At 64.5% G+C, this 115,343-nt stretch carries 92 protein-coding genes, 1 tRNA gene and 3 pseudogenes (2 of these 96 running past the window's edge); 61 read left to right on the top strand and 35 right to left on the bottom strand.

The features are described from left to right. From ACIBG0_RS16480 to ACIBG0_RS16455, 6 genes are all read left to right on the top strand, one after another. Positions 1–561 carry the 3' end of a hypothetical protein gene (locus ACIBG0_RS16480; protein ID WP_397033219.1) on the top strand. It extends 699 nt beyond the left edge of the window, so only the last 561 of its 1,260 coding nucleotides appear in the window; its start codon lies beyond the left edge, outside the window; it ends in the stop codon at positions 559–561. Further along, positions 558–2,120, top strand: a complete 1,563-nt coding sequence (locus ACIBG0_RS16475) for a serine/threonine-protein kinase (RefSeq protein ID WP_397033217.1) — start codon at positions 558–560, stop codon at positions 2,118–2,120. Before ACIBG0_RS16480 ends, ACIBG0_RS16475 begins: the two co-directional genes overlap by 4 nt. 23 nt (positions 2,121–2,143) lie before the next feature. Then, positions 2,144–3,643, top strand: a complete 1,500-nt coding sequence (locus ACIBG0_RS16470; RefSeq protein ID WP_397033215.1) for a serine/threonine-protein kinase — start codon at positions 2,144–2,146, stop codon at positions 3,641–3,643. A gap of 19 nt (positions 3,644–3,662) precedes the next feature. After that, complete coding sequence (locus tag ACIBG0_RS16465; RefSeq protein ID WP_397033214.1) at positions 3,663–4,892, top strand: hypothetical protein; 1,230 nt, start codon at positions 3,663–3,665, stop codon at positions 4,890–4,892. 4 nt (positions 4,893–4,896) lie between these two features. Continuing rightward, positions 4,897–6,438, top strand: coding sequence for a serine/threonine-protein kinase (locus tag ACIBG0_RS16460; RefSeq protein ID WP_397033212.1), 1,542 nt, complete (start codon positions 4,897–4,899; stop codon positions 6,436–6,438). A 197-nt stretch (positions 6,439–6,635) separates the two neighbouring features. Continuing rightward, positions 6,636–7,154, top strand: coding sequence for a hypothetical protein (locus ACIBG0_RS16455; protein WP_397033211.1), 519 nt, complete (start codon positions 6,636–6,638; stop codon positions 7,152–7,154). A 2-nt stretch (positions 7,155–7,156) separates the two neighbouring features. Here the strand turns inward: ACIBG0_RS16455 and ACIBG0_RS16450 are convergent, their stop codons facing one another. After that, entirely contained in the window at positions 7,157–8,587 is a 1,431-nt protein-coding gene (locus ACIBG0_RS16450; RefSeq protein WP_397033210.1) for an amidase, read from the bottom strand. Positions 8,588–8,749: 162 nt separating this feature from the next. Between ACIBG0_RS16450 and ACIBG0_RS16445 the strand changes: the two genes are divergently transcribed. Further along, positions 8,750–9,616: an alpha/beta fold hydrolase gene (locus ACIBG0_RS16445; protein ID WP_397033208.1), complete on the top strand. Its 867-nt coding sequence runs from the start codon at positions 8,750–8,752 to the stop codon at positions 9,614–9,616. Then, the gene (locus ACIBG0_RS16440) at positions 9,603–10,202 is read left to right on the top strand and encodes a TetR/AcrR family transcriptional regulator (protein WP_397033207.1); all 600 of its coding nucleotides are present in this window, start codon (positions 9,603–9,605) and stop codon (positions 10,200–10,202) included. Before ACIBG0_RS16445 ends, ACIBG0_RS16440 begins: the two co-directional genes overlap by 14 nt. A gap of 92 nt (positions 10,203–10,294) precedes the next feature. On the opposite strand, the gene ACIBG0_RS16435 is transcribed toward ACIBG0_RS16440, so the two are convergent. Genes ACIBG0_RS16435 through ACIBG0_RS16425 form a run of 3 tightly spaced genes read right to left on the bottom strand, consistent with a single transcriptional unit; the run spans position 10,295 to position 11,637 of the window. Continuing rightward, positions 10,295–11,044, bottom strand: coding sequence for a M15 family metallopeptidase (locus ACIBG0_RS16435; protein WP_397033206.1), 750 nt, complete (start codon positions 11,042–11,044; stop codon positions 10,295–10,297). A gap of 60 nt (positions 11,045–11,104) precedes the next feature. After that, complete coding sequence (locus tag ACIBG0_RS16430) at positions 11,105–11,434, bottom strand: type II toxin-antitoxin system PemK/MazF family toxin (RefSeq protein WP_397033204.1); 330 nt, start codon at positions 11,432–11,434, stop codon at positions 11,105–11,107. Then, entirely contained in the window at positions 11,431–11,637 is a 207-nt protein-coding gene (locus ACIBG0_RS16425; protein ID WP_397033202.1) for an antitoxin MazE family protein, read from the bottom strand. Before ACIBG0_RS16425 ends, ACIBG0_RS16430 begins: the two co-directional genes overlap by 4 nt. A gap of 107 nt (positions 11,638–11,744) precedes the next feature. Here ACIBG0_RS16425 and recO point away from each other — a divergent pair, with 107 nt between their 5' ends. The 7 genes from recO to ACIBG0_RS16390 all read left to right on the top strand — a co-directional run bounded on the left by recO (position 11,745) and on the right by ACIBG0_RS16390 (position 18,903). After that, entirely contained in the window at positions 11,745–12,530 is a 786-nt protein-coding gene (gene recO / locus ACIBG0_RS16420) for a DNA repair protein RecO (RefSeq protein WP_397033201.1), read from the top strand. Positions 12,531–12,611: 81 nt separating this feature from the next. Next, positions 12,612–13,433, top strand: coding sequence for an isoprenyl transferase (locus ACIBG0_RS16415; RefSeq protein ID WP_397033414.1), 822 nt, complete (start codon positions 12,612–12,614; stop codon positions 13,431–13,433). A gap of 13 nt (positions 13,434–13,446) precedes the next feature. After that, positions 13,447–13,875 (top strand): hypothetical protein, encoded by a 429-nt coding sequence (locus ACIBG0_RS16410; RefSeq protein ID WP_397033199.1) that lies wholly within the window; start codon positions 13,447–13,449, stop codon positions 13,873–13,875. An 84-nt stretch (positions 13,876–13,959) separates the two neighbouring features. Then, a complete protein-coding gene (locus ACIBG0_RS16405; protein ID WP_397033198.1) occupies positions 13,960–14,922 on the top strand; it encodes an ABC transporter ATP-binding protein in 963 nt (320 codons plus the stop codon). Between the two features lies 1 nt (position 14,923). Beyond that, positions 14,924–15,703: an ABC transporter permease gene (locus ACIBG0_RS16400; protein ID WP_397033196.1), complete on the top strand. Its 780-nt coding sequence runs from the start codon at positions 14,924–14,926 to the stop codon at positions 15,701–15,703. A 1,352-nt stretch (positions 15,704–17,055) separates the two neighbouring features. Then, on the top strand, positions 17,056–18,216 hold the full coding sequence (locus ACIBG0_RS16395) for a sensor histidine kinase (protein ID WP_397033194.1): 1,161 nt from the start codon (positions 17,056–17,058) through the stop codon (positions 18,214–18,216). A gap of 81 nt (positions 18,217–18,297) precedes the next feature. After that, a complete protein-coding gene (locus ACIBG0_RS16390; protein ID WP_397033192.1) occupies positions 18,298–18,903 on the top strand; it encodes a response regulator in 606 nt (201 codons plus the stop codon). A 76-nt stretch (positions 18,904–18,979) separates the two neighbouring features. Here the strand turns inward: ACIBG0_RS16390 and ACIBG0_RS16385 are convergent, their stop codons facing one another. Further along, positions 18,980–19,600, bottom strand: a complete 621-nt coding sequence (locus ACIBG0_RS16385) for a TetR/AcrR family transcriptional regulator (protein ID WP_397033190.1) — start codon at positions 19,598–19,600, stop codon at positions 18,980–18,982. A gap of 102 nt (positions 19,601–19,702) precedes the next feature. Here ACIBG0_RS16385 and ACIBG0_RS16380 point away from each other — a divergent pair, with 102 nt between their 5' ends. Then, a complete protein-coding gene (locus ACIBG0_RS16380; RefSeq protein WP_397033188.1) occupies positions 19,703–20,680 on the top strand; it encodes a hypothetical protein in 978 nt (325 codons plus the stop codon). Between the two features lie 60 nt (positions 20,681–20,740). Here ACIBG0_RS16380 and ACIBG0_RS16375 read toward each other — a convergent pair whose 3' ends face one another. From ACIBG0_RS16375 to ACIBG0_RS16365, 3 genes are all read right to left on the bottom strand, one after another. Next, the gene (locus ACIBG0_RS16375; protein ID WP_397033186.1) at positions 20,741–21,700 is read right to left on the bottom strand and encodes a hypothetical protein; all 960 of its coding nucleotides are present in this window, start codon (positions 21,698–21,700) and stop codon (positions 20,741–20,743) included. Positions 21,701–21,813: 113 nt separating this feature from the next. After that, positions 21,814–22,248, bottom strand: a complete 435-nt coding sequence (locus ACIBG0_RS16370; RefSeq protein WP_397033185.1) for a Fur family transcriptional regulator — start codon at positions 22,246–22,248, stop codon at positions 21,814–21,816. A 2-nt stretch (positions 22,249–22,250) separates the two neighbouring features. Next, positions 22,251–22,601, bottom strand: coding sequence for a helix-turn-helix transcriptional regulator (locus ACIBG0_RS16365; RefSeq protein ID WP_062991218.1), 351 nt, complete (start codon positions 22,599–22,601; stop codon positions 22,251–22,253). A gap of 260 nt (positions 22,602–22,861) precedes the next feature. Here ACIBG0_RS16365 and ACIBG0_RS16360 point away from each other — a divergent pair, with 260 nt between their 5' ends. Next, positions 22,862–24,253: a glycine--tRNA ligase gene (locus ACIBG0_RS16360; protein ID WP_397033183.1), complete on the top strand. Its 1,392-nt coding sequence runs from the start codon at positions 22,862–22,864 to the stop codon at positions 24,251–24,253. Positions 24,254–24,265: 12 nt separating this feature from the next. On the opposite strand, the gene ACIBG0_RS16355 is transcribed toward ACIBG0_RS16360, so the two are convergent. Beyond that, on the bottom strand, positions 24,266–24,547 hold the full coding sequence (locus ACIBG0_RS16355; RefSeq protein WP_397033181.1) for a DUF1707 domain-containing protein: 282 nt from the start codon (positions 24,545–24,547) through the stop codon (positions 24,266–24,268). A gap of 25 nt (positions 24,548–24,572) precedes the next feature. Between ACIBG0_RS16355 and ACIBG0_RS16350 the strand changes: the two genes are divergently transcribed. Further along, complete coding sequence (locus ACIBG0_RS16350; RefSeq protein WP_397033179.1) at positions 24,573–25,493, top strand: NADP-dependent oxidoreductase; 921 nt, start codon at positions 24,573–24,575, stop codon at positions 25,491–25,493. Here ACIBG0_RS16350 and ACIBG0_RS16345 read toward each other — a convergent pair. Next, entirely contained in the window at positions 25,490–26,116 is a 627-nt protein-coding gene (locus tag ACIBG0_RS16345; RefSeq protein WP_397033177.1) for a TenA family protein, read from the bottom strand. The genes ACIBG0_RS16350 and ACIBG0_RS16345 overlap by 4 nt on opposite strands. A 71-nt stretch (positions 26,117–26,187) precedes the next feature. On the opposite strand from ACIBG0_RS16345, the gene ACIBG0_RS16340 reads away from it, so the two are divergent. Beyond that, a complete protein-coding gene (locus tag ACIBG0_RS16340; protein WP_397033175.1) occupies positions 26,188–27,489 on the top strand; it encodes an acyltransferase in 1,302 nt (433 codons plus the stop codon). On the opposite strand, the gene ACIBG0_RS16335 is transcribed toward ACIBG0_RS16340, so the two are convergent. After that, the gene (locus ACIBG0_RS16335) at positions 27,458–27,853 is read right to left on the bottom strand and encodes a PPOX class F420-dependent oxidoreductase (protein WP_364339329.1); all 396 of its coding nucleotides are present in this window, start codon (positions 27,851–27,853) and stop codon (positions 27,458–27,460) included. The genes ACIBG0_RS16340 and ACIBG0_RS16335 overlap by 32 nt on opposite strands. Before the next feature lie 48 nt (positions 27,854–27,901). Here ACIBG0_RS16335 and ACIBG0_RS16330 point away from each other — a divergent pair, with 48 nt between their 5' ends. Both ACIBG0_RS16330 and ACIBG0_RS16325 read left to right on the top strand, forming a co-directional pair. Beyond that, positions 27,902–28,324, top strand: a complete 423-nt coding sequence (locus ACIBG0_RS16330) for a MarR family winged helix-turn-helix transcriptional regulator (protein ID WP_397033173.1) — start codon at positions 27,902–27,904, stop codon at positions 28,322–28,324. 101 nt (positions 28,325–28,425) lie between these two features. Then, on the top strand, positions 28,426–29,100 hold the full coding sequence (locus ACIBG0_RS16325) for an MBL fold metallo-hydrolase (RefSeq protein ID WP_397033171.1): 675 nt from the start codon (positions 28,426–28,428) through the stop codon (positions 29,098–29,100). Positions 29,101–29,103: 3 nt separating this feature from the next. Here ACIBG0_RS16325 and ACIBG0_RS16320 read toward each other — a convergent pair whose 3' ends face one another. Next, positions 29,104–29,973 (bottom strand): NAD(P)-dependent oxidoreductase, encoded by an 870-nt coding sequence (locus ACIBG0_RS16320; protein WP_397033169.1) that lies wholly within the window; start codon positions 29,971–29,973, stop codon positions 29,104–29,106. Positions 29,974–30,255: 282 nt separating this feature from the next. Between ACIBG0_RS16320 and ACIBG0_RS16315 the strand changes: the two genes are divergently transcribed. Genes ACIBG0_RS16315 through dnaG form a run of 3 tightly spaced genes read left to right on the top strand, consistent with a single transcriptional unit; the run spans position 30,256 to position 34,054 of the window. Next, positions 30,256–30,834 (top strand): YdcF family protein, encoded by a 579-nt coding sequence (locus ACIBG0_RS16315; protein WP_397033413.1) that lies wholly within the window; start codon positions 30,256–30,258, stop codon positions 30,832–30,834. A 6-nt stretch (positions 30,835–30,840) separates the two neighbouring features. Next, positions 30,841–32,082 (top strand): deoxyguanosinetriphosphate triphosphohydrolase, encoded by a 1,242-nt coding sequence (locus ACIBG0_RS16310; protein WP_397033167.1) that lies wholly within the window; start codon positions 30,841–30,843, stop codon positions 32,080–32,082. Positions 32,083–32,128: 46 nt separating this feature from the next. Beyond that, the gene (gene dnaG, locus ACIBG0_RS16305) at positions 32,129–34,054 is read left to right on the top strand and encodes a DNA primase (protein ID WP_397033165.1); all 1,926 of its coding nucleotides are present in this window, start codon (positions 32,129–32,131) and stop codon (positions 34,052–34,054) included. 151 nt (positions 34,055–34,205) lie between these two features. Here dnaG and ACIBG0_RS16300 read toward each other — a convergent pair whose 3' ends face one another. Next, complete coding sequence (locus tag ACIBG0_RS16300) at positions 34,206–34,451, bottom strand: hypothetical protein (RefSeq protein WP_063040910.1); 246 nt, start codon at positions 34,449–34,451, stop codon at positions 34,206–34,208. Between the two features lie 213 nt (positions 34,452–34,664). Here ACIBG0_RS16300 and ACIBG0_RS16295 point away from each other — a divergent pair. Further along, a tRNA-Asn gene (locus tag ACIBG0_RS16295) sits at positions 34,665–34,737 on the top strand. A 220-nt stretch (positions 34,738–34,957) separates the two neighbouring features. On the opposite strand, the gene ACIBG0_RS16290 is transcribed toward ACIBG0_RS16295, so the two are convergent. Beyond that, the gene (locus ACIBG0_RS16290) at positions 34,958–35,413 is read right to left on the bottom strand and encodes a helix-turn-helix domain-containing protein (RefSeq protein WP_397033411.1); all 456 of its coding nucleotides are present in this window, start codon (positions 35,411–35,413) and stop codon (positions 34,958–34,960) included. Between the two features lie 1,035 nt (positions 35,414–36,448). Between ACIBG0_RS16290 and ACIBG0_RS16285 the strand changes: the two genes are divergently transcribed. Next, positions 36,449–37,753 carry a cytochrome P450 gene (locus tag ACIBG0_RS16285; RefSeq protein ID WP_397033164.1) on the top strand — a complete coding sequence of 435 codons (1,305 nt, stop codon included), beginning with the start codon at positions 36,449–36,451 and terminating at the stop codon, positions 37,751–37,753. On the opposite strand, the gene ACIBG0_RS16280 is transcribed toward ACIBG0_RS16285, so the two are convergent. Then, on the bottom strand, positions 37,746–38,279 hold the full coding sequence (locus ACIBG0_RS16280) for an IPT/TIG domain-containing protein (RefSeq protein ID WP_397033162.1): 534 nt from the start codon (positions 38,277–38,279) through the stop codon (positions 37,746–37,748). The two genes, ACIBG0_RS16285 and ACIBG0_RS16280, sit on opposite strands and share 8 nt — an antisense overlap. Positions 38,280–40,250: 1,971 nt before the next feature. Here ACIBG0_RS16280 and ACIBG0_RS16275 point away from each other — a divergent pair. Next, positions 40,251–64,751, top strand: a complete 24,501-nt coding sequence (locus ACIBG0_RS16275) for a non-ribosomal peptide synthase/polyketide synthase (protein ID WP_397033160.1) — start codon at positions 40,251–40,253, stop codon at positions 64,749–64,751. A gap of 539 nt (positions 64,752–65,290) precedes the next feature. On the opposite strand, the gene ACIBG0_RS16270 is transcribed toward ACIBG0_RS16275, so the two are convergent. Together ACIBG0_RS16270 and ACIBG0_RS16265 are read right to left on the bottom strand one after the other, a co-directional pair. Further along, entirely contained in the window at positions 65,291–65,920 is a 630-nt protein-coding gene (locus tag ACIBG0_RS16270) for a TetR/AcrR family transcriptional regulator (RefSeq protein ID WP_397033158.1), read from the bottom strand. Positions 65,921–66,112: 192 nt separating this feature from the next. Continuing rightward, a complete protein-coding gene (locus ACIBG0_RS16265; protein WP_397033156.1) occupies positions 66,113–66,610 on the bottom strand; it encodes a nitroreductase family deazaflavin-dependent oxidoreductase in 498 nt (165 codons plus the stop codon). Positions 66,611–67,156: 546 nt separating this feature from the next. Between ACIBG0_RS16265 and ACIBG0_RS16260 the strand changes: the two genes are divergently transcribed. Beyond that, positions 67,157–67,807 carry an MspA family porin gene (locus ACIBG0_RS16260; protein ID WP_397033154.1) on the top strand — a complete coding sequence of 217 codons (651 nt, stop codon included), beginning with the start codon at positions 67,157–67,159 and terminating at the stop codon, positions 67,805–67,807. 239 nt (positions 67,808–68,046) lie between these two features. Here ACIBG0_RS16260 and ACIBG0_RS16255 read toward each other — a convergent pair whose 3' ends face one another. Next, the gene (locus ACIBG0_RS16255; protein ID WP_397033152.1) at positions 68,047–68,268 is read right to left on the bottom strand and encodes a hypothetical protein; all 222 of its coding nucleotides are present in this window, start codon (positions 68,266–68,268) and stop codon (positions 68,047–68,049) included. Positions 68,269–68,318: 50 nt separating this feature from the next. Here ACIBG0_RS16255 and ACIBG0_RS16250 point away from each other — a divergent pair, with 50 nt between their 5' ends. From ACIBG0_RS16250 to ACIBG0_RS16230, 5 genes are all read left to right on the top strand, one after another. Further along, entirely contained in the window at positions 68,319–68,942 is a 624-nt protein-coding gene (locus tag ACIBG0_RS16250) for a TetR/AcrR family transcriptional regulator (protein WP_397033150.1), read from the top strand. 784 nt (positions 68,943–69,726) lie between these two features. Beyond that, positions 69,727–70,017, top strand: a complete 291-nt coding sequence (locus ACIBG0_RS16245; RefSeq protein ID WP_397033148.1) for a hypothetical protein — start codon at positions 69,727–69,729, stop codon at positions 70,015–70,017. Between the two features lie 108 nt (positions 70,018–70,125). After that, positions 70,126–71,142 (top strand): dihydrodipicolinate reductase, encoded by a 1,017-nt coding sequence (locus tag ACIBG0_RS16240; RefSeq protein WP_397033146.1) that lies wholly within the window; start codon positions 70,126–70,128, stop codon positions 71,140–71,142. A 144-nt stretch (positions 71,143–71,286) separates the two neighbouring features. Beyond that, positions 71,287–74,595, top strand: a complete 3,309-nt coding sequence (locus ACIBG0_RS16235) for a protein kinase (protein WP_397033144.1) — start codon at positions 71,287–71,289, stop codon at positions 74,593–74,595. 665 nt (positions 74,596–75,260) lie between these two features. After that, positions 75,261–75,827, top strand: coding sequence for a nuclear transport factor 2 family protein (locus ACIBG0_RS16230; RefSeq protein WP_397033143.1), 567 nt, complete (start codon positions 75,261–75,263; stop codon positions 75,825–75,827). Positions 75,828–75,981: 154 nt separating this feature from the next. Here ACIBG0_RS16230 and ACIBG0_RS16225 read toward each other — a convergent pair whose 3' ends face one another. Further along, positions 75,982–76,755 (bottom strand): hypothetical protein, encoded by a 774-nt coding sequence (locus ACIBG0_RS16225; RefSeq protein ID WP_397033141.1) that lies wholly within the window; start codon positions 76,753–76,755, stop codon positions 75,982–75,984. Between the two features lie 357 nt (positions 76,756–77,112). Here ACIBG0_RS16225 and ACIBG0_RS16220 point away from each other — a divergent pair, with 357 nt between their 5' ends. From ACIBG0_RS16220 to ACIBG0_RS16195, 6 genes are all read left to right on the top strand, one after another. Continuing rightward, on the top strand, positions 77,113–77,352 hold the full coding sequence (locus ACIBG0_RS16220; protein WP_397033140.1) for a hypothetical protein: 240 nt from the start codon (positions 77,113–77,115) through the stop codon (positions 77,350–77,352). Between the two features lie 951 nt (positions 77,353–78,303). After that, positions 78,304–78,606 (top strand): hypothetical protein, encoded by a 303-nt coding sequence (locus ACIBG0_RS16215; RefSeq protein ID WP_397033139.1) that lies wholly within the window; start codon positions 78,304–78,306, stop codon positions 78,604–78,606. A gap of 691 nt (positions 78,607–79,297) precedes the next feature. Next, positions 79,298–79,669 (top strand): DoxX family protein, encoded by a 372-nt coding sequence (locus ACIBG0_RS16210; protein ID WP_397033137.1) that lies wholly within the window; start codon positions 79,298–79,300, stop codon positions 79,667–79,669. Beyond that, a complete protein-coding gene (locus ACIBG0_RS16205) occupies positions 79,669–80,856 on the top strand; it encodes a cytochrome P450 (protein ID WP_397033136.1) in 1,188 nt (395 codons plus the stop codon). The genes ACIBG0_RS16210 and ACIBG0_RS16205 overlap by 1 nt, the downstream gene beginning before the upstream one ends. A gap of 12 nt (positions 80,857–80,868) precedes the next feature. Continuing rightward, positions 80,869–81,066 carry a ferredoxin gene (locus ACIBG0_RS16200; protein ID WP_397033135.1) on the top strand — a complete coding sequence of 66 codons (198 nt, stop codon included), beginning with the start codon at positions 80,869–80,871 and terminating at the stop codon, positions 81,064–81,066. Between the two features lie 39 nt (positions 81,067–81,105). After that, the gene (locus tag ACIBG0_RS16195) at positions 81,106–81,261 is read left to right on the top strand and encodes a hypothetical protein (protein ID WP_397033133.1); all 156 of its coding nucleotides are present in this window, start codon (positions 81,106–81,108) and stop codon (positions 81,259–81,261) included. On the opposite strand, the gene ACIBG0_RS16190 is transcribed toward ACIBG0_RS16195, so the two are convergent. Together ACIBG0_RS16190 and ACIBG0_RS16185 are read right to left on the bottom strand one after the other, a co-directional pair. Continuing rightward, a complete protein-coding gene (locus tag ACIBG0_RS16190; protein ID WP_397033131.1) occupies positions 81,258–81,899 on the bottom strand; it encodes an MspA family porin in 642 nt (213 codons plus the stop codon). The genes ACIBG0_RS16195 and ACIBG0_RS16190 overlap by 4 nt on opposite strands. A 416-nt stretch (positions 81,900–82,315) precedes the next feature. Then, positions 82,316–82,771, bottom strand: a complete 456-nt coding sequence (locus ACIBG0_RS16185) for a hypothetical protein (protein ID WP_397033129.1) — start codon at positions 82,769–82,771, stop codon at positions 82,316–82,318. A gap of 386 nt (positions 82,772–83,157) precedes the next feature. On the opposite strand from ACIBG0_RS16185, the gene ACIBG0_RS16180 reads away from it, so the two are divergent. The 6 genes and pseudogenes from ACIBG0_RS16180 (at position 83,158) to ACIBG0_RS16155 (ending at position 87,596) form a co-directional block, all read left to right on the top strand. Next, the gene (locus ACIBG0_RS16180; protein WP_397033127.1) at positions 83,158–84,171 is read left to right on the top strand and encodes an alcohol dehydrogenase catalytic domain-containing protein; all 1,014 of its coding nucleotides are present in this window, start codon (positions 83,158–83,160) and stop codon (positions 84,169–84,171) included. A gap of 83 nt (positions 84,172–84,254) precedes the next feature. Then, a pseudogene (locus tag ACIBG0_RS16175) lies at positions 84,255–84,335 on the top strand (DUF664 domain-containing protein); the annotation flags it as partial. 219 nt (positions 84,336–84,554) lie between these two features. Continuing rightward, the gene (locus ACIBG0_RS16170) at positions 84,555–84,953 is read left to right on the top strand and encodes a molybdopterin-binding protein (RefSeq protein WP_397033125.1); all 399 of its coding nucleotides are present in this window, start codon (positions 84,555–84,557) and stop codon (positions 84,951–84,953) included. 5 nt (positions 84,954–84,958) lie between these two features. Further along, positions 84,959–85,738 carry a molybdate ABC transporter substrate-binding protein gene (modA, locus tag ACIBG0_RS16165; protein ID WP_397033124.1) on the top strand — a complete coding sequence of 260 codons (780 nt, stop codon included), beginning with the start codon at positions 84,959–84,961 and terminating at the stop codon, positions 85,736–85,738. Positions 85,739–85,743: 5 nt separating this feature from the next. Next, positions 85,744–86,550 (top strand): molybdate ABC transporter permease subunit, encoded by an 807-nt coding sequence (gene modB, locus ACIBG0_RS16160; protein WP_397033410.1) that lies wholly within the window; start codon positions 85,744–85,746, stop codon positions 86,548–86,550. After that, entirely contained in the window at positions 86,547–87,596 is a 1,050-nt protein-coding gene (locus tag ACIBG0_RS16155) for an ABC transporter ATP-binding protein (protein WP_397033123.1), read from the top strand. The genes modB and ACIBG0_RS16155 overlap by 4 nt, the downstream gene beginning before the upstream one ends. 89 nt (positions 87,597–87,685) lie before the next feature. On the opposite strand, the gene ACIBG0_RS16150 is transcribed toward ACIBG0_RS16155, so the two are convergent. Then, positions 87,686–87,973: a putative quinol monooxygenase gene (locus ACIBG0_RS16150; protein ID WP_397033121.1), complete on the bottom strand. Its 288-nt coding sequence runs from the start codon at positions 87,971–87,973 to the stop codon at positions 87,686–87,688. Between the two features lie 185 nt (positions 87,974–88,158). Beyond that, positions 88,159–89,355 (bottom strand): erythromycin esterase family protein, encoded by a 1,197-nt coding sequence (locus tag ACIBG0_RS16145; RefSeq protein WP_397033120.1) that lies wholly within the window; start codon positions 89,353–89,355, stop codon positions 88,159–88,161. Positions 89,356–89,467: 112 nt separating this feature from the next. Here ACIBG0_RS16145 and ACIBG0_RS16140 point away from each other — a divergent pair. From ACIBG0_RS16140 to ACIBG0_RS16130, 3 genes and pseudogenes are all read left to right on the top strand, one after another. Continuing rightward, a pseudogene (locus tag ACIBG0_RS16140) lies at positions 89,468–90,158 on the top strand (MerR family transcriptional regulator). Positions 90,159–90,414: 256 nt separating this feature from the next. After that, positions 90,415–90,828 (top strand): hypothetical protein, encoded by a 414-nt coding sequence (locus ACIBG0_RS16135; protein ID WP_397033118.1) that lies wholly within the window; start codon positions 90,415–90,417, stop codon positions 90,826–90,828. After that, positions 90,825–91,025, top strand: coding sequence for a DUF6186 family protein (locus ACIBG0_RS16130; protein WP_397033117.1), 201 nt, complete (start codon positions 90,825–90,827; stop codon positions 91,023–91,025). Before ACIBG0_RS16135 ends, ACIBG0_RS16130 begins: the two co-directional genes overlap by 4 nt. Positions 91,026–91,131: 106 nt before the next feature. Here the strand turns inward: ACIBG0_RS16130 and ACIBG0_RS16125 are convergent, their stop codons facing one another. The 3 genes and pseudogenes from ACIBG0_RS16125 to ACIBG0_RS16115 form a co-directional block, all read right to left on the bottom strand. Next, complete coding sequence (locus ACIBG0_RS16125) at positions 91,132–92,595, bottom strand: short-chain fatty acid transporter (RefSeq protein ID WP_397033115.1); 1,464 nt, start codon at positions 92,593–92,595, stop codon at positions 91,132–91,134. A 162-nt stretch (positions 92,596–92,757) separates the two neighbouring features. Continuing rightward, a pseudogene (locus ACIBG0_RS16120) lies at positions 92,758–93,590 on the bottom strand (RNA polymerase sigma factor); the annotation flags it as partial. Positions 93,591–93,661: 71 nt separating this feature from the next. After that, a complete protein-coding gene (locus ACIBG0_RS16115; protein WP_397033113.1) occupies positions 93,662–93,907 on the bottom strand; it encodes a hypothetical protein in 246 nt (81 codons plus the stop codon). Between the two features lie 18 nt (positions 93,908–93,925). Between ACIBG0_RS16115 and ACIBG0_RS16110 the strand changes: the two genes are divergently transcribed. Next, positions 93,926–94,573, top strand: a complete 648-nt coding sequence (locus tag ACIBG0_RS16110) for a hypothetical protein (protein ID WP_397033111.1) — start codon at positions 93,926–93,928, stop codon at positions 94,571–94,573. A 337-nt stretch (positions 94,574–94,910) separates the two neighbouring features. Here the strand turns inward: ACIBG0_RS16110 and ACIBG0_RS16105 are convergent, their stop codons facing one another. The 5 genes from ACIBG0_RS16105 to ACIBG0_RS16085 all read right to left on the bottom strand — a co-directional run bounded on the left by ACIBG0_RS16105 (position 94,911) and on the right by ACIBG0_RS16085 (position 99,266). Further along, entirely contained in the window at positions 94,911–96,254 is a 1,344-nt protein-coding gene (locus ACIBG0_RS16105; RefSeq protein WP_397033109.1) for a family 1 glycosylhydrolase, read from the bottom strand. A gap of 137 nt (positions 96,255–96,391) precedes the next feature. Continuing rightward, entirely contained in the window at positions 96,392–96,754 is a 363-nt protein-coding gene (locus tag ACIBG0_RS16100) for an NUDIX domain-containing protein (protein WP_397033107.1), read from the bottom strand. A 72-nt stretch (positions 96,755–96,826) separates the two neighbouring features. After that, a complete protein-coding gene (locus ACIBG0_RS16095) occupies positions 96,827–97,201 on the bottom strand; it encodes a hypothetical protein (RefSeq protein WP_397033106.1) in 375 nt (124 codons plus the stop codon). A 113-nt stretch (positions 97,202–97,314) separates the two neighbouring features. Then, complete coding sequence (locus tag ACIBG0_RS16090) at positions 97,315–97,887, bottom strand: 2'-5' RNA ligase family protein (RefSeq protein WP_397033104.1); 573 nt, start codon at positions 97,885–97,887, stop codon at positions 97,315–97,317. A gap of 83 nt (positions 97,888–97,970) precedes the next feature. Beyond that, positions 97,971–99,266, bottom strand: coding sequence for a helix-turn-helix domain-containing protein (locus tag ACIBG0_RS16085; RefSeq protein WP_397033102.1), 1,296 nt, complete (start codon positions 99,264–99,266; stop codon positions 97,971–97,973). A 674-nt stretch (positions 99,267–99,940) separates the two neighbouring features. On the opposite strand from ACIBG0_RS16085, the gene ACIBG0_RS16080 reads away from it, so the two are divergent. The 6 genes from ACIBG0_RS16080 to ACIBG0_RS16055 all read left to right on the top strand — a co-directional run bounded on the left by ACIBG0_RS16080 (position 99,941) and on the right by ACIBG0_RS16055 (position 102,903). Then, on the top strand, positions 99,941–100,252 hold the full coding sequence (locus ACIBG0_RS16080; protein ID WP_397033100.1) for a hypothetical protein: 312 nt from the start codon (positions 99,941–99,943) through the stop codon (positions 100,250–100,252). Positions 100,253–100,257: 5 nt separating this feature from the next. Then, entirely contained in the window at positions 100,258–100,515 is a 258-nt protein-coding gene (locus ACIBG0_RS16075) for a hypothetical protein (RefSeq protein ID WP_397033099.1), read from the top strand. 122 nt (positions 100,516–100,637) lie between these two features. Further along, the gene (locus tag ACIBG0_RS16070; protein ID WP_397033098.1) at positions 100,638–101,057 is read left to right on the top strand and encodes a hypothetical protein; all 420 of its coding nucleotides are present in this window, start codon (positions 100,638–100,640) and stop codon (positions 101,055–101,057) included. Between the two features lie 15 nt (positions 101,058–101,072). Then, positions 101,073–101,330, top strand: coding sequence for a hypothetical protein (locus tag ACIBG0_RS16065; RefSeq protein WP_397033096.1), 258 nt, complete (start codon positions 101,073–101,075; stop codon positions 101,328–101,330). Between the two features lie 276 nt (positions 101,331–101,606). Next, positions 101,607–102,044, top strand: coding sequence for a hypothetical protein (locus ACIBG0_RS16060; protein WP_397033094.1), 438 nt, complete (start codon positions 101,607–101,609; stop codon positions 102,042–102,044). Positions 102,045–102,264: 220 nt separating this feature from the next. Then, positions 102,265–102,903: a glyoxalase gene (locus ACIBG0_RS16055; protein WP_397033092.1), complete on the top strand. Its 639-nt coding sequence runs from the start codon at positions 102,265–102,267 to the stop codon at positions 102,901–102,903. Here ACIBG0_RS16055 and ACIBG0_RS16050 read toward each other — a convergent pair. Next, positions 102,885–104,522: a bifunctional 3'-5' exonuclease/DNA polymerase gene (locus ACIBG0_RS16050; protein ID WP_397033091.1), complete on the bottom strand. Its 1,638-nt coding sequence runs from the start codon at positions 104,520–104,522 to the stop codon at positions 102,885–102,887. The genes ACIBG0_RS16055 and ACIBG0_RS16050 overlap by 19 nt on opposite strands. Positions 104,523–104,657: 135 nt before the next feature. Continuing rightward, a complete protein-coding gene (locus tag ACIBG0_RS16045; RefSeq protein ID WP_397033090.1) occupies positions 104,658–105,524 on the bottom strand; it encodes a class II glutamine amidotransferase in 867 nt (288 codons plus the stop codon). A gap of 290 nt (positions 105,525–105,814) precedes the next feature. Here ACIBG0_RS16045 and ACIBG0_RS16040 point away from each other — a divergent pair, with 290 nt between their 5' ends. Further along, positions 105,815–105,997: a hypothetical protein gene (locus tag ACIBG0_RS16040; RefSeq protein ID WP_397033088.1), complete on the top strand. Its 183-nt coding sequence runs from the start codon at positions 105,815–105,817 to the stop codon at positions 105,995–105,997. 189 nt (positions 105,998–106,186) lie between these two features. Here the strand turns inward: ACIBG0_RS16040 and ACIBG0_RS16035 are convergent, their stop codons facing one another. Continuing rightward, positions 106,187–106,759, bottom strand: a complete 573-nt coding sequence (locus tag ACIBG0_RS16035; RefSeq protein ID WP_397033086.1) for an NADPH-dependent FMN reductase — start codon at positions 106,757–106,759, stop codon at positions 106,187–106,189. 290 nt (positions 106,760–107,049) lie between these two features. Further along, a complete protein-coding gene (locus ACIBG0_RS16030) occupies positions 107,050–107,475 on the bottom strand; it encodes an SRPBCC family protein (protein ID WP_397033084.1) in 426 nt (141 codons plus the stop codon). Between the two features lie 130 nt (positions 107,476–107,605). On the opposite strand from ACIBG0_RS16030, the gene ACIBG0_RS16025 reads away from it, so the two are divergent. The 5 genes from ACIBG0_RS16025 to ACIBG0_RS16005 all read left to right on the top strand — a co-directional run. After that, positions 107,606–110,632, top strand: a complete 3,027-nt coding sequence (locus ACIBG0_RS16025; RefSeq protein ID WP_397033082.1) for an alpha-mannosidase — start codon at positions 107,606–107,608, stop codon at positions 110,630–110,632. Positions 110,633–110,786: 154 nt separating this feature from the next. Beyond that, positions 110,787–110,939, top strand: coding sequence for a hypothetical protein (locus tag ACIBG0_RS16020; protein WP_364339458.1), 153 nt, complete (start codon positions 110,787–110,789; stop codon positions 110,937–110,939). Positions 110,940–110,975: 36 nt separating this feature from the next. After that, entirely contained in the window at positions 110,976–113,402 is a 2,427-nt protein-coding gene (locus tag ACIBG0_RS16015) for an FxsB family cyclophane-forming radical SAM/SPASM peptide maturase (RefSeq protein ID WP_397033080.1), read from the top strand. After that, on the top strand, positions 113,389–114,543 hold the full coding sequence (locus ACIBG0_RS16010; RefSeq protein WP_397033079.1) for an aKG-HExxH-type peptide beta-hydroxylase: 1,155 nt from the start codon (positions 113,389–113,391) through the stop codon (positions 114,541–114,543). Before ACIBG0_RS16015 ends, ACIBG0_RS16010 begins: the two co-directional genes overlap by 14 nt. Positions 114,544–114,682: 139 nt before the next feature. After that, positions 114,683–115,343: the 5' portion of a cytochrome P450 gene (locus ACIBG0_RS16005; RefSeq protein WP_397033077.1), read on the top strand. The gene runs 581 nt beyond the window's last position; the window shows 661 of its 1,242 coding nt (coding positions 1–661); its start codon is at positions 114,683–114,685; the stop codon falls past the right edge of the window.

Raw genomic sequence — 115,343 nt, 5'->3', positions numbered from 1 at the left:
GCCCAGCTGCCCCGACTGCGCGGGTTCGCGGTCACCCCGCGCGAACAGCTCGCGGCCCTGCCACTGGACCGCGACGGCATGATCGCGCGCATGGTGCCGAAAGCGCCGGGGCGTTGGCCGTTTCCTGCCGTGGCCTTCGGTACCGAAAAGGAGAACGCTGGTTGGGATAGCGCTCCCCAAGCAAGTGGCGTCGTATACGGCACACATGCCGCTTCGTTGTACCGGGGTGTCGAAAAGCCGAATCCGGTGGAGCTCATGGCCTTCAGCGGTTTAGAGGGCCTGATGCGCTTCCCTGATGTGGCCGCTGCGCGCAAGTCCTTCGCGAAGGCGCAGGACAAGGCCGATAAGGACGGTTTGCGATCGATGCCCGGCCCGACCGGAGTGCCGGATGTCAGCTGTTCGAAGGAGTCGGGCGACCTGATCGCGCAACTGTTCATCTATACCTGCACCGTGTTGTACGGGCGTTATGTCGCAGTACTCTTCGGTCGGACGCTGCACGACTTCCAACAGCGGGTCGCCGCTCAGTACGGGCTGCTGGTCAACAGTGAGCGGGGTATATGACCGAGACCCTCACCCCGGGAACGGTTTTTGCCGGGTATCTGATCGAGCGAGTGCTTGGCATCGGCGGGATGGGGACGGTCTACGTCGCGCGGCATCCGCGGCTCCCGCGCCTCGATGCGCTCAAGGTGCTCGCACAGATCCATGGCGGTGATGAGGAGTTCCGGGCCCGATTCATTCGGGAGGCCGAACTCGCCGCCCGGCTCGAGCATCCCAATATCGTCGCGGTACACGACCGAGGGGTGTCCGACGGTCGGCTGTGGATTTCGATGCAGTTCGTCGACGGTATCGATGCTGCCGAGCTCCTCCGCCACGATGCCGCCGAGCTGCCGCCGGAACGGGTGTCGCACATTGTCGGATCGGCCGCGCGCGGTCTGGATGCCGCGCATCGCGCAGGATTGCTGCACCGTGACGTCAAACCGGCCAATATCCTGCTCGAGTCGCATCCCGGCGAACCGGATCGAGTGTTCGTTTCCGATTTCGGAATAGCCAGGGCCGCAGGGCAATCGACCGCGTTGACCGCCGTTGGGTCGGTGCTGGCGACCCTGGCTTATGCCGCGCCGGAACAGCTAATGGGCGGCGTGGTCGACCAGCGGGCCGATGTGTACGCGCTCGGCTGCACGCTCTACGAATTGCTCACCCGCACCAAGCCGTTTCCGCGCACTACCGCCGTCGCGGTAATGCAGGCGCATATCCAGGACCCGCCACCGCGTGCCACCGTTGTGAATCCGCTACTGCCGCAGGCCATCGATCGGGTGATTGCTCGGGCGCTGGCGAAGAGTCCGGATGATCGTTATCCGTCGTGCGGTGCGCTGGCCGATGCGGCGGCGGCCGCCCTGGACGGCCGCGCGGATGCGGTCACAACTGATCTGCGCAATACCGAGCCGAGGCGTCCCGCGCGGCGGCGGAGCATCGGGCTCGCGATCGGTGTCGCCACGTCGGTTGTCGTCGTCGGTGTCGCGAGTGCGGTTGTGCTGACCAGGAATTCCACTGAACCCTCGGCGATACTCAGCACGATCGGATCGACGACGAGCACGGCGGCGACCAGCCCGCCCGTCGTCACCGGGACGACCACGAGCGGTCGGCTGTCCTGGGGCAGTCACACCTTTATCGCGCAAGCCTTTCCCGAACTACTTCCGGCCACGCCGGTCGAGAGCGGCTATCAGGGCCTCAGGTGCGTCGCGCGGGACTTGAACGATCGTCCCGTCGACGTGAACCAGCCCGCGCCCGCGGTCGCCGATCTGAATTGCAACGGAAACCGGGATCCGGTGGAGTCGGTTCTCGTAGGCTGCAATTCGAATCGCAGCCCGACCAACTACTTCGCGCACCCTGATTTCGTACCGATCGGTGATGAACGATGGGAGCGCCGATCCGGGCGCGGCCGGATTCTCTGGTTCGACACCACTTCTGCGAACAATGATCCCCTCGGGCCGAATCGGCCACAGGGCGTGCTCCGGATTCTGTTCGACGATCCGCAGCGGAACTTTTGCGGGCTGTACGTATACGGCGGGACCTCCGGACAAGACCTGTACGACCGCTGGTGGCGTAGCGCGCCGTTCTGAACCGAGTAAGTGAGGAAGACGTCGTGGATATTGCCGAGGGCACCACATTCGCTGGGTATCGCATCGAGCGCCGCCTCGGTGCCGACGACTTGGGCGTCACCTATCTGGCGCAGCATCCGCGGCTGCCGCGTCGGGACGCGCTGAAAGTTCTGTCCGATGAGTATGCGGACAAGCCCGACTTCCGCGCGCGTTTTCTGCGCGAGGCCGAAGTTGCCGCCCGGCTGCAGCATCCCAATGTGGTCGCGGTCCGGGACTGCGGTGCGCAGGACGGCCGACTGTGGGTCGCGATGCAGTATATGGGCGGCGTCGATGTCGATGAGTTGATCCGGCGCGGCCGGACCGAGCTGAATGTGGAGCGCGCGGTTCGCATCGTCGTCGAGGCCGCGCGCGGACTCGACGAGATCCATCGCGCGGGCCTGCTGCATCGGGATGTGCGGCCGGGCAGCATCCTCGTCGCCGAACAGGCCGATGGGCCGGAACGAGTGCTGATCGCCGATTTCGGTATTGCCCGTGACGTTGGCGATGTGACGACGGTGGCGGGCGGTGGCGGTATGCCGGGCACCGTGGCCTATACCGCGCCGGAGCAGATCAACGGCGCCGCCGTGGACGATCGCGCCGACGTGTATTCGCTCGGCTGCACGCTGTACCACATGCTCACCGGCTCGGTCCCGTTCCGGCGGGACAGTCCGGGGGCGGTGATGCACGCGCATCTGAATGAGCCGCCACCCCGGCCTTCGCGCGGAAACCCCAGTGTGCCAACGGCCTTCGACTCAGTAATCGCCAAGGCCATGGCAAAGCAGCCGCAGGATCGGTACCCGAGCTGCGGAGCACTCGCGACGGCGGCGACGGCGGCACTGCTGCCCGCATCGGAGACCATGGTCGTACCGGCTCCCGCGTCGTGTGGGCCGGATCGACGGCGGCTGCTGCTGCTCGGTGCAGTGGTGGTCGCCATTGCCGTTGTCGCGGTGACGGTGTCGGCGGTGCACCGGATCAGTCGGAACGAACCGGCCACCTCCGCGGCGTCCGGCCCGAGCACCAGTGTCGACCGCGCGGCTGCCGCATCGGCCGCGGCATGGAGTCCACATGCCGTTGTCTTCGAGGCATTTTCTGATCTGCTACCGGCCACACCACTGGGCATCGGCTATCGAGAACTGCACGATTGCAAGTTCCTCGATCAGCAGGGCAACCCCATTTCCTTCGATACACGGGCGCCGATCGATCGGCTGAACTGCACCGGTGATCAGGATCCGATGGAGCAGATCATTCTCACCTGCAACACGGATCGTTCGGCCATGAAGCCAGTGGGTCCGCAGGAACGGCCGGAGGGTGCCGAGCGTTGGACCCGGCCCTCCGGTGCGGGCGAATTGCATTGGGGCAACTACACGAGCCGATTGGGAGGAGCCCTGGGCGAGTTGGAGGTGTCGTTCGAGAGTCCGAATCGGAACTTCTGTCGGCTACGGGTGATCGGCGCTCAGTCCGGCGCGGATCTGCGCACGCGGTGGTGGCTCGATGCGCCGCTGTGAGAGGAAAGGTCGCTCGCGCATGAACCGTGTTGTGCCCGCCATGGCGGTCGCGCTGCTCATGCTGATTTCGACGGCGGACTGTGCGGTGTCCGGGCATCCGGTACCGGCGAATCCTCATCCGAAATCGCTCGATATCGGCGTGAACAGTATCGACCCGCTCAGTGTCCCGCCCAACAACAATGAAGGCTATGGGCGGACACTGGAATCGGTCCGGATGGCGGAGGCCATCATCGATCCGGTCGAGGCCGATGCGTCCCTGAAATTCTCCTTCGAGACCGGTGGCGCGTTACCGCTACCGACGCCCGTGAAGGCGACCCGGGTGCTCGCGAAAACGGTGCGTCCGGTGCTCGAGCGTTACGGGATGCTTGCCGGTTTCATGGTCGGCGGCGCGGACAAGGAACAGATAGGTCAGCCCGTTACCGGTCGGTCCCGGTTGCTGACCGTTGTGCTGCTCCGATTTCCGGATGCCAACGCGGCTCGGCAGGCCGCTCGGGAGATGGACGCGGTTGACGCCGCGGTGAGTCCCGAGAATGTGCCCGTCGTCATCGCGAACCAGCCGTCGGCATTCGCGCATTGGCGCCCGAACGTCCCGGCGCTGGCCGCGACGATGGCGCACGAATCCTTTGTGATCAGTGTGCTGATCGGGCATACGAGTCCAGATCTGGCCGCGCTCACCGGCGTGGCACGCCAGGCTTTCGAAGCACAATCGACACGGTTGCGCGGCTTTTCGGCCACGCCACCGGATAAGTTCGCCGAGCTACCTCTCGACAGCGATGACATGCTTGCGAAGCTGATCGCCGAAGTACCCGGGCGCTGGCCCTTTCCGACGGTTGTGATGACCGACTACGCGCAGAACGCGGGGTGGAGCGCCGCTGCCATGGTGACCGGGATCGTCTTCGGTCCACGTGGCACCTACCTCAACGGCTCACGCGAACGCCCGAGTTCGGTCGAGCTCGACGCCATCAACGGCTGGAATGAGCTCGAACGCTACCCGGATGCGATTGCCGCTCGCCGGGCATTCTCGGATGCCGATCTCGAAGACGATCCCGCAATCCGTTCCGCGCCCGCACCGGATGCGGTGCCGGACGTTCGTTGCGTCGAGCAACTCGATGTGCCCCCGCAGATTCCGCTGCGAGTCATCTGTCGACTCGTGCACGGTCGCTACAACGCGCTGATTCGCGGCCGCGATCTGAAGAGCACCCATCAGCAGGTTGCGGCCCAACTCGCTCTGCTGTTGAACAGCGAGTAGGGATATGGCTGGAAAGTTCGTTCCGGGTACGGTTTTCGCCGGGTATGTAATTGAGCGGGCACTCGGCAGTGGCGGAATGGGCGCGGTGTATGTGGCCAAGCATCCGCGGCTGCCGCGTCGTGACGCGCTGAAGGTGTTGTCCGAAGACCACAGTGCGGACACGGAATTTCGCGCTCGGTTCATTCGCGAAGCCGAACTGGCCGCCCGGCTGGATCATCCGAATATCGTCGCGGTCCATGATCGAGGCGTCGAGAACGGTCGGCTGTGGATCGCGATGCAGTTCGTCGACGGCTTCGACGCCGCGGCGCTCATCCGACGGGGACCTGCGGAGTTGACACCCGAACGGGCGCTGCACATTATCGAGGCGGCCGCACGCGGTCTCGACGAGGCCCATCGGGTCGGGATGCTGCACCGCGACGTCAAGCCGGCGAATATCTTGTTGCAGCTCCGGCCGGGTCAACCGGATCGCGTCTATGTCACCGACTTCGGAATAGCAAGGGCCGCAATCGAAACGACGGCGCTGACCGAGGTGGGAACGGTCTTGGCGACACTGGCCTATGCCGCGCCGGAGCAGCTGATGGCGGGCCCGATCGATTATCGCGCCGATATCTACGCACTGGGCTGCACCCTATTCGAACTGCTGACCGGGCAAAAGCCGTTTCCCCGCAGCACCCCGGTCGCGATGATGCAGGCGCATATCCAGGATCCGCCGCCACGTGCGAGCGCCACGAATCCACTACTGCCGCAGGCGATCGATGAGGTGATCGCGCGGGCGATGGCAAAGAACCCGGAGCATCGCTATTCCTCCTGCGGTGCGCTAGTGCATGCGGCGGCCGCCGCCATCGGTCGTCGAGGGGATGCGGCTACGCTCGATCCGCGGCCGCCCGCGAAGCAGCGGTCACCTCGCCGCATCGCGCTGGCCATCGGTATCGCGGCGTCGGTCACCGTGCTCGGCGTCGCGAGTGCGCTTGCGCTGACCGGGAATTCGCGTGATATGTCCTCGACCGATGCTTCGGCGCCGTCTAGTGCGGTGGTCGCGTCGAGCAGTGTCGCGATGACACCCACAACGACGGTTGCAGCTGGCGCCGCATCATGGGGCGGTCATAACTACATGGTTCGAGTGCTGCCCGAACTGCTTCCGAAGACCCCGGCGGACAGCGGCTATCAGGGCATGCGATGCGTCGCGGTCGACTCGGACAGGCGGCCGATCGATGTGAACCAGGCGGTGGATGCGACGACTTACCTATCGTGCAACGGCGACCGCAATCCGCTGGAATTGCTCGTCATGGGATGCAATGCCAATCGAGTCGCGATGACGATCGAGCCCTTTACCGATGCACCCGTCGCCGGTGATGAGCAGTGGGAACGCCCGTCCGGCCGCGGCCGGGTGATCTGGCAAGACATCACCGGTCCGGCCGGTCGACCCGCCGGAACGGTACAGGTCGAATTCACCGACAGCGGACGCAACTTCTGTCAATTGCGGGTATTCGGTGGCGATTCCGGCCGGGACCTCCTCGAACGCTGGTGGCGAAACGCGCCGATCTAGTAGCAGGCGGCCCAAGGTGCCGCGCCCGCTGATTTGCCTGGTTGGGCCCACGGCCAACGGTGACTTGCTCACGCAGATCTATCGCTGGCTCGGCGAGTCCGGTGGTCGGCGAGCGGTGCCGCGTGCGTGCGTCGAACTGGACAGTCTGGCACCGGATGCCATCCGGCCCGATCCGAGCTCGATCGGCTAGGAGGTGGATGCCCACTGCCTGCCGATTCTGCAGCGGCTGGTCGCGGGGTTCTCCACCGACGACACCGCCATGGGTGCTCGGTGTTGTCGGAATGGACCGCAGCACCGCGGAGACGGCGTGGGCGGTCGGCAAATTGGGCGATCTCGGGGTACCGGTCGTCGCGACGACACTGTCGGTCGACGGGTTGGAGGCCGCCTCGCCGATGTTCTTCCAGTCCGTGCCGAGCAATTGGGTCCAGGCCAGGCTGATCGCGGATTATGTCGAAGGGGCGCGTTATCCGAGCGGTGGGCTGGAAGCCGGACAGCGACGTTACGACCGCGTGCTGGTGTACTACCCGAAGGTCGCCGACGACCTCTATGTCAACACCTTGGTGTGTGATCTGAACGCTGAACTCGACCGACGCGGGGTGCCGCGCGACAGCCGCAGCTGGGACGTACACAGGTTGGTCCTCGACGGCCGGGGGCTGGACGGGTGTCCGGCGGGCACCAAGAACGATACCGAGGTCTGGACCCCGCCCGATCGCTGAACTCACCACCATGGTTCGGGCCGCTCGCGCTCCCAGTGGAGTTCCGATTCCAGTTGTGCCGCAACGGAAACCAGGAGCGGCTCGGTGTTCGCGGTGCCCATGAGTTGCGCGCCTACCGGCAGGCCATTATCTGTGAAACCGGCGGGAACATTCACTGCGGGCCAGCCGAGTACATTCCAGGGCCAGGTGTATGGGCATGCGGCTGTGATGAGGTCGTTGGTGGCATTGACGCCGATGCCGTCGATCTCTTCGGCGCGGGGTGGGGGAGTCGCGGTGGTGGGTGCGAGCACCAGATCGTAGTCGCGGAAGAAGCCGCCGATTCGCTTGTGCAGCAACGGTTCTGCCTTGCGCGCCGCGAATAGTGCGGGTCCGCTGAGCGCACGGCCGAACCAGGCATTCGCGGTGGTGCGTGGATCCACTTGTATACCAGGCATTTTGTCATAGACGTGGCTGACCCCTGCCAGCGAGCGCGGTAGGAAGGATGCGCCGATCATGATGCCGTAGTGCAGGTCCGCCACCGTTACCGAATGACCGAGGCGACGCAGTGTGGTTGCGATGCGCCGCACCGCGACTTCGACCTGCGGATGCAGCGCTGTTCTGGTGGCGGTGAACGGGATTCGCAGTGAGAGGGCGATCCGCAATCGTCCCGGATCGCGACCGACGGCATCGGACACGGTGAGGGGTTCGGGTGTGTGCAGATCGCCGGGATGCGGTCCGGCAGTGGTATCGAGCAGCAGTGCGGCATCGGCGACGGTGCGTGCCAGCGGTCCGTGCACGGTGAGGCCATGGAATGCCTCGGCGGCTGGCCAGGTGGAGATGCGGCCGCGCTGCGGTTTGATGCCGACGAGATTGGTCCAAGCGGTCGGGATGCGGACCGACCCCGCACCGTCGGAGCCCAGTGCGGCGGGTACCAGTCCGGCCGCGACGGCGGCCGCGGAACCGCCGGATGAGCCGCCCGGCGTGTATTCGGCACCCCATGGATTGCGGGTGTGACCGAAGGCGGCGCCGCTGGTGAACGGTAGTTGGCCGAGTTCGCAGGTATTGGTCTTGCCGACGATCACCGCACCGGCCGCACGCAGCCGTCGAACCGCTTGCGCATCTTCGGTTTTCGGCGCAAGTTCGCCGCCGCAGCCGAATGCCGTTGGCTCACCGTCGATATCGGTGTCGTCCTTGATCGCGATAGGCACCCCGAGCAGGGGGAGTTGTTCACCCGCGGCCAAGCGCTGGTCGGCCGCGGCGGCCTCGGCGAGTGCCTTTTCGCGCCGGACGATGCGGAAGGCGTTGAGGGTCGGCTGGCTCGCCTCGATCCGGTCCAGTGCGGCGCCGACCGCGGCCACGGAGCTGATCCTGCCCTGCGCGAGGGCGAGCGCGAACTCCGCGAGGCCGAGTTCGGCGGTCTCGAATGGGCGCATGGGGGCGTCGGGCACCGTCATGTGAGTTCTGTCTCCTTCGTTCTCTCGTTGCACCGTAGCGCGGAACTGGTCAAGCGTCCATATCGGCTCGCGAATCTCCACCCCTGGTAGGAGGCGTAACCGTAGACATACATACCGTATGTATGTAATGGTGGACAGGAACTGCCAACACATGGAGGAACCATGGGAATCAGTACGTCACTCGGCCGCACGCATGAGGTGGATCTCCCCGGCGGCCGCATTCGGTATCACGACACGGGCGAGGGCGCGCCGGTCGTTTTCGTGCACGGTCTGCTCGTCAACTCCGATCTCTGGCGCAATGTCGTCCCCAGCATCGCGGCGGCGGGTCATCGCTGTCTCAGTCCGGACCTGCCGCTCGGCTCACACGAACTCCCGGTCCCCGCAGCGGATCTCACGCCCACCGGTGTCGCCGATCTGATCGCCGACTTTGTGGAGCGACTCGACCTCACCGACGTCACCGTGGTCGCCAACGACACCGGCGGCGCGATCACCCAACTGTTGCTGACCCGCCGACCCGAGCGGATCGGCCGCGTGGTGCTGACTTCGTGCGACGCCTACGAGGCGTTCTTCCCGCCTGCCTTCGCGGCGCTGCCAGTGCTGGCGCGGGTGCCTGGCTCGCTACGGCCGCTGACCGAGTTGATGCGGATTCGTGCGCTGCATCGTCTGCCGATCGCCTTCGGCTGGGTGGCAAAGCGCCCGATTCCGCCGGAAATCGCCGACTCCTACCTGCGGCCGAGCCGAAATTCGGCGTCGATACGCAAGGATCTGCGCCGGTTTCTGAAGACCGTGCATCGGCGCTACACGCTCGACGCCGCCACCCGATTCCCGTCGGTGCGGGTTCCGGTGCTGATCGTCTGGGCTCGCGAGGACAAGATCTTTCCGGTGAAATTCGCCGAACGCTTGGCGGCGGACCTGCCGAACGCGACCTTGAAGTTCATCGACGACTCCTACACCTTCCTGCCCGAAGATCAGCCCGAGTTGCTCTCCGAAACGATTCTGGAGTTCACTCGGGCGCATGCAACGCCGTAGTCAGGAGGATCGCTCCCGTGCCACCCGAGCCGCGCTCGAACAAGCCGGTCGCCGGTTGTTCGCCGAGCGCGGTTTCGCGGCAACCTCGGCCGAGGAACTCGTGACCGAGGCGGGAGTCACCCGCGGTGCCCTGCACCACCATTACGGCGATAAGCGCGGTCTGTTCCTGGCCGTGCTCGAACAGATCGAGGTCGAGACCACGCAGGAAATCGAAAAGGCCATCGGCGCGGGGAATCCCGATGACATTCTCACCTCGATGGCCATCGGCTTGAATGTCTTTCTGGAAATCTGTCAGCGCCCGGAGATGATCCGCATCACCCTCTACGACGGTCCCGCCGTCCTCGGCTGGCAGGCGTTTCGCGAGTTCGAGGCGCGCCATGGACTGGGATTGGTCATCGCCGAATTGGAACGCGCCCGCGACGCGGGACTGATCGCCGATGCGCCGATTCCGGTCCTGGCTCAGCTGATCTTCAGTGCGGTCTCCGAAGCGGGGCTGATCGTTGCCCACGCCACGGATAAGGCGGCCGCGCAAGCGCAGGCGCAGCAGTCGCTGATGCTGCTCATCGGCGGGATTCTCCGCACCTGACATTGGCACGGTATCGCACAACTAGTGGTCTCCACACAGAGGTTGCGACTTATGTGAGGAGGGCACGGGTTATGTGAGGTTGGTCGAGTCGGTTATTGGATGGGGAAGTCGAAGTACGTGGTGGGGAACGGCTCGTTCTTCAAGGTGAAGTGCCACCATTCCTCGGCGAGGTTCTTGAAACCGTGCTCATCCATGAGGTTCACCAGCAACTCCCGGAGTGCGCGCTGGTTACTGCTCGGTGTCGGGTTGGCCGTATGCGCGAGTGGATCGAAGCAGTCGTAGCCGGTGCCGAAGTCGAGGCTGTTGTCCCGGAAGCGCTGGTCGGCGGGCAGTGTGCAGGCGCGCAGCGGATCACCGCCGTGATACTGCTCCTGGTCGGCGGGCGGTAAGGCGACGATCGTGAGATCCAAGGTGCTGCCTCGGCTGTGCCCGGACTTTTCCGCGATGTACCCGTCCCGGAACAAATTGGCCTTGTCCACCGTCGGGTAGAACTCCGCGCGCATCTTGGTATCTCCGAGATCCTTTGCCCAACTGACGAATTGGTCCACCGCCCGCTGCGGCCGATAGCAGTCGTAGGTCTTCAGACCGAGCCCCATCGGTTGCAACTCCCGCTGCACTTGCGCGAGCGCCCCGGCGGCCTCCTTTGTCAACAGGCACTTGGGCGCTTCGTACCCATTGATCCGCCCACCGATGAAGTTGTGCTCCCCGAAGTACCGCGCATCGACAACAATCGTCGGATCCAACTCCGTCACCGAAACGAATGCCGTCTCATCGGCCGCGGGCGAACTCGGGTTGTCCGCGCAACTCGCGACACCGACAGTCGCGATCGCAGTCAAAACCACTGAGCAGAGCCGAATTCCGCGCATCCGCAGATCGTAGTCGCGGATTCTGGCCCAAGTGGTTCAATCCGCGACGCCGAGGAATACGACGAGGTAGCGGTCTATTCGCAGCATGTCTTGTTTCGACGCCTGCCCGATTCGCTGCCCCAGTTTCTCGCGCGGCGCGGTCGTGACCTTGTCGACCATGACGTAGCTGGGCTGGCGCAAGCCATTGTCTTCGGTCGGTTCGAGCATCACGCGCGCCAGCGGTGCGTCGACGTCGTGGGAGGTGATCGGACAGATCGTCACCGAGGCGGTGCTGTCGAAAGCATCGCTTTGGACGATAATCACTGGTCGGGGTTTACCTGTATAGCCGCTGCCCGTGGCGATGGTCCAGAGCTCGCCTCGCTTCACTCGTCATCCAGTGGGTAGCTGATGGCGTCCACGAATGCCTGGTCCTCGTCCTCATGCGGGTTGTCGGCGAGCACTGCGGATTGCCGATGTGCTTCAGCCAGAAACTGTGGGCTGCGGGTATCGGGCACCCAAATTTGTATAGGCCGGAGCCCCTGCTCTCGCATCCGGTCACGGTGAGCCTGCACGCGATCCTTTGTCGCCATGCGTTACATGTTACGTGCGCTGAGCGGGACATGCCACAGTCGCGCAAGTCAACGCTGCTCGGCCGTGCCTGGGGATGGGAGTCGGGGGTTCGTGGGAGGATAAGGGCGTGCGGTTGTATCGGGACGAGGCGGTTGTGGTTCGCCAGCATAAGCTGGGGGAGGCGGATCGCATTGTCACGTTGTTGACGCGGCAGCACGGGTTGGTGCGGGCGGTGGCCAAGGGGGTGCGGCGGACCAAGTCGCGGTTCGGGGCGCGGTTGGAGCCGTTCGCGTATGTGGATGTGCAACTGTATCCGGGGCGCAATCTCGACACGGTCACCCAGGTGCACACCATGGAGGCATTCGCCGCCGATATCGTCGACGATTACGGGCGCTACACCACGGCGTGCGCGGTACTGGAGACCGCCGAGCGGCTGGCCGGTGAGGAGCGCGCGCCCGCGCCGAAGTTGCACGCATTGACCGCGAGCGCGCTACGGGCGATCGCCGCCAAACAGCGCCCGCATGAGCTGATCCTCGACGCGTATCTATTGCGCGCCATGGGCTTTGCCGGTTGGGCGCCCGCGCTGGACGAATGTGCGCGCTGCGCGACACCCGGCCCGCATCGTGCCTTCCATGTCGCCGCCGGTGGCGCGGTCTGTGTGCACTGTCGCCCACCCGGTTCGGCTACCCCTGCTCCGGGCGTACTCGACCTGTTGATCGCCCTGCTCAAGGGCGACTGGGGTTACGTCGAGCAGGTCCCCGAGCAGGTCCGCAAACAGGCCAGCGGCCTGGTCGCCGCCCATCTGCAGTGGCATCTGGAACGTCAGCTGCGCACCCTGCCGCTGATCGAGCGGTCGCGTTCGACCGAAGCAGCGACCACTGCGGAGTCGGTGGCCGCTGGGCGGGTGGGCTGACGATATCGGCCCCGAACACCACACAGTTGGGCTGACCTCGGCACAATCTCTGCACAATCATCAGGCAGGATAGTTGCCGTGATCCTCCGTCGAGATTCTGCCGCGCCGACCAGGTCGACCAGCGCTCGGTCGGGTGCCGAACGCACCGTCCGTCCGCCGTCGCCGCATCCATCGGGGGCGACGCCACCGGAATTGCCGCCGGAGTTGGTGCCCAAACATGTGGCGCTGGTGATGGACGGCAATGGTCGTTGGGCGCAGGAGCGCGGTCTGCCGCGCACCGCGGGGCACGAGCGCGGCGAGGCGGTCCTGATGGACACCGTCGAGGGCTGCATCGAGATCGGTGTGAAGTGGCTCTCGGCCTATGCATTCTCCACCGAGAACTGGCGGCGCAGCCCGGAGGAGGTGCGCTTCCTCATGGGGTTCAACCGTGATGTCATCCGCCGCCGCCGCGACGAGATGCACGAAATGGGTGTGCGGGTGCGCTGGGCGGGGCGGCGACCGCGCCTGTGGCGCAGCGTGATCAACGAACTCGAGACCGCGCAGGAGCTGACCAAGGACAACACGGTGATGACCCTCACCATGTGCGTCAACTACGGCGGCCGCGCCGAAATCGCCGACGCGGCAAGGGAAATCGCGCGTCGCGTGGCTGCGGGCGAGATCGATCCGGAACGGGTGACCGAGGCGACGGTCGCCAAATACCTGGACGAGCCGGATATGCCGGACGTCGATCTGTTCCTGCGCCCGTCCGGCGAATTCCGCAGTTCGAACTTCCTCATCTGGCAGTCCGCCTACGCCGAATTCGTCTACCAGGACACGCTTTTTCCGGATTTCGACCGGCGCAACTTATGGGAGGCGTGTCTCCAGTACGCTTCGCGTGACCGCCGCTTCGGGGGGACCAAGTGAACGGCGGCAGCAAATGAACGGCGGCACCGATATGGACGCAGCAGTCACCCCCGAACGAGAGCTACAGGCCCGCGCCGGCGCCTGCCTATCGCTCTATGACGTCGATGTGCGCGTCGACCCGGAGGGTTCGCTCGGCTTCGAATACGAGGGCGCACTGTGCTCGTTGCGCGCGGTGACGTTGGCACCCGGCCTGGATGTGCTGACGCTGACCTGCGTGCTGGCCTGGGATCGCCCGCTCAAGCCGCAGCTGCACAAGCGAGTCGCCGAGCGCAACAGCGCGATTCAGTTCGGTTCGATCACACTGATCACCCGCGGTAACCAGGCCGATGTCATGTTGCGCTACACCTTCCCGGCCGCCGGGCTCGACGATCAGGCGCTGGCCACCATGCTGCTGCTGGTGCTCTCCGGTGCGGGTAAGGCGCGGCAGGGTCTGCTGCCCTGAGCCGCTGACCGCATGACAGATGTCATGGCAGGTTCGTGACACTCGGGCGAAGTATCGGTCCCTGGTTCGGGCGACCGTTGAGTCATGACATCGGCACTGACATCCGCGGCCATCTTCGCCGCGGCGAGCGGCTCGGGCAGGCACCGGGCGTCCGCTGCGATCGAATTGCGCGACCTGCACAAGAGTTTCCGACTTCCCGGCGGCGGCGAGGTGCATGCCGTCGACGGGCTCGACCTGGTGGTCACGCCGGGGGAGATCGTCGCCTTCCTCGGTCCCAATGGCGCGGGCAAGACAACCACCATCGATATGTTGCTCGGTCTGGCGACACCGGACTCCGGCAGCGTCCGGGTTTTCGGCGGCGCACCGGCGGAAGCGCTTGCAAGGGGCCGCATTTCGGCAGTCATGCAATCCGGCGGACTGTTGCCCGATCTGACCGTCGCCGAGACCGTGCAACTGGTGGCCACATTGCACGCGCATCCGCGTTCAGTCGGTGAGGTGCTCGCGCGCGCCGGTATCGCCGATATCGGCGGGCGGTTGGTCGGCAAATGCTCGGGTGGGCAGAAGCAGCGCCTGCGCTTCGCGCTCGCGTTGCTGCCGAATCCGGACCTCATCGTGCTAGACGAGCCGACTACCGGCATGGATGTGGAAGGGCGCCGTGAGTTCTGGAATGCGATGCGCGAGGACTCCGATCGCGGCCGCACCGTCCTGTTCGCCACCCATTACCTCGATGAGGCCGACGCGTACGCCGACCGGATCGTGCTGGTGCGCGCGGGCCGAGTGATCGCGGACGGCAGTGCCGCCGAGATCAAGAACCTGGCCGCGGGACGCGCCGTGAGCGCGACAATGGCCGGTGCCGATCCGGCCAGGTTGCTCGCCGTCCCTGGCATCGACGATGTCGAGCTGCGCGGTGACCGAATCATCCTGCACACCAAGGATTCCGATGCGATAGCCCGCTACCTGCTCACGGAGACGGCAGCGGTCGACCTCGAAATCACCTCGCACAATCTCGAATCCGCATTCCTGGCGCTCACCACCGGAGACAACTGATATGACCACGATTGCCCCGCAACCTATTTCGACACGTGTACCGCTCGGCGGCTTCAGCCTCGGTTTCCTGCGCCTGGAACTGCGCCGCATGCTGCGCAATCGGCGCACCATGATCTTCACGCTGGCCGTGCCGCCGCTGTTCTTCGTCGTCTTCGGCCTGCAATCCGATTACAAGACAGAGTCTTTCGGCTCAGGGAACGTGACCGGGTATGTGATGGTATCGATGGCGGTGTACGGCGCGATGCTGGCCACTACCAGCGGCGGCGCGATGGTCGCGATCGAACGCGCACAGGGTTGGAGTCGCCAATTGCGGCTCACTCCATTGCGTCCCGTCGCCTACATCGCCACCAAGGTTGCCGTCGCGATGGTGCTGGGCTTGGTCTCGGTCACCGCGGTCTTCATCATCGGCGGAATTTTCGGCGCTCACCTCACGGTCATCGCTTGGGTGAGCTGCTTCCTGCTCGCGTGGATCTGCTCACTGGTCTTCGCCGCCTTCGGCCTGTTCGTCGGCTACCTGCTGCCCTCGGAGAACGTCATGCAGCTGCTCGGACCGGCTCTGGCCGGCCTGTCCTTCGCGGGCGGGCTGTTCATGCCGCTGCACGGCTGGTTCGAGACGGTCTCCAAGATCCTCCCGACCAACGGCGTCGCCACCTTGTCTCGCATGCCCTTCGGTGACACCAGTGCCGGATCGATCGCCCTGGCCATCCTCAACGTCGTCGTCTGGGCCACGATCTTCGTCGGCGGCGCCGCCATCCTGTTCCGTCGTGACACCGCTCGCTGAACCACCCTGCACCGGCCGCCCGCCCCTCATGGGTGGCGGCACGGCCGCGCGGAGCCTCAGCCCCGGTGCAAATCCCAGGTGGTGCGCTTGGCTAGCGACGATGCCGCACGGGGCGGTCGGCAGTCGACGGTCGGCCGTTCCCGAGTTGGCCGCGCGGAACCGGGGAGCCGCGTCGTTTGGCGAGCGCCGGTGGCACGGTCCGGCGCGAATTGACCGCGCGGCGCGCGGGGCGGGCGTCGGCGATGCCACCGGGGCCGTCATCGGGAGAGGTCGGCTGCATCGCGCAGGCTGGCCCGCGATGCCTGGGGCGACCCCGGGGTGCCGGGCGACCGCCGGTGGGAGAAGCCATGTGGCGGGGGCGATGGCGCTGGGGCCGTCATTGGGCAGAGGTCGGGTATGTCGTGCAGGTTTGGCCTGCGATGCCTGGGGCGACCCTGGGTGCCGGGTGACGTTGCGGACGCGGCCGTGGGAGTCCAGCGAGGACGTCGGCAATGCGGCAGCGTTCGCGCCGATGGACAGCGCCCAGACATAGGCCTCGCCCGCGGCGTTGGAGGCCATCACGATGCCCGCCGTGACCGGTGGGGAAGTCCGCTGCGAAGCGGCGCGGTGCGCGGGGCTGGGGCGATGGCGCTGGGGTCGTCATTGGGCAGAGGTCGGCTGTGTCGTGCAGGTTGGCCTGCGATGCCTGGGGCGACCCTGAGGTGCCGGGCGACCGCCGGTGAGAAGCCATGCGGCGCGGGGCTGGGGGCGACCGTGCTGGGGTCGTCATTGGGCAGAGGTCGGCTGTGTCGTGCAGGTTGGCCTGCGATGCCTGGGGCGACCCTGAGGTGCCGGGCGGCCACCGGGAGGAGGAGCCATGCGGCGCGGGGCTGGGGGCGACCGTGCTGGGGTCGTCATTGGGCAGAGGTCGGCTGTGTCGTGCAGGCTGGCCTGCGATGCCTGGGGCGACCCTGGCGTGCCGGGCGGCCGCTGGTGGGAGTAGCCACGTGGCGCGGGGCTGGGGGCGGCGCCGCCGGAACCGTCATCGGCAGAGGTCGGCTGTGCTGGGCGGGCTGGCCATGCGATGCCGGGCGACTATGCCGTGCGGGGCGACCGCCGGTGCGGAAGTCCGGCGCGAATCGGCCACCCAGCGTGCAGGGCGGTGGCGACCATACCGCAGGGGTCGGCCGTGCCTGGGCTGGCACGCAAGGGCGGGCGTGCGGGGGCGATGCGGGTGACGTCGTGCGAGTGACTCGGGTTGTGCCGGCTGTACCCGCGGTATCGGCGGGTGCATGTTCGGTAGCGTCGGGCCTTGTGATCGAGCACTGTGCGCGCCATCGGGGTCGAGGTTCGGCGTGTGCGGTGTCAGGGTGGTGGGTGTGAAGTCGGTGCTGCGGGGTGGTGTCGCATCCGAACTACTCGATCGGATGGTCCGCGATGGCGGAATCGGGGCTGCGGTGAAGCGGCGCGGGTGGTTCGGCGGGTTCATGTCGGTCATCTGGCTGTCGTACCTGGTCGGACCGATCATCCAGGGCTGGCGGGAAACGGATCAGCCGAAGGCGAGTCTGGCGACGGCGGCACTGCTCATATATGCGGCGCTGATCGTCGGTTCCTTCATCGTTTTCCAGCGGAACGACCGCACCGGCCCGTTGATAGCGCGTCCGGTCGACCGGCGCATATGGCCGGTGCTCGCGGCTATGACAACGTGCAGCGCGGGGTTGATGGCATTGCTCGGTGCGGTCGCGCTGCCGACATTGATCTTTGTCAGCGTGATCGCCATCTTCCATATGCCCTCGCGTGAATCCGGCTATGTGGCCTGCACGGTGACGCTCGCGATGCTGCTCATGCCGGTCGCGCTGCCGAGCCTGTCCGGGGTGCCGTTTTACGTGTCGTTCGTACCCGCCTTGATCTGGGTGGCCAGACAGTTCGGCCTGCGCGGCGAGCGGTTGGCCGAACTGGCCCGGCGGCAGCAGGCCGAGCTCGCGATCGTCGAGGAACGCAACCGGGTCGCGCGCGACGTGCACGATATCCTTGGCCACTCGCTTACCGTGATAACCGTGAAAACCGAACTCGCACAACGTCTTATCGATGTCGATCTGATCCGGGCGAAGGCCGAGATGGCTGATGTCGAGCGGTTGGCGCGGGAGGCGCTGGCCGGGGTGCGCGATACCGTCGGCGGTCTGCGGGAGGTATCGCTGCGCGGTGAATTGGCCACTGCGCGCACCGCCTTGGCGGCCGCCGATATCGACGCCCGGCTGCCGGATTCGGTGCCCGATACGCGCCACAGCGAATTGTTCGGTTGGGTGCTGCGCGAGGCGGTCACCAATGTGATTCGGCACAGCGCCGCACGACACTGCACGGTCATGGTGACCGCTACGAGCATCGAGGTGGTCGACGATGGTCGCGGGCTGGGGACCGTCGATTCCGGGTCCGGGCTGTCCGGCCTACGCGAACGGGTACGGGCCGCGGGCGGAACATTGACGCTGTCATCGTCCGAGGGAGGTGTACGTGTGCGCGCAACGGTGCCCGAGTGACCCGGAAACGGTGCTGAGCGTGCGCTTCTGCCACGATTCGGCCGACAGTGCACACCCATTCCCGTCGAAGGACCACATCGCATGATCCGCCTTCTCCTCGCCGATGACCAGGCACTCGTCCGCGGCGCACTCGCCGCACTGCTCGGTCTGGAATCCGATCTGGAGGTTGTCGCGGAGGTCGGTCGCGGTGACGAAGTCTTGGCCGCGGTCGCGCGCACCACACCCGATGTGGTGCTGCTGGATGTGGAAATGCCAGGTATGGACGGAATCGCGGTCGCGGCGCAACTGCATACCGCTCATCCCGATCTCCGCATTCTCATGGTCACGACCTTCGGCCGTCCCGGCTATCTGCGGCGCGCAATCGATGCTGGCGCAAGCGGATTCGTCGTGAAGGACACACCTGCTCGCGAGCTTGCCGATGCGGTGCGTCGAGTCCACATGGGCCTGCGTGTCGTCGATCCCGCCCTCGCCACCGAAACCCTGACCGTCGGCACCTCGCCACTGACCGCCCGCGAACGCGAGGTCCTCGCCGCCGCGGCCGAGGGTGCCACCGCTGGCGCCATCGCCAAACAACTGCACCTGTCGGAAGGCACCGTCCGCAACCACCTTTCATCCGCCATCGGCAAAACCGGAACCACCACCCGCGCCGAAGCCGTCCGTGCCGCCGAACGCCTCGGCTGGCTCTGAACATCGCTTCCGCACAATCAGTGACCGCCTCGCAGAAGGCACACCTTTTGCGAGGCGGTCACCGGGTATGCGACCTCTATGAGTCGACCGGCTGGACGGCGGGCTCCCCATAGGGCAGTAGGACCGCCACACCGCGCGCCAAGGTTTCCGGATCCACATCGCCGACGATCAAGTGCTGCAACATGAATCCAGGCACCAGGCCGATAAGCGCAGTCGCGGCCGCGTGAACATCGGTATCGGGCGGCAACCATCCGACCTCCACCATGCGCTGGGTGTATTCGATCCACCGTTCGCGCATCGCGAGCACCGCGGACTTGACGTATTCGGCCGCCTCCGCGTCCACCAGCGCCAGCGCCCACGCCTGTGGCGCCAGCCGAACATGACCGTCCGGACCACTGTGCGCGATCATGTAGTCGGCGACGATTCGAAGAAGCTGCGCCGGGGTCGGCAGCGGATCGGACCGGATCGCCCTGGTCAGGGTGGCGCGCAGCTCCACGGTGGTATCGGTGGCCAGGGCGGCGATGATGTCGTTTTTGCCCTTGAAATACCGATAGACCGCGCCGGCCGAGAGCCCTGATTCGGTGAAAATGTCCTGCATCGAGGTCTCGAAGAAACCCTTGCGGGCAAAACAGAGCTGCGCCGCGCCGAGTATCTGCTGCCTGCGACGTTCCAGATGTTCTTCACTGACTCGGGGCATGGTTCCAAAGTAAAACGAATGCTCGTTCTTGACAACCTCGCTGGGCCGTGCGACGGTATCCACATCGAAAGAGAACGATCATTCGATTTTCGGGAGAACGTCATGAATACGATCCAGCGGTCGGTCGGTGTCGGCGTCGCCGCGGCCTTGCTCCAGGCATTGATGTTGATCGCCTTCGCCTGGCCCGCAGCCCATATCGCCCCGCGTGATCTGCCCATCGCCGTCAGCGGCCCGCAGGCCGCCATGGTCGCCGACAAACTGACCCAGCACGATCCGGATGCCTTCGATATCAGCAATCCGACCGACGAAGCTGCGGCGCGTGCCGCGATCGAGAACCGGGACGTCTACGGTGCCGTCATCACCGGTGGCGGCGCCCCGCGCGTATTGATTGCCTCCGGCGCGAGTCCTGTTGTGGCGCAACAGCTCACCGCGATTGCCCAGCAGCTGTCCGGTGCGCCGGTGGCACCGGTCGAGGATGTCGTGCCCGCTGATCCGGACGATCCGCGCGGGTCCGCCTTCGGCGCGATGGTGTTGCCGCTGGTGATGTCCGGTATCGCGGCGGGTGTCGTGCTCAGCCTGTTGATTCCGTCGGTCGGCGGTAAGGCGATCGGGCTTATCACCTTCGGTATCGCGGGTGGGCTGTTGAGCATTGTGATCATTCAGGGCTGGATGTCGGTGGTTCCCGGTCCCTATATGACGTTGGCCGCTGTCGCCGGCCTGGTGTCGTTCGCGGTGTCCGGTACGGTCGTCGGCCTGTCCGCCGCGATCGGCCGTGCGGGCATCGGCATCGCCGCGTTGACCATGCTCCTGGTCGGCAACCCGTTCTCGGCCGCGACCTCGGCGCCGGAACTGCTGCCGCAGCCGTGGGGCACCATCGGCCAACTGCTGCCACCGGGTGCCGCGGCGTCACTGCTGCGCTCGGTCGCCTTCTTCGACGGTGCCGCCGCCACCAAACCTCTTGTGGTGCTGGCTATCTGGGCGGTCGCAGCGCTGGTGCTGTTGGGTATCGGCGCATTTCGCGGACGGCGTCCGAATGTGGAATCCACCCCGGTCCGCTCCGGCGATCCGGTCGCTGTCTGAATCCTGAAATAGACTGCAGGCCACCACTATTCGACAGTGGTGGCCTGCATCGCCGGGTTGTCAGGAGATGGTGAAGGAGAAGTTCGGGGCGCTGCCCTCACCCTTGTTCGCGTCGTAGGTCACCACGTAGGTGCCGGTGGCCGGGGAAGGAACCACGAAAACGACGTAGTTCTTCGCGTTGTCGATAGTTTCGTTGGCGTTCAGCAGTTCGTTGATCGGCCCGCGGATATCGGCTGAAATCGTTTGGCCATCGGGGGCTTTCAGGGTGAAGTAGTCGTAGAAGACATTCAGTCCACCCGCCGCGATACCGGGTCCACCAATGATCTTGATGCGCAACGAGAGATCCATCTTGTCACGCTCATTCTTGGTATAGCTCGGAGTCAGTGTGGCGCCGGTGATTTCGATCGTCGTCTGATCCTGCACCAGTTTGCCCGTGACATTCAGCGTCTTCGGCGCGACGCCGTCGACCTGAGCCGAAGCCTTCAGCGGAATCTTGGTCTGATTGTCCGACGCCTGTCCGTAGATCACGGTAATTGTGTCGAGCAGGTGCTCGGCATCGTGCAGCGTCTTGACCGAAGTGGTGACTTTGCCGGTGGCCGAACCCTTTCCTGGCACGGTAGGCGAGTCGAAACTCGCTCCGGCGTCGACCTCCTTGTCGACCTGCAGGTAGGTGTTATTGCTGATCGTCTTGTTGTCGGGGGTGGTGTTCTTATAGGCGATATCGATCAGCACTTTGGCGCCGCCGTATTCGTCGGGCACCACGGTCGCTTTGTGCACGGTGATGTCGAAGCCCTCGTACCATCCGGTCTTGCCGATGGTGCGGACGGTCGACTGACCGCTATTCGCCCCCGGCTGGCCCTGGCCGATGGTGCTCTGCGCGGATGCCGTCGTGGTTGGTCCGGACTTGGTTTCCTTGTCATTGCACGCCGTCATGAGCAGAGCGGAACTGGCGATGAGTACGGCCGCTCCGATTGTGGTGAATTTGCGGCGTCTTTCCGCCGTGGAAATGGTCGATCGCACGCTGCCTCCCAGAAGATTTCGATCTCAGTGCGCGACGCCCGGAACCCCCGGACGTTGTGTGATTCGCAGTGAAATCTTCCTCGGCACAAGCGCCGTTAACTATGTGACCGCAGTCACAATTTGTGGCGGTCCAGTTTCACGCATTCGCAGCAGGTTCCGAAGATCTCCATGGTGTGGCTCACCTCGGTGAATCCGTGTTGGCCCGCGATGGATTCGGCCCAAGCCTCGACCGTCGGGCCCTCGACCTCGACGGTACGGCCGCAGTGTCGGCAGACCAGATGGTGATGGTGTCCGGTGGAGCACTGGCGGTAGACGGATTCGCCGGTATCGGTACGCAGTACGTCGACGAGTCCGGCATCGGCCAGCGACTGCAGGGTGCGGTAGACGGTGGTCAGTCCGATGCCCTCGCCGCGGCGGCGCAACTCGTCGTGCAACTCCTGCGCGGAGCGGAACTCTTCTATATCGCCGAGCAACGCGGCGATGGCGCTGCGTTGGCGGGTACTGCGAATGCCAACCGGCTTCTCCGGTAAGGCCGTCTTATCTGGCACGATCACCCTTCCTCGGCGTGGGCCACGGCATCGACCACGATATGCGCCAGGTGGTCGTCGACGAGTTCGTACAGCACTTCCCGGCCCGAGCGTTCCCCGTGCACCACGCCCGCGGACTTCAGAATCCGCAGATGCTGGCTTACCAGCGGCTGGGTGACGCCGAGAACATCGACCAATTCGTGTACGCAACGCGGTGATTCACGCAATTGCAGCACTATGGCGATGCGCACCGGCGCGGCCAGGGCGCGCAGTAGCTCGCCCGCGTCCTCCAGGACACTCCGCGTCGGTACCGGCACGGGCGCGGGTGATCGGTACGGATTGTGCGGATGGGCGGTGGCGGTCTCGGCGGTCATCGAACCAACTCCTTATTGGAAAGCATTACCATTTTGATATGCACAGGTGCGCATGTCAAACGAGGCGTTCCTCGGAGTGTCGGTGAATGCGGCGCGAAATCCGATTGGCCCGTGCGGTGGAAGACGGCTGGGACCTGGGCGATAGTCTGTAGTCAACGCTATAGGTTGTGGTCAACTCTGTGGCGTCGGGGCATACCGCATCGGGCCTCGCCCGATCCGGCCGATCTGAATCCGACTCGTACTGGATGGAGAATTCTCGCGTGGCACCCAAGTCGAAGGTGGACACCGTTGCCAACCTCGCCAAGCGCCGGGGTCTGGTGTACCCGTGTGGTGAGATCTACGGCGGCACCAAATCGGCGTGGGACTACGGTCCGCTGGGTGTCGAGTTCAAGGAGAACATCAAGAAGCAGTGGTGGCGTTCCATGGTCACCAGCCGCGAGGATGTGGTCGGCCTCGACTCGTCGGTAATCCTGCCGCGTCAGGTTTGGGTCGCCTCCGGCCACGTCGGCGTGTTCAACGATCCATTGGTCGAATGCCTGAACTGTCACCACCGGCACCGGCAGGACCACCTGCAGGAGGCCTACGCGCTCAAGCACAAGATCGAGGATCCGGACTCGGTCTCGATGGAGCTGGTGGTGTGCCCGGACTGCGGCACCGTCGGTCGCTGGACCGAACCGCGTGACTTCAACATGATGCTCAAGACCTACCTCGGCCCGGTCGAGTCCGAAGAGGGGCTGCACTATCTGCGCCCGGAGACCGCGCAGGGCATCTTCATCAACTTCGCCAACGTGATGACCACCGCGCGCAAGAAGCCGCCGTTCGGCATCGCGCAGATCGGCAAGAGCTTCCGCAACGAAATCACCCCTGGCAACTTCATCTTCCGCACCCGTGAGTTCGAGCAGATGGAGATGGAGTTCTTCGTCAAGCCCGGTGAGGACGCGGAGTGGCACAAGTATTGGATCGACACCCGGTTCGCCTGGTACACCGATCTCGGCATCGACCCGGAGAACCTGCGGCTGTTCGAGCACCCGAAGGACAAGCTGTCGCACTACTCGGCGGGCACCACCGATATCGAGTACCGCTTCGGCTTCCAGGGCAATGAATGGGGTGAGCTGGAGGGCATCGCCAACCGCACCGACTTCGATCTGAAGACCCATTCGGAGCATTCCGGCAATGACCTGAGCTACTTCGACCAGACCACCAATGAGCGCTACACCCCGTATGTCATCGAGCCCGCGGCTGGTCTGACCCGCTCGCTGATGGCGTTCCTGGTCGATGCGTACACCGTCGACCAAGCGCCCAATGCCAAGGGCGTGATGGAGGAGCGCATCAGTCTGCGGCTGGACCGCAGGCTCGCGCCGGTCAAGGCAGCGGTGCTGCCGTTGTCGCGCAATGCGGATCTGACGCCGAAGGCGAAAGACCTTGCCGCACAGCTGCGTAAAAGCTGGAATGTCGAGTTCGACGATGCCGGCGCGATCGGCCGCCGCTACCGGCGCCAGGACGAGATCGGCACGCCGTTCTGCATCACCGTCGACTTCGACACCCTCGAAGACCAGGCGGTCACCGTCCGTGAGCGCGATTCCATGGCGCAGGAGCGGATCGCGCTGGACAAGGTCGAGGGCTACCTGGCGCAGCATCTCATCGGCGCCTGAATTCGATCGCGATCAACGCCCTGTCGCCCGCGGCAGGGCGTTTTTCGTAGTCTGCTCGCCATAGTTCCCCCCTGGCGCACACACCTGTTCGAGTCGATCGTCGTATTCGTGCAGCAACAAGCGGCCGTTGTTCAGCGCGACCCGCAATTTATTCAGCGAATTCTCACGATCTGCGTCCGAGGCCAGCAGCCCCACGGGTGTCGGCTCGACGGACCGGCGCCGTCGGTGGCGGTGGTCCTCGACGATCGCCGATGCATGGAAATTTCCCGCGCGGTTACTCGGTTGACGGCGCATGTCACCGAGTAGGCGGGAGCCGGATATGGCAAGAGCTGTGAAGTTCGATCGTTATGGCGGAATCGAAGAGCTGAAAGTGGTCGAGGTTCCGACGCCGAAGGCGGGACCCGGGCGGGTCGTCGTCGAGGTCGTGGCGGCCGGTATCAATCCGGGGGAGGGGTATATCCGTTCGGGCGCGATGCACGAGCGCTGGCCCGCGACATTTCCGTCGGGTCAGGGGACCGATTTCGCGGGTCGTATCGTCGAGCTCGGATCCGGCGTCGGTGGGATCGAGGTCGGTGCCGAGGTGCTCGGATTCACCGATGAGCGGGCCAGTCATGCCACGCACGTGGTCGTGCCCGCCGAACACGTGACGCTGAAGCCAGGCAAACTCGATTGGGATGTCGCGGGATCGTTGTATGTCACTGGGACAACGGCCTTCGCCGCCGTGCGGGCAGTGGACCCACAAGCGGGCGATACCGTCGCGGTTTCGGGTGCCGCGGGCGGCGTCGGCTCGATCGTCGTACAGCTGCTGCGGGCCAGGGGCGCAACGGTTCTCGGCATCGCGAGCGAGGTCAACCACGATTGGCTGCGCAAGGTCGGGGTGATTCCGGTGGCCTATGGGGAGGGACTGATCGACCGGATCCGTGCGGCCGCCCCCGGTGGCGTCGACGCGTTCATCGACACCTTCGGCGCCGAATATGTCGATCTCGCAATCGAACTCGGCATTGCGGTGGATCGCATCGACACCATCATCAACTTCGCCGCCGCCGAGAGGTACGGCGTGAAGGCTGACGGCAACGCCGCTGCCGGCACCATCGATGTGCTTGCCGAACTGGCTGATCTGGCCGCCGCTGGCACCATCGAGGTCCCCATCGCGGCGGCTTATCCGCTCGACAAGGTCCAAGAGGCCTATCGCGAACTGGAGCAGCGCCACACGCGCGGCAAGATCGTGCTGCGCCCTTAGCCGGATACCTCCCAGAATTCATATTCGTGGCGCATGCCCTGCAGGAATAGCTCTTGCGCACGCGCCGGGTCGCCACCCGCCTCGTCGAGCATCTGCCCGCAGCGGCGGGTGAGCGCGGCGAATCCGGGATCGGCGTAGGTGTCGACCCAGCGCCGATACCGCGGTTCCGACGGCGGATTCTCGGCGAGGATTGCCCCGAGGGTGGAATAGCCCCACATGCACGGGTACAGCGCCGCAAGTCCGTCGGCGTAGGACGTGGCCGACTCCAGCAGAAATGCGGTGTAGGCGGCGCACGGCGCACCCTTCGTCGCACCGTCGAGATTCGCGCCGAATTCCGCGGCCAGCGAGCGATGCAGGGACAACTCGTCGTGATATGTCGCGTGCGCGAGATCCACCAGATCGCCCAGATGTGCCTCTGGCGCCTGCCAGGCCAGCCGGGCGAACACCCGCACATAGTCCAGCAGGAACAGATAGTCCTGTTCGAGCCAGGACCGGAATACCGATGCGGGTAAATCGCCATTGGCGATGCCCACCACCGTCGGATGCCCCAGCTGGCTCACCACCAGCGGAAAACCGAGCTCCTCTAGATGCGCCGAGAGACTGATGTGTGCCGCGGGACTCATGTGGGCAGTCTCTCTCAGTCGGAGCGGCTTCGGGATTGCGCCCTGCTTGCGGTTGCCGCAACCTGGGCCATGTGTTGTGGGATGAGGAGGCTTTGGTGCGGGTGTTGGGTGCCTCGGAACAACGTTTCGTGCGGGCGGGGACCTACACCGGACGATCCGTGACGGTCGTCGGTGATCTCGATACGAATGCATTGGGGGCGGCATTTACCGCCCTACAGCATGCCTATCCGGTGGTGACCTGCCGGATCGGCGAGGACGCCACCGGCCGAGGCTATCTGCTCCGACGCGGCGAAACCCCGGAGATCGGTATGACATCGAGTCTGGGTGATCCGGATCCCGTCCGGATTCCGGAGCCCATCGATCCGGCCGGACAGCTGGCCTACCTGGATGTCGTGCACTCCGAGCGGGGCCGCTCGCGCGTCACACTTTTCGTCCACCACAGCATCGCCGACGCGGGCCACTGCGTCGAACTGCTGTCGCGCCTATGGGACTTCTATACTGATTACGTCGAATTCGGGACGACAACTATTGTGCCGCATGACTATCCGCAGTCGCTGGAATGGCATGTATCGGCGCGCGGGATAGCCCGCTCTTCGGTCTCCGGCTTCGAGGACGTCACCAAGCCGCTGCAACCGGTGGTCATTCCGCCCGCCCCCGCGATCCCCGCACCCGCCGCGCTGGATCGGCCGCGGCGCATCATCTTGGACGAGGAGGACAGCGCCCGCATTATCGGCCTCGGGCGCTATCCGGGAGTGACCGTCAATGGGCTGGTCACCGCTGCCCTGCTACGCGCCTTCGCCTCGGAAAAGGCCAGGGCGACAGGCGATCCAGTGCCACTCGGCTGCCTGTATCCGGTGGATATGCGCACCCGCCTCGACCCGCCGGTGGCGCGCGCCGAAGGCACGAATATGGCGGGTCTGGCCTCTTTCGCCGCGGCCGTCGATCTCTCCGCGGACATTCTCGAACTGGCCCAATACATTTCAGCCCGATTGCGACATGATTTGGCCGAGGGCATCGTTGCGCAATCGGTACTGCACTTCCCGGATTACTTCGGCACCAACCGGATCCACTCCCTGGCCGGACATATCGCGGTGACGAATACCGGTGCCGTGCCCGCCTTCCGCATCCCGGGGAATATCGCGCTCACCGACTACGAGATCGTGTACGTCTCCGCCCATCCGCGTCCCTCCGCGGGTGCCTCGGCGGCAATCACCTTCCTGGTCTACACCTTCGAAGGTCGACTGACGGTCGGGGTGCTCGGCGGCGATGCCGACCGGCTCGTGTCCGCGGTGCGCGATGAATTGACGGCTCTCGCCGGGGAGGCCGTCAACTCTCGAGCCACTATTGATAGGTGGCGTGCGTCGGGCGCATGACGAGCACGACCCGGCGCGGATGGTCGGCGACCGGACGCTGATACGGCAGGTCGTAGCGGCGCGCGAGCACATCGAAGAATTCGCCGTCCGGATCCGGCTCGATGGCCTCGATGACGCCGCGGACCTCGAGGTAGCGGTAGGGCTTGTCCGGGTCGTTGATGCTCACCGCCACTTCGGGATTCTGTTTGGTATTGACGGCTTTGCGGCGATCGATCGTGGTGGTGAAGCGCAGGCGCCCACCATCCCAGACCTGCCATACCGGCGTCACCTGTGGAGTGCCGTCCGGGTTGAGCGTGGCGAGATGGGCGAATAGCGGCCGGGATAGCAAATCGGCGTGGCTCTCGGGGATTACCGGGTTATCCATACTTCGAAGACTATCAAGACTTTGATAGTTCAGCTATCTTTGACACTTATGAAATTGCCTGCGGACCAGCGGCTCGGTCTGGACCTCAAGCGCGCCGAGCAGGAGCTGATGGCCGTCAAACACGAGGCGGTCAAACCGCTTACGGTGCCGCAGTACGCGGCGCTCTATGCGCTGTCGCAGAACCCCGGCATTTCCGCGGCCGCCCTCGCCCGCGAATGTCTGGTGACGCCGCAGGCGATGACGGTGGTCCTCAAGAATCTGCAGGAGCGCGGTTTCGTAGAGCGCACACCGCATCCCTGGCACCGCGGTGTGCTCGAAACCCGGCTCACCCCCGCGGGGCGTAAGGCCTTCACCAAGGCCGACGCGAAGGCCGCCGCGATCGAGCGACGGGTGGCCGCCGCATTCAGTGCGAAGGAACGCGAACTGTTGCGAGATTTGTTGGCCCGGTTCACCGAGGCGTTGCGGGAATGAGCGGCAGTAGGCTCGTAGATGGGCCGAGTCCGGCGACGGCAATTCTCAGAACCGGCCGCCTCGGCTGATCCGTGTTCATGGACGCGCTTTAGCATCGAGGTGTGATCACGATCGACCTGCCGTACACCGGTCACGTGTCCCCTGGATCGAATCCGCAACAGCGGGACGTCCCCGGTGCCCGCATTATCAAAATGTCCGTCGGCGGCATGGACAATAACTGCTACCTAGTGCAGTGCACCGCCACCGGCGCGGCACTGCTCATCGACGCGGCCAACGAAGCCGACCGCATTATCGAACTCGTCAACCAGGAGACGCCAGGGCGCATCGCCCTGGTCGTCACCGCCCATCAGCATCGGGACCATTGGTGGGCCCTGGAAAAGGTCGCCGCGGCCACCGGCGCACCGACTGCCGCGCATCCACTCGATGCCGAACCGCTGCCGGTGCGCCCCGACCGATTACTCGCCGACGGCGAGCTCATCGAGATCGGCGATCTGGCGTTCGAGGTTGTCCACCTGCGCGGGCATACACCCGGTTCGGTTGCCCTCGCGTTGGTGGACGGCCCGGGCGTGCACCTGTTCACCGGCGACTCCCTTTTCCCGGGCGGAGTCGGCCGCACCACCAACCCGGAAGATTTCAACTCCCTCTACGCCGATGTGACCACGAAGATCTTCGACCGCTATCCGGATGACGCGGTTGTCTATCCCGGTCACGGCGACGACACCACGCTCGGCGCCGAACGTCCGCACCTCGGCGAATGGCGCGAACGCGGCTGGTAGGTCTTATGCCGCGCGCGGGTTGAGACTTTCGAACATCCGCTCGCTGCTGTCCGCACCGTAGCCGTCGGCGACCTGGCGATCGACGAGGTTCTTGATCGCACCGATGATGTCCAGGTCCACGCCCGCATCGCGGCTCGCTGACACGATGGCATCCACGGCGGCCTTGGTGAAATCCAAGGGTTGGAACGGTTTCGAGTAATCGCCGGAGTCGATGGTGGCTCCGGCCCTCGGGAGCGATTCGGTCATCGCCGCGATCCAGCCCGACGCGCGTTGTCCGAACTGCTCTGCCGACATGCCGATCGTGCGAACCATGGCCGCCCCATGGTAGAAGCCCGCGAACATGGCGTACATCCCGGCGAGCAGGGCGAAGTCGACCAGTGCGGCCTGTCCGGCATCGGCGCCGAAATACTCTGCGCTGCCCAGCAATTCGAGAGTCGCGCGATGGTCCTCGAAGAGCTGACGCGAGCCGCTGTAGAGCACGGACGAACCGGGCTGTCCGATCATCGGCGGGACGGCCATAATGCCGCCGTCGAGGAAGTCGATGCCGTGGTCCGCGGCCCATTCGGCCAGCTCACGCGAGCCGCGCGGCTCGGTGCTGGTCAGGTTGACCAGCGCGCGACCGGCCAAGTTATCGGTCACCGGGTCCAGTACCTCGTGCACGGACCGATGGTCCAGTAGGCAGGCCACCACGAGATCGCTCGCGGTGATCGCTTCGGTCGCATTTTGCGCCGACTTCGCCCCTGCCGCAACGAGTTCGGCGTCCCGGCCGGCACTGCGATTCCAGACCGTGGTCGGATGTCCGGCGCGTACGAAGGCCGCGGCCAGCGCCTGTCCCATCGCGCCGAGCCCGAGGACCGTCACGGATGTCGTCATGTATCCACTCCTCAAAGTATCGAAATGCTGGTTCGGCGCCGGAATACATTCTCGATGGCCACTGCACCATCGACAAGTACTGACTAATAAGTTCAGTACTTACCAAAATGTAAGCATCGGCCGATCGATATCCGCCGGTTACGTTCTCGTCGCGGGTGACCTGGCAAACTTGATGAGGTGAATTCGGCGACTCTGGTCTCGGCTACCGGATCCGACCCGTCCCGCGGCGTCGGAGGCGGGCTGGTCCGCTGGGCGCGACGGCTGGTGCTCGGCGCGATCTTGATGGGCGCGGTGCTGGTCGGCGGCACGGCATTCCGGGTCTGGCAGGTGGCGCGAATCGACGACTACACCAAGGCGGATGCGATCGTCGTCCTCGGTGCCGCGCAATACTCCGGCACACCGTCGACGGTGTTCGAGGCGCGACTGGACCGGGCATACAAACTTTTCAAGGCCGGTGTCGCACCCGAGGTGATCACTGTCGGCGGTAAGCAGGAGGGTGATCTGTACACCGAGGCGGCCTCGGGCAAGAACTATCTGGAGGAGCGCGGCATACCCGGCGACCGGATTCTCGCGGTGGAAACGGGTTCGGATACTTTGCGCAGCATCGAGGCCGTCGCGACCGCCATGAGCGCCCGCGATCTGTCCTCGGCGGTACTGGTCAGCGATCCATGGCATTCGCTGCGCACCAGAACGATGGCCCGTGACGCCGGTCTGGAGGCTTGGACCGCCCCGACCCGGACCGGCCCCGCCGTGTACACCAGAGAATCGCAGGCGCACGGAATCGCAAGGGAGACCGGCGCTTTGCTCTGGTATCAGCTCACGCATTTCTCGTCGGACTTCAAATACTCAGCGGGACAGTGAGGTTCGATGTATACCGAGCACGACCGCGAGCGCATGGTGGTGGAGGGAGCCAAGACCGCCGGACTGGGCCCGCCGCGCAGTGAATTCGAAACCGGCCACCGCACCGAATTCGCCCGCGACCGTGCCCGCGTACTGCACTCCGCGGCCCTGCGCAGACTCGCCGACAAAACCCAGGTGATGGGACCGCGTGACGGTGACACCCCGCGCACGCGGCTCACCCATTCGATCGAAGTGGCCCAGATCGGGCGCAGCATCGCCGACGGCATCGGCTGTGATCCGGATCTGGTCGACCTGGCCGGATTGGCGCACGATATCGGCCATCCGCCCTACGGCCACAATGGGGAGAAGGCGCTCGACCTCTTCGCCGACGCGTACGGCGGATTCGAGGGCAATGCGCAGAATCTGCGTATCCTCACCCGGCTGGAACCAAAGGTTCTGGATGCGGGCGGCACGAGCGCGGGTCTGAATCTGACGCGCGCCGCCCTCGATGCCGCCATCAAATATCCGTGGGGCAGAACAGGTTCCGGCACGAAATTCGGTGCTTACGATATCGATCTGGATCGGCTGGAATGGGTGCGCAAGGATGCGCCGGACCGTCGCAAGAGCCTCGAATGCCAGATCATGGACTGGTCCGATGATGTCGCGTACTCGGTGCACGATGTGGAAGACGGCGTAATCGCGGGGCGCATCGAACTGCGGGCCCTCGCCGATCCGTCCGAACAAGCGGCACTAGCCGAACTCGGGCACGGCCAGCATCCGACACTCTCGGTGGACGACCTGATCGGTGCCGCCCAGCGGCTCTCGGAACTGCCCGTGGTGGCTGAAGCCGCCTGCTACGACGGCACCCTCGCCAGTTCAGTTGCGCTGAAGCGCCTCACCAGTGAACTGGTCGGGCGCTTCGCCACGGCCGCGATCATGGCCACGCGGGAGGTTGCCGGGGTAGGGCCGCTGTCCCGTTATGCCGCGGATCTAGAAGTTCCGCCGATCGTCGCCGCCGAGGTCGCGATGCTGAAAACCGTCGCCCTGCGCTACGTCATGTCCGATCTCGTGCACAAGCAGCGCCAAGCCGTGCAGCGCGAGCGGATTCAGGCCGTCGCGACCCATCTGCTGGCAACGGCACCGCACGGGCTCGATCCGCTGCTGCTCCCGTGGTGGCACGCCGCGACCGACGACACCGCACGGGTCCGGGTAATCGTCGACCAGATCGCGTCCTACACCGAGAGTCGGCTGGAGCGAGTAGACGCGTGACCAGCCGCTGGGCGTGTCGAGGCCGGACTAGCCTAGACTGACCGCCGTGGCCGGACGACTCCCAGATCGCGATATCGCGGCAATACGCGAACGCGTCCGGATCGAGGATGTGGTGGGGGAGTATGTCGCGCTGAAGCGGGCGGGTGCGGACTCCATGAAGGGCCTGTGCCCATTCCACGATGAGAAGTCGCCGTCATTCCATGTGCGGCCCAACCACGGCCTGTACCACTGCTTCGGCTGCGGTGAGGGCGGTGACGTCTTCGCCTTCCTGCAGAAGGTCGAGCACACCGGTTTCGTCGAGGCGGTGGAGCAGCTCGCCGATCGGATCGGCTACCAGATCAACTACGAAGGCGGCGGCACCTCGGTGCAGCGCGACCGCGGCACCAGGGCCAGGTTGGTTGCCGCCAATGCCGCCGCGCACGAGTTCTACATGGCCAAATTGCGCGAGCCCGATGCCGAGGTGGCGCGCAAATTCTTGATCGACCGCAACTTCGACGGCAATGCCGCCCAGCAATTCGGCTGCGGCTACGCCCCGGCGGGCTGGGATACGCTCACGAAACACCTGCTGCGCAAGGGTTTCGACTTCAAGGAGCTCGAGGCGGCCGGGCTGTCGCGGCAGGGCCAGCGCGGCCCGATCGACCGCTTCCACCGGCGGCTGCTGTGGCCGATCCGCAATCTCGGCGGTGATGTCATCGGCTTCGGTGCGCGCAAGCTCTTCGACGACGACACCATGCCCGGCAAATACATCAATACGCCGGAGACCTTGCTGTACAAGAAGTCTCAGGTGCTCTTCGGCCTGGATCACGCCAAGCGCGAGATCGCCAAGGGCCATCAGGCGGTTGTGGTCGAGGGCTATACCGACGTGATGGCCATGCATCTGGCCGGGGTGAAAACCGCCGTCGCCTCCTGCGGCACCGCCTTCGGTGACGAGCATCTCGCCCTACTGCGCCGACTGCTTATGGACGACAACTTCTGGCGTGGCGAAATCATCTACACCTTCGACGGTGACGCGGCCGGACAAGCGGCAGCGCTGAAGGCCTTCGCGGGCGACCAGAAGTTGGCCGGACAGACCTATATCGCCATCGCCCCCGACGGCCAGGACCCGTGCGAACTGCGCCAGCGCTCCGGCGACGGCGCCGTGCGCGACCTGGTGGCCCGGCGAACCCCGTTGTACGAGTTCGTGATTCGCGGTCTGCTCGCCGACCACAACCTGGATACCGCCGAGGGACAGGTGGAGGCGCTGCGCCGTGCCGTGCCGGTGGTGGCGCAGATCAAGGACAACGCGCTGCGCAAGGCGTACGCGACCAAGCTGGCTGGCTGGGTCGGCTGGGACGATATCCAGACCGTCGTGCGGCGCGTCGGTGAGGAAGCCAAGCGCAATCGCAATGGTGGGCGTCCGAGCGGTCGTGGCGCGGTGGCGGGTGCGCCGCAGCCCAGCGCGGTCGTCGCCGAACATCCCGCCGCTCGCCCCAACCCGAACGACCCGACGCTGCTGCCGCAACGGCAAGCGCTCGGTGCGGCACTGCAGTATCCGGCGCTGGCCGGCGCGGTTTTCGATTCGATCGAAACCGAGGCATTCACCCATCCGGCATACGCGGCCGTTCGCGGCATGATCGCCGAGGCCGGTGGTACGGCATCCGGTCTCAGCGGCGCGGAGTGGGTTAATGCGGTGTCGGACGGGACCGATGATCTGACCATGCGGGCGCTGGTGTCCGAGCTGTCGGGTGAGCAGATGCCGGTGAAGTCGGCCAATGACATTCCCCGGTTCGTCACCGGCGTGCTGGCTCGGGTTCAGGAAGCCTGGGTCGGCCGTCAGATCGCGGAGTTGAAGTCGAAGCTGCAGCGGGTGTCGTCGACCGAGCAGGCCGAGGCGTATTTGGCACTGTTCGGTGATCTCGTGGCGCTGGAGCAGTACCGCAAGAGTTTGCTCACCCAGGCGATGGGCAATCACGATGATTTCGCAGCGGGCTGACCAGCTCTGGAGTCCGGGTAGCTCGTACCGCGCACGTCGCGGGAATAGCCACGCTGAAGTCAGCCGCTGCCGTTAGCGGTGCACCCGAGGACGACTAGGTGCACCACCTTCGACTACTAACCGGCACATTTCCGGCTCGAATCCCGCGAATTCAGCGGCGCAGCTGATCCTGCGGCACCAGAATCGTGGTTCGCTCATCCAGCGGCACCATCGGCTCCAACTTCGCCTGGGTGCTGAGCTTGTCCGACAGCTTCTGTCGCCCGAAGAGAACCAGCTTGCGAGTCACCGGGCTCCCGGTGACCGCGCGGGTCGCCGCACTGATCTGTTCATAGCGACCCCGCCCGGCCTTCGTCCCGAGCACGTAACCGGCCGCAATGCCGATGATCAACCGCAGCATCTCGTAGAGCTCCTCCCAAAGTGCCTGTGCGCGGCTACCATCCTGCCCGACGCCGGGTACACCTGTCGATCCGGATCCACCCCCGCCGCGCGCCACTCCCAGACACGCCGAAGCCCCCGCATGTCTCCAGGTAGAGACGCGATTTGGGAAGGCGAGCGCCGATACGCTAAAGTTTCACCTCGGCCCGCCCAGTACGGACGAGCCAAAGGATAGTCCCCTATAGCTCAATTGGCAGAGCAGCCGACTGTTAATCGGCAGGTTTCTGGTTCGAGTCCAGATGGGGGAGCATAACTACCAGGTCAGGCATGATAACTGTGCCTGACCTGTTTAGTCTGCGAGCTGCGACCAAAAATACGCCAAGAATTCCGGTCCGAACTCCTGGCGCGGGACCCAAGCAGGGGTTTTCGCTGATTCGCCTACAAGATTCTGACACTCTTCGTGCACGACCTATCTCAGGCGGTTGACAACCTCCGTGCTGTGTTGGACCGCCAGATTGTTGACAGCCCTCAGCCGGTTGAGCGCGCATGGGTCAGGACGCTGGTGGGCGTGACTCCGAACGACTGTGTGAAGGCGTGACTGAAATGTCCGGCATCGGTAAATCCCCACCGGAAGGCGACGTCGGTAACCGTGTCAGTAGGCCGAGCTCGGGTGAGTTCGCGGTAGCACGCATTCAGGCGGCGGTCGCGGATTCGGCGGCTCGCTGTGGTACCGGCTTCGGCGAAAACGAGTTGCGACGTGCGAACCGAGATGCCGTGGGCCGCGGCTGTCGTAGTCGGAGACAGACTCGGGTCGCGGAGGTGGTCCTCAATGTAGCGGCGGACCTGTGCCAACAGAGCTCCGCGAGTGGATAGATCCGGGGAGCTCAGACCGCGCCTCAGGTCTGCAAGCGCTGTCGCGCACTCACTGTAGGCAGCTATCTGCTCTGGTCGAAGCGCGTGCAGTGTTCTCTGCTCTGATGGCATTTCGTCGCTGAAACCCGTTTGTAGTAACCGAGCCGAGCAGTGTGCCGACAACAGCAACGACGCTTGACCAGGCAGGCTCATGTTAGACCCCTCGATCATGATGCAAGCCCAAAGCGATTGCTACTCACGCTTGTTCGCGACTGCCGGTGGTAGGCAATGGGATCCAGGTCTCCGAGGTTCAGCCCGCCCCCGCACCCGGCGACGATTTCGCCGAGGAGATCATGCTTTCCGATATGCCCTGTGCAGGGTGGTCCCAACTGGTCCCGCGGGCCTGCTCGAGTCGCGTAGGAGCGTGATGAAGTCGGGGTGTTCGCTGCGGGTTCTCAAAGGCCGTAGCGGTATTCGGTACGTCTCCGGGCATCTGGAATGAGGCGTTTTGGAGTGGACCAATTCGATGCTCAAATGAATGAACATTGAGCCCTCTACCACTGGGATTCAACCATCGGCGGTCACGGTATTTCGGCGTTGCCGCATACCGGCGAATGCACCCGTCGCGTGATGGCTGGCCGGCGACAACTCCGGCAGCATCCCGAGACTCCAATGTCTATTCTTCGGGCTGCTGGACTCGGTGATGCGGTGACCTTTGTCTCTGCTCAGTGACGGCGCGGAGCGAGATGCTCGAACCAGGAGTCGACCACGAGTTCACCAAGGTGGCGACGCGGTCGAGAAGAGGTGATCTGGGTGTCGGAGCACCCGTCGCGGCACGTGTGTGGCGGACGCGACCGTGGAGTACGAACCCGCTGGTCCGTGTGTCGGACCGGTTCGAGGCACTGTGCGGATGCTGGCGACTGTGGCGACGCTGGCTGCGTTGGATCGCGCGGACGGTGGGGACGGCGGGGCTATAGCGTGGCGTCGGCGCGGATCAGCGCGGACAGCGCGTCGAAAGTCGTTGCCACGTGCACCGCCGAACGGGTGATCCGCACGTTCTGAAGGCCGCGTCTTCTGCCACGGCGGGTCTCGAGATCCCACTCCGCCAGCGATGCCTGTGATATTCGTTACGGCCACAGGGACGCGATTCGACGACCGAGGGGCTCGATGAAACCGCATTACGTGTATCGGTGGGTGAACAATCACGGGTTGATCCGCCTGTTCAAGAAGATACCGCTCCGCCGTGGCGATCTGTTCGCTCAATTGATCGGCAGCGCAAAGGGGATCGAGAATCCTTACGGTCTGATCGAGGAGATGCGCGGGGAGGGTGGGTTGCACCGGGCCGTTCCGGTATGGATCACCTTCGATCACGATATGGTCCGGGAGATACTGCGCGACAACCGTTTTGGTGTCGGTATACCGACGGTGTTCGGTATACCGCAGCCTGTTCTGCGCGCGCTGGAGCGTCGGCCCCTCCCGCCGACCCCTGTCGATCCGCCGTCGATGCTGGTGATCGACCGACCCGAGCACACGCGGATGCGCAAACCGGTCAGCGCGGCCTTTAACCCGCGTGCTGTTGCCCGGCTGCGCGACAGGATCGAGACGGTCACCGAGGAACTGCTCGCGACGCTCCCCGACGACGGGCCCACCGATCTGGTGGCGCGATACGCGGCGCAGGTGCCCATCGCCATCATCTCCGAGATGCTCGGCTTCCCGGACTCTGACCGCGAGATGTTTCTGCGCTGGGGCGATGACATCAGTCCGTTGCTCGACCTCGGAATCTCCTGGCGCACACACCAGCGGGCGATGGAATCCTCGGAGCGGGTGCACCAGTATCTCGTCGAGCACGTCGAGCGCCTCCGCGCCGAACCCGGCGACGATATCCTCAGCAGCCTGGTCAGCGCAGGCGATCTGTCCACCTACGAACTGTGCGCGTCGGCGACCCTGCTGATGGCCGCGGGCTTCGAGACCACGGTCAACCTGATCGGCAAGGGCATCATCTGGCTGCTTCGCCACCGCGATCAGCTGGACCGGTTGCGCGCTGAGCCGGAACTCTGGCCCAATGCGGTAGAGGAGATCCTCCGGATCGATCCGCCGGTGCAGACCACCGCTCGCACCACCCGGACAGCGTTGGAGATCGGCGGTGTCCGGCTGCGCGCGGGGTCGACCGTGGTGCTGTCGCTGGCCGGTGCGAACCGCGACCCTGCCGTGTTCACTGACCCGGCACGTTTCGACATCACCCGGGACAACGCCAAAAATCACCTGTCCTTCAGCAACGGTAGCCATGCGTGCCTGGGCGCCGGTCTGGCCCGTATGGAAGCAGCGCACGCCCTGCGCGCACTGTTCGAGGCGTTTCCGGACCTACGATTGACCGATCCGCCCACGTGGCGGCCGCTATTCACCCTTCACGGTTACCAGCACCTTCCTGCACACACCGGTCCCCGCGTCCGCAGCCACCAGCCCATCAGCTGATCTGCACCTGCAGCCCGTTACTCGAGCCCGCCGCGCTGGTGACCGTGACCGGCACTGTGCCGCCCCCCGCGGGAGCGATCGCCGTGCTCTGCGTGTTCGAGACGATCGTGAACGAAGTCGCCGGTGTGGCACCGAAATCGACGCCGGTGGCGCCGGACAGACCGGTTCCGGTCAGCGTGACTGTCGTTCCACCAGCGGTCGGCCCGGTGATGGGGGCGAGGGACGTCGACGAGGGGACTGTCACGTAGGTGTAGGTAGCACCGTTGCTCGTTTCACCGGTGTTGGAGATGGTCACCTGTCCCGTTCCCGTTTCCGGCGGCGCGATCGCGGTGATCTGCGTATCGGAATCGATGGTGAAAATCGTTGCGGTCGTGCCGGACCGGACCGTGGTCGGCCCGGTGACCCGGTGACTACAGGTGATAACCATGGGGTTACCTGCGGACGCCGGACCCGAGGACGGTGAGACGGCAGTGAAAATAGGGCCGATGGTGCCTCCTTGTCGGTCAAGAGGGTGCGCAGTGTGCAACGGGTTGCTCTGCGCTGGGTTGGGCGACTCTTTCCATGGCTCGGCAATATCCAGTAACCCCTGAACCGCCGCTGCCGCAGGAGATCTCGTGATCCTCTTTGGTTCGCTTGCCGGATGTGCTGCCGGACAGGTGAAACTGGCGCGGTGACGTGTAATCCGCTGCGCCGGTGTTGATCAGCTGGACGATGATTCCGCAACAGGTGTAGCGCGTCGATCGCCGCCCGAGCGGGGGATCGACAGTCCCGAATACCGGCGGGTTGCTGTCGACATGAGGGCGCGACGATGGAAGCGCGGTCGGTTGCGAAGCAGTGAACACGGGTGTCGGAGGCGGATAGGTGGTCCGGGTGCTTGGCAACATTTGTGCGAAACCGGACGAAAGCGGATCAGTAGATGCGTTGCCCGGCAACCGGTCCAGGAGTGTTAATGAATGAGCCGGAGCTTTCGGCAGGAGTCGGTGTCCCTGGATGCGGAGCAACGATCGAACGCAGCAACGAGGAGGCAAGCATGATGCCTATCATCGCGTCGCCGTCTCCGACTTCAGGGCCTGTCGTCGGAACGTCCCCGAGCCGCACTGACCGGTTGCCGATCGGCTCGCCGAACGAAATCCGTTGGTTGTGGAAGTATTTCGGGTGCCGGCAGCACGCGCGGACCGATGCGGTCGTGATCGGCACGTGTCCGGCGGGCGGCAGGCCATCGGGTCCGCGCGATTCGCGACCGAGGAAACCACCGCGGCTACGAAACGGTCCCGCCCTCCGGTGTGATCATCGCCGCGATGCTGGACATTCCGGCAGTCGAATCCACACCACCGAAACCGAAGATCCGCGCGGCGACCGGCTCGATCACGACCGAGATCCCGGCACCCTACCAGACGCCGAAACACAACAGCTCACAGGATTTTGGCGTGCTGCCTCAGAACTCGAGGCGACGTGCCGCGAGATCGGCCTCGTTCGCGGTCATGATGCGCGGCCTGCGCGGCGAGCAACTCCCGAGTGGATCGCAGAAGTCCGTGCCGATGCCCCAGTACTACACTTGTTCGTCACCGGCCTCGAACACGACTTCGCGGCCGTGACGGTCGGATTGATGCTGCCGTGGAGCAACCATCCAACTGACGGCACCGTCAATTAATGAAAGCACCTCGAGCGCCAGTGCTTCGGCAGGGCGAAGCTGGACTTGCGGAAGCGGATTCTGCTCATGCGCCCATGCACCCATGCCGGAGAACAACTGCGGCCGAGTTGATCACACTGTTTGCGCCAGAACCCATCACCGTGGCTGGTGACAACGACACTCCGATCATTGAGCCAGACACCCCTCCGCACACCCGTCACCGGATGCAACCGCTTGCGCGACATGCAATTAGCTTATAGTGTGCCCACAGCGCAATGATGGTTCGTACAGTGTGGCCCTTGCCTCAAAGAGAAGTTCACGCGTCGCCGCTTCCGGCTCAGAGCTGAGCGTGCCCGGGACCGTAATGGCCCTGCTCGATGTGTCATGCGCGCTGGATCGAATTCTACTGAGCATCAACGTATCTAGCAATACTGGCTGGTGTTGGCATATGGCTGGTGAGGGACCTCCTCGGGGATGTCATCCAGCAAACCGGGCCCGAAACACCACCTCCGCCATAGCTCATGGCTATGAAGTCGCTAGACTGCTCGAGGAAGCTGTCAGATAGCTGTTGCATGTGAGTCTGTGTTGCTTTGCCAGATGTTCGAAGTGTCCGACTTTTCAGATTTCGAGATGCTGGGAGACGTCGACAAATGGGAGTTTTGGGGTTCCGTCGCACTAGAACGTCGGCGCCCGAGTTGATTCCGGGCGCGGACAAGGTGAGCCGCAGGCTGTGCTGACCGGCGCGCTCGAGCAGAGATATGGGCGCTGCTTCGACCTAGATGAAGTGCAGATACAGGAAATTTCGGGCACGGGTAGGGGTGTGGTCTGCCGTGTTCCAGTGCCTCCGAGCCTGAGTGAGAGGTTTAGATGGATCTGAAGTCAGCCGAAACTGCCGGCAGTGAGCTGGATCTGAAGTCAGCCGAAACTGCTGATCCTCAGCTGGATCTGATTCCGTTATCGAGGGCGCAGTACGGCATGTGGCTTGCGGACAACCTCTCTGGCGGGCCGGCGGTGAACATCGCACACTACATCGAGATCGAGGGCCCTATCGACGACGACGCATTCACCAAGGCGGTGAATGACGCCGCTCACGAAACCGAGTCGCTTGGTGTTCGGGTGGTTGAATTGAACGGCGTCCCATATCAATTCGTCGACCGCAGCATCACTTTCGACGAGTCCGTGCTCGACTTCAGCGGTGAGGACGATCCGTTCGCAGCGGCAATGGAATGGATGCGGCGCGATTACAACACCAGGGCTGTTGATTTGAGCCGTGACCGGCTCACCGCAATGCGGCTGATCCAGCTCGCTGAAGATCGGTACCTGTGGTACGCGCGTGCCCATCACCTCGTCGTTGATGGCTACGCCGCGTTCAACGTCGTGACCCGGATAGCCGAGCACTACAATGCCTTGCTCGAGGGCCGGACGCTTGTACCGCTGAAGGCGGCCGGATTGCGCGACATCATTGAGGCGGAGCGCGCCTATCGAGCTAGCTCGCGGTTCGACACCGACAAGGCATACTGGCTCGACAAGGTTGCAGATCTGCCGACGCCGACAAGTCTGTCCGGCCGCACAGCCCGGTGGAGCAAGGTCGATAATGTTGCGAGCCTGCAGCTTCCGTCGCGATTGGCCGACATACTCGACCGTTTCTGCGACAACCTGCACGCATCGCCCGCGCAAGTAATCATCGCAGCCTTCGCTGCGTTCCTCGCCCGGATGACCGGTACCGACGATGTGGTGTTGTCGATGCCAGTAAGCGCTCGTGTGACGAAACGCCTGCGCAATGCTGCCGCGATGTTGGCGAACATGGTGCCGATTCGGTTCACTTTGGACGCGACGACCACTGTGGAGCAAATAATCCACGCGTCCGTATCTGAGCTCGTCTCTGCGATGCGGCATCAGCTTTATAGGTTCGAAGATCTGCGTCGCGATTCGAATGCGTTGGACGCGTCGGCGAACTCGTTCGGTCCGATTGTCAACATCCTCTTTTTCGACTCGGAGATTCGCCTCGGGTCGGCCCTCGGCCGCTATCGAGCACTGACGTCGGGTGCGCTCGACGATCTGCAGCTGAACCTGTACCGTTCCGGAGCCGAGGCTCCGCTGCTGATCGAACTGCACGGGAATGCGAATTTGTACAGCAGGGATGAACTCGATGCGCACGCAGGTCGGTTCATCGCTTTCCTGCAGCGATTGATGGATTCGCCCATCGCGACTCCGCTGGTCGAGATCCCCCTTGTAGACCCTGCCGAAGAGGCGCGCATTCTTGGGCAGCTCGCCGGGCGTGACGGCGCGACGGGCACAGCGACGCTCGTAGATTTGCTGACGCGACAGGTTGCCGCCACACCATCGGCAGTGGCCGTCACTTCGGGTGAGACCGCCCTGACCTATCGCGAGCTGGAGGAGCGATCCAACCGATTCGCCCGCACGCTCATCGCTCTCGGGGCAGGGCCGGAATCACTGGTAGCCATCGCCATGCCGCGGGACGCCGATCTCATCGTCGTTGCGCTCGCCGTCCTGAAGTCGGGCGCGGGGTACTTGCCGTTGGACGTCGCGCATCCGGCCGACCGGCTCGAATATGTGCTGAACGACGCCGATCCGATCGCCGTCGTGACGACTCGCAGTATGCGCGAATACGTGCCGAGCAATCCCGGACGGGTGGTGCTGTTCGACGGCGCGGTCGGCGACGAGTCAGCGGCACCGATCACGGACGCCGATCGGCCGAGCCCACTGTGCCCCGACAACGTCGCATACGTCATCTATACCTCCGGATCGACAGGTCGGCCCAAAGGCGTGGCGATCGCCCATCGCGCCGTCGCGACGTACCTGGCGAACGCGTGCGCTGAGATCGGCGTCCGGACTGAAGATGTATGGACACTGTTCCATTCGTTTGCGTTCGACTACTCGGTGTGGGAGATCTTCGGCGCATTGGTCAGTGGTGGCCGCGTGGTCGTCGTGGACAGTCTCACCACACGCTCACCGGACGATGTCGTGCGCTTGGTGGCGCTCGAGAAGGTGACCATCTTCAACCAGACGCCATCCGCGTTCCACCAATTCGCCGTGGCGCGGCAGCGTTACGCGGACGCCGGTGAGCCCGACGGTGAGCTTTCGGTGCGGCTGGTCATTCTCTCGGGCGAACGTCTCGACCCGGCGGGGCTAGCGGACTGGTACGGGCACAACCCGAAGCTTCCTGTGCTGGCCAACAGCTACGGCATCACCGAAACCACGGTCTTCGTCACCTACCTCGGCCTGACACCGCAGATCGCGATGCCGGGGGCGCCGAGTACGATCGGCCCGGCGCTGCCGGGACTGCGCACATATGTACTGGACGAACGACTGCGCCCGGCGCTGCTGGGAGCCTGGGGCGAGATCTACGTCGCCGGAACGCAACTCGCTCGGGGTTATCTCAACCGGCCTTCACTTACTGCCGGACGTTTCGTGGCCAACCCGTTCGGCGAGCCGGGCGAGCGACTCTATCGCAGCGGCGATATCGCACGATGGAATCACAAGGGTGAGCTGGAATACCGTGGCCGTGGCGATCAGCAAGTGCAGCTGCGTGGGTTCCGCATCGAGCTCGACGAGGTCCGTAACGCACTGCTGACTCACAGCGCAGTCTCAGCGTCGGTCGTCGTTGTGCATCTGCCCGGCACGGAAGCGGCTCGGCTCGTCGCCTATGTCGTGCTCGCCGGCGATATTGCCGGTGGGGCTGAGACCCTGCGTGCGCATGTCGCGGCGACGCTGCCGGAATACATGGTCCCCGTCGCCGTGGTGGAGTTGTCCGAGTTGCCGCTGACCGTCAACGGCAAGGTCGATCATCGGGCGCTGCCCGAGCCGGTCTTCGATTCGGCCGCAGCGTACGTCGCGCCGAGCACCGTTATGGAGGAGACGATCGCGGATGTCTTCGCCGAGGTGCTGGGCTTGGAGCGGGTAGGCGCGCGGGACAGTTTCTTCGAACTGGGTGGCAATTCGCTCACCGCGACCAGCGCCGCTGTCCGGATCGCAGAGCGGACACGATCCGATGTGTCGGTCCGGGATCTGTTCGGCAAACCGACCGTCATCGAACTCGCCGCGCACGTCGACGCCGAGCACCGCCCCGGCCGGCTCGCGTTGCGTGCGCAGCCACGCGTCGAGCCGATTCCGTTGTCGCCGGCGCAGAACCGAATGTGGCTGATCAATCAGGTCGACCCCGCCTCGGCGGCCTACAACATTCCGCTGGTGGTTCAGCTGACCGGCCGTCTCGACGTCGCTGCGCTGTACGCGGCCCTGACGGATGTGATCGATCGGCACGAATCCCTGCGCACCGTCTATCCAGTCGTGAACGGAGAAGGGACACAGTTCGTTCTGCCGACCGCGCACGTTGTCGCGGGTCTCGATCTGTCGGCGGAACCGATCGACTCCGCCGACATCGCGCATCGGCTCGGTGACCTGGCGTCGACCGGGTGGGACGTGCGCACGAGTCCGCCGATCCGGGTCACGCTCCTCGCGTCCGCGGACCGCCATCGGCATGTGCTGGTCATCGTCTTGCACCATATCTGCTGCGATGGATCGTCGCTTCGACCGCTCGCGGCCGATGTCGTGACGGCCTATGAAGCGAGGTCGGAAGGAAAGACGCCGGACTGGCAGCCCCTGACGGTGCAATATGCCGACTACAGCATCTGGCACCGCCGCTTGCTCGGTGACGAGAACGATCCGGACTCTTTGGCGGCACGCCAGTTGCGTTTCTGGGCAGCGCAGTTGGCGGGGATGCCGCCGATGCTGGAGCTGCCCACCGACCGCCCGCGCCCTGCTCACCAGTCCATGCGCGGCGGCGTCGCCGACTCCGTGATACCGGCCGAAACCTTTGCGGGGATCGAGCGATTGGCTCGAACAGCCAACGTCACTACTTTCATGGTCGTCCATGCCGCATTGTCGGTTGTGCTGGCCCGGCTCTCGGGCTCGCAGGACATCACCATCGGGACGCCCGTCGCGGGCCGCGGCGAGCGGGCGTTGGAACCGCTCATCGGCATGTTCGTGAACACGGTGCCGCTGCGCACCCAGGTGCGTTCCGGCGAATCGTTCACCGCATTTCTGGCGCGGGTCAAAGAGATCGATGTCGATGCCTTTGCCAATAGCGACCTGCCCTACGAACGCGTAGTGGATGAAATCGATCCCATGCGGTCGACCGCGCATGCCCCGCTGTGTCAGGTATACCTCGCGTTCGAGAACATGGACCGCCCGCGTCTGGAGTTATCCGACCTCGCAGTCGAGGTCCTGGATCCTGGGCCGCAACCGGCGAAGGTGGACATCATCGTCACCGTCGCCGAAAACACCGCCGCGGGAGGCGATGTCGCACTGCGGATCAATTACGCCACGGATCTGTTCGATCGGGCGACGGTCGAGGAGCTGGCCGCGCGGCTGAATCGGGTACTTGATGCGGTCGTGTCCACTCCGCAGGCCCGGTTGGGTGGTGTGAATTTGCTGTCGACGGGCGAGCGAGCAGGGCTGCTGCCCGCGTCGGGTGGCCAAGCCGAGGCACCGCGAGTGTTGGCGGAGGTGTTGTCGGTACCGGACCCGGGCGCGGCGGCGGTGGTTTTGGGTGAGCGCACGGTGTCGTACGGAGAGCTGGATGCTTGGTCGAACCGTCTTGCACGGCAATTGATCGAGTGGGGGATAGGCCCAGGTGATCAGGTCGCGTTGGCGATGGCGCGATCGGTGGAGTTCGTGGTGGGGATATGGGCGGTGACCAAGGCGGGCGCGGCGTTCGTGCCGGTGGATCCGCGAAATCCGGCCGAGCGGGTCGCACTCATGGTGGCCGATGCCGATGTCCGCGTGGCGATCACCGTCGAGGAAGCGCAGGACCTGCTTCCGGATTCGGTCCGGCGGTTGGTGCTCGACGATCCAGACACCACAGTCTGCATCGCGTCGCAGTCCTCGGCGGCGGTGACCGATGCGGACCGGCCACGACCCTGCCACATCTCGGACACGGCGTACGTGCTGTACACCTCGGGTTCGACTGGGACGCCGAAAGGTGTCGCAATCACCCACCAGGGATTGGCGAATTTCGCAGCCGAGCAGCGGGAGCGCTACCGGGTCGACAGTTCCTCGCGGGTGTTGCAATTGGCGGCACCGGGTTTCGACGCGGTTGTTCTGGAGTTACTCATGGCTCATGCGAACGGCGCGGCGTTGGTGGTGTCGCCGCCGGAAGTCTTCGCAGGGCAAGACTTGGCGGAATTGATTCGGGCGCAGCGGGTGTCTCACGCATTCGTGACTCCGAGCGTGCTGGCGACGATGTCGCCGGCCGGTTTGGATTCGCTACGGGTGCTGGTGGCCGGTGGGGAGGCAGTGTCGGCGCAGACAGTCGCGGTATGGGCACCCGGTCGGCAGTTGTTCAATGGGTACGGGCCGACCGAAACCACGATCATGGTCGCTATCAGCGACCCGTTGGGTGTCGGAGACCGTGTCACCATCGGTGGCCCGATCCGTGGTGTCGAGGCCGTGGTACTGGATGCCGACCTGCAGCCGGTGCCGGTCGGCGTGACGGGGCAGCTCTATGTATCCGGAGCGCAGCTGGCCCGAGGATATCTCAACCGGCCGGTCGCTACGGCCACCACCTTCGTGGCCAATCCGTACGGTCCCTCTGGTAGCCGCATGTACCGGACCGGCGACCTGGTCCGCTGGACACCAGAGGAAACTCTGGAATACCTCGGTCGCACCGACTTCCAGGTCAAGGTCCGTGGCCAGCGCATCGAGCTCGGCGAAATCGAGGCCGTCCTCGCCGCGCACCCCGACGTGGTGGTAGCGGTGACGGTGGGTGTCGCGACCGACGGCGGGTCGAGACTGGCCGCCTACGTCGTGCCGATCGACACCGTCGATACAGCGGAGTTGCTGGGCTACGCTGCCCAACGCCTGCCGTCGCACATGGTCCCGGATGTGGTGATGGTGCTGGACACGCTGCCGCTGTCGTCGATGGGCAAGATCGACCGTGCGGCATTGCCCGAGCCTATATTCGCCGCCACCACAATCGAGTTCGTCGCACCTCGCGATGCTGCCGAGCAGATCGTCGCCGACGTGTGTGCCGCGGTGCTGGGGATCGAGCGCGTGGGCGTCTTCGACAGTTTCTTCGATCTGGGCGGAAACTCGTTGTCGGCTACTCGGGTAGCGGCACAACTGAGCGCCGCGTTCGGTGTCGATGTTTCGTTGCGCGCGATCTTCGATGCGCCGACCATCGCCGCCTTGGCGGAGAATCTTCCGACCAGCGATGCGACGGGGCGCGAACCCCTTGCGCCGCAGGAGCGTCCGGCCCGAATCCCGCTGTCGCCCGCGCAGGCGCGCATGTGGTTCCTCAATCAGTTCGACACCAGCTCTGCGCTGTACAACATTCCGATGGTCGTCCACATGTCGGGAGATCTCGACGTGGCCGCGATGCACGCGGCGATCGCGGATGTGCTCGACCGGCATGAATCCCTGCGAACCGTCTACCCGGACAGCGACACCGGACCGCACCAGGTGGTCGTCTCGGTGGAGACGGCAATGTCCCGACTGGCGCCATTGTCGGTCGCGGCGAGCGAGGTCGAGGCGCACATTGCCGCGGAGGTGAGCGCCGGGTTCGATGTCACAGCCGAGGTTCCGTTTCGGACCACCTTGCTGCGCAGCGCCCCCGACGACCACACCCTGGTGCTTGTCATCCATCACATCAGCTTCGACGGGTCATCGCTCGCGCCGCTTGCCGCAGATCTGATGACCGCATATAAAGCCCGCGTCCGGCAACAGGTACCGCAGTGGGCGCCGTTACCTGTGCAATACGCGGATTACGCTCTGTGGCAACGAAAATTGTTCGGCACCGAGAGCGACCCGAACAGCCAGACTGTCGCCCAAATCGAGTACTGGCGCGCGGCTCTCGCCGATTTGCCCGAGGTACTCGACCTGCCCACCGATCGCGCGCGTCCGGCGAAACAGTCGTTCCGTGGTGCGACGGTGTCGATGACGGTGCCCGCAGATCTGCATCGTGAGGTAATCGCGCTGGCCCGCCGCCACGATGCGACGGTCTTCATGGTGATGCACGCGGCTTACGCCGCACTGCTGGCGCGGCTGTCGGGAACCGGTGACATCGCGGTCGGCACACCGATCGCCGGCCGCGGCGAGCCCGGACTCGATGCTCTGGTCGGAATGTTCGTCAATACGCTGGTATTGCGGACACGGATCGAGCCTGCCGCGTCCTTCCTACAGCTACTCGATCAGGTCCGGAGCACTGATCTGGCCGCCTTCGAGAACTCCGACATCCCGTTCGAGCGGCTCGTCGAGGTGCTGAATCCGCCGCGCACGACAGCACATGCGCCGTTGACTCAAGTCGGATTCTCGTTCCAGAACATCGAGATCCCGACGGTGGGGTTCGAGGGCCTGACGGTTTCGGCCCGGATGGTTGATCCGAGCGTAGCCAAGTACGACCTGCATCTGAATCTCGTCGACGCATTGGGGCCGGACGGCGAATCGGGCGATATGGCAGTCGAATTCGGTTATGCGACAGACCTGTTCGATGAGGCGACGATCTCCTCGATCTTCGACCGTTACCTGCACCTGCTGCAGGCAATCGTCGCCGATCCCGCCCGCGTTGTCGGTGATATCGATCTACTGACCGCGAAAGAGGTGCGCGAGCTGACCGCGCGGTCGACCGGTGAGACGACGCCTCCGTCGTCCGCGACGATCGCGCACCTGTTCACCATGCAGGCCACGGCGACCCCGGAAAGCACTGCGGTGGTTGATGCAGAGGGAGGCGGCCGACTCAGTTACCAACAATTCGCGGCGAGGGTGAATTCGCTGGCACGCGCGCTGATCGGACGGGGCGTCGGCCCGGGAACCACTGTTGCCGTCGCGATGCGTCGCTCCGTTGATCTGCTGACCACGCTGTACGCGATCCATGCGGCGGGCGCGGCCTATCTGCCTCTGGATCCGGATCACCCAGTCGACCGGGTGCTCGTGGTCCTCACCGACGCGATGCCGAGTGTTGTTCTCACTCGGCAGGTCGACGAGGCGAATTTGCCCGATGACGTGCCGGTGTGGACGTTAGAGCAGTTCGGTACCGAGCACATGGATACGTCGAAGGTCACAGACGCCGACCGGACCCGTGTTTTGCGCCCGGACGATCTGGCCTATGTCATTTACACCTCGGGTTCGACAGGCGTGCCGAAGGGCGTGGCGGTAACGCATGCCGCGGTGGTGAATCAACTGCGGTGGCTGCGGGATCAGTATGGGCTCGGCGGCGACGATGTCATGCTGTTGCGCACGCCGTTCACCTTCGACCTGTCGGTCTGGGAGCTGTTTTCCGCATTGACCTGCGGCGCGTCGTTGGTTGTCGCGGATCCCGACGCACACGGCGACCCGGCCGCCGTGGCCCGACTGATGGCCGAGTATCGCGTCACGACCGTGGATTTCGTGCCCTCATTGCTCTCCGCATTCATCGAGCAGGCCGCCGGGCACGAGTTCCCCGACCTGCGGCAGGTATTGTGCATCGGCGAGGCGCTGCCGGCCGATACCGTTCGCCGCTTCCGGGAACTGAGCTCGGCGCGCATCGACAACCTGTATGGGCCCACGGAGGCCGCGGTCAGCGTCACCTACCACCACATCGATGCGCTTGACGGCGTCGCAGTGCCGATCGGCATTCCCGAGGCGAATGTGGTTGTGCGCGTTTTGGATTCGCGGTTGCGTCCAGTTCCTGTCGGGGTTACCGGTGAGCTCTACCTGGGTGGGGTCCAGCTGGCTCGCGGTTACCACGAACGTCCTGATCTCACGGCAGCGACGTTCGTCGCCGACCCCTGCTCCGGTGCGAGTGGTTCTCGGCTGTACCGCACCGGCGACCTGGTCCGCTGGGACCCGGATGGCAGCCTGCGCTATGTCGGCCGCGCCGACACCCAGGTCAAAATGCGCGGTCTGCGGATCGAACTCGGTGACATCGAAGCCGCGCTGATCGCCCACGAGCAGGTGAACGCGACCGTCGCGCAGCTGCGCACCGATCGCGGCGAGCAGCGCTTGGTGGCCTACGTGGTGGCCACAGAGGCGTTGGATATCAAGCGGGTCCGCAGCTTTCTGCTCGAACGGCTGCCAGCGTATATGGTGCCGACCTCGCTGATCCGGATCGACGCGATCCCGCTCACGGCCAACGGCAAAGTCGACTACCGAGCGTTGCCGGTGCCGGATCCGAGAAACCAGGAAGCCGGGTATCGCGCGCCGCAGGGATTCGTCGAGCACACGGTCGCCGGGATCTTCGCCGAACTGCTCGATCGCCCGGAGATCGGCGCGGACGACAACTTCTTCGACCTGGGCGGAAATTCGCTCATCGCGACGCGCGCGCTGAGCCGGATAGGCGATGTCGTCGGCGTGGCCGTACCGGTGCGGGTGATATTCGAGGTGCCCGCCGTTGCCGACCTTGCCGAACATATCTCGCGGCTGCGTGAGGTGCCGAACCTGCCGGAGCCGACTCCGAAGCCGCGTCCGGACCATGTTCCGCTGTCGCAGGCACAGGCAAGGATGTGGTTCCTCAACCAGTTCGATCCGGATTCACCCGGATACGTTGTGCCGCTGGCGATCCGACTCGACGGTGTGCTCGACATAGAGGCCCTCACGGCGGCCGTCGGTGATGTGATCGAGCGGCATGAGAGCCTGCGCACGGTGTATCCGGCTGTTGATGGCACGCCAACGCAGGTTGTGCTCGATGCGGCCGACGTTGTCGGGACCTGGGATCTCACGCCGCAGCCGGTCGGTGAGCGCGCGCTGTCGGACCGGTTGGCCGAGTTCTCGGGTGCCGGATTCGACGTGTCGAGGGGCGCGCCGCTGCGTATTGCGTTGTATCAGTTGTCGGACCAGTCGTGGGTGGTTGCGTTGGCCATCCACCACATCAGTTGCGACGGCTTTTCGGTAGCGCCGCTGGCCGCCGATATCGTGACGGCCTATCGTGCGCGGTCCAGTGGTAACCCGCCGGACTGGGCTCCGCTGGTCGTACAGTTCGCCGATTACGCCCTATGGCAGCGGGAGGTGCTCGGCTCGGCGGACGACCCGGACTCGTATGTGGCCCGCGCCATCGGCTATTGGCGGACTCAACTCGCGGGCATCCCCGATGTGATCGAATTGCCGACCGATCGGCCGCGGCCGATTGTGCAGACACAGCGTGGTGCGGTCGAGCACGTCACGATCCCCGGTGAGCTGCAGGGCCGATTGGAGGCGCTGGCGCGGCGAGCCGAGGCGACGACGTTCATCGTCGTGCACACGGCGCTGGCGGTGTTGCTGTCGAGGCTTTCGGGCAGCGACGACATCGCCATCGGTGTGCCATATGCGGGCCGCGGTCACCGATCACTCGACAACCTTGTCGGGATGTTCGTCAACACCTTGGTAATGCGCACCAGGGTCACGGTGGATCAATCGTTCTCGAGCCTGCTGAACCAGGTGCGGCGCACAGACATCGAGGCATTCGACCATGCCACCGTCCCATTCGAGCAGTTGGTCGAGGCAGTCAATCCCGCGCGGTCGACGGCCCACACTCCGTTGTTTCAGGTCATGCTCGCCTACCAGAATATGGTGCAAGCGCGTGTCGAACTTCCGGGACTCACAGTCGAGAACGTGGATCCGGGCGACAGTGCCGCGATCTATGACCTGCTGCTGATGATGACCGAGGGGCACGGCGCCCACAACGAGCCGACCGGCATGACGCTGCGCCTGACCTATGCCACGGACCTTTTCGACGCGGACTCCGTACGGCGTTTCGCCGAACAATTCGTGCGGGTACTCGACGCTGCCGCGACCGATGCCGAGGCGGCGGTCGGCGCGATAGAGCTGCTCGATGCCGCCGAGCGGCACCTGGTGTTGGAGCGATGGAACGACACCGTGGCTCCCGCCGCGACAGGCCGGACCCTGGTTGACGCCTTCGACCAGCAGGTCACTCGTACCCCGGACGCTCCGGCTATTCGCGTCCCCGACGGCGCCGTGTTGACCTACCGTGATTTCGACACCCGCGTCAACCGTGTCGCCCGATGGCTCATCGCGCGCGGTGCCGGCCCGGAAAGTGTTGTGGCGGTGTGTATCCGGCGATCGATTGAGCAAATCACGGCGCTGTATGCGGTGGTGAAAGCGGGTGCTGCGTTCCTTCCGATAGATCCGGATCATCCAAGCGCGCGAATCGCTGATGTGCTGAACGCGGCGCGGCCGCTGATGGTGCTCACCACTTCGGCGGACGGCGAGGAACTTCCGGATGGATTCGCGACCGCGCGGATCGATCGATTGGACGTGGCCGGTCTTCGCGATGCCCCGATCACCGATTCGGAGCGCCGCGCGCCGCTGCGGCCAGCCAATGCGGCCTACGTCCTGTTCACCTCCGGCTCCACTGGTGTTCCCAAGGGCGTCGCGCTGACCCATGCCGCGACCGTGAGCCAGTTGGCATGGGCACAGCAGCAGTGGCCGCACAACGCCTCCGACATGGTCCTGTACAAGACACCGATCACGTTCGACATCGCGGTATGGGAGTTGTTCTGGCCGTTACAGACCGGTGCGCAGATCATGGTCGCCGAGCACGACGGGCACCGCGACCCGGCGTACCTTGCCGGTGTCATCGCGCGGCACCGGGTCACTACCGTGCACTTCGTACCCTCGATGCTCGACGTTCTCCTCGAAACCACCGCTGTCACGGAGCTGCCATCGATCCGGCGAGTACTCGTTGCCGGTGAGGCGCTCGCGCAGCGCACCGTCGACGCCACGGCGCGCGTGTTCACGAATGCCGAGGTGGTGAACTGGTACGGCCCGGCCGAGGCGGAAGTCGTCACGGCTGCACGCTGCTTGCCGGGTGTGACGACCCGTGCGATGGTTCCGATCGGTACGCCGGTATCGGGCATGCGGGTCTACGTGTTGGACTCGCGGTTGCGGCCGGTGCCGGTGGGTGTGATCGGCGACCTGTACATCTCGGGTGTCCAGCTGGCGCGTGGTTATCACGCTCGCGCCGACCTCACCTGCGGTGCATTCGTGGCGAACCCGTTCGGTGCTGCAGGTAAGCGGCTCTATCGCACCGGTGACCTCGTCAGGTGGACGAAAGCTGGTGAGCTGGAGTACCTGGGCCGCAGTGATTTCCAGGTCAAGGTCCGCGGTCAGCGGGTGGAACCGGGCGATATCGAAGCGGCGCTGTCCGCGCTGCCGGATGTCGCACGCGCCGTCGCTGTCGCCACGGCCGAACACATCGTCGGATACGTGACGCTCGTATCCGGTGCGGTGACCGATGGGCGCGCGATTCGCGACCAGCTCAACCGCTCACTTCCTTCGTACCTGGTTCCGGCCGCTGTACAGGTGCTCGATGCGATGCCGCTGACACCGAACGGCAAGCTCGATCGAGCTGGCTTGCCGCAGCCGGTGTTCGACGGCGGCGAGGAATTCGTGTCGCCTCGCACCGAATACGAAGCGGCCCTTGCCGAAATCGTCGCCGAGCTCACGGATATCGACCGAGTGAGCGTGACGGCGAACGTTTTCGAGATCGGGGTCAACTCGCTTACCGCCGCCCGCATCGCGGCGCGAGCCGCCGCGGCGCTCGGCATCGATGTCGGCATCCGCGATGTCTTCGACGAGCCGACGATCGCCGGGTTGGCCCAATGCCTCAGCGAGCGAACCGGTTCCACGGTGGTTCCGCTGGCAGCCCGGCCACGTCCGGCGGCGGTCCCGTTGGCGGCGGCACAACGGCGGATGTGGTTCCTCAACCAGTTCGACACCGCTTCGGCGGCATACAACATCTGTTTCGCGGCCCGGTTGACCGGCGGGCTGAGTGTCGATGCATTGCGGGCGGCATTACTCGATGTGATATCCCGGCACGAGCCGCTGCGCACACTGTATCCCGCCGTCGACGGTGAACCGTGCCAGGTCGTGCAGGACGTTGCGGTTGTGGGCAGGGGTCTGGTATTGGCTCCGGAGCCGGTCGCCGATGAGGCGGAGTTGGCCGATCGGATTCAGCAGGCCGTCGGGACAGGTTTCGATGTCGCGGAATCGGTGCCTGTGCGGGCGCGGCTGTATCGCACCGGTGCCGACGAGCATGTGGTCGTGGTCGTGGTCCATCACATCGCCGCCGACGGCTCTTCTATGGCACCGCTGGCCCGTGATGTCTTCGCCGCCTACCAAGCGCGTGTGAATGGCGAAGCGCCGCAGTGGGAACCACTGGAAGTCCAGTACGCCGATTACGCGATGTGGCAGCGCGAGATGCTCGGCACCGAGGACGATCCGGCGTCGCTGATCGCGCGGCAGATCGCCCACTGGACCGAGGTTCTCGGTGACGCCCCGGAACTGCTCGACCTGCCGACCGATCGGACACGGCCCGCCACCATGTCGATGGCCGGTGGCATCGTTCGGTTCGCGATGTCGGCGCGGCTGCACGATGACATCGTGCGGCTGGCACACCGTGAGGGCGTCACCGTGTTCGTCGTGCTGCACACGGCGTTGGCGATCCTGTTGGCGCGCACCACGCACAGCGAGGACGTTACGGTCGGCACCCCGGTCGCGGGTCGAGGCAACCAGGCGCTGGAGGATCTGGTCGGCATGTTCGTCAACACCGTGGTGTTGCGCACGCGTATCCGCGAGAACCTGTCGTTCCGGGAACTTCTGGCCCAGGTGCGCGACGTGGACCTCGAGGCCCTCGCCCACGCCGATGTGCCCTACGAACGACTGGTCGATGTCCTGGACCGTTCCCGGTCGACGGCGTATACGCCGCTGTATCAGGTGATGTTCGGGTTGCAGAACATGCGCGCTGCCCGGTTCGAGCTGCCCGGTATCGATGTCGAATTGCTCGACCCCGGCTTGGCGCAGGCCAAAACCGATCTCACCGTGCTGGTGACCGAACGCGTCGATGGCGAGCGGCCTGCTGGCATCGACGGCGAAATCACCTACGCGACGGACCTTTTCGTCGCATCGAGCGCGGAATCGTTCGCCGAGAGGTTCGTCCGTGTCCTCGAAACGGTCGCCGCCGATCCGGAGCGCGTGGTAGGCGACATCGATTTGCTCGGTGTCGTGGAGGCCGAACGGTTGGTCCCGGCACGTGGCGGTGAGACCACGTCGCCGTGCCTGCTGCCTGAACTGCTGGCCGAGGCCGTGGCAACGGATCCGGCGGCGATCGCTCTGATCGGGGAGACCGAGACCCTCACTTACCTCGAGCTCGATCGCCGGTCAAACCAGCTCGCCGCGCACTTACTCGCCCGAGGGGTCGGACCAGGGGTGTTCACGGCGCTGGCCGTGCCGAGGTCGGTCGACTACCACGTCGCCATGTGGGCGATAGCGAAGGCCGGTGCCACGTTCGTCCCCGTGGATCTGCGGTATCCCGTGGAGCGGATTGCGCACATGGTGAACGATTCCGGTGTCACTGTGGGGATCACAGTCGCGGCCGCGCACACCTCGCTTCCGGGAGATGTCGGATGGGTGGTGCTCGACGACCCGGATTCGGTCGCCGAGATCGCCGCGCAATCGAGCCAGGCCGTCATGGATGCAGATCGCCCGCGCGCATTGCAGATTCGGGACGCGGCGTACGTGATCTACACGTCTGGTTCGACCGGGACACCGAAGGGTGTCGTGGTGACGCATGCCGGATTGGCCGGATTCGCGGCAGAGGAGCGGGTGCGTTATCGCGTGGACGCCACCTCGCGTGTACTGCAAGTGGCGGCGCCCGCCTTCGACGCGGTGCTGCTCGAAGCGTTGATGGCGTGTGCGGCCGGCGCTTGCCTGGTCGTGTCGCCGCAGGAGGTGTTCGGCGGCCCGGATTTGGCCGCACTGATCCGCGCGCAGCGAGTGACGCACGCGTTCCTGACACCCAGCGTGCTGGCGACGATGGCACCTGCGGACTTCGCGTCGGTGCGGGTGCTGGCGGTCGGCGGCGAGATGGTCTCGGCGGACCTGATCGAGGTGTGGGCGCCGGGGCGGCAACTGCACAACATCTACGGCCCGACGGAGACGACGATCGTCACCACGATCAGCGATCCGGTACAGCCGTCCGATGTGATCAACATTGGCGGTCCGATCCGTGGTGTCGAGGCTGTGGTGTTGGACTCGCGGCTGCGTCCGGTGCCGGTTGGGGTGACCGGGGAGCTGTACCTTTCCGGTGCCGCATTGGCGCAGGGCTACCTGAATCGCCCTGCCGCGACAGCAGGTGCGTTCGTGGCCAATCCCCACGGTGAGCCGGGGTCACGGATGTATCGCACCGGCGACATCGTGCGCTGGACGGCGAAGGGTGCGCTGGAATACATCGGCCGCATCGACTTCCAGGTCAAGATCCGTGGCCAGCGCATCGAACTCGGCGAGATCGACGCCGCACTGCTTTCGCATCCGAAGGTGGCTGCTGCTGTCACGGTGAGCCATAAGGGATCCGGTGGGCAACCGGTGCTCGTCGCATACATCGTGGCCGAACCCGCGTCTGTCGTCGAGCCGAGCGCCGTGCTCGAACACCTCGCCGCGGTATTGCCTGCCTACATGGTGCCGTCGACGATCACCGTGCTCGACCACATGCCGCTCGCCTCGACCGGCAAGGTGGACCGAAAAGCGCTGCCGGACCCCGTTTTCGAGATCGATGACGACGATGCCGTCGCCGCGGCGACCGAACTGGAACGCACTATTGCCGCCGCCTTCGCGGACGTGCTCGGCATCGCGTCGGTGGGCGCGACGACCTCGTTCTTCGCGCTCGGCGGTGATTCCATCATGTCGATTCAGTTGGCATCGCGGCTGAAGACAGCGGGTGTCATCGTGACGGCTCGCGATATTTTCGAGCGCAAGTCCGTTCGGGGGCTCGCACAGGTGGCCCAGGCCGCGGAACGGGTGACTCTGACGGAACTGCCTGGCGGTGGCGTGGGCGAGATTCCCTTCACGCCGATCGTGTCGTGGTTTGTCGAGCGGCTCGGGCCAGCCGATCGGTTCGCGCAGTCGATGCTGGTGCGCTTGCCGAGGGACGCACGAGTCGGTGACGTTACCGCGACCGTGCAGGCGGTGCTCGAACAGCACGACATGCTGCGCTCGCGGCTGCGCGAACGATGCATGGAGGTGCTTCCCGTAGGCGCCGCCGATGCCGCTGGCTCGGTGTTCGTCCGAACCCTCCGGGTGCACGAGACCCCGGGCAGCGACGGTTTCACCGCTGTGGTGGAAGCGGCGCTGGCCGAGGCGTCCGACCGACTCGATCCCGCCGAGGGCCGGATGCTGCAGGTCGTGTGCCTGCTTCCCGAATCGGGCGTCGAAGCCGATGCCCGCGCCCTTATCGTGATTCATCACCTGGCTGTCGACGGGGTGTCGTGGCGGATCCTGCTGCCCGACTTCGTCACCGCCTGGCAGCAGATCAGCCAGGGACGCGCGGTCGAGTTGCCGACACAGGGCACATCCATGCGGCGGTGGGCACACGCCTTGAGCGCCGCCGCGGCCACCCGCCGCGGTGAGTTCGAGCTGTGGCAGCGGATGAGTGCGGCGGCCGATCCGCTACTCGGGAGTGCGGAATTGGATCCCGCCGTGGACACCCAGGCGACAGTGCGGCATCTGACGGTGTCCATCCCGACCGCAGTGACCTCGGCGTTGCTGGACACGGTGCCGCGAGCCGTGCGCGGCAGCGTCGATGATGCTCTGCTGGCCGGTCTGGCCGTGGCGCTGACTGATTGGCGCCGTCACCGCGGCATCACGCACCCGGGCATGAAAGTCCTCTTGGAAGGACACGGCCGCGAAGAGCAGATCACCGCGGGCGCGGATATCTCACGCACCGTGGGCTGGTTCACCAATGCATACCCGGTCGCTCTCGACCTGACCGGAATCGATTACACGGACCTGCGCGCGGCAGTGAAAGCCGTCAAAGACCAGCTGCGCGAGATCCCTGACAAGGGCGTGGGTTATGGCCTGCTGCGCTATCTGAACACCGACACGGCCGACCAGCTCGCTTCGGTGTCGCAACCGCAGATCAGTTTCAACAACCTCGGCCGCGCCGGGGTCGACCTCGCATCGCTTTCGGATCTCGCGTGGGTTCCGACCGATGAGCAGTTCGATAGGCGGGCCGCCTTCGATCCGGATATGCCTGCCGCAGCGGTTGTCACGTTCGATGTGAACATCGTGGACACCGAGGTCGGACCTGAGTTGTCGGCACATGTCGCCTACGCCTCGCGGTTACTCGAACACGACGACGTGGCCGAACTCGTCGACGGATGGGTCGACGCCGTGACCGAGATCGCCAGCATCGCGTATGCAGACGACGAATGGGGAATGTCGCGCGCAGATGTTGCGCTGGTCGACCTCACGCAGCGCGATCTGGATATGTTCGCCGACCGGTACGGTCGGCTGAGCGAGGTATGGTCGCTGGCGCCGCTGCAGGAAGGTTTGCTGTTCCACGCCGAATTCGCGGCGGGCCAACTCGACGTCTACACGGCGCAATCGGTACTCACTCTTACCGGTGCGGTCGACGGAAATCGGCTCGAGCGTGCCGCGAAAGCCTTGCTTGGGCGGCATCCCAACCTGCGGGCCGCATTCACGCGAACCGCCGATGGTGTACCCGTGCAGATTATTCCGGCTACCACCACGGTGCGCTGGCTCAACGTCGATCACTGTGGCAACACAAGGGAATTGGATGAGCTGATCGAAGCCGAGCGGGCGATCGTGTTCGATCCCGCCGACCCGCCGCTGCTGCGGTTCCTGCTTGTTGCCGTCGGGCCGCACGAGTTCCGGCTGGTGTTGACCGCGCACCATCTTCTGCTCGACGGCTGGTCGTTGCCGCTGCTGTGGCGTGAATTGATCAGTTTGTATGCCGTGGGCGCACAGTCGGAGCTGCTTCCCCCGGCGACCTCGTACCGCGATTACCTGGAATGGCTGAGCCTGCGCGATCGCGCCACCAGCATCGAGGTGTGGCGGGACGCGCTGCGGGACATCAGCGAGCCCACATTGATTGCGGATCCACACACGGCGACGACCGCGGACACCCCGATCGATCTGCCGATCGTTCTCGATCGTGCCGCGACGGCAGAGTTGGTGAACTTCGCGCGAGAACGAGCTGTGACGATGGCGACAATCGTGCAGTTCGCCTGGGCCGTGGTGCTGGGCAATCTGCTCGGTGTCGAACGGGTGGCCTTCGGCGGCACAGTATCCGGCCGCCCGGCCGAACTGCCGGGCGTCGAGTCGACGATCGGTCTGTTCATCAATACGATCCCGGTCACCGCCGATGTGCGGCAGGATCTTCCGATCGAGGACGCGCTGCGCCTACTGCAAGCGAATAACACCCGTCTGCTCGACCACCACTACCTCGAACTGTCACAGATCATGGCGGCCACGGGCAACAGCCAACTGTTCGACACTCTGGTCGTGTTCGAGTCGTACCCGGTCGACAGCAGTGGCCTGGGCGAAGCCGACATCGACGGTATGCGCGTGGTCGCGGCGGATGGCCGCGACGCCGCGCACTACCCGATCACCGTGCAAGCACACCACACCGACGAGTTGCACGTTCGACTCCGCTACCAGCGGGCCCGCATCGACAAGGTGACAGCAGCTGGCCTCGCGGCCCGTCTCGAAACTGTGCTGCGTGCGGTGACGACCGATCCGACCAAGCGACTCGGTGCGATCGATCTGTTGTCCGCGGACGAGCGGCGCGAGCTTGTGCCTGGTTCCGGTGGCAGCGCAGTGGCACCGTGCGTCATGGCGGAGCTGCTGTCCGCGGGCATGGCGGTCGACCCCGATGCGGCGGCGGTTGTTTTCGGCGGCCGTACCGTCTCCTACGCGGAATTGGATGCCTGGTCCAACCAAATGGCGCGGCAGTTGATCGCATGGGGCGTCGGCCCAGGGGATCAGGTCGCGCTGATGATGCCGCGGTCGGTGGAATTCGTGGTCGGCCTGTGGGCAGTGACGAAAGCGGGCGCGGCGTTCGTGCCCGTCGATTCCCGGAATCCAGTCGAGCGCGTCGCGCACATGGTGGCAGATGCCGAGGTGCAGGTCGCGGTCACGATCGAGGCAATGCGGGAGCTGCTGCCGGACACGGTGCGCCCGATCGTCCTCGATGACGCGGACACCGCGAAGTCGATCGCCCTGCGATCGGCGGCCGCCGTGACCGACAGTGAGCGCATGCGTACGCCGCACGTCCGAGATGTGGCCTACGTGATCTACACCTCCGGCTCGACCGGAACGCCGAAGGGCGTCGCCGTCACCCACGAGGGGCTAGCGAATTTCGCAGCCGTGCAGCGGGACCGGTTCGGTGTGGACACTGGTTCGCGAGTGCTGCAGGCCGCTGCTCCAGGCTTCGATGCGATGGTCCTCGATATGCTGCTCGCCCACACCGCCGGTGCCATGCTCGTGGTGCCGCCGCCAACGGTCTTCGGGGGCGACGAATTGGCCGAACTGATTCGCGCACAGCGGATTTCGCATACTTTCATTACGCCTAGCGTGCTGGCGACGATGTCGCCGACCGGTATGGATTCGCTGCGGGTACTGATGGCCGGTGGAGAGGCGGTGACACCGGAAACGGTCGCGACGTGGGCGCCGGGCCGGACCCTGTTGAACGGGTACGGTCCGACCGAAGCCACGATTCTGGCTGGTATCAGTGCTGCGCTGCTCCCGGGTGGTGCGGTGACCATCGGCGGACCGATCCGTGGTGTCGAGGCTGTCGTGTTGGATGCGTGGTTGCGGCCGGTGCCGGTCGGGGTCGTAGGAGAGTTGTACCTCGCGGGTGTGCAGCTGGCGCGCGGATATGTGAACCGGGCCCCGGCTACAGCCGGTGCATTCGTGGCGAATCCATTCGGTGCGGCCGGTTCGCGCATGTACCGCACCGGCGACCTGGTCCGCTGGACACCGCAGCACACGCTGGAATACCTCGGACGGCGCGATTTCCAAGTGAAGATCCGCGGTCAGCGCATCGAACTCGGTGAGGTCGAAGCTGTTCTGGCCGAACATCCCAGGGTCGAACACGCGGTCGTGCTGTTGCGGAAGGACCAGCGCGGCATAGATCGTCTCGTCGGTTACCTTGTCGTCGGCGAGGATGTCGATCCGGACGAGGTTCGGGCCACCGCGCGGTTGCGACTGCCCGCCCACATGGTGCCCGACGTGTTCATGGTGCTCGCCGAGATTCCACGCACGACGTCCGGCAAGCTCGACCGCTTGGCGCTTCCCAGCCCGGAATTCGCGGCCGGTCGGAAATGGGTCGCGCCACGCACTGACGCAGAGCGGCGCATCGTCCACGTGTTCGCAAGCGTGTTGGGCGTCGACAGCGTAGGGGCGACGGACAGTTTCTTCGATCTCGGTGGCGATTCGCTGTCGGCGACACGGGTGACTGCGCAATTGAGCACGGCGCTGGGAGTGCATATCGGGGTCCGCGACCTGTTCGAGGCCCCCGTGGTCGCCGAACTCGCCTCCCGCCTCGATACTTTCGACCGCAACTCCCGAATGCCGCTGACGCCCCGACTGCGGCCTCCGCTCGTGCCGCTGTCACCGGCGCAGCAGCGGATGTGGTTCCTCAATCAGTTCGACGCCACGGTCGGTGCGTACAACATCCCGCTGGTGATCCGGTTGCGGGGCGAACTGGACATAGATGCGCTGCGGCACGCGTGTGAACTGGTCATCGACCGGCACGAGTCGCTGCGGACCAAGTTCCCGATGGTCAACGGCCAGCCGTATCAGGTTGCGGTCGCCATCGATGAGATCGCATCCGTACCGACTCCCGTCCGGGTCGACGAAAAACGTTTGCTGGAACGAGCGATCGCCGTAGTCTCGACGGGTTTCGATGTGCGACAGGCACCCCCGTTGCGTATCGAATTGTTCGCGGTCGATGACCGGGACCATGTTCTGGTCATCTGTGTGCACCACATCTGCGCCGACGGCCAGTCGATGATGCCGCTCGCGCGGGATGTGGCACTGGCATACGAGGCGAGTAGGCAAGGGACAGAACCGATGTGGCCGGCCCTTCCGGTCCAGTACGCCGATTACGCGCTGTGGCAGCGGGAAGTGCTCGGCTCGCCGGATGATCCGGACTCGGTCATGTCCCGGCAGTTGCGATTTTGGAAAGACACCCTCAACGGGTTGCCCGAGCTGCTGGAACTGCCGACCGACCTGCCCCGGCCACCGGTAGCGTCCATGCGCGGCCGCGCCGTCGATTTCGAGCTTCCCACGCATCTGCACGAACGGATCGTTGCTGTCGCGCGCGCCGCGAACGCCACAGTCTTCATGGTCCTGCACGCCGCGCTGACCGTCCTGCTGTCCAAGCTGGCCGGCGTCGACGACGTCGCGATCGGCACCCCAGTGGCTGGCCGTGGCGAGCGTGAGCTCGATGATCTGATCGGTATGTTCGTCAACACGCTGGTATTGCGGTCACGGGTGCGGACCAGCCAGCCGTTCGCCGAATTGCTCGCCGCGACCCGTGACACGGACCTGGCGGCGTTCGCGCATGCGGAAGTTCCCTTCGAACAAGTCGTGGAAGCCATGAATCCGCCCCGGTCGACTGCGCATCTTCCGCTGTATCAGGTGACCCTCGACGTCCAGAACCTGAGCAAGGCCGCGTTGGAGCTGCCGGGCCTGCGCATCGAGCCGCTGGAAAACGGCTTCGAGCAGGCACAGGCGGATCTGAGCATGAAGCTGGTCGAGCAGTTCGATGATCGAGGCCGTCCGGATGGCGTGGCGGGTCGGCTCACCTTCGCTACCGATCTGTTCGTCGAAGAGACGATGACTAGGGTCACACACGCATACATACAAATTCTGGAGGAGGTGACCGCCAATCCGGCGGGTGCAGTCGGCGATATCGAGATCGTCGATGCGAAGCAGCGCCGCGAATTGCTCGACTCGGCAGGGGAAGACGGCGTCGTGGTCGCCGACGCGACGCTCGTGGATCTGTTCGCTGCCCGAGTCCTGGCCCAGCCGGAGGCGGTCGCGGTATCCGACGGTGCGTCACAGTTGACCTATGCGGAGCTGGATCGGCAGGCCACCCACGTCGCGGCTCGGCTGATCGAGCAGGGAGTCGGGCCGGAATCACTGGTGGCCGTGGCGTTGCCGCGCTCGATCGAGTTGGTCGTGGGCCTGATCGCGGTGGTGCGAGCGGGCGCTGGGTATCTGCCACTGGATGTTGCGTATCCGCCGGACCGATTGCAGTTCATGCTCGACGACGCACGTCCGGCCGCGGTGTTGACATCGGTCGAGATGGCATCGGCGGTGCCGCAGTACGCCGCGCCGGTGGTGCTCATCGAGGATAGTGCGGACGCGACAGCGGACGGCTGCGATCCGATGTCGCCGAACCTGCGACTGGACAACGTGGCCTATGTGATCTACACCTCAGGATCGACCGGCCGACCCAAGGGAGTGACGGTCAGCCACCGCGAAGTGGTCACGTTGTTCGCCAACACGGCCGAACGCTTCGACTTCGGCCCGGACGACGTGTGGACGATGTTCCATTCGTACGCCTTCGATTTCGCGGTATGGGAAATGTGGGGAGCACTGCTGTCCGGTGGCCAGCTGGTCGTTGTCGACTACCCCACATCCAGATCACCGGAGGCGTTCGTGGATCTCGTGGTCCGAGAGCGCGTGACAGTGTTGAGTCAGACCCCGTCGGCGTTCTACGGGTTCGCTGCGGCAGAGCGTGAGTATCGCGAATCCGGTTGTAGTGCTGGCGAACTCACTTTGCGTTACGTCGTATTCGGCGGCGAGGCACTGGATGCGTCCCGGCTGACCGGATGGTTTGCAGCGCACGAGCCGGGATCACCGCGACTGATCAACATGTACGGGATTACCGAGACGACGGTACATGTCACGTTCACCGAGATCGGTGGGACCGACGTGGCCGGGATCGGATCGCCGCTTCCGGGGTTGCGCGTATACGTGCTCGACGACCGGCTGCGCCCGGTGCCGATCGGCGTCGCCGGGGAGATCTATGTCGCCGGTGAGCAATTATCGCGAGGCTACCTGGGGGCCCCGGTTTTGACGGCGGGACGATTCGTGGCCAATCCCTTCGATCCGCATGGTGGCCGGTTATATCGGACCGGCGATGTGGGCCAGTGGCGCAGGACCGCCACCCGGCTCGAGTTGAACTACGCGGGCCGGGCCGATGCGCAGGTGCAGTTGCGTGGTTACCGCATCGAGTTGGGTGAGGTGGAGTCGGCGCTGCTCCGGCATCCGCACGTGACGCGGGCCGCCGTGGCGGTGCACCGCCACGGCGCGGGCGTCGATCAGTTGATCGGTTACGTCGTGGGCATCTACGGCCAACAGATCGATCCGGGCCAGGTCCGGGAGGTCGCCGCCCAGATGTTGACAAGCTACATGGTGCCCTCGACAGTGGTGGTATTGCCCGATCTGCCGTTGACAGTCAACGGCAAACTCGATCGAAACGCATTGCCTGCTCCCGATTTCGATGTATCGGTGGACGAGTTCGTCGCCCCGCGGACCCACACCGAGAAAGTGATCAGCGACGTTTACGCGCAGGTGTTGCGCGTCCAGCGGGTCGGGATATCGGATGGGTTCTTCGACCTGGGCGGCAATTCGCTGCTGGCCACGATGGTGGTCACCGAACTGCGTGCTCGCGGTGTGACGATCGCATTGCCATGGATGTTCGATGATGCGACACCGAAGGCCCTGGCGCGCAAGGTCGATGAGGAAGAGGGCGGCTCCGGTCTGGAGGTACTGCTTCCGCTGCGTGCCAGCGGCTCGAAGCCTGCCGTATTCGGTGTGCACCCCGCCGGGGGATTGGCGTGGTTCTACGGCGGCGCGGTGGAACATTTGGACAAGGATCGACCGGTATACGGCTTGCAGGATCCGCACGTCGTGGCGGGCGAACCACGCGCGGACTCTGTGAATGAATTGGCCGAGCGGTATGTGGCCGAGATTCGCCGAGTACAGCCGAGCGGACCGTACCACCTGCTCGGCTGGTCGTTGGGCGGGCAGATCGCGCATGCGATGGCGGTAAAGCTCCAACGCGGTGGTGAACTCGTCGGAACGCTGGCCATGCTGGATACCTCCGTCGACCCAGCGGGTCTGTCGGCCGCCTCGACGATCACCACCGTGGACGAGCCTGCTCCGGGACAGCTAATGGCGGACCTGCTCGGCGGTTGGCGGGAGCTGTTCGACCTTGGTGACGCGGTGAAGGTGGACAGCCATGACCAAGCGTGGGCAGTCATCCGTGACCAGGTGGTCGGCACTGGGCTGTTCACCGCCGAACAGACGGATCGAGTGATGGAGAGTTTCGAGACAGCGAGCAAAATCGCGGCCGATCACCGGCCAGAAGTTTTCGAAGGAGACTTGGTCTTTTTCACCGCAGGCAAAGACCGTATGGACCACGACGCTCTCGTGCAGGGATGGCACCCGTACGTGACAGGCAACCTTCACAACAAGGTCGTCGACGCACGCCACCTCGAGCTCAGCCACCCGCATGCTATGGCCGTCATAGGGCCGATCCTGGAAAGGTTCATGAACGAATGCTGATCACCGTCCAACCGGTGCCGTGAAGTAGATCCGGTTCGGTGTTTGTCGCGGATAGAGCGATCATCTGAATCAAGAAGATCACCCGTGATCGCCGAAGGACGCCATCGCTACAGCTGGCCGGGTTCGCCCTGCAGTTGGATCACTGTTCGGTATTCGGGGGGACCGGCTGGCTTCTCGTTGGAGGTAGTCGAGTACGTCGGCGAAGTCGGTCAGCTGATGTCAATCCCGCGGCGTCAACGAGTAGAAACTCGAGTCCGGATCATGACAGGCGGTAGTCGCTAGCCAGCCAGCGAGGTTCCTCGACAGTCGTTTGCTATGCCGATGCCAAACGCTAAACCTGTAGGCGTGTTGAGAGATCGCAACATCGATGGGCGTCAACGCATGTGGGTATGCCGCGTCGGCGCGGCCTCGTGGGGACACCGGGCCCTCGCGGCGGGGTGCAGTTGAGTGGAGGTCGAGCTCCGGGCTCCTCGGAGCACTCGACCAACGACACGAAAAACATGACGCTTTAGTGGGAATCAACCGGATTAAGTGGGGAATCAGCCCGCGCAGTTCGCGGCGCGGCCTCCCGTGCGAAGGGGTGCCGGTGGAGGCAGGGGGTTCCCGCCGGTGGATGCCAGGCCTTCGAACAGGAGGGTGAGGTAACGCCGCCAGCCGTCGCTGCCGGGGTCCATGGTCCATAGCGTATTGGTCAGCATGGCCATGATTCTGGGCAGGTCGTCGGGCACGAGGTCGGCGCGCAGCGTGCCTTCGTCCTGTGCGCGCCGGGCGAGTAGGACCAGCGAATCGAGGAACGGGGTGTAGGCCGCCGCATCCAGGATGCCGGCGTTGCGCGCGGCTGCCACGGTGTTGAACTCGCGTGCGACCAGGCTCATCGCGGCTTCCATCACGCTGAGGAGGCCGGCTAGCGGATCGTCTTCGGCGAGTGCCCGTTCGGTGGCGGGAGCGAGCTCTTCGGTGATGCTCTGGTCGATGGCTGCCCGTACCAGGTCCGACTTGCTGGGGAAATGGTTGTAGAGCGTCCGGATCCGCACGTCGGCGCGGCGGGCGATTTCCTCTAGCGGCGCATCCGGGCCGGACTCGGCGAAGACCGCGCGCGCCATCCGCACGATGCGCTCGGCGTTGCGTGCCGCGTCGGCGCGTACCCGGGGCGCGGTGTCGTTGTCCATCGAGCCATCGTAGCAACATGCAGTCACATGTAAGTTGTGTTAACGGCCTTCCTCGAGGACGCCGACACCCTCGATATCGATCGCAGCCCCCGCGGGCATATGGCCTTCGGTTACAGTAGTTGGCTGCGCGAGCGTGTGGATGGGGAAATTGAGGACCTGGCTCCGTGCTTCGCTCGCTGTCGTGCCGGACGATCAGTCGCCGGTGGTGCTGGGCCGCAGGATGACGACCGGAATTTCGCGTTCGGTCCATGCTTGGTAGGTGTCGAAGTCGACGTAAGCGTCGACCAGCAGTGGCCAGAGTCGCGCACGTTGCTGTGCGTCTGCCGTGCTGGCGTGTACCGCGTACCTGTTGCGGCCGATCTGGATGTGGGCCTCGGGGTCGGCGCGCAGATTGTGGTACCACTGCGGATGTTTGGGCAGCCCGCCCTGCGATGCGACGATGACCGTATCGTCGCCATCGGTGATATAGAGCAGGGGTGTCGTGTAGGTGGTCCCGGATTTGCGTCCACGATGTTCGAGCAGCAGCGTCGGCACGGGTTTGCGGAACCCGGCACCGACCCGCCACTTTCCGCCGATGCGTCCGCCGGTGTGTTTGTAGACCCAAACTTGGGTTTTGCCAAGGTATTTGAAGATCTTGGGCAGCACGGGCGAGTCGAGTTGTTTCGGGCGTGGTGGCGGTGTGGCTGTCATGAATAGACCATACATTTATGCATGTATGTATGGTCAACCATCGTGTGCAGGGAAGGAATTGCCCGACTGGTCACTGTGACGGGCGGGCGTCGACTGGTACGGGTGTTGGTCCCGGCAGCTCTCGCGCTGCGTTCGTGGCTCCGCTCGTTGCCGGTGGGGAACGATCAGAGCGGCGGTGATGGCGAGGACGCAGATGCCGCCGGAGACGGCGAATGATGTGGCGTAGCCACCGATGGTGGGCAGTGGGCGCCGGTCATCGTGTTGGCCGCGAGGACCGCGGTGGCGACGGCGGTGCCGATCGACCCGGCCGACCGAACGAAGCGTCCGGTTGATGCTGTTGGCCGCGCTGGTCTGCTCCGGCGTTACCCGGCTGTTGAGCAACGTCGGCATCGCACCCATGGCGGGCCGAACTGCGTGAGCGCAGTGCTCGGTGCGGTCGGGGCCGCTCGGGCACCGACGGTATCCAGAACCTAATGCTTGGTGTGCTAACCTCGCCGAGGAGACAAATTGCAGTTACATGCAAAATGCTGTTGCGCGAGGAGTTCGATGTTCTTCCGTGGTACCGGTGCTGCTGCCGCCCTTACCCTCTGCTTCGCTGCAATTGCCGGTGCGGACACCGTTATTGCACTTCCAGGCGGCGAAATCACCAAGACTCTGTCCGACGGCACCGTCGTCACGGTCCGGCTGGTCGGCGAGTCGGCAGAGATCAACCCCTCGATGGGCTCGACCCCGGCACACCGCAACGCCTGGGTGTCCGGCAGTGCGCAAGTCGACCTGTCCGGCTCGGGAAGTAGTGCGGGGGGCATTGTCTTTCCGGGCTATACCGTGGGATGCCAGGTCGACATCGCTGGCGGCGGCGCCAATGGTGGTGTCGGAGGTCGGCTCCGGAGTGACGGCCAAGAGGTGACGCCGGACGTCAGCGCGACCTCCGGCGCCAACCTGACCCTCGGACCTGGGCAAGCGAAGTCGTTCTACCTTATCGATCGGGAAAAGGCCGACGCCTTCGGAAACGAGTCCCACAAAATGTACAACCGCTTCTCGGGCACCAGTGGCTCGGTCACGTGGACCGACGAAACGCTCGGTCTGAGCGGTTGCGGTGGATACGCCCAAGCTCGCGCCTTCGTCAGTGTCGAAGTCAGGAGCGACACTGTCTCTTCGTGGATCACGTTGTGGGGGAAGCCTTTCAGCCTCGGCTAGCGCCCGAGTCGTTGGGCGATTGCGGCCGCTGTGCGGCGGTGCTTGCATGTCATCGAGGCAGCGGTCGGTCGGTTCGGCGATGCGGTCGCCGAGGGCACGCATGCGGGACGCGGAGAATGCGGGCACCAGCATCCGCCGCATCCGTTTGTGTTCCCGCTCTTCGCTTTCGAAGTCGCCGCTCCGGCCGCGCGATCGGGCTCAGCGCGGCGGCGCTTTTCAGTGGGTCAATTTCGGGCCGTTCAGTCCAGGGCGACGCCGAGTTCGGCGGCGAAGGTCTTGATCATGTGCTGGACGCCGATCTCGTTGCCGCTGATGAGCATGTGGTCGTGTTGGCTGACGCCCATGTTCATCAGAGGATCCCTGGTGCCACCCGGGTCGGTATCGAGATTGCTGATCCAGTTGAACGGAAAGCCCATGCGATGGTGGCGACCAAAGGTGTCGTGCGTGGAGGTGTTGGCCACAGTGCTCGATAGGGTCGCCCGAGGGCAACCGTCCGAGCAAAGGAGAGTCGATGCGTACGCACGGATGGTCGGGAACCGCCCCGGCCGATGACACCGAGGCCATCGCGCGCATCCTTGCCGCCGCCCGCACTGCCATACAACGCTCCGGCGGGGAATTCACCATGGCCGAGATCGCGCGCGACCTCGGCGTCACCCGCCAGACTGTCTACCGGTACTTCGCCAACGCCGAAGCCCTTCTCGTCGCCACCGCCTTGGCCGAATCGGGACAGTTCCTCGACATTCTCGCCGCCCACCTCGGCCGGATCCCCGATCCGGCCGACGCTGTGGTCGAAGGCATCGCCTACACCCTCGAATGCCTCCCGGGGGACCGTTACCTCGGCCTGTTGCTCACCCCTGCCCGCTCCGGCACCTTCTCCGCAGGCGTCACCTCCGATACCGCGTTCGCTTTCGGTCGTTCCATCCTCGAGCGCTTTGCCGTCGACTGGGAACAGGCGGGCATCGACAGCGTCCGTCTCGATGAGCTTGTCGAACACATGCTTCGCATCGTCCAGTCCTTCGTCCTCGACCCCGGACGACCTCCCCGCCGCGGTGCCGAACTCCGCGCGTACCTCACCACTTGGGTCGCGCCGGCAGTGCGCAATCTCCAACCGGAGTACCAACAAGAACGGCCTTGATTCCTACCGTCTCGCTCACGCGCCAACAGCCCAGAACTGAACCGATCGCCGATCGATGCGCTCCGATACGACACCGGCCTCAGCGCGCTCGCCGCACCCACACGATCGGAGGAGCGGTCCGGATTGCCACCAGCCTGGATCGGCACCGGCGCGCTGGACCTGTTCTATGACGAGAACATCACCTACGCCAACCGCCTGACATAGGCGCCTGCGCACAACTTGCGATCGACGGCGCCTTCCACGGCTTCGACCTCGCCGCAGCGAAAGTAGGGATCTCCCAGCAATTCCGCGCCGCACAGACAGGCGCACTCGTGAATGCCTCGAGCCGAACCTCGACCATGGGCAAAGACCTGACCGCCAACATTTCGCCAGAGCCCTCGGGGGCGAATCCTCCGACGTGACCGTGGGCTCCCGAGTCGCGGCGATGGCCGGGTGCTAGCTCATGCCACCGTTAACGCGAATCATACTGCCCCGCTGCCAATTACATCCCGCATGTGTGTCGTACAGGGGCCTTCTCCAGTCGCACCAGCGGATTCGAGAATCACTGCGCATAGTCGAATTCGCTCACCGACGCGCCTGCGGTCTTCTGCAGTGGAACCGATGGCAGCGGCATGGAGTTCCAGGTCATTCGGCCGCAAGCTTGACGCCTTTTCGCCGCCAGCACTAAGGTTCTATCAACTATTAGATAAATACTATCGAATATTCGATAACAACAAGGCGTCCGCTTCTCCTTCATTCTGGCGCCGCAGGACGCGATAGCCCGACGATCAATTCAGGAAGGCGAGTGGGAACAGCGGTGGATCCGCAAACATTGCAGGCGATCAATGCGATCGAGTCACACGAGCCGCGTTATTTCCGCAGTTACGAGCCGCATCGGCAGGAGACGCTGGCAGACGATTCCCACGAAATCGACTCGCCTGCAAGTAGATCAGTCTCGACGGCGACGGAGCCGGGCGCACGGCAGGAGGCATTGCCCCGCCGTCGTGCCCGCATCGACCATGGCTGGGGATTGGCACATACGCGGTCGAACTTCCTGATCGATCTCGCCGGGGAACAGAAGCTCTTCGGTATGTGAAGGCCTGGCCGATCGGGACGTCGGCCGCACGCCCCCTTGTCCAGCCACCGAGACGGGACGAATCCCTTGCCGCACAACAAAATCGAGCGAACGGCGCGACGATACCGGGTGGTCCAGTGGGCCACCGGGAATGTTGGTCGACCTGCTCTGCGCGCCCTCATCGAGCATCCGACCCTCACGCTCGTCGGGGTCTATACCCACACCCAGGAAAAGGTCGGCACCGACGCGGGCCGGCTGTGCCAAGTGCCGACACAGACCGGGATCATCGCCACCGGCGATATCGACGAAATCATCGAGTTGGGTGCCGATTGCGTGCTCTACACCCCGCGTATCTTCGACATCGACACCGTCTGCCGAGTGTTGGCCACGGGCACGAATATCGTGACTACCCATGGCATCTTCCATCATCCGGCCAGCGTGGATGAAGCCTTGTATGCACGCGTGGAGGCGGCATGCTGGTCCGGCGGAACCTCGATCCACAGCACCGGCCACAGTCCCGGCTTCATCACCGAAACTATGTCCATTGCACTCGGCTCGACCCAACGACGCCTGGACCGCATGATGATCGACGAATACACCGACCTCACCCACTCCGAGACCCCATGGACGCTGCTCGGTATGGGCTTCGGCATAAGCCAAGCGGCATTCGAGCCCCACCTGCTACTGCAGGCCAGCCGCGCAATCGGCCCGTCCCTGCGCCTGGCCGCCGACGCATTCGGCCCGCCACTCGACGCGATCGACGTCCACGGCGAACTCGCCACCGCGAATCGAGATGTCCAGGTCGGCGCCGCCGTCTTCCGTAAGGGAACCGTTGTCGCACAACGGATCACCGTCTCAGGCACGCGCCGCGGCCAGCCGCTGCTGCAGTTCCGCTCGACCCGCTATTGCAGCACCGACACCGACTCCGACTGGTCACTGCGCCCGACCGGATGGCGTATCTCGGTCGCGGGCGATGCGCCCCTCCAGGTCGACCTGCGGCCCGGAGATGCGTCGCCCCAGGCGAATGCGGCCTCGCCGACCTACGCGGCCAACCGCGCCGTCAACACCATCCCCTACCTATGCGCCGCACCACCGGGCATCCGCACCGCTCAGGATCTGCCCCCGATTGCCGCGGCACTGTGGTGAGTGCGTTCCGAGGAACCTAATTCGATCGTTGTGATGCGGACGTGCGGACTGTTCACCTTTGCTGGCGATACGCTGGGCATTGTCGAAAGGTGAGTGCATGGCGCTCGGTATTCGCGTACCCGCCGAGTGGGTTACCCGCCGCTGATGACAGACGGTGATCCACTCCGGACCCGCCGCGATGCGGTGACATCCGTCGCGGCCGATTTGAGCGCGTCCGGGTTCGAGGACGCCGAAGAGGTCGGGCGCGGTGGTTTCGGCGAGGTCTATCGCTGCAGGCAGGTGGCCCTGGACCGCACGGTAGCGGTGAAGGTGCTGACCGCCGAGCTCGACGAGGACAACCAGGCAAGGTTCTTTCGTGAGCAGCGGGCGATGGGGCGGCTGACCGGACATCCGAATATCGTCACTGTGCTCGAGGTAGGTGTCACCGCGAGCGGGCGTCCCTATTTGGTAATGCCGTATTACCCATTGGATTCGTTGGATGCGTGGATCCGTCGGCAGGGCCCCTTGGCGGTGCAGACCGCGTTGTGGATCGGGGTGAAGATCGCTGGTGCGCTCGAGAGCGCCCATCGGCTCGGCATCGTACATCGCGATGTGAAGCCGGGAAATATTCTGCTCACCGATTACGGCGAACCCGCGTTGACAGATTTCGGTATCGCGCGCGTCGCGGGCGGGTTCGAGACGGCGACAGGGATCTTGACCGCGTCGCCGGCGTTCACCGCGCCCGAGGTACTCGGTGGCGACGACCCGACGTCGGCCGCTGATGTCTACGGGCTCGGTGCGACCCTGTTCTGCGCGCTGACCGGACATGCCGCCTTCGAACGCCGCCGCGGTGAGCAAGTAGTGGCCCAGTTCGTGCGGATCACCAGTGAGTCAGTGCCGGACCTGCGCGAGCGTGGCATTCCCGACGACTTGTCGGCGGTGGTGGAATCGGCGATGAGCCGGGATCCGCGGCAGCGGCCCTCAGCGGCTGAGATGGGTGGGGCGATCCGGCAGGTTCAGCGCCACCACGGATACCAGGTCGGTGAGATGGCGCTGCAAGCAAACCCAGCCCCAGAGCCGCGGGACTACACCTCGGCGATGCGGGAATGGGGCCCGCCGGTGACGGCTACAGGTCGCGGTAGCGTCGGCGAGTTGCCGCTGGAGCTGACCAGTTTCGTGGACCGCCGCGCCGAGACGGCCGAGGTGAAGAAGCTGTTGGCCACCTACCGGCTCGTGACGCTGGCCGGGATCGGTGGCGTTGGCAAGACCCGGCTGGCGCTGCGCGCGGCGGCGAACGCTCGACGCGATTTCACCGATGGCGTCCGGGTTGTCGAACTGGCCGATGTGCGCGACCCGTCGCTGCTGATCGACGTCGTGGCGGCTTCGCTTGGCATACGCGACGATTCGATTCGATCGACGCGGGAAGTGCTGGTCCAGTTCCTGCAGTCCCAGGAAGCCCTGCTCGTTCTGGACAACTGTGAGCAAGTGTTGGCGGCTGCGGCGGAGCTGGTCGAGACATTGTTGATGGCTTGTCCGAACCAGCGGATTCTCGTCACCAGCCGCGAGCCGCTCGACATCGCCGGCGAAGCGGTACTGCGGGTATTGCCGCTCACCGTTCCGGGCCCCGATAGTGAACCGGCGCTGCGCGGGCTGCCCAAATACGACGCCGTGACATTGTTCGCCGACCGCGCCGCTGCGGTAGTGCCGGGTTTCGAACTCTCCGACGACAATAAGACGGCGGTAGCGGGTATATGTTCCTGGCTGGACGGGTTGCCGCTGGCGATCGAACTCGCCGCGGCACGGATGCGCGCCATGTCGCCGCATCAGATCCTGCAGCGGCTCACCGATCGATACGCGCTGCTTACCCGCAGTAGTCGCACCGCGCCGACCCGGCAACAGACGCTACGAGAGTGCATCGACTGGAGCTACCAACTGTGCACACCGGTCGAGCAGCGGTTGTGGGCTCGGCTGACGGTATTCGCCGGGGGCTTCGAACTCGACGCCGCCGAATACGTATGTGGTGCCGAGTTGGCACCGGAGACTCTGCTCGACGCATTATCCTCTCTGGTTGACAAGTCGATCGTGAACCGGGAGGAACCCGAAGGCGTCGTTCGCTTCCGAATGCTCGAGACGATGCGCGACTACGGGTGGAAGAAGCTACAGGAGACCGGCGAAAACCAGGATCTGCGCCGACGACACCGTGACTGGTACCTGCGGTTGGCGTTGGATGCCGAGGCCGGGTGGATCAGCGACCGCCAACTCGACTGGCTAGCTCGCCTCGACCGCGAACAGCCGAATCTGCGGGAAGCCCTCGAGTTCTGCGTGTCGGACGCGACCGCGGACTCGGCCGAGGCCGGGTTGCGCACCGCTGCCGCGCTATTCGTGTTCTGGAGCTTCCGAGGGCGATTCGGTGAAGGCCGACGCTGGCTGGACCGACTGCTGGCCCACCCGGCCGCGCACTCGATACCCGATCGCGTCAAAGCACTGCATACGAGCACGTATATGGCTGCGGTGCAGGGAAATCTGGAATACGCGGCCACCCTCGTCGAGCAGGCACGCGTCCTCGCCCAACAGGACTCCGCACCCATCACCAAAGCGCTGGCCGCATCCGCCGAGGGAGCCCTGGCACTGTTCCGCGGTGAACTCGATCGGGCGGTATCCGCACTCGAACCAACCCTCGCGGTATTCGAATCCACTCCTCGAGGACATCTCTATATCTCCACGTTGTCCGACCTCGGTTGGGCACACGCACTTCGGGGAGATACCGAACGTGCGATCGAGTATCACGAGCAGATACTTTCCATCACCCAAGCGTGCGGCGAATCGCTGTTTCGATCCACCACACTGTGGGGCATCGCCATCGCCGTGTGGCAGCGAAGCGAACGGTCCCGCGCACAAGAGTTACTGCTGGAATCGCTACGAGCCAACCGGCGCGTGCGCAGCCCTGTCGTCGCGGCGCTGGCCATCGAGGGACTGGCCTGGACCGGCGCCGACGGCCATGGTGAACGGGCGGCCACCCTGATGGGCGCCGCCGAACACCTGCTGCGCTCCGCCCCAGGTGTCACCACCTTTTTCACGGAGCTATCCCACTATCACGATGAATGCGAGGACATCGTGCGCCGCGCACTCGGTGACCGCAGATTCGACGTCGCCTTCCGGCGCGGACAAGCGATGGGGATGGACGCCGCAGTGGCCTACGCCCTGGGGGAACCGGCGAGTACCAGCCCACACGATTCGGGCATGTCATTGACCAAGCGCGAACTGGAGGTCGCGCACCTCGTCGCGCAAGGACTCACCAACAAACAGATCGCCGCGAAACTCGTTCTTTCCCAACGCACCGCACAACACCATGTCGAACACATCCTGACCAAACTCGGCTTCACCTCCCGCACCCAGATCGCAGCCTGGGTGATCGACGAGTCCCAGCAAAAGGGGGGCGGTGGATCCAACGGTGGTTTCGACCCGATGCGCTGAACGAGGTTCGAAAAGTTCCGATACGCATCTCGGTAAACGGAAATTGCCGATGGCTGAAGGTTTTAACCGGAATCGTATGCTGCATATTTAGTAACCGGCGCATTGATAGCCTCTCGTATTTGCCCGATCGACATAGGGCCGGTCGGCAGCATCTGGTACTGCCGTTGGTTTACCACTGCGTCGGTTGGGATCTCGTAGTCTGCTCTGTCAAATCCGCTTCCCGGTGAGCGGGATGAAAGCGCGCCGTCCCGCTCTCCCGGTGCAGATGTAAATTCCCTGTTCCGCAGAAGTTTTGTTCCTTCAACTTTTCCTTTCTCGGTGCTAAAAATGTTCCCAACGTGCGGCATCAATCATATACACCAGCTATTACTCGGGGTAAATCTCCTCGGGCTTCTTCGGCGCAGAAATGCAGCAATGCACGAAATGAACCGCGGGTGCCGCACGCCGAGTGGAGGAAATGCTTCCGGATTCAAAAGACATCACCAATCGGATTCCGCGCGGACCGAAGCGGCTGAGCTGCTCGGTCCTCCCGATCATCCGCAAATGACCAAATTATCCACTCGAAGAGGAGAAGAGATATGTCTGTAGAAATCCATCGTCGGTTCTTTCCCGGGCCGGGCGAACGATGTGTACTGCGCACCGCTGTCGCGCTGAGTGCGGCCACAATGCTCGGTGCCGTCGGCATCTCGGTCGCCAACGCCGAGCCAACGCCGCCCGCTTTCCTCGGCGTCTTTTCGGCGACCGATGCGACTGCCGACATCGAAGCGATCAAGCAGCTCAAGACCAGCTACTTCGCTGATATCGATGCGAAAAAATGGGACGCGCTGCGCGAACTCCTCGCTCCGGACATCGTGGTGGACACCACGGGCAGCGGTGGCCCCATCCTTGTCGGCCGGGACCCGTTCATCGCCTTCCTCGAGCTCACGCTCGGTGCCGCCAAAACGCACCATCAGGGCTTCGATCCCGCGATCCAGGTGACGTCCGCGACGACTGCCGAAGGCGACTGGAGGTTGGAGGACATACTCATCTGGGGCGGAACACTCGGGGTGCACGGCTATGGCAACTACCACGATCGCTATGTAAACAGCAACGGCAAGTGGGTCATCAAATACTCCAAACTCACCCGCACCCGCCTGGATCTGATCAACCCTGACGACGGCACGATAATCCAGGCAGACGTTCCAATCGAGGAGATAATACAGAAAGTCAAGGATATCATCGGCCCCTGGTAATCGAGGCAAGGCGGGAGTCCACGTATGTGGGCTCCCGCCTTTCTGGTCGAGGCGACCCGATGACCGGATCGGACTTCGCGACGCGTTCTCGAGGTCTTTACCAAAAAGATCAATTGAATTCCTGCTCGAACTGCTACGGTAATTCGAAGGCGTATCAACTACCGGCTGCCTGAATTCGGTATCGCAAACCAGTGATGTGAATCCGTAACACCCAAGCGACCTCACCGGTGACCGCGGTGCCATCGGTTCGGAAGCCGACGCCGATACCGTCCTCGCCGCGCGCACCACCGTCGATCTGCGTCATTCGCCGCGCCCCGGCACCGTCGAGCACATCGCTGACGGTGACCTGACCGGACCAGTGCGGCACCATCGCCAGCCGCACCGCCCCGACATGCTGATCGATGCGATCGGTGAGCACCTCGTACACCAGATCGGTGGTCTTGCCGTCCCGTGTGGTCCAGGTGAGGGAGGCGCGTAGCATCCCGCACCGCTGGTGCACCGTCTGCGCGAGATTCGTGATCTGCGCCGACGGTGTTGCGCCGGAGTATTTCTCGTCGCCGACACCGACGGTGAGGCCCGACCAGTTCGGAATGGCCGCCGCCACCTCGCGGTCCGCGGCGACTGTCGGTGCGTGACCGTACAGTCCGGCAACGAACGCGCCGTCGAAGCATGGCGTGTACAGCGGCCAACCACTCAATTGGTCCGTCCCGGCGTAGCCCATACCACGCGGAGGCACCCGCAACCCGAGATAGCCGTTGCCGACGAAGGGATGCCGATCGTAGGCGGCATCGACCTCGCCACTCGACGGTGCCCACTCCGGCGCGGCGGCGAGCTCGTCATCCGGGCAAATAGTCCCCGCCGTCACCTCGGACATATGGCGTACCGCCACGGCATGAACCTGGACCACCAGCGCGAGGACCATAAGCATCGCGACAGCGATCCAAGCCCTTGCCCACAGGCCGAAGCACCTACCTATCAGGGACAACTACGTACCTCTCTATGTGGCGCACTCCGCGTGTACGCCAGCGCCACCAAAGCGGACCTGTGAATCTATCGACTATTCGATATTCTGCGCCGAATAATCGATAGAACCTTAATGGCGTGTCATTCGAGGGTCAAGACGGTATTCCTCCTGGGGCCGAGCAGATTTCGTGCTCCTTGGTGGATCGGCACCCGAGCGGTTGAGCTCGAGGCGGACCGCTACTTGGTAACTGGGGTCTACGAGGGCCACGGGCCGCTGAAGCGGATCGGGAATGAATGCGACATCTCTGAAGACTGCTCGCGCATGACCTCGGCGCTGGCGGTCTCGGCATTGCGTGACGCGATTGTGTTGCGTCACCGAAAGGCGCCATCGCGCATGCGGTTTCGAGCCGAAACGCCCACACTCGAGGAGGTTCGGGTCGGCAAGGAAGAGATCACATCTGACAATGGCAAGTTCGACAGAACCGAATACCGGTGGCCGGACCCGCCGGAGCAGGTTTCAACGCCGGCGAACGCCCCTGCGGATGAATTCGAAAGAATGTGACTAGAAGGCGAGATGGGTGAACTGCGACCTGGGTGTATCAACACGATCTGTGAACGTCTGCCGCGTCGTCATCATGATGGCTTGACTGCGGTTCAATCGGGCATCACGCTTGAAGTGCAGAGTATATAATGCAGCGCTCTATTCGAGGAGACGATGCAGCTATGGCTAGCGAACATCTGCCTGAAGAACCCCAATCGGAACGAGGGGCCAAGGGCTCGCGAGATACTGGATCGGATACGCCGGGCGGCGGATCGGCAGATCGCCCGTCTGGCACATTGGAGCAAGAAGAAGTCACCTCGGCACGCGACCACAACCCGGCCGAAGATCGGATCGCCACGAGCGGGGCCCGCCCTCCGGGAGGCGCGGAACCGGCCGTACCGCCTTACGAAGGCCGCCGGACGAGCGCCGAAGAAATTACCGGCAGCAGTCCGGGCGAAGGGACCGGCGCGAATACTGCAGGCGCTACACATCCGGTGGCCGACTCGAAGTTCAAAGCACCTGACCCCGATGACACTCGAGGAGGGGCTACCACGTCCCCGGCTGACGAATAACGTGTATTGCCCGAATACGAGGCCACCGATAGGTGCAGGCGTGGCAATCGGAGCGGCGTAAGCAGAGCCGAGGACTGCGGTCCAGAAATTGGCGCCGATCATCAGCGAACGCGCGCTATTGCACGTTGGCGCGCTGTACGCACGGGCAACCGCAGGCGGCCAAGATCAAGTGTGGCGGATCATCTGGGCCTATCGCGCGCCCAGAAATACCGATGCGCGGGCATTTACTCAGAGCCGCTCGTTACCGAATTCATCGTCCATTCGGATCGAACAGGTGTCGTAGACATGCGGCAAACCGTCACCTATGCTCGGAGATATTCCGAAGTCTTCGATAATTCGTAGGGCTGGCGGCGAGAAATATTGAGTCCCAAATCTCTTTTCGTATGAAAGGGATGTGTCTATGGGCACAAGCAAATCCAGGGCTTCCAACCCGCGTCGACAGAAGATGGTCTCGATTATTGCGGCGGCGTCGGTTCCACTGGCGCTCGTGCTCGGGGGAACCGCGATCGCGAACGTCGGCACCACCTCGGCCCGGTCCGGCTACCTTCAGTCTGTCTACTCACTGCCCGCGCCGCCTCCGCCGCACGTGCCCTCGCCCGATGAGCCACTGCTCGAGCCGCACCCGCAGCGGCCGTATCCAGAGGAGACCCAGCCCGAGGAGCCTCCGCCCGACCAGAACACCCCAGGCCAGTCGATCCAGTGATTCGGGCTCTCGAGCCGATCAACACTCGCCTCACCGTTCTCGTATATGAGCGCGCGTACCGAGACGAGCGATGTCGCGCGCTGAAAGATCCGAACGAGTAGATCAACATCCCAGATTTGCCCATTCGACCTCGTGCCGCGGCCGACGTGCACCGAACTCGTCGGTGGGTCCGGTGGGCGCGCGGGGCGGCGGCGAGAAGCTGCATTTGTTCCGCTACATCCGATACAGCGTCGCCTAACCGACGTGTGCCCGCGCCGCACAGCGTTTCCATCGGCAACGCCTCTAGCCGACCTCCCCGCAGCAGATCCAGATGCGGCGGTCGGCAACTTTGCGGGTGTCATGCGAGGCCCCCACATGCGCGCGGCATGAGGTTCGCTCAAAAGCGCGGTTCAGCACCGACGAGAGCGACCAGGCTTCGCTCGATCGGTAGGCCTCTCACCGACCGAACATGCCGGTACCTGGCGTCGGTCAATGCTTGTGGACTTAATCCGGTACTGACGAAATATTCAGAAACTCTTGACTGACCGTATCTTCGTGAGTGACGATATCGTCAGATAATCGGGCAGGTGCGGGCGATGCCACCGCAGTCGAGGACGTGTCGTCATCGCAATCATCGAGCTTGCCCTGGCATCGACAAAGGCCGGTGGCTGACGTGCCGGCTGTGCAATCGAAGGAAAGTAGGTGTGCGCCGATGACAGTCGCATCGATCGTGTTGGCCGTGCTGTTGGCGCTCGGGTTTCTGCCGCTCGGCGCACTGAAGGCGCTGGCTGTGGCGGCCATGAGTCGGCGTGCCGAGCATTTGGGCTACTCGGTGTCCGCCTTTCGCGGCATCGGCGCGCTCGAGATCGCTGGGGCACTGGGCGTACTGGGCGGCATCGTGTGGTGGCCGCTCGGCGCGGCTGCCGGAATCGGGTTGGCGCTGTTGATGATCGGGGCTGTCTTCACCCATGTGAAAGTCGGTGACAGGGTGAGCGAGTACGCGCCGTCGATCGGCGTCGGTGTGCTTGCCCTCGCCTATGTCGTGACTGTATTCGGCACACCTTTGACCGTTCAGGAGTTCTGATGCGTACTCGAGCCGACGTTCCGGTCTACCGCGCCGACATCTATTCGTGCCAGGGCATCCTCGACCCTTATCCGCACTATGCACGGTTGCGCGAACTCGGGCCTGTGGTGTGGCTGGCCAAGCAACGCGCCTATGCGCTGCCGCGCTATGCCGAATGCAAAGCCGTCTTACTCGACGATCGGACATTTGTTTCCGGAGCCGGCGTCGGTTTGAACCCGGTGGCCAACCGGCTCTCGAAGGGCACCACGCTCAATAGCGACGGCGAGGATCACAGTCGCCGCCGCGCATTGCTCGCCCGGCGGCTGGCCCCGCGGGCGCTGCGAGCGATGCGCGAATCGATAGACCAGCGGGCGGCCGCAGCCGTCGCGCAGGCGCTCGCACGGGGACGTATCGACGGGGTCGAATTGGCTGCCGCCCTGCCGATGTCGGTCGTGCCGGATCTGATCGGCTGGCCGCAGCACGGCCGGGAAAATTTATTGCGCTGGGCGGGAGCAACATTCGACGCGCTCGGTCCACTCAACCGGCAGTCCATTCGCACGGCACCGTCGGGGGTCGGGATGTTGCAGTTCACGCGGCGGCTGGCTCGCGGGCGGGATCTGCTGCCGGGCAGTGTGGGGGAAGACGTGCTGCGGGCTACCGACGACGGCAAGCTCTCCCAAGTTGAATGCCCCGCCCTGCTGATCGATTACCTTGCCCCGTCGTTGGACACCACGATCAGCGCGATCGCCAGCGCCATGTATCTTTTCGCACGCCATCCCGAGCAGTGGCGGCTGCTCGGGGACGAACCCGCCCGCATACCGAACGCGGTGAACGAGGTCGTGCGATTCGAATCACCGTTGCGTGCGTTCGCCCGCAAGGTAATTCGTGATGTGGACATCGCCGGCGCCAGCATCCCGGCGGGGTCGAGGGTGGTGGTGCTCTACTCCTCGGCCAACCGCGACCCCCTGGAATGGGATGACCCGGATACGTTCGATATCCGGCGTGACGCCACCCGCCAACTCGGCTTCGGTCACGGCATACACGGTTGCGCCGGTCAAGGTCTCGCGCGGCTGGAAACGCAGGCCATGCTCGCCGCCTTGGTCGAGCGCGTCGAGCGCATCGAACTCGCCGGTGCGCCCGAATGGGCGATCAACAACATCATCCACCGTTTCGAACGCCTTCCGCTGCAACTCATTCCAGCTCGATAGAAGGAAGCCATCATGAAGATCTCCGTCGACTACCCCCGGTGTGAGGGACACGGCTTGTGCGCCGCGCAGGCGCCCGAGGTGTTCGACCTCAATGACAACGCCGAGCTCGTATACCGATTCGACGGCGGCGAGGTGCCCGGTGATCTCGTCACCGCCGCCCGTACGGCGGTGGGCTCCTGCCCGGTCGCGGCGCTGCGGGAGATTTCCTGAGCTAGCGCGCCGCAGCTGTCGAAATCGACTGTCCGCTTCGTGGCGAAGACCACCGCTGAACGCGGTGAGCGGCCCGTCACGACGGGCCGCTCACCGCGTGCGATCGGTTATCGAGTCTGCTGGGCCGATCTCGGCGGCCCAGCCCACGATCCGCTTCTTGTGGTGCGCTACGTCCGGAAAGCCGGTATCCCCTAGAAGGTGAATTCTGTTCCGTAACCGGTTGTCTGGGCACTTCCGCTGGTACCGTCGGCGCGCACCGTGACGAAGGGCATCGCTGATACTGGCGTTATGCATCCGCTGATGTTCAGTGGCGTGTTGGTGTGACCGAATGTGTAGGGGAAGGTTGCGTCCGGATCCAGGCTGGCCGCGCCGATAACCACTGCCGTGACGTTCCCGGGTGCGAGGCTTACCGTAATTGCTCCGGTGAGACTGGCATTGACGCCGACATTCGGTGAGATTGCGACACTGACGCTGGTCGAATCGCCAAAGGTCAATGCGAGCGAGGGTGCGATACCAGCACTGACACCGATGGTCGGCGCAATCCCGATCGAGATGCCTTCGGAGACATCCACGGCGCAACCGATAATGTATCCGATCGCAATTTCTCCGCTGCGAACGGATGAAACGCCGTCGAGGGACACCGAGTAATCTCCGGACACTTTCACCGCGTGTACGAACGGGATTCCTTGTGCCATATCGCCTCCGGCCGGGACGACATTATTCACATCCACCGACGCGACGACGTGCATGCCACCGGCATCGACTTCTCCAGATGCCGCATCGGCGGGGGTGTTGGCAATACAAGTCGCCGCACCGACTATCGCGGTGAGCATTGCAATACTCCTCAGATATTTCCTGGTCATAGCACTCCAGTCGACTGATTACCGACACAGACTGTTCCGCAACAAAGATCGCTCGCGACACCGGGACTCGAAAGTTTCTATCCGCGCAGTAGGTTCGATACGGGACCAGTACTCGAACCTGTCGGCAGACCCTACCGTATCGGCGGGACAACTGATCTCATGCGCGGCGTTACGCATTCGGCCTGTCGATAATCCGGACGGTCATGGCAGTCGCTCAGAACTGTGCTCGGTGTTCGTCACGTTGGTGGTTGATGTGTCGCCGAGACCGTGAACGACTGGTATGACACGGAATTGATCAAGCTGCGCGGCGCTGACTCAGCGTCGACCACATGCTCAGAACCCAGCTCACCAACCTGAAGGGCTGTCACGTCACTAAGGCACCGAACTCATTGAGGCAAAGCGTCGTCGCGGGATTCGATGGCCTTGACGGTCTTGTCGAGGGCCTGTTTCAGGACGCGTTTGCCGACGGTCCCGACCACGACTCCGAGGACCCGGCCCGTGAGATTCTTGCCCTCGCGCACCACCACGACATCGACATCGGTTTTCCCGTCAGGCCGGCGGGTGAAGGTATAGGTATGACCAGAGTGCCCGCCCCATATGTTCGAGTCGGTGGTCGTCATGACGACGCGGTCGGGGTTCGACCAGTCATAGTGCAGGCGTTCCCAGATGCCGTGCGAGCCCTCCGTGACATCAGCATCACGTCGGCCCTGGCGGTGCACCCGAAGGTATTGGTCGGTGCTGTTGCCGAACAGTTGCGAGCGACCTGGCCCGAAATCGGTCAGCGCCGCAACGAACTGCTCCGGTGTCGAGCTCGTGGTCTCCTTGAAGTGGATGGTGGACATCGTCGCTCCTTTGCTTTCGGGTGACTGCTGCAGTTGTGACGGTCGGTCCTCCGCTAGGACATCGACTCCGACCTGCGACCAGACCGTCGATGGGTTACCAAGCGCTCTACCAGCTCAGAACGATTGTCCCGTGGGCGCAAGACCTGCGGACGTATGATTTCCACGGCGTCGTTATAGGCCGGTGGCCTTTGCGGTGGGGTGCGATGCCGCGTGGGATGGATGACGACTCGTCGATTGCACATCGGTGCGGCCAGGTAGTGCGACGAGGCCGACACGGTGCTGCTGGCACCGTCGTTGCAGGCGATAGTTCGATAATTGCTGGCGCCGCTGACTCGGTCGATGTGGTGAGGTCCGCGCCGCCGCCCCAGGGAAAGCGAGGATACCGAGTGTCTACTCATCAGGCTGTTCACGTGGAGTCCGCCGGTGCGGCGTTGAAACTGGTCGATGTCGAAACAGATGCACCGCCTCGCGACCATGTGCGCCTCGCGGTCTCGGCATGCGGGATCTGCGGCACCGATCGTGCGTTCGTCGGTGGCGCGTTTCCGGATATGTCGTGGCCGCTGACACCGGGGCATGAGATCGCCGGCACCATTGCCGAACTCGGCCCCGGCGTCGATAACTACGCCGTCGGTGACCGTGTCGCCGTGGGCTGGTTCGGTGGACATTGCGGCAAATGCGTGCCGTGCCGTGGCGGCGACTTCATCCACTGCGAGAACATGCAGGTCCCCAGCTGGCAGTACCCAGGCGGATACGCCGAGTCGGTGACCGTACCGGCCAATGCGCTGGCCCGCATCCCCGATGCACTCTCGCTGGCCGAGGCGGCCCCGATGGGTTGTGCCGGAGTCACCACCTACCACGCGCTGCGCGAAACCCGGGCGGTACCCGGCGACCGCGTCGCCATTCTGGGTGTTGGCGGACTAGGCCACCTCGGCGTGCAATTCGCCCATGCGATGGGCTTCGAAACGGTCGCGATCGCACGCGGCGCGGACAAAGCCGAAGCTGCCCGCGCGCTCGGCGCCCATCACTACATCGACTCGACCGCTGGCGAGGTCAGCCGAGCGCTGCGGGGACTCGGCGGTGTGTCGGTTGTGCTTGGAACGGTGGGCAACGCCAAAGCCATGGCCGAAACCGTCGATGGGCTACTACCGCGCGGTGAACTCATCACCATCGCCGTTTCCGCCGAACCACTGCCGATCAGCCCGATGCAGCTGATCACCCGCGGACTCAGCGTCACCGGCCATGCCTCGGGCACCGCCCGCGATATCGAGGAAACAATGCGATTCGCGGTCCAATCGGGCGTGCGCACACGAATCGAGCAACGGCCGTTGGATCAAGCCGCCGAGGCCTACACCGCAATGGAACAGGGCCGGGCCCGATACCGCATGGTCCTCACGGTCTGACTGATCAGGGGCTGTCTCGGCGCACCGATCCCGCGTCGCGGGCGAGCCGTAGTGCTCCCCGCATCCGCTGGGCATCCACCACCCACACGATCGAGGAGACCGGCCGTCACGCAGGCCACGCGGATATCGTCCGCGAACTGATCGACGGCACGACCGGCCGCTGACTTCCAGGAAGAACACATGATCACCGCATTTGGCGGTACGTCGGATCGGTCACCGTTCACCGCAGCCGAGATCCATGAATTCGGCACGTACCCAGCGCCGCCCCGAGGCGCTGGGGGCCGGCTCCGAGGACAGTTTGCTCGGCTCGCCAGCGCCGCCGAAGTGAATGTGCGTGTGTATTCGGCTAGGCATTCCGTGGATACGGCAATATGCTGCCAATCGTGTCGAATCTGCGGATCAGTGAGGTTGCCGCGTTGATGGGTGTCAGCGATGACACCGTGCGGCGGTATATCGATCAGGGCCGACTCGACGCTATTCAGCTGGATAACGGGCGCATGGGTGTGAGCGGCCGCGAGTTGGCGGAATTTCTGCGGGCCAACTCGGAGGCACCGGAGCCGGGTGCCGCTGTCGCGATCTCGGCGCGTAATCGGATGCGCGGGATCGTGACACGCATCGTGAAGGACACGGTGATGGCTCAGGTCGAGATGCAGGCCGGGCCGTTCAAGTTGGTGTCGCTGCTGAGTCGGGACTCGGTCGACGAACTCGGCCTCGAGGTCGGCAGCGTCGCGGTCGCGTCGGTCAAGTCCACCCATGTTGTTGTAGAAATCCCGGAAAGTTGACGAGGATGATTCGTTCCCTGAGTACCGTTGCTCTGACCGGAGCCGTCGCATCGACATTGGTCGGCTGTGGAGCGGAGGAGTCCTCCGCTCCGGCCCCGACCGACAAGATCTCCGGAACGGTGACGGTATTCGCGGCGGCCTCGTTGACCGAGACGTTCACCGAGTTGGGCAAGCAGTTCGAGGCCGCCCACCCCGGCGTCAAAATTGTTTACAGCTTCGGTGCGAGTTCGGCGTTGGCCGAGCAGATCGAACAGGGCGCCCCGGTCGATGTATTCGCCTCGGCGGCGCCGAAGAATATGCAACAGGTCCTCGACGCGGGCGATATCACGGCCACACCGGTGACGTTCGTGCGCAATCGTCTCGAAATCGCCGTTCCCAAGGGCAATCCCGGTCATATCGCCGGACTCGCGGACTTCGGCAAGACCGAACCCAAGATCGCGCTGTGCGCCGAGCAGGTGCCCTGTGGTGCCGCGGCGAAGACCGTATTCGAGGTCGCCGGAGTGCACCCGCGGCCGGACACCCGGGAGGCCGACGTCAAGGCAGTGCTGACGAAGGTCACCCTCGGTGAGGTCGATGCGGCGCTCGTTTACCGCACCGATGTCAGGGCTGCCGGTGACAAAGTGGAGGGCATCGACTTCCCCGAGGCGGACAAGGCGATCAACGACTATCCCATCGCGCCGCTGGCCAAGTCGCCCAACTCGGTGGCGGCCAGGGCGTACGTCGATTTCGTTCGATCCGATCGAGTACGCGAGGTGTTCACCAGGGCGGGATTCGATAACCCGTGATCCGAATGTCGGCGCGACGGCGGGCAGCGCGCGGGCGGCGACCGCTCGTTCTCGTGCTGCCCGCCATCTGCGGTTTGGCGTTTCTGCTGTTGCCGCTGGCCGGATTGCTGCTGCGCGCGCCGTGGCGCGGTCTGCCCGACCGGTTGTTCAGTGCCGAAGTCGGCCAGGCGCTACGTCTTTCGCTGGTGTGTGCGAGCTCGGCGACAGTCGTCTGCCTTGTTTTCGGGATTCCGCTGGCGTGGCTGCTCGCTCGCGGTGAGGTCCCGGGAATCGGATTCCTGCGGGCGCTGGTGACGGTGCCGCTGGTGCTGCCGCCGGTGGTCGGTGGTGTCGCACTGCTGTTGGTATTGGGCAGGCGCGGGATTGTCGGCCGCTATCTGTACGAGTGGTTCGACGTCTCACTGCCTTTCACCACCGCCGGGGTTGTCGTCGCCGAGGCATTCGTGGCGATGCCGTTTCTGGTGATTTCCGTCGAAGGTGCGCTGCGCGGAGCCGACCCCCGCTACGAAGAAGCCGCGGCCACCTTGGGTGCGTCGCGTTGGCTGACCTTCCGGCGGGTCACGTTGCCGTCGGTGATGCCGGGGGTGATCGCAGGTGCGGTGCTGTGCTGGGCGCGTGCGCTCGGTGAGTTCGGTGCCACGATCACCTTCGCGGGCAACTTTCCGGGTAAGACGACGACAATGCCGTTGGCGGTCTATCTGGCATTGGAAACCGATCCCGAGGACGCGATCGTGCTCAGCCTGGTGCTGCTCACGGTGTCGGTGGTCGTACTGGCGGCGTTGCGGGATCGGTGGACGCGAGGGGCGATATGACACTGGACGCCGAAATACGCGTCACCCGAGACAAATTCGAACTCGATATCGCCGTCAGCGTGGCACCGGGTGAAGTCGTCGCACTGCTTGGCCCCAACGGTGCGGGCAAGACGACCGCGCTACGGGCACTGGCCGGACTCACCCCGCTCACGGAAGGCAGCATTCGTCTCGACGAAAACACCTGGGACGCACCGCCGAAGCTGTTCATCCCGGCCGATCGACGCGCGATCGGCGTCGTATTCCAGGACTACCTGCTGTTCGCGCACATGTCCGCCCAGGACAACGTCGCCTTCGGGCTGCGCGCTCGCGGGCACCACCGCCGGGCCGCCCGCGATCGGGCGAAGTATTGGCTCGAGCGAGTCGGCCTCGCCGAGCATCTACACGCCAAACCGCGTGCACTGTCTGGTGGACAAGCTCAACGTGTCGCGCTGGCCCGCGCACTGGCCACCGATCCGCGACTGCTGCTGCTGGATGAACCGTTGGCGGCGCTCGACGCCAGCACCCGTTTGCAGGTCCGCTCGGATCTGGCCCACCATCTCGCCGACTACAGCGGACACACCGTGCTGGTGACCCATGACCCGCTCGATGCCATGGTGCTGGCCGACCGCCTCGTCATCGTCGAAAACGGCAGCATCATCCAGGAAGGGCTGCCCAGCGAAGTCGCCCGCAGACCACGTTCGGACTATGTCGCAAACCTGGTGGGTCTCAACCTCTATCGCGGCACGGCCCACGGCAATGCCATCGACCTCGACGATGGCGGCACACTCACGGTGGCCGAACCTGCCGAGGGTGCTGTGCATGTCGCTTTCGCGCCCAGCGCGGTGAGCCTGCACCTTGCGCAACCGGCGGGCAGCCCGCGAAATACCTGGCCGGTCACCGTGGTCGGTCTCGAACAACACGCCAATACCACTCGGGTACGTCTCGATGGCAGCCCGTCCGTGCTCGCCGATGTCACTCCCGCGACCGTCGCCGATTTGCGTCTGCAGACCGGTGTGTCCTTATGGGCCGCGGTCAAGGCCACCGAAGTCCACACCTACCCGGCGTGATACACCCTGTTACGACGACACGGCCATGAGGCCGAGGCGCGCCTGCTGGATTTCCCTCTGCGGACGGTTCGGTCCGCAGAGGGTCGGGTTCAGAGCGTGTCGAAGAACTCGAGCCTCGGGGGTGCGGCCAGCAGCGGAGTCATGAGCTTGCCTGCGGCGCGGAAGTGGTCGGAGCCGGTGTGCGCCTCCAAAGCTGCCCTGTCGGAATAGATTTCGAAGAAGCGGTAATTGTTGGGATCGGCCTGGGAGCGGGTCAGCTGGTAGATGTGATTGCCGGGCTCGTTGGCCCGGACCTGGGCGACGAGGTCGGCGACGACGGATTCGAACTCGGGGCCAGCCCCAGGCTTGACGGTCACATCGGCAGTTACAGCGAGCATGGTTCTCCTCAGGGTGAGTGGATGACGGACTGATGGTGTCATCGATACTCAGTCGTCGGGCTGGTTGGCAGACCCTCACCTTCAACGTCGACGCGACGTGACGCCGTTCGCCCCGCACGCTGGGCCGCCGTTCCCGTTCGAGCTGAGTGGACATTCCGTGGTCGGGAGGAGTCGGGACGTGGGCGTTACCAGTACTGGTGTTGCTTTCCGTCGGTGTCGGCGATGAAGATGACCGCGTCGGAGCCGTCCAACTCCGCCGGGTTCAGGGGGATGTGGCCGCGCACAATCGGTTTGCCTGTGCCGATCGATGGGGGAAGGGCGGCACGCAGAGCCGGTGTCGGGAACAGGGCGCGACGGGTCGTCGCCTCGGACAGCACGCCCTGGAGGGTGTCCGGAGCGCTGTCGGGGTTGGCGTCGGTTGCGAGGACTGCGTAGCGCTCGCCGAGGGCGAGTCCGACGAGCGCTCCGGCGCTTCCCCAGCTCATTTCGCCATGTGTGCGTTGCAGGTGGGAGTTGTGCGCGAACACCAGGCTCGGCCCGCGTTGCCGCTCCTGGGTGACGATCGCGAGCAGGTTCTCGGCCATCATCTCGGCGCGCACGCTGAGCAATAGCGCGATGCGATCGGTCGTGCTGCTGGCCATGGCCGCGTGATAGCGCAGCAGCCCCTGGGCGGTGCGCGCGTGCGCAACGGCGTGGGCGAAACCGGTCGGGTCGGCGGCGTGCAGATCGGGTGCCGCGCGGCGCAGCGCGCTCGCGAGGTCATCGGCGATGATGCGCAGGGCGCGGGCGCGGTCGGACTCGCCGATGGACGCTGCCGGGTCGAACATGGCAGCCGGGTTCGTCCAGTCCGAGTCCTCGCCGAACAGGGCATCGAGGTCGCGGACCGATTCGGGCCGCAGCGTCGCGGGCAGGTAGTCGTTGACCGTGGACAGTGCGCGTCGCGGGCCCGGCGCACCGGCGTACTCCACCGGCGCTTCGAAGCCGTAGAAGCGAACCCGGTCCGACGGCGCGCGCCCGGCATTGTGCATGCGGAGCCATTCGACGAGTTCGCGGTTGCCCGGCACGGAGCCGAATCCGTGGCTGAACCCGGTCGCGAGCACCTCGTCGATCTCGGTCGTGGACCCGTCCACGTAGTCGTCGACGACCGACGCGGCGAAGAAATCGCTCTCCAGCACGATCGACCGGTATCCCCGTTCGACGAGGTGAGCGAGGATCTCGTTGCGCAGCAACGGGAATGCCTCGATCCCGTGTGTTGGCTCGCCCAGGGCGAGCAGGGCTGGTGGCTCGCTGCGTGCGGCAAGCAGTTCGTCGAGGGCGCGGCCGAGGCTGGCCTGATCGTCGAGTTGGCGGCCGATTCCATGCAGTGACGCGGCAGTAGACATGAACACCCCTTTCCGAAGGATCTACCCTCAACGCTATCGTTGAAGACTCAGGTGAGACTTCGATGACTTCTACCTGGAATCCATAGGTCAAAGCCTCAATCGGAGGTCCGAACTGCGACCCATCGACCTCGCCCGAGAACACGGATTGTCGGCCCAGGCGATCCCGCAATTACGACGACGCGGGCATCCTTCCGCCCACCGAGCGCAGCGAGACCGGCTACCGCCTCTACACGCCTCTACACGCACAGGCCCTACGTACCTTCCTCGCGTTGCGCGGCGGCCACGGGCATCAGCAGGCAATGGAGATCATGCGCGCGATCAATGGAGGCGACATCGAGTCCGCCTACCGGCTCATCCATGCCGGACACGTCGCGCTACTGGCCGAGCGCGATACCCGCACCGAGGTCGCTACCGCTCTCACCGCCCTGTCCGCCCCCACCCGGATCAGCGGTCGCCCCCTGACCGTGGGCGAACTCGCGCGCAGGCTCGACCTGCACCCGGCAACGCTGCGCACCTGGGAGACCGAGGGCATCCTGCGCCCCGAACGCGATCGGGCAACAGGCTATCGCGAATACGGACCGGACTGCGTGCGTGACGCCGAGATCGCGCGACAGCTGCGCCGAGGCGGGTACCGCCTGCGCCAGGTCGCGCAGTTCCTCGACTCGCTGCGCGAAGCAGGCGGTACGGAAGCGTTGAGCGCCTTCCTCGACTCCTGGCAGGCCCGAATCACCACGCGCAGCCGCAACCTGCTCGCGGGCGCGGCTCAGCTCGACGCCTACCTCGCCCTGCTCGATCGGACCTGACGAGCGCGGCCGACGAGTTGGTGAGTCCGGTCCGCGACCTCGACCGCTGTGCTCTGCGACTCTGTCATCCGCTTGCGGGCGGGTGCGGTGGTCGACTGTGGCGACCGAACTGCGATGTGGATGCTGGCTGAAGCGGACGGTATGTCATGTCTCGAGGAGTGTGAGGGCGTGCGGTGATGGTCGGTCGATAACGCGGCGTGCTGGATCCGCCACCGATATGCGCCCAATCCGGTGCTCAGGGAATTATTCTGCCCACGTGGCAGGGGAACTGGAGCTCTCGGTGCGACCATTCCGGCGACGCATGCTGCTGGTGGCCGTCGGTGCTGTGCTGGCGGCGGGTGGGGCCGCTACTCGACCGTTCAGTTCGTCGGCAACGATGGCTGTGTTGGTGGCGGTGGTCGTCGTGTTGGTGCTCGCGTTGCGCGCGAGACCCGAGCGGATTCCCCGCACCGCTCGGCTGCGGCGCGGCGTGGCTGTTTGGTCGATGTTGTTGGTCGTCGCGTCGGCGTGGGAGATGTATGCCTTTGTGCGGCAACCGGATTGGACGCGGCCGAACCAGCTGCACCCGACCTTGTCGACGCTGCTGGATCCGGCACTCGAGCAGTTGCCGCTGCGGTTCGCCGGATGGCTGGTGTGGCTGGGTGTCGGCTGGTGGCTGGTGCCGAGATGAGCGATCGGGTGATCGTCATCGTCGGGTTCGTGCTGGTGCTGGTGGTCGCGCTCGGCGTGGTCGCGTTTACCCATATGCGCCGGGATCTGGTCGCGCCCGTTGGAGAAACGATCGCGTACCTGACGCGCACTCGGGTGGCGAGGATTGCCGCTGTGCTCATGTGGGCATGGGTCGGCTGGCACTTTCTCGCGCGGTAGGAGGGCTCGAGGTCCATGCTCGTGAGATCACCGAAGAGGCGATCGAAATACGTCGATGTCCGGAAAGTGCCCGCTGGACCCGCTCGCGATGCATGCTCCGATGGGATCACGGGGCGGCGGGCAGGATCGGGGGGACGTAGTCGAATGTCATTCCGAGCAGCCATACGAGAAGCAGTACCACCGGCAAGTGGAATAAGAACTGCAGGAACGTGAATCCGACGAGGTCGCGTGCCCGCAATTTGAGCACTGCCAGTAGCGGCAGCATGAAGAACGGGTTGATCAGGTTCGGCAGTGCCTCGGCCACGTTGTAGATCTGCACCGTCCAGCCCAGGTTCATGTGGACATCGGTCGATGCCTGCATGACGTAGGGGGCTTCGACCAGCCATTTTCCGCCGCCGGACGGGACGAAGATGCCGAGTATCACGGTATAGACGGCGATGACGATGGCGAAGCTTCCCCCACCGCCGATGCTGGTGAAGAAGTGTGCGAGGTGTTCGGAGATGGTGAGTCCGCCCCTGCCTTTGGCTTTGGTGAGGATTGCGGCCATGGCGGCGTACAGCGGGAATTGGACGAGAATTCCGGCCGTCGCGGGTACGGCGAGGGAGATGGCCTGCAGGAATTTGCGCGGGGTCCCGTGCAGCACCAAGCCGAGCATGAGGAATACGAGCAGATAACCATTCAAGGTGCTGACCACGGTGAGTACCGGTTTGCTGGTGAGCTGGGAGATCAACCAGCCCACGGTCATCACCCCGGCAAGGATCGGCAGGACACGGCTGTACTCGAGCCATTCCCCGGGACGCGAGCGTGGTGCCACTTCGTCGGGCTGGTCATCTAGATCGACGTCGAGGTCCTGTGCGGTCTTGATCGCCGCGTCCTTCGGTGCCGAGAAGTGCGCGATCAGCACCGTCAGCGCCATGATGATGGCGCACATGAGCAGGGACTGCCACGTGAAGATCGTGTGCCCGAAGTCGAGGACCCCGGTGATTTTCAGCAGGGCCGGAGGCAGCGAGGTGGCCGTGGCCTGAAGCTGCGCGGCCGAGGAGGATATTCCCAGCGCCCACACCGCGCCCAACCCCATGAACGCCGCGGCGCCCAGCGCGCGATAGTCCACGCGCAGATCGGTCCGACGGGCAATCGCACGGGCCAGCAGACCGCCGAAAACCAGGCTGAGTCCCCAGTTCAGAAGCGATATCGACATAGCCAGGAACGCAACGAAACTCACTGCGCTGCTGGCAGTTTGCGGCACGGTGGCCAGTCGGTCGATCAGCCGGGCGACAGGAGGGGAGGTGGCGATGACGTATCCGGTGAGCACCACCATTGCCATCTGGAGGGTGAATGCGGTCAGATCCCAGAAGCCGTCGCCGAACGCGTTCGCGACTGTTCGCGGCGACGAGCCATTGGCCAGCGCGGCGACGGCCACGATGAACACACCCGCCAGCGCGACAACGTATGCGTCCGGGAACCACTTCTCTGTCCACCTGGCGAGCGACTGCGCAACCCGCGCAAGACCCTTCTCACGGCTGGTTGCTTCAGCCTTTTCGGCCCCGGTTTCCGTACTGGTGGACGTCATCTCGTGGTTCCTCACCTTTCTCTCCGCACGAGGCTGTGCGATGTATGTGACGCACCACACAAGGCTCGCTTGGCGAGTATCGATGTCCTCCCTCGCGTCCAGCAAGAGAGAAATGCGCAGGTACGGTCTGCAAAAATGCAGAAATAGGCGGTGGTATGCGGTTCAGCCGAGCTCGGCGAGTTTGCGCGGCAGCACCGTCCGCTCGCGCTCGTTGCCGCACAGCTTTGCCGCGCGCCCAGTTCGGCGCGCGCCTCATCGGTGCGTCCCAGGCGGGTGAGCAGCTCACCGCGAACGCTGCACAGCAGATGCGAATTCGACAGCGCCCCACCCAAGCTGTCCACGATCGGCAGCGCCGCGGCCGGTCCCTGCGCCATGGAGACTGCCACCGCTCGGTTGAGGTCGACCACCGGCGACGGAGCCAGTCTGCCGAGCGCCTCGAAAAGAACCACGATGCGCTCCCAGTTCGTAGTCTCGACCGAGGCTGCGACGGCATGACATTCGGCGATCGCCGCCTGCAAGCCGTAGGCCCCGAGGCCGCGACCGACTTGCTCCGCGCGTGCTAGGGCGGCCCGTCCCCGGCGGATCGCGGCGCGGTCCCAGCGGATCGCGGCGCGGTCCCAGCGGCGACGGTCCTGCTGTTCCAATAAAACCGGCTCGCCGTCCGGCCCGGTACGCGCCGGGAAACGCGCGGCGGTCAGCTCGAGCAGTCCGAGCAGACCGTGGACCTCGGGTTCGTTCGGCACCAGCCTAGCCAACACCCGCGCGAGACGCTGTGCCTCGCTTGCTAACTCGAATCGGATCAGCTCGCCGCCGGAGCTGGCCGAGGAACCTTCGGTGAAGATCAGATAGATCACGCTGAGCACCGAGCCGAGGCGCTCGGCCCGCTCTCGTGCCGAGGGCACCTCGAACCGCGTCCGCGCCGCCGTCAAGGTCTTCTTCGCGCGGGTGATCCTTGCCTGCACGGTGGCGGTCGGCACGAGGAACGCCTTCGCGACTCCTCGGGCCCCTCTCTCCCCTTAGTCGAACGGGGAAGGCCGAAGATCGACGCGCCGCCGAAATTTCTTTTTCACCCTTGCCGACCGGCTTGTCGTCGTTGAAACAGGCGGCGAATTCGGCTTCGGGTGCCAGGAGTGTCCTGAGCGAGGGGAGCGGGTTCCTCGGCGGAGGTTGCTTGGGCGAATCGCACATGTAGTTGTTCGCGGACCTGGTCCGGAGTGTAGGCGCGGCGGCGGCGTTCAGCCCGCACGATCACCACGCCGGTTGCGACTACACCGGCGGCACCTGCCAATCCCACTGCCTTCCACCACCTCATACCGCATAGGCTACGTCCATGACGGGGACGAGCATCAGTCTCGATCGGGCGCTCGAGCTCACCAGAACTGGCGATATCTGGTTGTTCCGTGGGCATTCGGCGGCCGACCGTGCGATTCGGATGACCACGAACAGTCCGGTGAACCATGTGGGAATGTCGGTTGTGCTCGATGACCTGCCCGCGTTGATCTGGCACGCGGAGCTCGGTCGATCACTGACCGATATGTGGTCGGGTGTCGCGCATCGTGGCGTGCAGCTGCACAACCTGCGTGATGCGGTTTCGGTGTGGACACACCGCTACGGTCAGCAGGCGTGGTTGCGCCAATTGAACCGTCCGGCAACCACAGAGATGGAAGACAGCGTTCTGCGCACCATCGCTCGACTCGATGGAACTCCCTTTCCTTCCACTGCCGGTCTCGCCGGACGCTGGTTACGCGGTCGGGTGCGGCTCCCGCGCCGCCGGTCGAGCCGAGCAGTTGCGCTGGAGTTGGAAAGCGCGTACTGCGCGGAGATCGTGGCCGCGACCTACCAGTCGATGGGACTGTTATCGCAACAGCGCAGCCCCAATTGGTATGACCCCGGCCGGTTTTGGAGTGGTGACGGACTGGAGCTCAGTGGTGGCTATGAACTGGGTGGCGAAATAGCCGTGCAAACACCGGCCAGCTGAAGGACCTCCACCTACAGCGGTTCGAACCAGTGATCACGCAGCACCCAATCGAAATATGCCGTCATTGGACTCGCGTCGCGATGCCTGGATAGTCGAGGATCAGGCCGTGTCGGTCGTAGGTGAGGCTGCAGGCGAAGTCGAATGCTATGAAAGTCATCGGCAATCTCGGCAGAACTCACACCTGCCCGTACAGCCCCGATCGTCAGCACAAGCATTCCGACTCGTCGCTACCCAGTGACAGCGGTCTCGCGGGGAGCGCGTTCGACGAACCGAGCGGCGATTCGGCGCCTGACAGCGACCTCGTGCGGTGGTTTCGATACGCAGCCGGTGCCGCACGCTATGGGTTTGCGACCGGGCTCAGGCAGCTGGCCGGTGGGTCGACGAGGACGCAGAACGATGGGGGACGGGTGGGGCGGTAGTCGGCGGGGAGGCCACCTGCTGCGATGAGTTGGGTGTAGGTGCCGACGCCGTCGGTGGGGCGGCGGGTGAGGGAAGGGTCGGTGCGCACGTCGACGGTGTAGAGGCCGAAACGTGGTGTGTAGCTGCCCCATTCGTAGTTGTCGGTGAGGCTCCAGTAGTTGTATCCGATGACGTTCATGCCGTCGGCTTTGGCGCGTTGGATCCAGTAGACGGTGTCGCGGAGGTGATCGCTGCGGGTATAGCCGTCGCCGCGGGGGATGCCGTTTTCGGTGGGCATGCCGTTCTCCACTATGTAGAGCGGTTTGTTCGGGAAGCGGCGCGAATAATATTGCAGCGCATAGTAAATGCCCTCGGTGCGCACGGGCAGCTCCCAGATGCGTTGTCCGGGCAGCTGTGGCATCGCCGACCCGATGGCCCTGGTGATGGAACTCAGCAGCGACTGCACCGGATCGTAGGCGAAGTAGTAGTCGACGCCCACGTAGTCGAGCCGGTTCGCGACGCGATCGACGAACTCGCCGTTGACCTGCGCCTCCGAGCCCGCGACGTAACCGACATTGCTGGTCACCTGAGCGCCGGGCTGGACCTCGTGGATGTAGTCGTAGATGGCGTTGTGGGCCTGCGCGAGACGGTCGAGCATCTCGGGCCCGCTCGCCGCGCCGCGGCCGGTCTCGTGCACGATGTAGGCGACCGGCTCATTCACGGTGACCCACAATGGGTTTCGCGATGCATAGCGGTCGACGACCGTGCGCATATTGGCCAGCCAATCCCCGACCATACCCGGGTTGCGCCAGCCGCCGCGGTCGGCGGCCCAGCCGGGGTAGACCCAGTGGTCCAGGGTGATCATCGGTCGCATCCCGGAATCCACGATCTTCGCGATCACCGCGTCGTAGAAACCGAACGCGCCCGCATCCCAGGTGCCCGGCGTGGGTTGCACACGAGCCCATTCGATTCCGATCCGGAACACCTTCACACCCAGCGCGGCCGCCAGGTCGATATCGGAGGCATATCGGTCGTAGAAGTCGACCGAATCCTGGAGTGCGTCGGCACCGGAATTCGCGATGTAACGCGTCCAATTGCTATCCGGCGCATGGCCTTCGGACTGGAATCCGGAGGAAGCGACACCCCAGAGGAAATCCGAGTCGAGTACCGGTAGGGCGTTCGAGCGGATCGGCGGGACGGCGGAGGAGTTCGTGCAGAGCAACAAGGTCGACGCGGCGGCGGCGAGCGCGGCCAGGACGTACCGACGGAACCGGGATCGCATCAATTCAGGGTAGCTCGGTCGCCGCCAGCGCTGGACGAATCACGAATGCTGGCCTGATTTGCCGCATTTGCAGCCGTGCTATTCGTCAGCCTTCCAGCCGTGCCAGAACGACCGCATGCCCCGTGCGATAGCGGTTTTCACAGCTGCTGGGCGCAGGTCGGTTCTGTCGATCTGATCGATTGGGAGCCAATCGAATTCGAGATGGTCTTCCTGGCTGACCGCTTGCCGTCGAGTTCCGCATCGAAGATGAGATCGACTTCGTGGTGTGCAGTGCCACGATCGCTGTACCCGTGCTCGACTACACCGGCGAAGCCGACGATCCTGCTGGCGGTCCCGAGCACTTCGGCGAGTTCGCGGATCAGTGCGGATTCGACCGGTTCGCCGGGCTCGACGTGCCCGCCGGGGAGGAAGACCCAGGTTTTGCCGCGTTCGCGTGCCACGAGTATCCGAGCGCCCTCACGGATGACAGCGCGGGCGATGATTTCGGTGGTGGCGCTCATCGGTTGCCCATCGTGTCAGAGATCGGACCGGGGCCGGTGCCCACCGCTTGGGAAGCGAAAAGGGAGAAGCGCCTACTGCTTCGAGTCCGTCTCGCTAGTCCAGACGGGCCGGGTCTCGGAGTTTGATGCTTCTCCCAACACATGAGCCTTCATCCGCTGCGAACCCGCTCGCGCGGTGTCGATGATGTGCGCGGCCTCGCGCCCGGTCAGCCCGAGTCGCTTTGCCAGCTCGAGCGGCACTGTTTCAGCGTCGCCGACCAGCTCGACGAGCAGACGGTTGCGGGCTTGCTCTGCCGCGTGGATCTCGTTCTGAGCGGCTCGGAATACTTCCGAGCGCTCTGGTTCGCGACCGCCCTCGGCGCGTGCGAACGTCTCGCCGGTCGACAGCAGACGGGCGCGGGCGTCCGCGAGCCGCAACCTGACTTCCGCCTCGCGGTGTTCTGACATCGCAATCGCCCCCCCGGGAGTGAAGATCGTCGGTTCGAGCGCATCGGTACTAGTCGTCCACTCGATCTCGGTGTGTTCCTCGAGTACCAGTGATAGTCGACAGCGTCGAACTGTTACTGGATTCCGGCTGAGTTGGAGGTGCCCAGCGGCACCTTGGCGATCTCGCGCCATTCATATCGGTGGTTGTCCCGATTCAGCTCGATCAGTGATACGGCTTTCACCTGCTCGACAACCTCGATGTCGCTCAACTGATTTCGGGTCAGTAGGTCACGCAGGACGGCCATCGGTGCCACGCCGGTGGAGTAGGCGAGGGTGAGGTGGGGTTGAAACCGGTCGTGGCGTTCGGGCACGTTGTCGATGCCCCACACCTCCGCGATGGCTTGTTGTAATGCGTGGCGCACTTGCTGGAAGCTTTCGGTGTTCGAAATCGGCATCCCGACGGTTTCCGCATCTACTGTGGGCGGCCCGATCCGCGCGTCGAATGGTTGACGCCGGGAAAGGTGTTCGGCGGCGGCATCAGCGATTCGCTCGGCGTCTCGCGCCACGACCTCATCGGTGAACCCGATACCCTGGATCGTGATGTGCAGACCCTCTTCGCCAACAGGGTCCATCGTCGGAATTTGCGCCAGTATTGGTTCGAACAGGTCGACGAGACGTCGAACCCGGGAGTTGTCGGTGAAGGTCACGTGCCAGGTGTAGAACGACCGGCCCACTCTCCAACCAGGACGCCACCACCAATGATCATGCGTTGAATCTTCAGCCATGTGAGTCAGTTTCCGTTCGTCCCGGCTGCAAGCGCTGGCAGGGGCCCGAGATCGGCGAGTTGTCGAAATGCCGACGCGACATCAATGATTTCGGTGGTACGGCTTGCGCGTCCGGTTGTCCCGCAGGCCAGTTGGGCGATTTCATCGATCCGTTGGATCAACGGCCCGACACGGTGTTCTACAGGTGTTGTCGCCGCAACCTCGGCCAGTTCGGTAGCCGCGACATCGAGGTCGCCGAGCACGATGTATCCCTTGATCTGCTGGCAGCGGACCATGCGTTCGGAGCCGAGGTTGCGCAATGCCGGTGCGGCGCTGCGGAACTGCTCGAGGGCACTGGTAGCGAACTCGATCGACTTCGCTGGGTCATCGTTGACGAGCGCGGCATCAGACCAGTAGCCACCAGCGCGTTCAACGGGGCATGAGAAGGGGCCAGCGAATTGGTCGCTCTGTGGTTCGTCTTGCAGCTGCGCTGCGATATCGAGCGCTTGTTGAATCGCAGTTGTTGATTCCTGCCTGCGGTCGAGGTGGGCCAAGTCGATCGCCCTGGCGCTTGCCAGGATAAGCGGTGCTGTTCCAGCGTTGGCATAGGCGAGACCGTCTGCTGCGGCACTGGCGGCCTCATCGTATTCCCCGCGCCACGCCGCCGCGGTGTTCTGCGCGGCCCGGATCCAGGCGCGCAACTCGTTGTCTTCGGTGTTCTCGGCAAGGGCCCACGCGGCGCGCAGATGTCGCTCTGCGATCTCCGGATTCCCGAGGTCGGTGGTCATCCAGCCCAGGATCGTCATGGACCATCCGGCGATTCCGTAGAGTTCGGCGCTCTGTCTGGGGCGTTGCCGTCCCTGGAGCAATTCGATCGCCCGATCTCGAGTCTGGACTACCCGCCGAAACAGCGGCAGCGTCGGTGATTTCAGGTATTCACGTGTCACCCAGCGCAGGTTGTTCCGAAGGTCTTTGATCGTCAGCGGACCCACGTTTGTCGCTTCCGCCCATGCCAGTAATGACGCTGATTCATCGGCCGTCGCGAGTAGAAGGTCCCCGTCGCTCGGCGCATGCGCGGTCTCGGGGCGGGAATTGTTTGCGGCGAAGGTCCGAAACCGCTGTTTCGCATCGTCGGTGGCATCCTCCAGAACCTGGTAGAGCAAGCGCTTACTTGCCTCGTGCATGTTCGATGTCTGCCCGGACTCCCAGAGGCTGAGGGTCCGTTTGGTGACGCCGACGATGCGCGCGAACTCCAATGGGCTGCGCCGCATCGCTTCGCGGAGGGCGCGGATCTCTGCGGGCGTCCACTCGATATTCACCATACGGTTCGCTCCCCCTGCGTAGACCAGTGCCGAACAGCAAATTACCCGTTCTTAACTATTCTCGCGCCGGTTCCGCACTGTTATGGACCGATTCCTTTGCTGCAGGCTCATTTCAACACCTGATGCAGGTCGCAGGCATTTTCCATCCAGTGCGCGAGATGTCCGAGCTCTAGGCACGCGGTTGGACGCTACCGCCGAGGCTGCATCGATTGCCGTAAGAGGGGACAGGATGCCGACGCGATTGGACATCGCAGAACTGACGACTCGCGACTGCTGTGCGCAGCTCTCATCGAGGACATCGACCGGGAGCAAGCCCCGTCCATCGTCACTACTCATACCGGACGCGGACCGCAGTGCGAGCCGTTCCGCGCGGCACTCGGCCGTCTCTCCGATGTCATCGGCTGATCCGAGCCCGCGATCATGGCGTACATCTCTCGGAGTCGGGTACCACGGTCGCAATATCGGCGGAAGGAAGCCATGACGAATACAAGTCTGCCGCAACGTGTTCCGTTGATCGGGCCGGTAGCGGGGTATAGCGGTGCACCTGTGGATGTCGTCGAGATGTTCGCGGATGCGGTTCGTGAGTGGGCCGAGCGGTCTGTGTCCGCACAGTCGTCCCGGTGCCGGGGTGTCGAGTCCTCCGGCATCGGGCGCACCAATCAGAAAGGGGAGTGATGCGCCGAGATAGGTTGCGCACCAGTCGAACTCGAGATGGTCGCAAGGTTGCGGTGTGGCAGTTGGCGGGGAAAGCCGCGCGCATCGTGCGCGTGCAATTCGTTTCCGAATCTTTCACCGCGTACCGCTTGCCTTCGCGCACACCGCTTCCGGAAGTGCAACCGGGAACAGTCATATTCGAACCGTACCCAGATCTAGCCGCTGCTCGGGAGTTGCTTCCCAAGCACGGCGACCTGTGGGACGCGCTTCGTGACGACTACTGGGCAGCGCTGATCAATCTGACGGACCTGCCGAACTCGTTGGAGGCGTAGATCAGATGGTCGAGATAGATCTGTCCCATCGAAGCGAAATCGCCCCATCCGTGGGGGCATTGCTCGCCGTCTTCCATGAGGACACGCACCACAAGCTCGCGCTCGCGCCTACTGACAGCACTCCGATCTATGAGCGGTTCTCCGATGGCTGGCTGAGTCGGGTTGACGAAAACGGCTGGATTTGCGATTTGGACGCGGATTTGGATAAAGACGACGCGATCACCGTCATGCCGACCAGCGTTCACGACACAGAAAGGTCATGAGTGTGAGCAGCGGCCGCTTCAGGCACGCGAGAGTTGGTGCCCACCAAGTGATTACAGGGGAACAGACGGTGCAACCAACCGCCGGACGAACGTCCCGGTTCGGTCATTCTTAGGGGAAAGTCATGACCAAACTCGTCCAATTCCTTACGATCGGCGCCGCTTTAGCCGTCGGCCTGGCAATCCAACAGCCAGTAGTGGCTGCCGAACGTGGTACTTCACCTTGCGAATTCACGTTCGCGGGACCAGGGGTGCCGTACTTTCTGAACAACGCTGTTCTGGTCGGCGGCTACGCCAACTGCAATCTGGCGCCCGAGACTTTCCATATCTCGCTGGAATTGATGTACAAGCCGTTTGGCGGCAACTGGGTTCGCCGTGCGGCCGCAACCGATTCCAAGATGCCCGATCCGCGCCTCAACATCGCGACTTGGGCCCAGTGTGAGCCCGGAGCATGGAAGGGCGTGGCTACGATGTGGGTGGCCGTGAATGGTGTGACTGTCAGCTCACCCGGGGCACAGACCATGCCCACCATCATCACTTGCTGAAAGACGGGACCGGCAATGAAGCTCCGACGAGGTACCTGGTCACAGCGTTGGTACTGGCTCCGACGCGATATCGAGGTGTTGACCGAACGCCTAGCGCCGAGTGCAGGAACCGGCTATCCGGTGCGTCGGGAGTTCGGTGGGTGGGCCGTGCGCCCACTGCGTGGCTGGCGGCGGTGGCGGTGGATTACGCCTCCGATGTACTACACCCGCGCTATCCCGGCCAGCGACGAGAATGCCGCGTTGGACTGGGGGATGGAGCGCCTGGGTATATAGCGACCCCGGAGCCTGGCCCGGCCGAGTTTGCCGTTCGGTTGAGGGATCACTGAGCGCGAATCAGGCGTTGGTTGCAGAAGTCGAGACAGGGAGTCCCCGATCGAAACATCATTCGCTCATCATGGGCAGTCCGACGGCGGGCAACGCACTGGCACGGCGCCGGGTTCCATAGTCCTGACCGGGGCAATCGTTGGCGTCGCGTTTCTTCTGTGCGTCCACCTCGACTGGGCTCCGTTCGTTGGGGACTCAACAGGTCCTGATCAGCTTGTAGTTCTGGTGATCGGCGGGGTTCTGCTGGGTGTTTCGCTCCTGGGGTGGGCGATCAAGACGCTGTATCTGCTCGGGCGAGAGCATCGGTGGTCCTGGAAAGTCGCCGCGGTGCCGGTGATTGTGGTCGCGGGGCTGGTGGTCGGGTTGATTCTTCGGCCTGCGAGCTTCGGCTCCGCACGGGCGGAGATGGAAGGCGTCGCGGTCGAGATGCTGCGCGAGGATGGGCCGAGTACCCGCCGCGACCTGAGTCCCGGCGGGCTCGACATTAGTTTGGTTCAGCGTGAGTCCGATGGGCGCGTCTACTTCTATGACGCCGATGGTTTCGTGGGTTCGACTGTCCGCGGTTGGGTCTATTCGCCCGGTAGCGAGCCGGTAGGCAGTGGCGGGCGACGATTCGAAAAGCTGTCTGGAGATTGGTATTCGTTCGTCTTCGATATCGAATGACGTCGCCGATGGCTCGACTCCTCCGTACGCGATCGTGAAATATCAAGTGGCAGTGCCCATCTGCACGACAATCACCCGATCATCGGGCGTGGGGGCGATGGCGGCGGGGCACAGTCACGGCCCGGTCGACACATCAACGACGATCTGATCCAGAGCGCGGGCCGGAAGCGATCAGGAATCGAGAAGCGCCGGGTGCGGGGTAGAAAATAGCGTTGCTGACATGAACATCACCGTTAACCAAGCCGCTATCGAATCCGTCATCCTCGAGGTGCCCGACACCGCGGCCGCAGAGGCCTTCTACACCGCCGCGTTCGGTCTCGGCGACAAGCTGCGCGTCCGCGCTTCGGAGGCGCCGACGACAGGCTTCCGTGGCTTCATCCTCTCGCTCGTGGTGTCGCAGCCGAGCACCGTCGACAGTCTCATCGGCACCGCTGTCGACGCGGGCGCGACGATATTGAAGCCTGCCAAGAAGAGCTTCTGGGGCTACGGCGGCGTCGTCCAGGCTCCGGATGGGGCGATTTGGAAGATCGCGACGTCGTCGAAGAAGGACACCGGTCCGGCTACCCGTGAGGTCGACGATTTCGTGGTTCTGCTAGGGGTCGACGATGTCAAGGCGACCAAGCAGTTCTACGTCGATCGCGGCTTCTCCGTGGCAAAGAGCTTCGGCAGCAAGTATGTCGAGTTCGACACCCCGGCGTCCATGATCAAGCTGGCGCTCTACGGGCGACGTGCCGCGGCCAAGGACGCGGGTGTGCCCCAAGAGGGAACCGGGTCGCATCGGATCGTCATCGGTGGCAGTGCGGGAGTCTTCACCGATCCGGACGGGTTCGCGTGGGAATCTCACTTGGCGTCCCAGTAGCACTCCACCACCGCTGTCGTGAACGGGAACCGCACCGGTGTCGGGCCGAAGGCGATCCGGCCCGCGGTCTCGGCCGCGGTCGCGATCATTTCGGCGACCGTCGGGGCTTCCTCGGCCGGGCAGTGCACGATTACCTCGTCGTGTTGGAAGAAGACCAGTTCGGCGCGGAGTCCGGCGTGCGTCATCGCATGACGCACGCCCGCCAGCACCAGCAGCGCCCAGTCGGCGGCGCTGCCCTGCACGACGAAGTTGCGCGTGAAGCGGCCGCGAGCGCGCGCCGCGGAGGTGCTGCCATATCCCTGCGCCTCGGGGGATCCGACCGACGCTGGCGGACAGGTGCGACCCAACCAAGTGCGCACCAAGCGGCCCTCTTCACCGGCGCGGGCCGCGTCGTCGACATACGCCACCGCGGCCGGATAACGTCGGCGCAGTTCGGCCATGTGGGTCAGGGCATCGCCGGAGGTCTGGCCGTACATGGCGCCGAGCAGGGCGATTTTGGCCTGGGCGCGGTCGCCGCCGAAGACACCGGCGTATAAGTCTTCGCCGCGACCGGCCACCTCCATCAATCCCGGGTCGCGTGAGATCGCCGCGAGTACTCGCGGCTCCATTTGGTCGGCGTCGGCGACCACCAGACGCCATCCCGGGTCCGCCCGTATCGCTTGCCGGATCACCTTGGGGATCTGCAGGGCGCCGCCGCCATTGGTGGTCCATCGGCCCGAAACCGTGCCGCCGGGCAGGTACTCGGGACGAAAGCGGCCGCCGTGCACCCACTGGTCGAGCCAGGACCAGCCGTGCGCGGTGTACAAGCGGTACAGCGATTTATAGGCCAGCAGCGGCGCTACCGCCGGGTGATCGATGCGCTGGAGCTCCCATTTTCGGGTGGAGGACAACAGGATTCCGACGCGGGCGAAGGCTTTGATGATGTCGTTGGGCAGGTCTGGCCGAACCCGCACACCTTCCCCGAAGGCCCGCGACACTTCGTCGGCCAGCTCCGCCATCCGGCGCGGTTCCATCCCACCGGGAAACCGCTCGCCCAGCAGATTGTCCAGCAGCTCGCGGTGGACGTCGGCGCGCCAGGGGATCCCGTTCCGGGACAACTCCGTGGCAACCAGCATGCCCGCCGATTCAGCGGCAAGAAGCAGCCGCATCCGGTCCGGATGTTCGGTCTTCGCCGTACGCGCCAACTGACCCGCGTAGACCTCCAACAGAGCGTCGAACTCATCCGTGCCCGGCGGTAGCGGTACCGGACCCGATTCGAACAGCGACGGCTGAGTCTCGGCGGCACGTGCGGGCGCATCCGGGGGGACAAGCAGGTTATGCAGTCGCGCCCAAGCGGCCGCCAACGACCGAGCCTGCCCCGACTGTCCCTCCTCATGTCCGATCAGCAGCGCCTCCGCGGCCTGCACGTCATAGCACCGCTCGACCCGCACCCCCGCCGCCAACAACGACCGGTAGATCTCGGGCGTGGACCGCCACACCCACCGCTCGACCTCAGGACGTGCGCGCACCGCCCCGGCGAGTGAGGGTTCGTGTACCACTGGTCCCGCGGGCCGACCTTCCTGATCGAGTGGACACAGCCGCGCACCCCCGTCGCCCGTTTCCGCCACTGCCCATCTCACGTCGCTGAGTCTCGCACCGAGCACAGACATCCCCGCGGTAGCGGAGTCGGCCGTCGGGGATCTAGGCGCATCCGGTGATTCCGCCGTCGAGCGGGATGACGGTGTTGATGCGGAAAATGCCCGCGGGCCGCCTGGTCACCGCCCGGATTGTGCTGCCGCCGCACGAGTGTCGAGCTGTGCCAGCGACAGTTGATGGCGTGGTCCATAGTCCAGGATGGTGGTCGATCGGACGCGGAGACGGTCGTCGACATGAAGTAGTTCGCCGGGGGAGAGTGCTCGCCAGCGTGGGTCTTCGTCGGTGCGTTCGCTGGCGACGACGATCGCTGGGAAGTCGCGCAGGTGTCCACTGCGGGTTCGGATTCCGGCTCGTCCGGCCTGGTCCAGGTGCCGATCGCCCTGGGGGCCGCCGGCGGCGCGTTCCAGGACGAACAGGTCGTGCGTATCGGGGTATCGGAGTGCCCACAGGTTCGTTGCGTTGGTGAGCACCAGGTTGAGGGCGTAGACCGGTAGACGGTCCGCGATCCACCTGACCGCGTCGGTGATTCCTGCGGTGACGTCGCCGTCGTGTTTGTCGGTGCGATTGGTGATCAGGGCGAAGAATCGTTCGGAATCGGTGTCACCGTGTACCAGGTCGAGGTAGTCGCCGAGTTCGGAGTCGAGTTCGTCGAGGCCGTGCAGGACGCCGTTGTGGGCGAACAGACGGCCTCGTTGTTCGAACGGGTGGGTGTTGCGGGGTTGCAGGTCACCTGTGGTGGCGTAGCGGATGTGTGCGACGAACGTCATCGATTCTCGTTCGCGCGCCTCCCGGGCGAATTGGACGTCCTCGTATGCGGCGATGGGTTGTTTCTCCACCAGTGGGGCCTTGTCGGCGGTGAAGGTGCCGAGGCCGACGCCGTCGGGTTCACGTCTGCTCTGTATCGACAGACTGTCCGGCGCATCCAGCAACCAGAATGTGGCCCGCACCCGCTGCGGCGCGGCCGACAAACCGAACAAGCGACACATGGGACTCCTGCCTTGGCGTTGTCCGCGTGTGATGACGGTCCTGCGATCGTAGTCCCAGGTCAGCCGATCTTTGCGTTCCGGTCCGGAATCTCCGGGTCCGGTCCGGAATTCCTGTCCGGCGGGTGGACCAGGGGGTTCGGCGCGCGGGCCGGTGCGGCTTCTCGATCGAGAAGGAGCGCGCTCATATCGTGATCACGACACATCAGGGCGGGGCGGAAATCTGTAAACCGCGTCGGTGCAAGTGATTTCAATTCTGAGGGGGATTGGCCATGTGGGAGTGGAGCAAACGTGTGGCGGAGCACGCCGCCGCTGCGGCGTGGACCCATCGCCAAGAGGTGTACCGACCGACGATTTGTGACCCGGAACCGGAAGTCGCAACAGGCAGCACGCGCGCCGTGGACGGCGGTTGCGCCGCGGATGAGGACAACGGTGCGGAGGACCCGGCCGTCGATGACGGTGGTTCCGAGCCCTAAGACCGGATCGGAACCACCGTTGAGCCTGCATCGGCGGCGATGCGGGTCGCGACTTCACTTGGCCGCAGACCGGTGGTGTCGATGACGTGGGCCTGCGCGCGGTGCCATGTGCGGGCTGGTTCGGCGTCGCAGCAGCGGGTTTCGACGCCGAACCCTGGTCGTCTCAGCTCTTCGCGAGTGCTTCGCTATTCACGACACCAGAGCCGGGCGCAGCGGGGCCAGCGCCCGCGCCCATGCCAGCAGCTCGTCGACCAGCCCGTGTATCGCCGCAGTGTGCAGTTCACGTGGTTGGAAGTCGGTGAAATTCACGAAGTCCTCGCTCAATGTCAGCGCCACCTGTGGCCCGATATCGGCCATCCGCAGCACGCCCGCCTGCGCGCGCAGCTTCTGCACCGCCATGACCGCGCCGTAGATGCCGTAACCGACGTAGGCGACCGGCTTGCCACCCCATTCCCTGTGCAGGAAATTGATGGCGTTGGTCAGGGATGCGGGTGGGGCGGTGTTGTACTCGGGCGTCACGAAGATGAAGGCGTCATAGGAACCGATGCGCTCGGCCCATCGCCGGGTGTGCGGCTGTTGGCCCGGCGCCCGGAGCGCGGGGACGGGCTCGTCGAGCAGTGGCAGCTGGTAGTCCTGTAGGTCCACGAGATCGAATTCCGCGGTGTCGTCTGCGTATTCGACTGTCCGGTCCCGGACCCATCGGGCCACGCGGTCGCCGTTGCGGCCGGGACGGGTGCTGCCGATGATGATGCCGATTCTCATGATTCTCCTTTGACCAGAAACTGGAAACACCCGCGCGGGCGGAAGCGAACGCGCTGTGCGTAGCCATTTCCTCGAGCGCGACCGCGGTGCGTCCGGCGAAGTCGGCGCGCCGTACGAGCACAAGACGCTCGCGACCGCGGTCCCGTAACACCCACGTCTATGTGACGTGTGTCACCGTGCGCTGAGTGGCGGTGCTTATGCCGACGCGAATATCGCCGGATCCACGAAGAGGGCGTCGCGAGCGATGGTTCTCGGAAGATTCCGCTGCCTCGACCAGGCGGCCGACGAGATCATGTTCCAGCGATGCCGTCCGGTGCCGATGCTTCTATCGCCTGTTTCATTTCCTTGATGCCGTATTCGGTGCGGATTCGGATATCGGGGGCGATGGTGTCGGGCAGGACGTCGGTTGTCCAGATCAGGCGACCGCGCTCGCCCTCACTGTGAACCTCGAAGGATGCGTGGTGGTAGTCCAGCGACGGTCTGGCCCCGGCTACGACGGAGTAGGCAAGTCGGCGGATTCGGTCGTCGATGGAGACGATCAGTTCCCGGATGATGTGGCCGTCGGGGAAGGTGAGGAAGCGTTCGACGCCCTGGATGCGGGTGTTGGCGACTCGGCCAGGGAGCAGGCGTGTGTGCACGGCGCCGACATCGCGGACGACATGCCAAATATGTTGTGGAGAAGCGTCTATGACGATTTCGGTGCGAATGGTGGCCATGGGTTCGAGTCTTGCTCATCTCGAGCGAAGCCGCGCTGCTGGGACGTGTGGTTATCGCCCAGAATTCACTGTGCTGGCGGACAATAGGGCGGTTGGTGATCATTCCTCCGGTCCGATGGGAGCCAGCGCCGTGCACGATGACCGTCGGTTGATCGAAGGCCGCCTCGGGCGGGTTCTCGACGAGCGGATCGTTCCGGCGATCTATCCGGAGTCGGTGCCGCTGCGGGCATCGATCTGGGTGGCGCCGAATGAGCCGGTGCCGGTCGCGGCGGGCTTGGCGGCGCCACGGACGCCTGTCGAATCCGGCGCGAGGTGGGGCGCACCCTGGGGGACGAGTTGGTTGACGGTCGAAGGCACGGTTCCTGCCGAGTGGGCGGGCAAAACCGTCGAGGCGATCATCGATCTCGGTTTCGACCGAAATATGACGGGATTCCAGTGTGAGGGCCTGGTCTACCGCCCGGACGGATCACCGGTGAAGGGTTTGCATCCGCGGAACCAGTGGGTGCGGGTGGCGTCCCCGGCGGTCGGTGGTGAGCAGGTGCTTTTGCACGTCGAGGCGGCTTCGAACCCGATCATCCCCTTCTTTCCGCCGATGGGGCTCGGTGACAAGTCCACCGCTGGTAACGAGCCGCAATACCGGCTGGGCCGAATGGATCTCGCGGTTTTCGACAACGAGGTCTGGCAGCTGGTACAGGATTTGGAGGTCCTCGGCGAGGTGATGCACGAGATGCCCGAGGAGCCTGCTCGCCGCTATGACATCGTGCGTGCGATCGAGCGCGCACTCGATGCCATCGATCTGCAGGACGTGAACGCCACCGCCGCGGCGGCGCGCGAATGCCTGGTCGATGTGTTGGCCACGCCTGCGGCACCGTCCGCGCATACGATTTCCGCGGTCGGGCACGCGCATATCGACACGGCGTGGCTGTGGCCGCTGCGCGAGACGGTGCGCAAGGTCGCGCGTACGACCGCGAATATGACCGCATTGCTGGCTGATGAGCCGGACTTCATCTATGCGATGTCTCAAGCCGCGCAGTACGACTTCATCAAACGGCACCGTCCGGAGGTCTACGAGCGGGTCGAACAGGCGGTATCGGAGGGGCGGTTCGTGCCGACCGGCGGGATGTGGGTCGAGGCGGATACGAATATGCCGGGTTCGGAGGCGATGGCGCGGCAGTTCGTGCACGGTAAGCGGTTCTTCCTGGCGGAATTCGATGTCGAGAACGAAGAGGTCTGGCTGCCCGACACCTTCGGATTCGCCGCGGGTCTACCGCAGATCATCAAGGCAGCTGGATCGAAATGGCTGCTGACACAAAAGATTTCGTGGAGTCAGATCAATCAGTTTCCGCACCATACTTTCCTGTGGGAGGGGATCGACGGCACCCGTATCTTCACCCATTTTCCTCCGGTCGATACCTACAACTGTTCGATGCACGGGCGTGAGATCGCCCATGCAGCACGAAATTTCAAGGAAAAGGGCCGTGCGTCGAGATCACTCGCCCCGACCGGCTGGGGTGACGGCGGTGGCGGTACGACACGGGAGATGATCGCGAAGGCCGCCAGGATGGCCGACCTCGAGGGTTCGCCGAGAGTGCTGTGGGACTCGCCATCCGGCTTCTTCGCCAAGGCCGAGGCCGAATACGAGAACCCGCCGGTGTGGGTGGGGGAGCTGTATCTCGAGTTGCACCGCGGCACGTTGACAAGTCAGGCGAAGACCAAGCAGGGCAACCGCCGCAGCGAGCATCTGCTGCGGGAGGCCGAGCTGTGGGCCGCCACCGCGACGGTGCGGAAAAATTTCGAGTATCCGTATGCGGCATTGGACCGGATCTGGAAGGCCGTGCTGCTGAACCAGTTTCACGATATTCTGCCGGGCTCGTCGATCGCATGGGTGCACCGTGAGGCGGAGCAGACGTATGCGGCGGTGGCCGAGGAATTGACGACGATCATCGAGCGGGCGCAATGGGTGCTCGGCGGTGAGCGGGTGGGGTCGAATGTGTTCAACCCGACGCCGCACACGTGGCGATCGGTTCCGGCCGGCGCGGCGGGTTCGATGGATTCGGGTGACCCGTGCTCGGTGGTCCAGCGTGCGGGTGGCGGGTTCGTCCTCGACAACGGTCTGCTTCGGGTCGAAGTGGATGTGCGCGGGCTCGTCGTATCGGTGTTCGACCTCGAACATCAGCGCGAGACGCTGCCACCGGGTTCGGCCGCGAATCTATTGCAGCTGCACCCGGATTTCCCGAATTCTTGGGACGCTTGGGATGTCGATCTGTTCTATCGGAACCGAGTCACGGACCTGACCGAAGCTGAATTCGTTGCAGTAGAAAAGGATTCGACGGGCGCGGCCGTGGTGCGGATCGGCCGCTCATTCGGGTCTTCCAAGGTCGAGCAGATCCTGACACTGGGGGCGGGCACGCGCGAACTGGATATCGACACCACCGTCGACTGGCACGAGACCGAAAAATTCCTCAAACTTGCCTTCCCGCTGGATATTCACGCCGACCGCTATGCGTCCGAGACCCAGTTCGGGCACACTTTCCGGCCCACCCATACCAACACCAGCTGGGAGTTCGCCAAGTTCGAGGCCTGCAATCACCGCTTCGTCCACTTCGCCGAGCCCGGCTGGGGCGTAGCGCTCGTCAATGACTCGACCTACGGCCACGACGTCACTCGCACCGTTCGCGCCGATGGCGCAACAACGACAATGTTCCGGTTTTCACTGCTGCGGGCACCGCGATTTCCGGATCCGGAGACCGACCACGGTACGCACCACTTCCGGCACGCACTGCTCCCCGGCGCTTCGATCGCGGATGCGGTGCGTGCTGGCTATCGCATCAACCTAGCGACCTCGCGCCCCGGCGTCGCCGAACCTGTTGAGCCACTGTTCATTATCGACAATGACGCCGTGGTGACCAGCGCCGTCAAACTCGCCGACGACGGCAGTGGCGATGTCGTGCTCCGCGTCTACGAGGCTCACGGTGGCCGGGCCTCGGCGCTGGTCACCGCAGGTTTCGGTGTCGCTGGGTTCCACACCTGCGATCTGCTGGAACGCCCGCTGCGAACGGATGCCGCCGCTGCGCCCGAGGGGGCGGGAGTTCGCTTGCGGCTGCGGCCTTTCCAACTCGTCACTCTTCGGTTCGCCCGTTCCGCTGAAGGTAGGTGAACATCGGTCGGTACGGCATGCGCTGGTGGCGTTGCTATCTCAGGCGACGCCACCAGCGCCTGACTGGACTCTCAGACCTGGGAAGGGACGCAACAGCTACTTCGTATCATTTGACATGAGCGACAAACGATTTCGCTCGTTAGGAGAATTACTGATGAAGTCAACCAACCGCACCGTGGTGTCCGCTGTGTCCGATCTGCGGGGCACCCCGCTCGGGCAGCTTTCGGGGCAGAGCCTGACGGACCTGCTGGCGAATCTGGCCAACTCCTCGACCACCGGTATTTCGTTCAGCTCCGCTCTGATCTGATCTGATCAGGTATTCACCGTCGATACCGGCTGACCCGTGAACCGTAAACCGCTTCCCTTTCGTCAGTTTGTGATCAAGGTGCACAGCCGGTGCGATTTGGCGTGCGATCACTGCTATATGTATGAGCACGTCGACCAATCCTGGCGTGGCCGGCCGATGGGGCTCGCCCCGGAGACGGCCGCCAGGATTGCGTTCCGTATCGCCGAACATGCGGCCGCCCATGGGCTGCCCGAGGTCGCCATCGTGCTGCACGGCGGCGAACCGCTGTTGCTCGGTGTGGACCGGACCAGGCAATTCCTGGCTGAGCTGCACGCGGCCATCGCTTCGGTGGCCCGCCTGAATCTGCATATCCATACCAACGCGATACTGCTCAGCGAGGCATACCTCGACCTTTTCACCGAATACCATGTGCGGGTCGGTGTTTCGCTGGACGGCGATCGCGCCGCCAACGACCGGCATCGGCTGTACCGCAACGGACGCAGTAGTTATGACCAGGTGATCGCGAGCCTCGAGCTGTTGCGTAAGCCGCAGTACCGCCCGCTGTATTCCGGTCTGCTGTGCACGGTGGATATCGCCAACGATCCGATCGCCGTTTATCGTGGGCTGCTGGAGCAGGCGCCGCCGCGCATGGATCTCCTACTGCCGCATTCGAATTGGGAGCATCAGCCGCCGGGCTTGCGGATACCACGCGACCCGGACAATCCGAAGCGGGGTGGTGGCGAGTACGCGCAATGGCTCATCGCCATGTTCGACGCATGGAATGCCGACGGGCGACCGGTGCCGCTGCGCACCTTCGAATCGGTGGTGGCGGCCATGTACGGCCGTCCGAGTACCGCCGAGGCCATCGGACTGGATCCGGTGGATCTGCTGGTGATCGAAACCGATGGCACGCTAGAGCAGGTCGATTCGCTCAAAACCGCCTTCGAAGGCGCCGCGGCGACGGGACTGAACGTATGGGACAACAGCCTCGACGAGGCCGCCCTGCTCCCTGGAATCACCGTGCGTCGCGACGGCATCGATGGCGTCAGCGCCACGTGCCGGTCCTGTGACGTGGTTCAAGTCTGCGGTGGCGGCTTCTATCCGCATCGATACCGCCCGGGCACGGACTTCGACAACCCGTCCGTCTATTGCGCCGATCTGAAGGAGATGATCGATCACGTGGCCGAGTCCGAAGCCGCAGCGGGTAGAGGCGGCGCGCAAACCTCCGCACATGGCGCCGTTGCCGCGGCGCACAGCTTGTCCGATGATGAATTCGACCAACTGGCAGCCGGTTTCGGTGATGCGGCCACGGTGCGCTGGCTGGCGCAGGCGCAGTCTTCGCTGCAACGCGAATTGTTGGCCGCGGTGGGCCGATTCGGTCCACAGGATGACGAAAGATTCACGGCCGCTTGGGATGTGCTCGTCTCGCTGGACGCTTCGGCTCCCGACGCGGTGGCCGCGGTGCTCGCCCATCCGTACACCCGGGTGTGGGCCATCGCCCTGCTGGAGGGGGTGAGCAAGGGCGAGACGGTGGCCGAGGATGTCCATCACCTGCAAGCGGTTGCCGCGAGTGCGGCGCTGCACGCGGGTAGGGACTTGCGGCTGCCGGTGCCGGTGCGCGACGGCGTCGCACCCCTACCGACCTTCGGTGCGCTGAAAGCTGGTGCCGACAAAGAGGTTTGGATCGACGCCCGCTCGGTCGAGGAACTGGATCTGCTACACCCATTGCGTAGGCTGGCGGCCACCGATCTGACCGTCCCGCTGGAGGACACCGACCCTTACCGCGTCGGCCACAGCTACGCCGCCGATCGGCTCAGCGATGCCGAGGCGCACCGGTGGCAGCTCGCCTTCGCCGAGGGCATCGACTTCATCGACGCGCATCTGCCCATATACGCGCCCGGCCTGCGCGTCGGCTTACGCGCGGTCATGCCGATGGAGCCGGACGAGAAATACGACCGAAGTGCTTCCATGCGACTGGCTTTCGGCGCTGTGGGCATCGGGTTGCGACGGGCCCTGGTATCCGCGGCACTGCCGCTGATCCACGAATTCCAGCACGTGAAGATGGGCGCCATCCTCGACATGTTCGAATTGTTCGACCGCTCCGATACGGCGCTGCGGTATTACGCACCATGGCGGCCGGATCCGCGTCCGATCGAGGGGCTGTTGCAGGGCACCTACGCGCATATCGGCGTGACCGACTTCTGGCGGGTGCATCGTGCACAGGCCGAGGGAACGCAGCGCCAGGAGTCGGAGCGGGAATTCGTGCGGTGGCGCATGATGACCGCGGAAGCCATTCGCCAACTTCAGGAATCCGGATCACTGACCCCGCTGGGGGAGCGGTTCGTCGCGGGCATGAGTGCGACGGTGCAGCCATGGCTCGCCGAATCGGTCGATCCAGCCGCGGAAACTACTGCCGTGCGTGCCGCCCGAGCGCACCGCGCCGCATTCGATGAGCGCATGAAGGTCAGCCGTGACCGCGATTGAGGCGCATAGTCTATCGGAGGATCAATTCGCGCAGTTGGCATCGGGTTTCGGTGATACAGCAACGGTCAGTTGGCTGGTGCAGGCTCAAGCGTCGGTGCAACGTGAATTGTTGGCGGCGGTAGGCGGGTTCGGCCCGCACGACGATCCGCGCTTCGCTGCCGCGTGGGATGTGTTGGTGGGCTTGGACGCATCGGCACCGGATGCGGTGGCGGCCGTGCTCGCACACCCCTACACCCGGGTGTGGGCGACGGCACTGCTCGAAAACATCAGTCGCGGGGAGTTCGTCGCCGCGGATGTCTATCACCTGGAGTCGATTGCGGCCAGCGCCGCGCTGCTGGCAGGTGTGGATCTGCGACTTCCGGTGCCGGTGCGCGACGGTATGGCGCCATTGCCGATGTTCGGTGCGTTGCGGGCCTCGGAGCGGGTGTGGATAGATACCGGTCGGGAGCTCGAGTTGGCCGAGGCGGTGCGCAAACTGACCTACGGCGAGCTGACCGTGACATTGGAAGACACGGATCCCTATCGGGCGCTGCCGTATCTCGACAGCGAAATTCACCCGACCGGGCGGTTGAGCGATGCGGAGGCCGAGCGCTGGCAGCAGGCATTCGGGGGCGCTGTCGAATTCCTCGAAGCGCATCTGCCTGCCTATATGCCCGGCTTGCGGGTTGGTCTGTGCACGATATTGCCGCTGCAACCGGATGGCCCGACCGACCGAAGCGCCTCGGCCAGACTGGCATTCGGTGCCGTAGGTATCGCGGCCCGACAGCTGGATCCGCAATCACTCGCCGAACTGCTGGTACACGAATTCCAGCACGTGAAGCTCGGCGCGATGATGGATGCCTTCGAACTGTACGACCGCGCCGATATCGACCCGCGCTACCACCCACCGTGCTTTTCGCATCCACGACCGATCGAAGGCCTGCTGCACAGCACCTACGCTCACCTCGCCATCACCGACTTCCGGCGCGTCCAGCGCACCATCGCGACCGGAGCCGCCGCCGAGACCGCCGAGCGTCGCTACGTCGAGGCCCGCACGCTCACCGTCGAAGGTATTTCGCAGTTGGAGGCCGCCGCATCCCTCACCCCCTTGGGCCACACCATCGTCGCCGCCATGCGAACCAGGGCTGATCTGGACCGATGACCACCATGCGGTGGTGTAGGTGCTCTCTCGGGTGATGCCGCCACCAGCGCATGGCCATTTATTTGCGTTCGGGGTGCGGTGGGGCGGGGTGGGTGCATAGGCTCACGGAGTTTGTATTTCGAATGCCTGGAGTTTCTCGATGACGATGCCGTCTTCGGCGCACGGTCGTGCACCGTTCACTTCGCCGATCGACACCGATGGGCCGCGAGTGGCGTTGTATACGCCGGAGTTCGCGACGGATCCGCATCGGGCGTATCGGGAGATGCGGGAGCGGTACGGGGCGCTGGTGCCGGTGGATCTGGCGCCGGGGGTGCCCGCCACACTGGTGGTCAGCTATTACTCCGCACTGCAGATCCTCAACGACCCGGATCATTTTCCGGCCGATCCGCGCACCTGGCAGCGGAGTGTGGCCGCCGACTGCCCGGTGCTGCCCATGATGCAGTGGCGACCGAATGCCTTACGCAATGCCGGTGAAGCGCATGCCAGGTATCGGCAGGCCAATGTCGCGGGCCTGGAGAAGGTCGATCAGTACCGACTGCACGAGACGGTGGCGAAACTCGCTATTCCGCTGATCAATTCATTCTGCGCCGACGGGTCGGCGGACCTGGTGCGCCAGTACGCGTTTCCGCTCGCCTTCGCCGTACTCAACGCCATGCTCGGCTGTCCGGCCGATATCGCACAGCAGGCCGCCACCGGTATGGCCGCGATCTTCGAGGGCATCGATGCCGAGCACGGCAATCAGTTACTGGCTGGGGCAATGCTGGAGTTGACCCAGCTCAAGCGTGCCGAGCCCGGCGACG

It is taken from the genome of Nocardia sp. NPDC050630 (genome assembly GCF_044457245.1).
GTDB lineage: Bacteria > Actinomycetota > Actinomycetes > Mycobacteriales > Mycobacteriaceae > Nocardia.
The sequence above is the reverse complement of the archived record's forward strand: the minus strand, read 5'-3'. Positions and strand labels throughout refer to the sequence as shown.

Bases quoted from the DNA above. Each gene is read 5' to 3' on its own strand.
- ACIBG0_RS16475 (WP_397033217.1), top strand. From the start codon at position 558: ATGACCGAGACCCTCACCCCGGGAACGGTTTTTGCCGGGTATCTGATC.
- ACIBG0_RS16465 (WP_397033214.1), top strand. From the start codon at position 3,663: ATGAACCGTGTTGTGCCCGCCATGGCGGTCGCGCTGCTCATGCTGATT.
- ACIBG0_RS16460 (WP_397033212.1), top strand. From the start codon at position 4,897: ATGGCTGGAAAGTTCGTTCCGGGTACGGTTTTCGCCGGGTATGTAATT.
- ACIBG0_RS16455 (WP_397033211.1), top strand. From the start codon at position 6,636: ATGCCCACTGCCTGCCGATTCTGCAGCGGCTGGTCGCGGGGTTCTCCA.
- ACIBG0_RS16450 (WP_397033210.1), bottom strand. From the start codon at position 8,587: ATGACGGTGCCCGACGCCCCCATGCGCCCATTCGAGACCGCCGAACTC.
- ACIBG0_RS16445 (WP_397033208.1), top strand. From the start codon at position 8,750: ATGGGAATCAGTACGTCACTCGGCCGCACGCATGAGGTGGATCTCCCC.
- ACIBG0_RS16440 (WP_397033207.1), top strand. From the start codon at position 9,603: ATGCAACGCCGTAGTCAGGAGGATCGCTCCCGTGCCACCCGAGCCGCG.
- ACIBG0_RS16425 (WP_397033202.1), bottom strand. From the start codon at position 11,637: ATGGCGACAAAGGATCGCGTGCAGGCTCACCGTGACCGGATGCGAGAG.
- ACIBG0_RS16410 (WP_397033199.1), top strand. From the start codon at position 13,447: ATGAACGGCGGCACCGATATGGACGCAGCAGTCACCCCCGAACGAGAG.
- ACIBG0_RS16405 (WP_397033198.1), top strand. From the start codon at position 13,960: ATGACATCGGCACTGACATCCGCGGCCATCTTCGCCGCGGCGAGCGGC.
- ACIBG0_RS16400 (WP_397033196.1), top strand. From the start codon at position 14,924: ATGACCACGATTGCCCCGCAACCTATTTCGACACGTGTACCGCTCGGC.
- ACIBG0_RS16390 (WP_397033192.1), top strand. From the start codon at position 18,298: ATGATCCGCCTTCTCCTCGCCGATGACCAGGCACTCGTCCGCGGCGCA.
- ACIBG0_RS16385 (WP_397033190.1), bottom strand. From the start codon at position 19,600: ATGCCCCGAGTCAGTGAAGAACATCTGGAACGTCGCAGGCAGCAGATA.
- ACIBG0_RS16380 (WP_397033188.1), top strand. From the start codon at position 19,703: ATGAATACGATCCAGCGGTCGGTCGGTGTCGGCGTCGCCGCGGCCTTG.
- ACIBG0_RS16365 (WP_062991218.1), bottom strand. From the start codon at position 22,601: ATGACCGCCGAGACCGCCACCGCCCATCCGCACAATCCGTACCGATCA.
- ACIBG0_RS16355 (WP_397033181.1), bottom strand. From the start codon at position 24,547: ATGCGCCGTCAACCGAGTAACCGCGCGGGAAATTTCCATGCATCGGCG.
- ACIBG0_RS16350 (WP_397033179.1), top strand. From the start codon at position 24,573: ATGGCAAGAGCTGTGAAGTTCGATCGTTATGGCGGAATCGAAGAGCTG.
- ACIBG0_RS16345 (WP_397033177.1), bottom strand. From the start codon at position 26,116: ATGAGTCCCGCGGCACACATCAGTCTCTCGGCGCATCTAGAGGAGCTC.
- ACIBG0_RS16335 (WP_364339329.1), bottom strand. From the start codon at position 27,853: ATGGATAACCCGGTAATCCCCGAGAGCCACGCCGATTTGCTATCCCGG.
- ACIBG0_RS16330 (WP_397033173.1), top strand. From the start codon at position 27,902: ATGAAATTGCCTGCGGACCAGCGGCTCGGTCTGGACCTCAAGCGCGCC.
- ACIBG0_RS16320 (WP_397033169.1), bottom strand. From the start codon at position 29,973: ATGACGACATCCGTGACGGTCCTCGGGCTCGGCGCGATGGGACAGGCG.
- ACIBG0_RS16315 (WP_397033413.1), top strand. From the start codon at position 30,256: ATGGGCGCGGTGCTGGTCGGCGGCACGGCATTCCGGGTCTGGCAGGTG.
- ACIBG0_RS16310 (WP_397033167.1), top strand. From the start codon at position 30,841: ATGTATACCGAGCACGACCGCGAGCGCATGGTGGTGGAGGGAGCCAAG.
- ACIBG0_RS16300 (WP_063040910.1), bottom strand. From the start codon at position 34,451: ATGCTGCGGTTGATCATCGGCATTGCGGCCGGTTACGTGCTCGGGACG.
- ACIBG0_RS16290 (WP_397033411.1), bottom strand. From the start codon at position 35,413: ATGCCATCAGAGCAGAGAACACTGCACGCGCTTCGACCAGAGCAGATA.
- ACIBG0_RS16285 (WP_397033164.1), top strand. From the start codon at position 36,449: ATGAAACCGCATTACGTGTATCGGTGGGTGAACAATCACGGGTTGATC.
- ACIBG0_RS16275 (WP_397033160.1), top strand. From the start codon at position 40,251: ATGGATCTGAAGTCAGCCGAAACTGCCGGCAGTGAGCTGGATCTGAAG.
- ACIBG0_RS16270 (WP_397033158.1), bottom strand. From the start codon at position 65,920: ATGGACAACGACACCGCGCCCCGGGTACGCGCCGACGCGGCACGCAAC.
- ACIBG0_RS16265 (WP_397033156.1), bottom strand. From the start codon at position 66,610: ATGACAGCCACACCGCCACCACGCCCGAAACAACTCGACTCGCCCGTG.
- ACIBG0_RS16260 (WP_397033154.1), top strand. From the start codon at position 67,157: ATGTTCTTCCGTGGTACCGGTGCTGCTGCCGCCCTTACCCTCTGCTTC.
- ACIBG0_RS16250 (WP_397033150.1), top strand. From the start codon at position 68,319: ATGCGTACGCACGGATGGTCGGGAACCGCCCCGGCCGATGACACCGAG.
- ACIBG0_RS16235 (WP_397033144.1), top strand. From the start codon at position 71,287: ATGACAGACGGTGATCCACTCCGGACCCGCCGCGATGCGGTGACATCC.
- ACIBG0_RS16230 (WP_397033143.1), top strand. From the start codon at position 75,261: ATGCTCGGTGCCGTCGGCATCTCGGTCGCCAACGCCGAGCCAACGCCG.
- ACIBG0_RS16225 (WP_397033141.1), bottom strand. From the start codon at position 76,755: ATGCTTATGGTCCTCGCGCTGGTGGTCCAGGTTCATGCCGTGGCGGTA.
- ACIBG0_RS16220 (WP_397033140.1), top strand. From the start codon at position 77,113: ATGACCTCGGCGCTGGCGGTCTCGGCATTGCGTGACGCGATTGTGTTG.
- ACIBG0_RS16215 (WP_397033139.1), top strand. From the start codon at position 78,304: ATGGGCACAAGCAAATCCAGGGCTTCCAACCCGCGTCGACAGAAGATG.
- ACIBG0_RS16210 (WP_397033137.1), top strand. From the start codon at position 79,298: ATGACAGTCGCATCGATCGTGTTGGCCGTGCTGTTGGCGCTCGGGTTT.
- ACIBG0_RS16205 (WP_397033136.1), top strand. From the start codon at position 79,669: ATGCGTACTCGAGCCGACGTTCCGGTCTACCGCGCCGACATCTATTCG.
- ACIBG0_RS16200 (WP_397033135.1), top strand. From the start codon at position 80,869: ATGAAGATCTCCGTCGACTACCCCCGGTGTGAGGGACACGGCTTGTGC.
- ACIBG0_RS16190 (WP_397033131.1), bottom strand. From the start codon at position 81,899: ATGCTCACCGCGATAGTCGGTGCGGCGACTTGTATTGCCAACACCCCC.
- ACIBG0_RS16185 (WP_397033129.1), bottom strand. From the start codon at position 82,771: ATGTCCACCATCCACTTCAAGGAGACCACGAGCTCGACACCGGAGCAG.
- modA (WP_397033124.1), top strand. From the start codon at position 84,959: ATGATTCGTTCCCTGAGTACCGTTGCTCTGACCGGAGCCGTCGCATCG.
- modB (WP_397033410.1), top strand. From the start codon at position 85,744: ATGTCGGCGCGACGGCGGGCAGCGCGCGGGCGGCGACCGCTCGTTCTC.
- ACIBG0_RS16155 (WP_397033123.1), top strand. From the start codon at position 86,547: ATGACACTGGACGCCGAAATACGCGTCACCCGAGACAAATTCGAACTC.
- ACIBG0_RS16150 (WP_397033121.1), bottom strand. From the start codon at position 87,973: ATGCTCGCTGTAACTGCCGATGTGACCGTCAAGCCTGGGGCTGGCCCC.
- ACIBG0_RS16145 (WP_397033120.1), bottom strand. From the start codon at position 89,355: ATGTCTACTGCCGCGTCACTGCATGGAATCGGCCGCCAACTCGACGAT.
- ACIBG0_RS16130 (WP_397033117.1), top strand. From the start codon at position 90,825: ATGAGCGATCGGGTGATCGTCATCGTCGGGTTCGTGCTGGTGCTGGTG.
- ACIBG0_RS16125 (WP_397033115.1), bottom strand. From the start codon at position 92,595: ATGACGTCCACCAGTACGGAAACCGGGGCCGAAAAGGCTGAAGCAACC.
- ACIBG0_RS16115 (WP_397033113.1), bottom strand. From the start codon at position 93,907: ATGAGGTGGTGGAAGGCAGTGGGATTGGCAGGTGCCGCCGGTGTAGTC.
- ACIBG0_RS16110 (WP_397033111.1), top strand. From the start codon at position 93,926: ATGACGGGGACGAGCATCAGTCTCGATCGGGCGCTCGAGCTCACCAGA.
- ACIBG0_RS16105 (WP_397033109.1), bottom strand. From the start codon at position 96,254: ATGCGATCCCGGTTCCGTCGGTACGTCCTGGCCGCGCTCGCCGCCGCC.
- ACIBG0_RS16100 (WP_397033107.1), bottom strand. From the start codon at position 96,754: ATGAGCGCCACCACCGAAATCATCGCCCGCGCTGTCATCCGTGAGGGC.
- ACIBG0_RS16095 (WP_397033106.1), bottom strand. From the start codon at position 97,201: ATGTCAGAACACCGCGAGGCGGAAGTCAGGTTGCGGCTCGCGGACGCC.
- ACIBG0_RS16085 (WP_397033102.1), bottom strand. From the start codon at position 99,266: ATGGTGAATATCGAGTGGACGCCCGCAGAGATCCGCGCCCTCCGCGAA.
- ACIBG0_RS16080 (WP_397033100.1), top strand. From the start codon at position 99,941: ATGCGCCGAGATAGGTTGCGCACCAGTCGAACTCGAGATGGTCGCAAG.
- ACIBG0_RS16075 (WP_397033099.1), top strand. From the start codon at position 100,258: ATGGTCGAGATAGATCTGTCCCATCGAAGCGAAATCGCCCCATCCGTG.
- ACIBG0_RS16070 (WP_397033098.1), top strand. From the start codon at position 100,638: ATGACCAAACTCGTCCAATTCCTTACGATCGGCGCCGCTTTAGCCGTC.
- ACIBG0_RS16065 (WP_397033096.1), top strand. From the start codon at position 101,073: ATGAAGCTCCGACGAGGTACCTGGTCACAGCGTTGGTACTGGCTCCGA.
- ACIBG0_RS16055 (WP_397033092.1), top strand. From the start codon at position 102,265: ATGAACATCACCGTTAACCAAGCCGCTATCGAATCCGTCATCCTCGAG.
- ACIBG0_RS16045 (WP_397033090.1), bottom strand. From the start codon at position 105,524: ATGTGTCGCTTGTTCGGTTTGTCGGCCGCGCCGCAGCGGGTGCGGGCC.
- ACIBG0_RS16035 (WP_397033086.1), bottom strand. From the start codon at position 106,759: ATGAGAATCGGCATCATCATCGGCAGCACCCGTCCCGGCCGCAACGGC.
- ACIBG0_RS16030 (WP_397033084.1), bottom strand. From the start codon at position 107,475: ATGGCCACCATTCGCACCGAAATCGTCATAGACGCTTCTCCACAACAT.
- ACIBG0_RS16020 (WP_364339458.1), top strand. From the start codon at position 110,787: ATGAAGTCAACCAACCGCACCGTGGTGTCCGCTGTGTCCGATCTGCGG.